At 71.6% G+C, this 97,660-nt stretch carries 77 protein-coding genes, 1 tRNA gene and 1 rRNA gene (1 of these 79 cut by a window edge); 53 read left to right on the top strand and 26 right to left on the bottom strand.

The features are described 5' to 3' along the window. From rrf to ACZ470_RS29450, 3 genes are all read left to right on the top strand, one after another. A 5S ribosomal RNA gene (gene rrf / locus ACZ470_RS29460) occupies nt 1-93 on the top strand; the annotation flags it as partial. Nucleotides 94-208: 115 nt separating this feature from the next. Beyond that, complete coding sequence (locus ACZ470_RS29455; protein WP_468432089.1) at nt 209-871, top strand: DegT/DnrJ/EryC1/StrS family aminotransferase; 663 nt, start codon at nt 209-211, stop codon at nt 869-871. 76 nt (nt 872-947) lie between these two features. Then, nucleotides 948-1,020, top strand: a tRNA-Thr gene (locus ACZ470_RS29450). Nucleotides 1,021-1,077: 57 nt separating this feature from the next. Here the strand turns inward: ACZ470_RS29450 and ACZ470_RS29445 are convergent. Further along, complete coding sequence (locus ACZ470_RS29445; protein WP_468432077.1) at nt 1,078-3,834, bottom strand: SpoIIE family protein phosphatase; 2,757 nt, start codon at nt 3,832-3,834, stop codon at nt 1,078-1,080. A 415-nt stretch (nt 3,835-4,249) separates the two neighbouring features. Here ACZ470_RS29445 and ACZ470_RS29440 point away from each other — a divergent pair, with 415 nt between their 5' ends. From ACZ470_RS29440 to ACZ470_RS29395, 10 genes are all read left to right on the top strand, one after another. Next, complete coding sequence (locus tag ACZ470_RS29440; RefSeq protein WP_468432075.1) at nt 4,250-9,727, top strand: HAMP domain-containing protein; 5,478 nt, start codon at nt 4,250-4,252, stop codon at nt 9,725-9,727. 307 nt (nt 9,728-10,034) lie between these two features. Beyond that, on the top strand, nt 10,035-10,712 hold the full coding sequence (locus ACZ470_RS29435) for a response regulator (RefSeq protein WP_468432073.1): 678 nt from the start codon (nt 10,035-10,037) through the stop codon (nt 10,710-10,712). A gap of 156 nt (nt 10,713-10,868) precedes the next feature. Then, complete coding sequence (locus ACZ470_RS29430) at nt 10,869-13,601, top strand: DNA translocase FtsK (protein WP_468432071.1); 2,733 nt, start codon at nt 10,869-10,871, stop codon at nt 13,599-13,601. A gap of 252 nt (nt 13,602-13,853) precedes the next feature. Continuing rightward, a complete protein-coding gene (locus ACZ470_RS29425) occupies nt 13,854-14,684 on the top strand; it encodes a helix-turn-helix domain-containing protein (protein ID WP_468432069.1) in 831 nt (276 codons plus the stop codon). A gap of 93 nt (nt 14,685-14,777) precedes the next feature. Further along, nucleotides 14,778-16,253: a 30S ribosomal protein S12 methylthiotransferase RimO gene (rimO, locus tag ACZ470_RS29420; RefSeq protein WP_468432067.1), complete on the top strand. Its 1,476-nt coding sequence runs from the start codon at nt 14,778-14,780 to the stop codon at nt 16,251-16,253. Next, nucleotides 16,250-17,134: a CDP-diacylglycerol--glycerol-3-phosphate 3-phosphatidyltransferase gene (gene pgsA, locus ACZ470_RS29415; protein WP_468432065.1), complete on the top strand. Its 885-nt coding sequence runs from the start codon at nt 16,250-16,252 to the stop codon at nt 17,132-17,134. Before rimO ends, pgsA begins: the two co-directional genes overlap by 4 nt. Beyond that, on the top strand, nt 17,131-17,676 hold the full coding sequence (locus ACZ470_RS29410) for a CinA family protein (protein WP_468432064.1): 546 nt from the start codon (nt 17,131-17,133) through the stop codon (nt 17,674-17,676). Before pgsA ends, ACZ470_RS29410 begins: the two co-directional genes overlap by 4 nt. Nucleotides 17,677-17,785: 109 nt before the next feature. Continuing rightward, a complete protein-coding gene (locus ACZ470_RS29405) occupies nt 17,786-18,166 on the top strand; it encodes a helix-turn-helix domain-containing protein (RefSeq protein ID WP_003993396.1) in 381 nt (126 codons plus the stop codon). Nucleotides 18,167-18,352: 186 nt separating this feature from the next. Continuing rightward, a complete protein-coding gene (locus tag ACZ470_RS29400) occupies nt 18,353-18,823 on the top strand; it encodes a Dps family protein (protein WP_468432062.1) in 471 nt (156 codons plus the stop codon). Next, entirely contained in the window at nt 18,820-19,062 is a 243-nt protein-coding gene (locus tag ACZ470_RS29395) for a hypothetical protein (protein WP_468432060.1), read from the top strand. Before ACZ470_RS29400 ends, ACZ470_RS29395 begins: the two co-directional genes overlap by 4 nt. On the opposite strand, the gene ACZ470_RS29390 is transcribed toward ACZ470_RS29395, so the two are convergent. Further along, the gene (locus ACZ470_RS29390) at nt 19,046-19,855 is read right to left on the bottom strand and encodes an Fpg/Nei family DNA glycosylase (RefSeq protein ID WP_468432058.1); all 810 of its coding nucleotides are present in this window, start codon (nt 19,853-19,855) and stop codon (nt 19,046-19,048) included. The two genes, ACZ470_RS29395 and ACZ470_RS29390, sit on opposite strands and share 17 nt — an antisense overlap. Nucleotides 19,856-19,887: 32 nt before the next feature. Further along, complete coding sequence (locus ACZ470_RS29385) at nt 19,888-24,753, bottom strand: ATP-dependent helicase (RefSeq protein ID WP_468432056.1); 4,866 nt, start codon at nt 24,751-24,753, stop codon at nt 19,888-19,890. Between the two features lie 95 nt (nt 24,754-24,848). On the opposite strand from ACZ470_RS29385, the gene ACZ470_RS29380 reads away from it, so the two are divergent. Genes ACZ470_RS29380 through ACZ470_RS29370 form a run of 3 tightly spaced genes read left to right on the top strand, consistent with a single transcriptional unit; the run spans nt 24,849 to nt 26,769 of the window. Continuing rightward, nucleotides 24,849-25,847, top strand: coding sequence for an AraC family transcriptional regulator (locus ACZ470_RS29380; RefSeq protein WP_468432054.1), 999 nt, complete (start codon nt 24,849-24,851; stop codon nt 25,845-25,847). Continuing rightward, on the top strand, nt 25,748-26,464 hold the full coding sequence (locus ACZ470_RS29375) for an AzlC family ABC transporter permease (protein WP_468432088.1): 717 nt from the start codon (nt 25,748-25,750) through the stop codon (nt 26,462-26,464). The genes ACZ470_RS29380 and ACZ470_RS29375 overlap by 100 nt, the downstream gene beginning before the upstream one ends. Then, complete coding sequence (locus tag ACZ470_RS29370; protein WP_468432052.1) at nt 26,461-26,769, top strand: AzlD domain-containing protein; 309 nt, start codon at nt 26,461-26,463, stop codon at nt 26,767-26,769. Before ACZ470_RS29375 ends, ACZ470_RS29370 begins: the two co-directional genes overlap by 4 nt. A gap of 116 nt (nt 26,770-26,885) precedes the next feature. On the opposite strand, the gene ACZ470_RS29365 is transcribed toward ACZ470_RS29370, so the two are convergent. Next, nucleotides 26,886-27,830, bottom strand: a complete 945-nt coding sequence (locus ACZ470_RS29365) for a hypothetical protein (protein ID WP_468432050.1) — start codon at nt 27,828-27,830, stop codon at nt 26,886-26,888. A gap of 78 nt (nt 27,831-27,908) precedes the next feature. Here ACZ470_RS29365 and ACZ470_RS29360 point away from each other — a divergent pair, with 78 nt between their 5' ends. The 4 genes from ACZ470_RS29360 to recX all read left to right on the top strand — a co-directional run bounded on the left by ACZ470_RS29360 (nt 27,909) and on the right by recX (nt 31,573). Next, nucleotides 27,909-28,103, top strand: coding sequence for a DUF3046 domain-containing protein (locus tag ACZ470_RS29360; protein WP_468432048.1), 195 nt, complete (start codon nt 27,909-27,911; stop codon nt 28,101-28,103). Nucleotides 28,104-28,161: 58 nt separating this feature from the next. After that, nucleotides 28,162-29,424: an AI-2E family transporter gene (locus ACZ470_RS29355; protein ID WP_468432047.1), complete on the top strand. Its 1,263-nt coding sequence runs from the start codon at nt 28,162-28,164 to the stop codon at nt 29,422-29,424. Between the two features lie 241 nt (nt 29,425-29,665). After that, on the top strand, nt 29,666-30,784 hold the full coding sequence (recA, locus tag ACZ470_RS29350; RefSeq protein ID WP_468432045.1) for a recombinase RecA: 1,119 nt from the start codon (nt 29,666-29,668) through the stop codon (nt 30,782-30,784). Between the two features lie 3 nt (nt 30,785-30,787). Then, nucleotides 30,788-31,573, top strand: coding sequence for a recombination regulator RecX (gene recX, locus ACZ470_RS29345; RefSeq protein ID WP_468432043.1), 786 nt, complete (start codon nt 30,788-30,790; stop codon nt 31,571-31,573). A 390-nt stretch (nt 31,574-31,963) separates the two neighbouring features. On the opposite strand, the gene ACZ470_RS29340 is transcribed toward recX, so the two are convergent. From ACZ470_RS29340 to ACZ470_RS29305, 8 genes are all read right to left on the bottom strand, one after another. Further along, entirely contained in the window at nt 31,964-32,344 is a 381-nt protein-coding gene (locus ACZ470_RS29340) for a rhodanese-like domain-containing protein (RefSeq protein WP_468432086.1), read from the bottom strand. A 29-nt stretch (nt 32,345-32,373) separates the two neighbouring features. Beyond that, nucleotides 32,374-32,910: a cupin domain-containing protein gene (locus tag ACZ470_RS29335; RefSeq protein ID WP_468432041.1), complete on the bottom strand. Its 537-nt coding sequence runs from the start codon at nt 32,908-32,910 to the stop codon at nt 32,374-32,376. Between the two features lie 92 nt (nt 32,911-33,002). Then, nucleotides 33,003-33,074, bottom strand: a complete 72-nt coding sequence (locus ACZ470_RS29330) for a putative leader peptide (RefSeq protein ID WP_311710492.1) — start codon at nt 33,072-33,074, stop codon at nt 33,003-33,005. Between the two features lie 119 nt (nt 33,075-33,193). Further along, a complete protein-coding gene (locus ACZ470_RS29325; protein ID WP_468432039.1) occupies nt 33,194-34,807 on the bottom strand; it encodes an FAD-dependent monooxygenase in 1,614 nt (537 codons plus the stop codon). A 293-nt stretch (nt 34,808-35,100) separates the two neighbouring features. Beyond that, nucleotides 35,101-36,003: an amino acid ABC transporter permease gene (locus tag ACZ470_RS29320; protein WP_468432038.1), complete on the bottom strand. Its 903-nt coding sequence runs from the start codon at nt 36,001-36,003 to the stop codon at nt 35,101-35,103. Next, complete coding sequence (locus ACZ470_RS29315; RefSeq protein WP_468432036.1) at nt 36,000-36,677, bottom strand: amino acid ABC transporter permease; 678 nt, start codon at nt 36,675-36,677, stop codon at nt 36,000-36,002. Before ACZ470_RS29315 ends, ACZ470_RS29320 begins: the two co-directional genes overlap by 4 nt. A gap of 111 nt (nt 36,678-36,788) precedes the next feature. Beyond that, complete coding sequence (locus ACZ470_RS29310) at nt 36,789-37,637, bottom strand: glutamate ABC transporter substrate-binding protein (RefSeq protein WP_468432034.1); 849 nt, start codon at nt 37,635-37,637, stop codon at nt 36,789-36,791. A gap of 82 nt (nt 37,638-37,719) precedes the next feature. Next, nucleotides 37,720-38,496 carry an amino acid ABC transporter ATP-binding protein gene (locus ACZ470_RS29305; RefSeq protein WP_468432032.1) on the bottom strand — a complete coding sequence of 259 codons (777 nt, stop codon included), beginning with the start codon at nt 38,494-38,496 and terminating at the stop codon, nt 37,720-37,722. 285 nt (nt 38,497-38,781) lie between these two features. Here ACZ470_RS29305 and ACZ470_RS29300 point away from each other — a divergent pair, with 285 nt between their 5' ends. Together ACZ470_RS29300 and ACZ470_RS29295 are read left to right on the top strand one after the other, a co-directional pair. Next, entirely contained in the window at nt 38,782-39,468 is a 687-nt protein-coding gene (locus ACZ470_RS29300) for a response regulator transcription factor (protein WP_468432029.1), read from the top strand. Nucleotides 39,469-39,477: 9 nt separating this feature from the next. Next, nucleotides 39,478-40,911, top strand: a complete 1,434-nt coding sequence (locus tag ACZ470_RS29295; protein WP_468432028.1) for a sensor histidine kinase — start codon at nt 39,478-39,480, stop codon at nt 40,909-40,911. Here ACZ470_RS29295 and ACZ470_RS29290 read toward each other — a convergent pair. Next, a complete protein-coding gene (locus ACZ470_RS29290; protein WP_468432026.1) occupies nt 40,890-41,885 on the bottom strand; it encodes a TAXI family TRAP transporter solute-binding subunit in 996 nt (331 codons plus the stop codon). The genes ACZ470_RS29295 and ACZ470_RS29290 overlap by 22 nt on opposite strands. Nucleotides 41,886-41,978: 93 nt before the next feature. Between ACZ470_RS29290 and ACZ470_RS29285 the strand changes: the two genes are divergently transcribed. From ACZ470_RS29285 to ACZ470_RS29275, 3 genes are all read left to right on the top strand, one after another. Next, complete coding sequence (locus tag ACZ470_RS29285) at nt 41,979-42,386, top strand: pyrophosphohydrolase domain-containing protein (RefSeq protein ID WP_468432024.1); 408 nt, start codon at nt 41,979-41,981, stop codon at nt 42,384-42,386. A 177-nt stretch (nt 42,387-42,563) separates the two neighbouring features. Continuing rightward, nucleotides 42,564-44,081: a tRNA (N6-isopentenyl adenosine(37)-C2)-methylthiotransferase MiaB gene (gene miaB / locus ACZ470_RS29280; protein ID WP_468432022.1), complete on the top strand. Its 1,518-nt coding sequence runs from the start codon at nt 42,564-42,566 to the stop codon at nt 44,079-44,081. 65 nt (nt 44,082-44,146) lie between these two features. Next, the gene (locus tag ACZ470_RS29275; RefSeq protein ID WP_468432020.1) at nt 44,147-44,863 is read left to right on the top strand and encodes a class III extradiol dioxygenase subunit B-like domain-containing protein; all 717 of its coding nucleotides are present in this window, start codon (nt 44,147-44,149) and stop codon (nt 44,861-44,863) included. Nucleotides 44,864-44,957: 94 nt separating this feature from the next. On the opposite strand, the gene ACZ470_RS29270 is transcribed toward ACZ470_RS29275, so the two are convergent. Continuing rightward, the gene (locus ACZ470_RS29270) at nt 44,958-45,230 is read right to left on the bottom strand and encodes an antitoxin (RefSeq protein ID WP_468432018.1); all 273 of its coding nucleotides are present in this window, start codon (nt 45,228-45,230) and stop codon (nt 44,958-44,960) included. A 23-nt stretch (nt 45,231-45,253) separates the two neighbouring features. Then, nucleotides 45,254-45,523 (bottom strand): hypothetical protein, encoded by a 270-nt coding sequence (locus ACZ470_RS29265; RefSeq protein ID WP_468432017.1) that lies wholly within the window; start codon nt 45,521-45,523, stop codon nt 45,254-45,256. Between the two features lie 182 nt (nt 45,524-45,705). On the opposite strand from ACZ470_RS29265, the gene miaA reads away from it, so the two are divergent. From miaA to hflX, 6 genes are all read left to right on the top strand, one after another. Then, nucleotides 45,706-46,644 (top strand): tRNA (adenosine(37)-N6)-dimethylallyltransferase MiaA, encoded by a 939-nt coding sequence (gene miaA, locus ACZ470_RS29260; RefSeq protein WP_468432015.1) that lies wholly within the window; start codon nt 45,706-45,708, stop codon nt 46,642-46,644. A 108-nt stretch (nt 46,645-46,752) separates the two neighbouring features. Continuing rightward, on the top strand, nt 46,753-47,256 hold the full coding sequence (locus ACZ470_RS29255; protein WP_468432085.1) for a hypothetical protein: 504 nt from the start codon (nt 46,753-46,755) through the stop codon (nt 47,254-47,256). 62 nt (nt 47,257-47,318) lie between these two features. After that, the gene (gene dapF / locus ACZ470_RS29250; RefSeq protein WP_468432013.1) at nt 47,319-48,200 is read left to right on the top strand and encodes a diaminopimelate epimerase; all 882 of its coding nucleotides are present in this window, start codon (nt 47,319-47,321) and stop codon (nt 48,198-48,200) included. 288 nt (nt 48,201-48,488) lie between these two features. Continuing rightward, entirely contained in the window at nt 48,489-50,651 is a 2,163-nt protein-coding gene (locus tag ACZ470_RS29245) for a RelA/SpoT family protein (protein WP_468432011.1), read from the top strand. A 124-nt stretch (nt 50,652-50,775) separates the two neighbouring features. Continuing rightward, nucleotides 50,776-52,377 carry a M1 family metallopeptidase gene (locus ACZ470_RS29240; protein WP_468432009.1) on the top strand — a complete coding sequence of 534 codons (1,602 nt, stop codon included), beginning with the start codon at nt 50,776-50,778 and terminating at the stop codon, nt 52,375-52,377. Between the two features lie 158 nt (nt 52,378-52,535). Then, on the top strand, nt 52,536-54,029 hold the full coding sequence (gene hflX / locus ACZ470_RS29235; RefSeq protein WP_468432007.1) for a GTPase HflX: 1,494 nt from the start codon (nt 52,536-52,538) through the stop codon (nt 54,027-54,029). Nucleotides 54,030-54,097: 68 nt separating this feature from the next. On the opposite strand, the gene ACZ470_RS29230 is transcribed toward hflX, so the two are convergent. Next, complete coding sequence (locus tag ACZ470_RS29230) at nt 54,098-55,306, bottom strand: trypsin-like serine peptidase (RefSeq protein WP_468432005.1); 1,209 nt, start codon at nt 55,304-55,306, stop codon at nt 54,098-54,100. A gap of 119 nt (nt 55,307-55,425) precedes the next feature. Continuing rightward, nucleotides 55,426-56,643, bottom strand: a complete 1,218-nt coding sequence (locus tag ACZ470_RS29225) for a trypsin-like serine peptidase (protein WP_468432003.1) — start codon at nt 56,641-56,643, stop codon at nt 55,426-55,428. A gap of 608 nt (nt 56,644-57,251) precedes the next feature. Between ACZ470_RS29225 and ACZ470_RS29220 the strand changes: the two genes are divergently transcribed. The 3 genes from ACZ470_RS29220 to ACZ470_RS29210 all read left to right on the top strand — a co-directional run bounded on the left by ACZ470_RS29220 (nt 57,252) and on the right by ACZ470_RS29210 (nt 61,779). After that, the gene (locus ACZ470_RS29220) at nt 57,252-59,099 is read left to right on the top strand and encodes an IucA/IucC family protein (RefSeq protein ID WP_468432001.1); all 1,848 of its coding nucleotides are present in this window, start codon (nt 57,252-57,254) and stop codon (nt 59,097-59,099) included. Next, complete coding sequence (locus ACZ470_RS29215; protein ID WP_468432083.1) at nt 58,994-59,665, top strand: GNAT family N-acetyltransferase; 672 nt, start codon at nt 58,994-58,996, stop codon at nt 59,663-59,665. Before ACZ470_RS29220 ends, ACZ470_RS29215 begins: the two co-directional genes overlap by 106 nt. A gap of 113 nt (nt 59,666-59,778) precedes the next feature. Continuing rightward, the gene (locus ACZ470_RS29210) at nt 59,779-61,779 is read left to right on the top strand and encodes an ATP-dependent DNA helicase (protein ID WP_468431999.1); all 2,001 of its coding nucleotides are present in this window, start codon (nt 59,779-59,781) and stop codon (nt 61,777-61,779) included. Between the two features lie 480 nt (nt 61,780-62,259). On the opposite strand, the gene lexA is transcribed toward ACZ470_RS29210, so the two are convergent. Then, entirely contained in the window at nt 62,260-63,039 is a 780-nt protein-coding gene (gene lexA, locus ACZ470_RS29205) for a transcriptional repressor LexA (RefSeq protein WP_468431997.1), read from the bottom strand. Between the two features lie 529 nt (nt 63,040-63,568). Between lexA and nrdR the strand changes: the two genes are divergently transcribed. Further along, nucleotides 63,569-64,135, top strand: coding sequence for a transcriptional regulator NrdR (gene nrdR, locus ACZ470_RS29200; RefSeq protein WP_468431995.1), 567 nt, complete (start codon nt 63,569-63,571; stop codon nt 64,133-64,135). Nucleotides 64,136-64,300: 165 nt separating this feature from the next. After that, entirely contained in the window at nt 64,301-67,195 is a 2,895-nt protein-coding gene (locus ACZ470_RS29195) for a vitamin B12-dependent ribonucleotide reductase (protein ID WP_468431993.1), read from the top strand. Nucleotides 67,196-67,295: 100 nt separating this feature from the next. Here ACZ470_RS29195 and ACZ470_RS29190 read toward each other — a convergent pair whose 3' ends face one another. Further along, the gene (locus ACZ470_RS29190; RefSeq protein ID WP_468431991.1) at nt 67,296-67,829 is read right to left on the bottom strand and encodes a TerD family protein; all 534 of its coding nucleotides are present in this window, start codon (nt 67,827-67,829) and stop codon (nt 67,296-67,298) included. 157 nt (nt 67,830-67,986) lie between these two features. Between ACZ470_RS29190 and ACZ470_RS29185 the strand changes: the two genes are divergently transcribed. The 3 genes from ACZ470_RS29185 to ACZ470_RS29175 all read left to right on the top strand — a co-directional run bounded on the left by ACZ470_RS29185 (nt 67,987) and on the right by ACZ470_RS29175 (nt 70,310). Then, on the top strand, nt 67,987-68,592 hold the full coding sequence (locus ACZ470_RS29185; protein ID WP_468431989.1) for a YdbC family protein: 606 nt from the start codon (nt 67,987-67,989) through the stop codon (nt 68,590-68,592). 118 nt (nt 68,593-68,710) lie between these two features. Further along, nucleotides 68,711-69,370 (top strand): histidine phosphatase family protein, encoded by a 660-nt coding sequence (locus ACZ470_RS29180; protein ID WP_468431987.1) that lies wholly within the window; start codon nt 68,711-68,713, stop codon nt 69,368-69,370. A gap of 31 nt (nt 69,371-69,401) precedes the next feature. Then, the gene (locus tag ACZ470_RS29175; RefSeq protein WP_468431985.1) at nt 69,402-70,310 is read left to right on the top strand and encodes an ADP-ribosylglycohydrolase family protein; all 909 of its coding nucleotides are present in this window, start codon (nt 69,402-69,404) and stop codon (nt 70,308-70,310) included. 265 nt (nt 70,311-70,575) lie between these two features. Here the strand turns inward: ACZ470_RS29175 and ACZ470_RS29170 are convergent, their stop codons facing one another. Next, a complete protein-coding gene (locus ACZ470_RS29170; protein WP_468431983.1) occupies nt 70,576-72,123 on the bottom strand; it encodes an MFS transporter in 1,548 nt (515 codons plus the stop codon). A gap of 186 nt (nt 72,124-72,309) precedes the next feature. Here ACZ470_RS29170 and ACZ470_RS29165 point away from each other — a divergent pair, with 186 nt between their 5' ends. From ACZ470_RS29165 to ACZ470_RS29155, 3 genes are all read left to right on the top strand, one after another. Beyond that, nucleotides 72,310-72,933, top strand: a complete 624-nt coding sequence (locus tag ACZ470_RS29165; protein WP_468431981.1) for a TetR/AcrR family transcriptional regulator — start codon at nt 72,310-72,312, stop codon at nt 72,931-72,933. A gap of 82 nt (nt 72,934-73,015) precedes the next feature. Next, nucleotides 73,016-73,717, top strand: coding sequence for a ribonuclease HII (locus ACZ470_RS29160; RefSeq protein ID WP_468431979.1), 702 nt, complete (start codon nt 73,016-73,018; stop codon nt 73,715-73,717). A gap of 67 nt (nt 73,718-73,784) precedes the next feature. After that, nucleotides 73,785-74,402: a hypothetical protein gene (locus ACZ470_RS29155; protein WP_468431977.1), complete on the top strand. Its 618-nt coding sequence runs from the start codon at nt 73,785-73,787 to the stop codon at nt 74,400-74,402. Nucleotides 74,403-74,632: 230 nt separating this feature from the next. Here ACZ470_RS29155 and ACZ470_RS29150 read toward each other — a convergent pair whose 3' ends face one another. Both ACZ470_RS29150 and ACZ470_RS29145 read right to left on the bottom strand, forming a co-directional pair. Further along, nucleotides 74,633-75,247: a hypothetical protein gene (locus tag ACZ470_RS29150; RefSeq protein WP_468431975.1), complete on the bottom strand. Its 615-nt coding sequence runs from the start codon at nt 75,245-75,247 to the stop codon at nt 74,633-74,635. A 212-nt stretch (nt 75,248-75,459) separates the two neighbouring features. Further along, the gene (locus ACZ470_RS29145; protein WP_468431973.1) at nt 75,460-77,625 is read right to left on the bottom strand and encodes a RecQ family ATP-dependent DNA helicase; all 2,166 of its coding nucleotides are present in this window, start codon (nt 77,623-77,625) and stop codon (nt 75,460-75,462) included. 129 nt (nt 77,626-77,754) lie between these two features. Between ACZ470_RS29145 and ACZ470_RS29140 the strand changes: the two genes are divergently transcribed. The 7 genes from ACZ470_RS29140 (at nt 77,755) to ACZ470_RS29110 (ending at nt 88,633) form a co-directional block, all read left to right on the top strand. Beyond that, nucleotides 77,755-79,356: a DUF4192 domain-containing protein gene (locus ACZ470_RS29140; protein ID WP_468431972.1), complete on the top strand. Its 1,602-nt coding sequence runs from the start codon at nt 77,755-77,757 to the stop codon at nt 79,354-79,356. A 165-nt stretch (nt 79,357-79,521) separates the two neighbouring features. Continuing rightward, nucleotides 79,522-81,615 (top strand): glycogen debranching N-terminal domain-containing protein, encoded by a 2,094-nt coding sequence (locus ACZ470_RS29135; protein WP_468431970.1) that lies wholly within the window; start codon nt 79,522-79,524, stop codon nt 81,613-81,615. A gap of 131 nt (nt 81,616-81,746) precedes the next feature. Next, complete coding sequence (locus ACZ470_RS29130) at nt 81,747-82,505, top strand: NUDIX hydrolase (protein WP_468431968.1); 759 nt, start codon at nt 81,747-81,749, stop codon at nt 82,503-82,505. 108 nt (nt 82,506-82,613) lie between these two features. Continuing rightward, a complete protein-coding gene (locus ACZ470_RS29125) occupies nt 82,614-84,602 on the top strand; it encodes an ABC transporter ATP-binding protein (RefSeq protein WP_468431966.1) in 1,989 nt (662 codons plus the stop codon). 163 nt (nt 84,603-84,765) lie between these two features. Next, nucleotides 84,766-85,653, top strand: coding sequence for a FadR/GntR family transcriptional regulator (locus tag ACZ470_RS29120; RefSeq protein WP_468431964.1), 888 nt, complete (start codon nt 84,766-84,768; stop codon nt 85,651-85,653). Between the two features lie 427 nt (nt 85,654-86,080). Continuing rightward, nucleotides 86,081-87,610, top strand: coding sequence for an RNA polymerase sigma factor (locus ACZ470_RS29115; RefSeq protein ID WP_468431962.1), 1,530 nt, complete (start codon nt 86,081-86,083; stop codon nt 87,608-87,610). A gap of 156 nt (nt 87,611-87,766) precedes the next feature. Beyond that, a complete protein-coding gene (locus tag ACZ470_RS29110; protein WP_468431960.1) occupies nt 87,767-88,633 on the top strand; it encodes a S1 family peptidase in 867 nt (288 codons plus the stop codon). A gap of 145 nt (nt 88,634-88,778) precedes the next feature. On the opposite strand, the gene ACZ470_RS29105 is transcribed toward ACZ470_RS29110, so the two are convergent. Beyond that, nucleotides 88,779-89,006: a DUF7455 domain-containing protein gene (locus ACZ470_RS29105; protein WP_468431959.1), complete on the bottom strand. Its 228-nt coding sequence runs from the start codon at nt 89,004-89,006 to the stop codon at nt 88,779-88,781. Between the two features lie 439 nt (nt 89,007-89,445). Here ACZ470_RS29105 and ACZ470_RS29100 point away from each other — a divergent pair, with 439 nt between their 5' ends. From ACZ470_RS29100 to ACZ470_RS29090, 3 genes are all read left to right on the top strand, one after another. Beyond that, nucleotides 89,446-91,569, top strand: coding sequence for a DNA gyrase/topoisomerase IV subunit B (locus tag ACZ470_RS29100; protein ID WP_468431957.1), 2,124 nt, complete (start codon nt 89,446-89,448; stop codon nt 91,567-91,569). 95 nt (nt 91,570-91,664) lie between these two features. Beyond that, a complete protein-coding gene (locus ACZ470_RS29095) occupies nt 91,665-92,114 on the top strand; it encodes a DUF485 domain-containing protein (RefSeq protein WP_468431955.1) in 450 nt (149 codons plus the stop codon). Beyond that, nucleotides 92,111-93,703: a solute symporter family protein gene (locus tag ACZ470_RS29090; protein WP_468431953.1), complete on the top strand. Its 1,593-nt coding sequence runs from the start codon at nt 92,111-92,113 to the stop codon at nt 93,701-93,703. Before ACZ470_RS29095 ends, ACZ470_RS29090 begins: the two co-directional genes overlap by 4 nt. 81 nt (nt 93,704-93,784) lie before the next feature. On the opposite strand, the gene ACZ470_RS29085 is transcribed toward ACZ470_RS29090, so the two are convergent. From ACZ470_RS29085 to ACZ470_RS29075, 3 genes are all read right to left on the bottom strand, one after another. After that, nucleotides 93,785-94,465 carry a response regulator gene (locus ACZ470_RS29085; protein WP_468431951.1) on the bottom strand — a complete coding sequence of 227 codons (681 nt, stop codon included), beginning with the start codon at nt 94,463-94,465 and terminating at the stop codon, nt 93,785-93,787. After that, entirely contained in the window at nt 94,462-96,135 is a 1,674-nt protein-coding gene (locus tag ACZ470_RS29080) for an ATP-binding protein (RefSeq protein WP_468431950.1), read from the bottom strand. The genes ACZ470_RS29085 and ACZ470_RS29080 overlap by 4 nt, the downstream gene beginning before the upstream one ends. Nucleotides 96,136-96,203: 68 nt before the next feature. After that, on the bottom strand, nt 96,204-97,142 hold the full coding sequence (locus tag ACZ470_RS29075) for a sucrase ferredoxin (RefSeq protein ID WP_468431949.1): 939 nt from the start codon (nt 97,140-97,142) through the stop codon (nt 96,204-96,206). A 330-nt stretch (nt 97,143-97,472) separates the two neighbouring features. Between ACZ470_RS29075 and ACZ470_RS29070 the strand changes: the two genes are divergently transcribed. Continuing rightward, nucleotides 97,473-97,660, top strand: partial view of a hypothetical protein gene (locus ACZ470_RS29070; protein WP_468431947.1) — the 5' portion only. Its footprint extends 52 nt past the window's final position; only the first 188 of its 240 coding nucleotides appear in the window; the start codon lies at nt 97,473-97,475; its stop codon lies beyond the right edge, outside the window.

Here is a 97,660-nt window from a genome sequence, read left to right as displayed (position 1 = left end):
ACGCCCGGTTACATTCCGAACCCGGAAGCTAAGCCTTACAGCGCCGATGGTACTGCAGGGGGGACCCTGTGGGAGAGTAGGACGCCGCCGAACAATTCTTCAAAAGGGTTGGACCCGGAACTTCCGTTCCGGGTCCAACCCTTTTTTGTTCTGCGTCACTTGAAGTTCACGTTGCGCAACGAGCATCCACCACATGGGTACTGCTGCACTGCTCAGGGCCGCTGGTGTCGGAGTGGGTGACGAGGTCGTCGTACCGGCCTTCGGCAACGTGGAAGTCGCCGAGGCCGTCGCGATGGCGGGGGCGCTGCCGGTGTTCGCCGACATAGACCCGGCGACGTACTGCTTGGATCCGGACGCGGTGGAGGCGGCCGCAACTTCGCGGACGGCGGCCGTCATTGTCGTACACCGCTTCGGTCGGCCCGCCGACATGGGGGCGTTGCACGCGTTCGGGCGGCGGCAGGGGCTGCTGGTGCTGGAACACGGGGAGTCCGAGGCGCCGTACGACGAGATAGCCCAGCGGCGGGAGCGGGCGGCCTTCCTCGACGCCAAGTTGAGGGGCGTGCGGACACCCGAGGGCGGGGTCGGGCACACCTATCAGCAGTACGTCGTGCGAGTGCCGGGGAACGGCCGGCCCGACCGGGACGCCTTCGCACGGGCCGTACGGGGCAAGGGCGTTGAGTGCCGTGTGCCGGTGAAGACACCCGTGCACCGGCTCCCCGAGTTCCGGCGGTGCGTGTCCCTGCCCGAGACCGAGCGGGCCGCCGACGAGACGCTCGCGCTTCCCGTGGACGCGTCGCTGACCAAGCGGGACATGCAGAGGATCGCGGCGGCGTGCAATGCCCTGGGCGGGCTGCTCCAGCCGGCGGGTTGAGCCGGTTGGGAGCACGGGTCTGTTCGGGGTATGATCTATTCCGTTGCCGCGGGGGAAACCCCGGAAACGGCGACAGGCCCCTATAGCTCAGTCGGCAGAGCGTCTCCATGGTAAGGAGAAGGTCAACGGTTCGATTCCGTTTGGGGGCTCGGACAGAAAGGCCCCGCCCATTCGGGCGGGGCCTTTCTCATGCCCTGGGGCCGGTCCTAGTCCTTGTGCAGGCCGGGTACGCGCATGGCCAGGATCGCCATGTCGTCGGACGGCGGCTCGGAGGCGAAGCGCTCCACGGCGCGCATGATGCGGGCCGCGACCGCGCCGGCCGTCAGTCCGGTACAGGTCGTCAGGACGTCGGCCAGGCCGTCGTCGCCCAGCATCCGGGGACCCTCGCGGCGCTCGGTGACGCCGTCGGTGACGCAGAGCAGGACATCCCCGGGATCGAGGGTCACCGTCTGCTCGTACAGCTCGAGGTCCTCGATGACGCCGAGGAGGGGCTGCGGCTCCGCCGCCGGTTCCACCGTGCCGTCCTGGCGCAGACGGAGCGGGAGGGGGTGGCCGGCGCAGACCACCTTCAGTTCCGCGCTGCCGTCCTCCTGCGGGCGCATCTCGCCGTACAGGAGGGTGAGGAAGCGGCTGCGGGCGCCCTCGTCGAGGATCGCGGAGTTGAGGCGTTCCAGGACCGCCGGGCCGCTCAGACCCTCGCGGGCCAGCAGGCGGAGCGCGTGCCGGGCGAGGCCCGTGACGGCCGCCGCGTTCGGGCCCGTACCGCAGACGTCGCCGATGGCGAAGCCGTAGGCGCCGTCGCTGATCGGGAAGAGGTCGTAGAAGTCGCCGCCGACCTCGTTGCCCTCGCCGGCCGCGCGGTAGATGACCTCGACTTCGACTCCGTCGACCGTCGGGAGTTCGGGCGGCAGGAGGCTGCGCTGGAGGGACTGGCTGATGGCCGTCCGCTCGGAGTAGAGGCGGGCGTTGTCGAGTGCGAGGGCGGCACGGCGGGAGAGGTCCTCGGCGAGTTCCAGGATCTCCTGGCGGAAGTGCTCGTCGGTCGGCTTGCCGAGCGTCAGCATGCCGATGACGCGGTTGCGGGCGACCAGGGGGAGGACCACCGTCTCGCCGCCGACCGCGGAGGCCGTGGCGAGCGTCGGGCCGATACCGGGGGTGACCTGGCGGGTCGGGCCGCCGCTCAGACCGAGGCTGCGCATGGAGGTGCGCAGGGCCGCCTGGTGGGCCACCTCCGCGGGTGCCGACCAGACGCGGGCGCCGGGGGTGGGGACCGGGTCGGGCGGGGCGATCTTCGACAGCAGGGACTTGATGCCGTCGATGAGCTCCTCGTCCTCGTGCAGCACATAGGACAGATACGGTTCGGAGGCCTGGTCGGCGATCGTGTAGACGGCGCACCAGGTGGCGAGGGTCGGCACCGTCATCTGGGCCATCAGGGCCAGGGTCTGGTCCCGGTCCAGGGTGCCGGCCAGGAGATCGGACGCCTCGACGAGGAAGCTGAGCGAGCCGCGGCGCAGCCGCTCCAGCTCGCCCAGGCGGGCCGACTCGACGGCGAGCGCGATGCGGTCCGCCGCGAACTGGAGGCGCAGCGCCTCCTCGTTGGAGTATCTGCCGGGTGCCTCGGCGGCGACGCCGAGGGAGCCGGTGAGGCGGCCCTCGACCTTCAGCGGGACGGTGACGACCGAGCGCATGCCGGTGCTGTTGAGGAGCGGGACGGCGCCGGGGACGGCGGTGAGGTCCTCGTGGACGGCCGGCATGCGGGCGGAGCCGTAGCGGCCGGGTCCGGCCTCGACGGGGACGCGGGCGAAGCGCTGGCGGGCCGAGGGCAGGCCGGTGGAGGCGCGGACCTCCAGCTCCGTCTCGTCGTCGGTGGCGAGGAGCAGGAACGCGGAGTCCCCGTCGAGCATGTCGCGGGCACGTTCCACCGTGCGCTGGAGCAGGCCGTCGAGGTCGTCGGGGGCGGGGGAGCCGATGAACACCTCGAAGGGGTCGGTGCTCTGGCCGCCCTCGGAGGTGCCGGACGTGTCGGACGCGGGGCCGCGCAGCGGGGTCTGGAGAACCGCCCGTTCGTGGTCCCGCACGAGGAGGCAGACCGTTGACGGATCGCCCTCGGTGTCCCGGACCCGCAAGTGGGAGGCATAGACGGGGATCACTCGGCCGTTGGCGCCCCTGATGCCGTAGCTGCCCTCCCAGCGGGACAGCTGAAGGGCGTCGGCGATGCCGGTGGCGGTGCCGGGGGTGTGCGGCCAGGCCGCGAGGTCGGTCAGGGGTTTGCCGGTGACCTGCTCGGCGGTGTAGCCGAAGAGTTCCTCGGCGTCCTCGTTCCAGGCGCTGATGGAGCCGGCCCGGTCGATCTGTACGACGGCGACACGGACCCGGGTGTCGGCGAGCGGGAGGAGGTGGGCCGGGAGGGAGGGGCCGGCGGCGCGGGTGCCGACCGGGCGGTCGGGAAGGTCGAGCTGGAACCAGACGGTCTTGTGGGTGGGGGTGTAGTCCACGCCCCAGTGGCCGGCCAGGGCCGCGCAGAGCTGGAGCCCGCGGCCTCCCTCGCGGTCGGGGCTGCCCATGTTGACCGCGGTGCCCTGGAGGGGAATTTCGCGCTCCGGATACCGGTCGGCCACCTCGATCCGTACGCCCTCATCACTGCGCAGGCAGAGCAGGTCGGCGGAGGTGCCGGCGTGGACCACGGCGTTGGTCACCAGTTCGCTGGTGAGAACGACGGCGTCGTCGACGATGTCACCGAAGCCCCACCCCTGGAGGGTGTCGCGGACGAAGGAGCGGGCGCTCGCGACCGAGCGTCCCACGGGCTCGAAGCTGGCGGCCGCGCGCGCGGTGATCACAGAACTCCTCGAGCGGTTCTCGACAGGCATGGCTCCCTGGCCGACCGGCTCGTGCCTCTGGTGAGGCAGGCCGTCAGTCGGCCGTGGGTCCGGGGGCTGCTCCCCCGGGATCAGTCCGGTGGTCATGTGTGCGGCCGCCCTCCGATGCCCGCTCGTCTCCGTGCCACCGCCCAGGCCGGACGGACCGGCGTGGCTGGACAGCCGGATGCAAGGTTACTTACCTTCGCGGTCCGAGCGGATGCCGGTCTGCTGTGTTTCCGTCCGGAGGTGTTTGCCATCCGGCGGGTGTGCGGACGATGTGCGAAGCTGCCGAACTGTTATGGCCTGGTTCGGTGGGGGTGAAACACTGGGCAGGCTTGTTGTGAAGGTCCGGGCAGGCCGTGTGTCTTCCGCGCCGGGTGGGCAGCAGCCTCCTGGCGGCGCCTTGGAACGTCGGGCAGGAAATCGCAGTAGTACGGACAGAGCACAGTAGTAAACGGGAGCGTCCCTGGTGGCGTGACCGGGCACAGCGGTAACGGTCGACCCCTGCGGGAGGGACACAGTGGAGTCTGGCGCAGCGACGCGGGGCACGAAGACGACGCGCGCGAAAGGCGGACAGTCCCTGAGTAAGCCGGGAAAGGCCCGTGGCGGGACCACGACGGTGGACACGGCGGCACTGAACCGTCTCCTGGGGGCCCTGGTGGCGATGCGGGACGGGAACTTCCGCAAGCGGCTCACGGTGTCCGGCGACGGCGTGATGTCGGAGATCGCGGCGGTCTTCAACGAGGTGGCCGACCGCAATCTCCATCTGACGGGTGAGCTGGCGCGGGTGCGCCGGATGGTCGGGCGTGAGGGGAAGCTCACGGAGCGGCTGGAGACGGGGGCTTCCGAGGGCTCCTGGGCGACCGCGATCGACAACTCGAACGCGCTGGTGGACGATCTGGTGCGGCCGGTCTCCGAGGTCAGCCGGGTGCTGTCGGCGGTGGCCGAGGGTGATCTGTCGCCGCGCATGGAGCTGCGGACGCAGGCGGCGCCGGAGGGGGCCGGGCATCCGCTGCGGGGCGAGTTCCTGAAGGTCGCGCGGACCGTGAACAACCTGGTCGACCAGTTGTCGACGTTCACCGACGAGGTCACCCGGGTGGCCAGCGAGGTGGGGACCGAGGGCAAGCTGGGCGGGCAGGCCCAGGTGCGGGGGATGTCGGGTTCGTGGAAGGACCTGACGGACTCCGTCAACACGATGGCGGAGCGGCTGACCGCGCAGGTCCGTGACATCGCCCTGGTGACGACGGCCGTCGCGCGCGGTGATCTGTCACGCAAGGTCACCGTGCATGTCGAGGGCGAGATGCTCGAGCTGAAGAACACCGTCAACACGATGGTGGACCAGCTCTCCGCGTTCTCCTCGGAGGTGACCCGCGTCGCCCGTGAGGTGGGCACGGAGGGTGCCCTGGGCGGGCAGGCGCAGGTACCCGGGGTGGACGGTGTGTGGAAGGAGCTCACCGACTCCGTCAACACCATGGCCGGGAACCTCACGGCGCAGGTGCGCGGGATCGCCGAGGTGACCACGGCGGTCGCCAACGGTGATCTGTCGCGGAAGGTGACGGTGCCGGCGCGTGGCGAGGTCGCGCAGCTCGCCGAGACGATCAACCAGATGACCGAGACGCTGCGGATCTTCGCGGACGAGGTCACGCGGGTCGCCAACGAGGTCGGGGCCGAGGGGCGGCTGGGCGGCCAGGCGAACGTGCCGGGTGCGGCGGGGACGTGGAAGGACCTGACGGACTCCGTCAACACGGTGTTCCGGAACCTGACCACTCAGGTGCGCGACATCGCGGCGGTGACGACGGCGGTCGCCAATGGCGACCTGTCGCAGAAGGTCACCGTCGACGTGGCCGGCGAGATGCTGGAGCTGAAGAACACCGTCAACACGATGGTCGACCAGCTGTCCGCCTTCGGTGCCGAGGTCACGCGTGTGGCGCGGGAGATCGGTGTCGAGGGTGAGCTGGGCGGCCAGGCACAGGTGCCGGGGGCGGCGGGGACATGGAAGGACCTGACGGATTCGGTCAACACGGCGTTCCGCAACCTCACCGGACAGGTGAGGAACATCGCCCAGGTGACGACGGCGGTCGCCAACGGTGACTTGTCGCAGAAGGTCACCGTGGACGTCTCCGGTGAGATGCTCCAGCTGAAGAACACCGTGAACACGATGGTGGACCAGCTGTCGAGCTTCGCCGACCAGGTCACGAGGATGGCCCGGGACGTGGGCACGGAGGGCCGGCTGGGCGGTCAGGCGCGCGTGGACGGCGTGTCGGGCACCTGGAAGGAGCTGACCGACTCCGTCAACTCGATGGCGTCGAATCTGACGGGTCAGGTGCGCAACATCGCGCAGGTGACGACGGCCGTCGCGCGGGGTGACCTGTCGCAGAAGATCGACGTCGACGCGCGCGGGGAGATCCTCGAGCTGAAGAACACCATCAACACGATGGTGGACCAGCTGTCGTCCTTCGCGGATCAGGTCACGCGGGTGGCCCGTGAGGTGGGTACGGAGGGCCGGCTGGGCGGTCAGGCGCAGGTGCCCGGGGTCGCCGGTGTGTGGCGGGACCTGACGGATTCCGTGAACGGCATGGCGTCCAATCTGACCGGTCAGGTGCGCAACATCGCCCAGGTGGCGACGGCGGTGGCGCGCGGTGACCTGTCGCAGAAGATCACCGTGGACGCGCGCGGGGAGATCCTGGAGCTCAAGAACACCCTGAACACGATGGTGGACCAGCTGTCGTCGTTCGCCGAAGAGGTCACGCGCGTGGCCCGTGAGGTGGGTACGGAGGGCATTCTCGGCGGTCAGGCCGAGGTGCAGGGTGTCTCCGGCACCTGGAAGGACCTCACGCAGTCCGTGAACGGCATGGCGAACAACCTGACCCTCCAGGTGCGCAACATCGCGGAGGTCACGACCGCGGTCGCCAAGGGCGATCTGTCGAAGAAGATCACCGTCGACGCCAAGGGCGAGATCCTGGAGCTGGTCACCACCGTCAACACGATGGTGGACCAGCTGTCGTCGTTCGCCGAGCAGGTGACCCGGGTGGCCCGCGAGGTGGGCACCGAGGGCATCCTGGGCGGGCAGGCGCACGTGCCGGGTGTCACGGGCATCTGGAAGGACCTGAGCGACAACGTCAACCTGATGGCCAAGAACCTGACCACTCAGGTGCGGAACATCTCCCAGGTCTCCGCCGCGGTCGCCAACGGCGATCTGACGCGGCAGGTCAGCATCGAGGCGCGCGGTGAGGTGGCGCAGCTCGCGGACACCATCAACATCATGGTGAAGACGCTGAGCGCGTTCGCCGAGCAGGTCACCAAGGTGGCCCGCGAGGTGGGCACGGACGGCATCCTCGGCGGTCAGGCGCATGTGCCGGGTGTGGCCGGTACGTGGAAGGACCTCACCGAGTCGGTGAACCAGATGGCGTCGAACCTGACCGGTCAGGTGCGCAACATCGCCATGGTGACGACGGCCATCGCCAAGGGTGACCTGACGAAGAAGATCGACATCGACGCGCGCGGTGAGATCCTCGAGCTGAAGACGACCATCAACACGATGGTCGACCAGCTGTCCTCCTTCGCCGAGGAGGTCACGCGCGTGGCACGCGAGGTGGGCACCGAGGGGCAGCTGGGCGGTCAGGCACGCGTGCGGGACGTGGACGGCACGTGGCGGGACCTGACGGAGTCCGTGAACGAGATGGCCGGGAACCTGACCCGGCAGGTGCGTGCCATCGCGCGCGTGGCGACCGCGGTGACCCGTGGCGACCTGAACCTGAAGATCGACGTGGACGCGTCCGGGGAGATCCAGGAGCTCCAGGACTACATCAACAAGATGATCGCCAACCTGCGCGACACCACGATCGCCAACAAGGAGCAGGACTGGCTCAAGGGCAATCTGGCGCGGATCTCGGCGCTGATGCAGGGGCGCCGCGACCTGGAGGACGTGGCCTCGCTGATCATGAGCGAGCTGACGCCGGTGGTGTCCGCGCAGCACGGCGCGTTCTTCCTGGCGATGCCGCTGGTCGACGGCGAGGACCTGAACGCCGCGGACGACGACCAGTTCGAGCTGCGCATGCTCGGCTCGTACGGCTACTCCATGGGGTCCATGCCGACGTCGTTCCAGCCCGGTGAGGGGCTCATCGGGACGGCCGCCATGGAGAAGCGCACGATCCTGGTGGAGAACGCGCCCAGCGGCTATCTGAAGATCTCCTCGGGGCTCGGGGAGGCACCGCCGGCGCAGGTGATCGTGCTTCCGGTGCTGTTCGAGGGGAAGGTGCTCGGCGTCATCGAGCTGGCGTCGTTCACGCCGTTCACGGCGATCCAGAAGGACTTCCTCAACCAGATCGCCGAGATGATCGCGACGAGCGTCAACACCATCTCGGTCAACACCAAGACCGAGCGGCTGCTGGCGCAGTCGCAGGAGCTGACGGAGCAGCTTCGGGAGCGGTCGGCGGAGTTGGAGCAGCGGCAGAAGGCGCTCCAGGCGTCCAACGCCGAACTGGAGGAGAAGGCCGAGCTGCTGGCCCGGCAGAACCGCGACATCGAGGTGAAGAACACCGAGATCGAGGAGGCGCGGCAGGTCCTGGAGGAGCGCGCCGAGCAGCTCGCGGTGTCCATGCGCTACAAGAGCGAGTTCCTGGCCAACATGTCGCACGAGCTGCGTACGCCGCTCAACTCGCTGCTGATTCTGGCCAAGTTGCTCGCCGACAACGCGGAGGGGAACCTCTCCCCGAAGCAGGTCGAGTTCGCCGAGACCATCCACGGCGCCGGTTCCGACCTGCTCCAGCTCATCAACGACATCCTTGACCTGTCGAAGGTCGAGGCGGGCAAGATGGACGTCTCCCCGACGCGCATCGCGCTGGTGCAGCTCGTGGACTACGTGGAGGCCACCTTCCGGCCGCTGACCGCGGAGAAGGGCCTGGACCTGTCGGTGCGGGTCTCCCCGGAGCTGCCGGCCACCCTGCACACCGACGAGCAGCGGCTGCTCCAGGTGCTGCGCAACCTGCTGTCCAACGCGGTGAAGTTCACCGACTCCGGATCGGTCGAGCTGGTGATCCGGCCGGCCCGGGAGGACGTGCCGCAGGCCATCCGGGAGCAGCTGCTGGAGACCGGTTCGCTGACCGACCCGGACGCGGACCTGATCGCGTTCTCGGTGAGCGACACGGGTATCGGCATCGCGGCCAGCAAGATGCGGGTGATCTTCGAGGCGTTCAAGCAGGCCGACGGCACCACCAGCCGCAAGTACGGCGGTACGGGGCTGGGGCTGTCCATCTCGCGGGAGATCGCGCAGCTGCTGGGCGGCGAGATCCACGCGCAGAGCGAACCGGGGCGCGGCTCGACGTTCACGCTGTACCTGCCGCTGCACCCGAGCGAGCTGCCGCCGCACGGCTATCAGCAGCCCATGCCCTCGCTGGAGGCCGGTGACCTGGTGGCGTCGGCCGAGCTGCCCCCCGCGGAGGTCGAGACCCCGGCGGAGGTGAAGTCGTACCGGGAGACGCAGAACGGTCCGGCCGCGCTGTTCCGGCGCCGCCGCAGGATCACGCTCGAGCAGCGGCCCGCTCCGGAGCCGGAGCAGTGGCAGGGCGAGGGACTGGAGCAGCAGGAGCCGGCGCCCCGGACGTCGCGCCGCGGCATCCGCTTCGGTGGCCAGAAGGTGCTGATCGTCGACGACGACATCCGCAACGTCTTCGCGCTCACCAGCGTCCTGGAGCAGCACGGGCTGTCCGTGCTGTACGCGGAGAACGGCCGCGAGGGCATCGAGGTGCTGGAGCAGCACGACGACGTGGCGGTCGTCCTGATGGACATCATGATGCCCGAGATGGACGGGTACGCCACGACCACGGCGATCCGCCGGATGCCGCAGTTCGCCGGGCTCCCGATCATCGCGCTCACCGCGAAGGCGATGAAGGGCGACCGGGAGAAGGCGATCGAGTCGGGTGCATCCGACTACGTGACCAAGCCGGTCGACCCGGATCACCTGCTGTCGGTGATGGAGCAGTGGATGAGGGGGGAGTGAGACCGGCGTCCGGAGGGCGCGCGAAAGTGACGGGAAGCTTCGGTGTTCACGCGCTGTTGCTGACGCGGTGCGCGCGAAGTCGTGTAGAAGTACGAGAACCGGGGAACCTTCTGGTCTCCCGCCGCGTTTCTGCTACGTGCACAGTGACATCGCGGTGACAGGGTGTGGCGACAGGCGGGGTGCGGCTACGATGACCGGCACAAGGACGGGCGGCGCAAGGGAGTCGTCCCCTGGAGCGGTACCCACCGGTACGGCCCCAGGTCCTGCGGACAGGGGAGGCCCCAAGCCGGGGCGAGGAGGGCGGGCCATGGTGCAGAAGGCCAAGATCCTCCTGGTCGATGACCGGCCGGAGAATCTGCTCGCGCTGGAGGCGATCCTCTCGGCGCTCGATCAGACGCTGGTGCGGGCATCGTCCGGGGAGGAAGCGCTCAAGGCGCTGCTGACGGACGATTTCGCGGTCATTCTGCTGGACGTCCAGATGCCGGGCATGGACGGTTTCGAGACCGCCGCGCACATCAAGCGACGGGAGCGGACGCGGGACATCCCGATCATCTTCCTCACCGCGATCAACCACGGCCCGCACCACACGTTCCGTGGGTACGCGGCGGGTGCCGTCGACTACATCTCCAAGCCCTTCGACCCGTGGGTGCTGCGCGCGAAGGTCTCGGTCTTCGTCGAGCTGTACATGAAGAACTGCCAGCTGCGGGAGCAGGCGGCGCTGCTGCGGCTCCAGTTGGAGGGCGGCGAGAAGGACGACGCCGAGGCCAAGGAGTCGGCGGGGCTGCTCGCCGAGCTCTCGGCGCGGCTCGCGGCCGTCGAGGAGCAGGCCGAGGCCCTCACCAAGCAGCTCAACGACGAGTCGACGGACGCGGCCGCGGTCGCCACGGCGGCCCATCTGGAGCGCAAGCTCACGGGGTTGCGGCGGGCGCTGGACGCGCTGGAGCCGGGGACCGGCAGCGCGTCGTCGGTGCCGTCACAGAACTGACGCCGTCCTCAGGGGCGTTGGACGGGTTCGCGAGGGGCCGTGGACATGAGGCCCCATCAACTGCGCGTCAATTTCACGTCTCAACGAGAGCGACACGAACGGGTGAAGCATCCGCCACGCGTGTCCCCTGCCGTCTCCACCGGTAACCTCACACCCATGGCCTCACGTCCCTCCGCAGCCAAGAAGCCGCCCGCGAAGAAGGCGGCCGCTTCCGCGAAGGCTCCGGCGAAGAAGGCCGCTGCCAAGAAGGCCCCGGCGAAGAAGGCTCCCGCCAAGAAGGCCGCGGCGAAGAAGCCGGCGCCCGCACCGGCTCCCAACCCGACCAGCGGCGTCTACCGGCTCGTACGCGCCCTGTGGCTGGGTCTGGCGCACGCCGTCGGTGCCGTCTTCCGCGGCATAGGGCAGGGCGCCAGGAACCTCGACCCCGCCCACCGCAAGGACGGCGTCGCGCTGCTGCTGCTCGCCGTCGCCCTGATCGTCGCCGCGGGCACCTGGGCGGACCTCAAGGGCCCGGTCGGCGACCTCGTGGAGATCCTGGTCACCGGAGCCTTCGGCCGGCTCGACCTGCTGGTGCCGATCCTGGTCGCCGTCATCGCCGTACGGTTCATCCGGCACCCGGAGAAGCCGGAGGCCAACGGGCGGATCGTCATCGGTCTGTCCGCGCTGGTCATCGGCGTGCTCGGGCAGATCCACATCGCCTGCGGCTCACCCGCGCGCAGCGACGGCATGCAGGCCATAAGGGACGCCGGCGGCCTCATCGGCTGGGGCGCGGCCACACCCCTGTCGTCCACCATGACCGACGTCCTCGCCGTGCCGCTGCTGGTGCTGCTCACCGTCTTCGGTCTGCTGGTCGTCACCGCCACCCCGGTCAACGCCGTCCCGCAGCGGCTGCGGCAGCTCGGCGTGCGCCTCGGACTCGTCCGCGAACCCGAGCCGGACGAGTTCGGCGAGGACGACGAGCGCTACGAGCAGCAGTGGCGCGAGGCGCTGCCCGCGAGCCGCCGCAGGCGACGCCCGGCGCCCGACGAGTACGACCCCGACAGCGCGGAGCAGGAGGCGCTGTCCCGGCGCCGGGGCCGGCCACGGAGGTCCGCCGCGCCGGGGCCCGACGTGGACCGGCCCCTGGACGCCGTGGACGTCGCCGCCGCGGCGGCGGCCGCGCTCGACGGTGCGGTGATGCACGGGATGCCGCCCTCGCCGATCGTCGCCGACCTGACCCAGGGGGTGAGCGTCGGCGACCGCGAGCCGACCACACCGACGCCGGTTCCGGCCGCCCGCCCGCAGCAGGAGAAGCTGTCGGCGGACAAGCCGAAGCGGGAGAAGCCGCCGGCGGGCGTCCTGGACATGACGAAGGCGCCGCCCAGCGAACCCCGCGACCTGCCGCCCCGCGCGGAGCAGCTCCAGCTCTCCGGCGACATCACCTACTCCCTGCCCTCGCTCGACCTGCTCACCCGTGGCGGGCCCGGCAAGGCCCGCAGCGCCGCCAACGACGCCATAGTCGACGCGCTGCGGAAGGTCTTCACGGAGTTCAAGGTGGACGCCGCCGTCACCGGCTTCACCCGCGGCCCGACGGTCACCCGCTACGTCGTGGAACTCGGGCCGGCCGTGAAGGTCGAGCGGGTCACCGCGCTGACCAAGAACATCGCGTACGCCGTCGCCAGCCCGGACGTGCGGATCATCAGCCCGATCCCCGGCAAGTCCGCGGTCGGCATCGAGATCCCGAACACCGACCGGGAGATGGTCAACCTCGGCGACGTGCTGCGGCTCGCGGAGTCCGCGGAGGACGACGACCCGATGCTGGTCGCCTTCGGCAAGGACGTCGAGGGCGGCTACGTCATGGACTCGCTGGCGAAGATGCCGCACATGCTGGTCGCCGGCGCCACGGGCTCCGGAAAGTCGTCCTGCATCAACTGCCTGATCACGTCGGTCATGATGCGGGCGACCCCGGAGGACGTCAGGATGATCCTGGTCGACCCCAAGCGGGTCGAGCTGACCGCGTACGAGGGCATCCCGCACCTGATCACGCCGATCATCACGAACCCCAAGCGGGCGGCCGAGGCGCTCCAGTGGGTCGTCCGCGAGATGGACCTGCGCTACGACGACCTCGCCGCCTACGGATACCGGCACATCGATGACTTCAACCGCGCGGTGCGCGAGGGCAAGGCCAAGCCGCCCGAGGGCAGCGAGCGCGAGCTCCAGCCCTACCCGTACCTGCTGGTGATCGTCGACGAGCTGGCCGACCTGATGATGGTCGCCCCGCGCGACGTCGAGGACGCCATCGTGCGGATCACACAGCTCGCGCGGGCGGCCGGCATCCACCTGGTGCTCGCCACACAGCGGCCGTCGGTCGACGTCGTCACCGGTCTGATCAAGGCGAACGTGCCCTCCCGGCTGGCGTTCGCCACCTCCTCGCTGGCGGACTCCCGCGTCATCCTCGACCAGGCCGGCGCCGAGAAGCTGATCGGCAAGGGCGACGGGCTGTTCCTGCCGATGGGCGCGAACAAACCCACGCGTATGCAGGGCGCGTTCGTGACCGAGGAGGAGGTCGCGGCCGTCGTCCAGCACTGCAAGGACCAGATGGCGCCCGTCTTCCGGGACGACGTCGTCGTCGGCACCAAGCAGAAGAAGGAGATCGACGAGGACATCGGCGACGACCTCGACCTGCTGTGCCAGGCCGCCGAGCTGGTCGTCTCCACCCAGTTCGGGTCGACGTCCATGCTCCAGCGCAAACTGCGCGTCGGCTTCGCCAAGGCCGGCCGGCTGATGGACCTCATGGAGTCCCGGAACATCGTCGGACCGAGTGAGGGTTCGAAGGCTCGTGACGTTCTTGTGAAGCCTGACGAGCTGGATGGCGTGCTGGCGCTGATCCGTGGGGAGTCTGAAGGGTAGGCGAGGGGGCAGCGGTCGTCGCCCCGGGGCACCCGGGTGGTCGACCGTGACCCAGCCGTAAGGGATCATTGAGCAACCGTTTCCCGTCGCCGTACGTCAAGTTGAGGGAAGCGACATACTGCAGTCCCACCATCGGGATGTCGGGCCATTCCGATGGCGTACAAAGTCCGACCGCCCGGTTGCCCCACCCTCTCGTACCCCTCCTAGACTGAACCTCCAGCACAGGCGGCTACACGCTCGAAAGGCGCCCCCGTGTCCATCGGCAACTCCCCTGAAGACGAGCGTCCGTTCGAAGACGATCCCGAGGAAGCCCGCCCCTCCGTCGGCCGGGCGCTGCGGCAGGCGCGCATCGCCGCCGGGCTCACCGTCGACGACGTCAGTACCGCCACCCGGGTCCGCATCGCCATCGTGCACGCCATCGAGGCGGACGACTTCGCCCCCTGCGGCGGCGACGTCTACGCACGCGGGCACATCCGGACCTTGGCCAAGGCCGTGCGCCTCGACCCGGCCCCGCTGATCGCCCAGTACGACGCCGAGCACGGCGGACGTCCGGCCCCGACCCCCGCCGCCCCGCTGTTCGAGGCGGAACGCATCCGTCCGGAGCGGCGCGGACCCAACTGGACCGCCGCCATGGTCGCCGCGATCGTCGTCGTGATCGGCTTCGTCGGGTTCACGATGGTCAAGGGCGAGGACGACGGCGGCAAGGCGAACGTCGCCGACGGCGCCGAGACCGGAAAGTCGCCCTCGCCCACCCCCAAGTCCAAGAAGCCCGCCGACCCCGAACCGGAACCGTCGGACAGCGCCATCGCCGCCGCCCCGCAGGACAAGGTGACGGTCAAGGTCAGCGCCGCCGACGGACGCAGCTGGATCTCCGCCAAGGACCACAACGGCCGGCTGCTGTTCGACGGACTGCTCAAGCAGGGCGAGTCCAAGACCTTCCAGGACAGCTCCAAGGTCAACCTGGTGCTCGGTGACGCCGGGGCGATCGACCTGTTCGTGAACGGCAAGAAGATCGAGGACGACTGGCAGCCCGGCGCCGTCGAGCGCCTGACCTACACCAAGGGCGACCCGCAGGCGGGATAACCCCTCCCAAAGGGTGCTTCGACGACGGGGTTGGCCATGATCGGCCAACCCCGTCGACGTGGGGTGTCAGCGGGACGAAGTAGTCTTGAGCCCATGCCTGAACGCCGTACCGTCGCACTCGTCACCCTTGGCTGCGCCCGTAACGAGGTGGACTCGGAGGAGCTCGCAGGCCGTTTGGAGGCGGACGGCTGGCAGCTCGTGGAGGACGCCGAGGAAGCGGACGTCGCCGTCGTCAACACGTGTGGCTTCGTCGAGGCCGCCAAGAAGGACTCGGTCGACGCCCTCCTGGAGGCCAACGACCTCAAGGGACATGGAAGAACGCAGGCCGTCGTGGCGGTGGGCTGCATGGCCGAGCGGTACGGCAAGGAGCTCGCCGAGGCCCTCCCGGAGGCCGACGGCGTCCTCGGTTTCGACGACTACGCCGACATCTCCGACCGCCTCCAGACCATCCTGAACGGCGGCATCCACGCCTCCCACACCCCGCGCGACCGGCGCAAGCTGCTGCCGATCAGCCCGGCCGAGCGGCAGGACTCCGCCGCCGCCGTCGCGCTGCCCGGCCACGGCCCGGTGGACCTGCCGGAGGGCCTCGCCCCGGCGTCCGGCCCCCGTGCGCCGCTGCGCCGCCGGCTGGACGGCTCCCCGGTCGCCTCGGTGAAGCTCGCCTCCGGCTGCGACCGGCGCTGCTCGTTCTGCGCCATCCCCTCCTTCCGCGGCTCCTTCATCTCGCGCCGCCCCAGCGACGTGCTGAACGAGACCCGGTGGCTGGCCGAACAGGGCGTGAAGGAGATCATGCTGGTCTCCGAGAACAACACCTCCTACGGCAAGGACCTCGGCGACATCCGCCTGCTGGAGTCCCTGCTGCCCGAGCTGGCCGAGGTCGACGGCCTCGAGCGGGTGCGGGTCAGCTACCTCCAGCCGGCCGAGATGCGGCCCGGCCTGATCGACGTGCTGACCTCCACCCCGAAGGTCGCCCCCTACTTCGACCTGTCCTTCCAGCACTCCGCGCCCGACGTGCTGCGCGCCATGCGCCGCTTCGGCGACACCGACCGGTTCCTGGAACTGCTGGACACCATCCGGAGCAAGGCGCCCCAGGCCGGTGTGCGCTCCAACTTCATCGTCGGCTTCCCCGGCGAGTCCGCCGCCGACCTCGCCGAGCTCGAGCGGTTCCTGAACCACGCGCGGCTGGACGCCATCGGCGTCTTCGGCTACTCCGACGAGGAGGGCACCGAGGCGGCGACGTACGACGGCAAGCTGGACGAGGACGTCGTCGCCGAGCGGCTGGCCCGTGTCTCGCGGCTGGCCGAGGAGCTCGTCTCGCAGCGCGCCGAGGAGCGGGTCGGCGAGACCGTGCACGTGCTGGTGGAGTCCGTCGACGAGGAGGAGGGCGTCCACGGCCGGGCCGCGCACCAGGCGCCCGAGACGGACGGCCAGGTGCTGCTCACGAGCGGCGAGGGGCTGAGCGTCGGCCGTATGGTCGAGGCGAAGGTGGTCGGTACGGAAGGTGTCGACCTGGTGGCCGAGCCGCTGTTCCAGGGTTCGCTCGCGTGTAGTGAGGAGGCGGGCAGATGACGGGTGTCCCGGCATCGGCGGCGGGAGGCCCCTCCGGCGCGAGGAGGGCGGCGAACGCCGGCCCCGGCGGGTCGGTGCCCGGCCGTGCCGCGGCGCGGGAGGCCCGGGGCGTGGCTCCGGGGGCGTCCGGCGGCGGTTCGGCGCGGCGGGGTCTGCCCGGCCGTGCCGCGGGTGGCGCGGAACCCCAGGGCGACGAGGCCGCGGCGGCGGTCCGGGGCGGGTCGGACGGCGCGGTCGCCGAGGACGGCGCGAGGCCACCGCGCGGCGCGAAGATCGCCGCGGCGGCCGTGAACCAGGCCAGCGTCTGGAACATCGCCAACCTGCTGACCATGCTCCGGCTGCTCCTGGTGCCGGCGTTCGTGGCGCTGATGCTCGCCGACGGCGGATACGACCCGGCGTGGCGGTCGCTGGCGTGGGCGGCCTTCGCCATCGCCATGATCACCGACCTGTTCGACGGCCATCTGGCGCGCACCTACAACCTCGTCACCGACTTCGGGAAGATCGCCGACCCCATCGCCGACAAGGCGATCATGGGGGCGGCGCTGATCTGTCTGTCGTCGCTGGGCGATCTCCCGTGGTGGGTCACCGGAGTGATCCTCGGCCGGGAACTCGGCATCACCCTGCTGCGTTTTCTGGTCATTCGCTACGGCGTGATCCCGGCCAGCCGCGGGGGCAAGCTCAAGACCCTCACCCAGGGCGTGGCCGTCGGTATGTACGTACTGGCGTTGACGGGGTGGCTGGCCACCCTGCGGTGGTGGGTGATGGCCGCGGCGGTCGTGCTGACCGTGGCGACCGGACTCGACTATGTGAAACAGGCCATTGTGCTGCGCAGGCAGGGAATCGCCGAACGCAAGGCGGCGTTGGAGGAGACGGAAGAGTGAGTTCCAAGGCCACCGAGGTGGTGCGACTACTCACTGTGAACGGCGGAAGTCTCGCCGTCGCCGAGTCGCTGACCGGTGGCCTGGTGGCGGCGGAGATCACTTCGGTTCCCGGGGCGTCCAAGGTCTTCCGGGGCTCGGTGACGGCGTACGCCACCGAACTCAAGCACGAACTGCTCGGGGTGGACGCCACCCTGCTGGCCCAGCGCGGAGCGGTGGATCCGCAGGTGGCGGCCCAGATGGCGGCCGGCGTCCGCAAGGTGCTCGGCGCCGACTGGGGTGTCGCCACCACCGGTGTCGCCGGTCCGGATCCCCAGGACGGGCAGCCCGTCGGCACGGTTTTCGTGGCCGTGGACGGCCCCTTCGGAGCGGGCTCGGGTTCCGCCCGCGGCGGAAAAGTGGAGCATCTGCGGTTGAACGGCGACCGCGCGGAAATTCGTATGGAGAGTGTACGGAGCGTACTCGCACTGCTTCTGACGGAGCTTGCGAGCGAACAGACCGGGAATGAGCGGGCACAGGATACGGAACGGAACGGGGGGTTTTGATGTTTGCAGCCCTGAGTGAACACGACATCGCTCCCCGCACGGCCGCGGCGCAAGGCGGTACGGTGGGGCGAGAAGGATGCGGCTACGCGGTCCGAGGAGGGAGCCACCGATGATTCTGCTCCGTCGCCTGCTGGGTGACGTGCTGCGTCGGCAGCGCCAACGCCAGGGCCGTACTCTGCGCGAAGTCTCCTCGTCCGCCCGAGTCTCACTCGGCTATCTCTCCGAGGTGGAGCGGGGGCAGAAGGAGGCTTCCTCCGAGCTGCTCTCCGCCATCTGCGACGCGTTGGACGTACGGATGTCCGAGCTCATGCGGGAAGTGAGCGATGAGCTCGCCCTCGCCGAGCTGGCCCAGTCTGCTGCAGCGACCCCCAGCGAGCCCGTTCCCACGCCGGTTCGTCCGATGCTGGGTTCCGTTTCGGTGACCGGTGTGCCACCGGAACGGGTGACCATCAAGGCGCCCGCCGAGGCGGTGGACGTCGTCGCCGCGTGAGTGCGGTGCTCCGCGCCTGCGCGGTGTGAAGGTGTGAGATGCCCCGGTAGGGGCCCTTCCGGGAGATCCGGTGGGGTGCCGCCGGGGTTTTTCGCATGCCCGGGGACTTCTCCTGTGCGCTTGCCGGTGCGGCGCGGCGCGGTCATCGTTGAGGGACGAGGCGGGGGGCCAGCCACGGAGGTGCGGATGTACGTCGTGAAGAGCCCGTTGTCCGACGCGAACCTGAAGACCGTGTCCGAGGCGTTGCAGGGTGCCCTGGTCGACCTCGTGGATCTGGCCCTGGTGGCCAAGCAGATCCACTGGAACGTGGTCGGCCCACGCTTCCGCTCCGTGCATCTCCAGCTCGACGAGGTCGTCTCCCTGGCGCGTGCGCACTCCGACACCGTGGCGGAGCGTGCCGCGGCGCTGGGGGTCTCGCCCGACGGGCGTGCCGCGACGGTGGCCGTCGGCAGCGGGATCGGGGTGACGCCCGAGGGCTGGGTCGACGACTCGACCGCGGTCGGTGCGCTCGTGGAGGCGCTGGGCGCGGTGATCGCCCGTATGCGGGAGCGGGTGACCGCGACCGCGGAACCGGACCCGGTGAGCCAGGACATCCTGATCACGATCACCGGGGACCTCGAGAAGCAGCACTGGATGTTCCAGGCCGAGAACGGGTGACGTGGCGCTGGGGAGCGGCTCTGGGGCTCGGGGCGCTGTGGTGGTGGGCCGTGGTGCGACTGCTGACGGTGCCCGGGGCCGGTGCGGTGGAAGGAGCGGTCGCGGCCGGCGGGTGGGGGCTCAGCGTGCTGCCGGTGCACTGCATGCCCAAGGCGCGGGCGGAGGGAGCGCTTGCGGCCGGGCGGTGGCGGCGGGCCTGGCGCGGGGGCGGAGGGCGCCGGTTCACCGACGGGGCGTGAGCGGAGCCGGACCCGGTTGGCATGTGGGGCACCAGTACGTGGGGCGCTCGCGGGAGCCGTCGCCCTGCTCGGCGACGCGGATCGGGGTGCGGCAGCGCAGACAGGGGCGGCGGGCGCGGCCGTACACGAACAGGTCCTGGCCGCGGCGGCCGGTCGTGCTGCGGATCGGGCGTTCGCGGTTGAACTCCAGCAGCTTCCGGGCGAGCCCGGGCAGCTTCGCGGACCGGTCGGCGGGCAGGTCGCCCACGGGGAGCCACGGGGTGACGCCGAGGAGGAAGCAGAGCTCGCTCTTGAAGACATTGCCGATGCCGGCGAGGTTCCGCTGGTCCAGCAGGGCCTCGCCGAGGGGGCGGGCCGGTTCCTTCAGAAGGTTGGCCAGCGCGAGATCGGGGTCCCAGTCCGGGCCGAGGAGGTCGGGGCCGAGGTGGCCGACGACGCGCTCCTCTTCTGTGCTGCGCATCAGCTCCAGGACGGGGAGCCGGTAGCCGACGGCCGTGCGGTCGGCGTTGCCGAGGACGGCGCGGATCTGATGCGCGGGGCCGCCGTTCCAGCGCTGCCCCTGCGCGTACACCCGCCAGGAGCCGTCCATCTTCAGATGCGAGTGCAGGGTCAGGCCCCCCTCGACGCGGGTCAGCAGGTGCTTGCCGCGCGGGGTGACGTCCAGCACGGTGCGCCCGGTGAGGTCGGTCGTGGCGAACCGGGGCACCCGGAGGTCGCTGCGGGTCAGCACCTTGCCGGCGAGGGCGTCGTGCAGCCGCCGCGCGGCCTGCCAGACCGTGTCTCCTTCGGGCATGCGTCAAGGGTGGCACGTCGGGGCGGACGGGGTCAGGCGCGGATGCGCAGTCCTCGGGGGGTGGCGACGAAGCCCGCGGTCTCCAGGAGGGTGCCCAGGGGGGATGTCAGGGCCGATACGCCGTTGACGCGCTCCACCGTGACCGTGCCGAGGGAGCCCGCGCGGGCGGCCGCCGCGAGGGTTTCCGCGGCGGCCGGGAGCCGGGAGTCGTCGGCCGGTTCGGCACCGGGGTCGGCGGGCCAGGCCAGCAGCGTCTTGCCGCCGCGCTCCATGTAGAGCGTCAGCTCACCGTCGACCAGCACCACCAGGGAGCCCGCCTTGCGGCCGGGCTTGTGACCGGCGCCGGTCGGGGGCTCGGGCCAGCCCAGAGCGGCACCGTAGGCGTTCGCCGGGTCGGCGGCGGCGAGGACCACGGCGCGTCCGGCGTCGCCCGCACCCGTAGGCCGGCCGGCGAAGGGGTCGTACGTCGGGCGTCCGCCGTTCTGCCAGGGCGGAGGGGACTGCGGGGCCCGGTCGCGCGGGGAGACGTAGTCACCCGGCGAGAGGCGCGGGTACGGCGAGTCGTCCGGGCCGGGGAAGCCGTCGTGGCCCGGGGCGGTGTCGAAGGGGTCCGGCACCCCGGTGTCGGGAGCGGCCGGGCCCGGGAGACCGTCGCCCCGGTCGCGGGCGTTGGCCGCCGCGCGGAGGCGGTCCACGGCCCCGTCCATCGCGAACTGGGCGGCGCCCAGTCCCTCCACCACATAGCCGCGACGGGCCTGCCCCGTCTCCTCGAAGGCGGACAGAATGCGGTACACCGCCGAGAAGCCGCCCTCGACGCCCTCAGCGGCGACGGCGCCCCGGGTCACCACGCCGTGCCGGTCGAGCAGGGTGCGGGCCAGTGCGTGGGCGCGGACCGTGGGATCGCTGTCCCGGCCGGGCAGCAGGGACCAGCGGCCGGCGACGGTCGGCGGGCCGGTGCGTGAGGCGCTGCGGGCGGCCGCCGTGAGCGAGCCGTAGCGCCCGCGGGGCACCGAGCGCTTCGCGCGGTGGGCCGTGGACCCCGCGGTGCGGCCCGAGCCGAGCAGGGAGCGCATGGGGGCGAGCGTGTCGTTGGTCAGCCGGCCGGACCAGGCGAGGTCCCAGAGGATGTCGGCCAGTTGGGGGTCGGTGGCCTCGGGATGAGTGGTGGCGCGGACCTGGTCGGCGATCTGGCGGAAGAACAGGCCGTAGCCGCCGGCCAGGGCGTCCAGGACGGACTCGTGGAGTGCCGTCAGCTCCAGCGGGTGCGGTGGCGGCAGCAGCAGGGGAGCCGCGTCGGCGAGGTGGAGGGAGACCCAGCCGTCCTTACCGGGCAGCGATCCCGCGCCGGCCCACACGACCTCACCGGCTGCCGTGAGCTCGTCCAGCATCGCCGGGGTGTAGTTCGCCACCCGGGAGGGCAGGACCAGCTTCTCCAGGGCGGAGGCGGGTACGGAGGCGCCCTGCAACTGCTCGATGGCGCGCACCAGGCCGTCGACGCCGCGCAGCGTGTGCCCCTTGCCGATGTGCTGCCACTGGGGCAGGAACTGGGCGAGCGCGGCCGGCGGCACCGGCTCCAGTTCGTGCCGCAGCGCGGCCAGGGAGCGGCGGCGCAGTCGACGCAGTACGGCGGCGTCGCACCACTCCTGTCCGATGCCGGCGGGATGGAACTCGCCCTGGACGACCCTGCCCGCGGCCGAGAGCCGTTGCAGGGCGCCCTCGGTGACCGCCACGCCCAGTCCGAAGCGGGCGGCCGCCGTGGCCGACGTGAACGGGCCGTGGGTGCGCGCGTACCGCGCGAGGAGGTCGCCGAGGGGGTCCTTGACCGGTTCGGTGAACGCCTCCGGCACGCCGACCGGGAGCGCCGTGCCCAGCGCGTCGCGCAGCCGGCCGGCGTCCTCGATCGCCGCCCAGTGGTCGGCGCCGGCCACCCGCACCCGGATGGCGCGCCGCGCGGAGGCGAGTTCCCGCGCCCACTGGGGTTCGGCGCCGCGCTCGGCGAGCTCGGCGTCGGTGAGCGGACCGAGCAGCCGCAGCAGGTCGGCGACGCCCTCCGCGTCCTTGACCCGCCGGTCCTCGGTGAGCCACTGCAACTCGCGCTCGAGTTCGGTCAGCACCTCCGCGTCGAGCAGTTCGCGCAGCTCCGCCTGGCCGAGCAGCTCGGCCAGCAGCCGCGAGTCCAGCGACAGGGCGGCGGCGCGGCGCTCGGCGAGCGGGGAGTCGCCCTCGTACAGGAACTGGGCGACGTAGCCGAAGAGGAGGGAGCGGGCGAAGGGGGAGGGCTCGGGGGTGGTGACCTCGACGAGGCGCACCTTGCGGGACTCCAGGTCACCCATCAGCTCGACGAGCCCGGGGACGTCGAAGACGTCCTGGAGGCATTCGCGGACCGCCTCCAGGACGATCGGGAACGAGCCGAACTCCCCGGCCACCTGGAGCAGTTGCGAGGCGCGCTGGCGCTGCTGCCACAGGGGTGTGCGGCGGCCGGGGTTGCGGCGCGGCAGCAGCAGCGCGCGGGCGGCGCACTCACGGAACCGGGACGCGAACAGCGCCGATCCGCCGACCTGGTCGGTGACGACCTGGTCGACCTCGCCCTTGTCGAACACGACGTCGGCCGCGCCCACCGGGGCCTGGTCCGCGTCGTACTCGGTGCCGGCCTTCATCGGTTCCTGGTCGAGCAGGTCGAGACCCATGAGGTCGGCGTCCGGCAGCCGCAGCACGATGCCGTCGTCGGCATGCATCACCTGGGCGTCCATGCCGTACCGCTCGGAGAGGCGGGCGCCGAGCGCCAGCGCCCACGGGGCGTGCACCTGGGCGCCGAACGGGGAGTGCACGACGACCCGCCAGTCGCCCAGTTCGTCGCGGAAGCGCTCCACGACGATGGTGCGGTCGTCGGGCACGTGGCCGCAGGCCTCGCGCTGTTCGTCGAGGTAGGACAGGACGTTGTCCGCGGCCCAGGCGTCCAGGCCCGCGGTGAGGAGCCGCAGCCGGGCGTCGTCCCTGGGCAGCGAGCCCACCTCGCGCAGGAAGGCGCCCACCGCGCGGCCGAGTTCCAGCGGCCGGCCCAGCTGGTCGCCCTTCCAGAACGGCAGCCGGCCCGGCACGCCCGGTGCCGGGGAGACCAGGACGCGGTCGCGCGTGATGTCCTCGATGCGCCACGAGCTGGTGCCGAGGGTGAAGACGTCGCCCACGCGGGACTCGTAGACCATCTCCTCGTCCAGCTCACCGACCCGTCCGCCGCCCTTCTTCGGGTCGGCGCCCGCGAGGAAGACCCCGAAGAGGCCGCGGTCGGGGATCGTGCCCCCTGAGGTGACGGCCAGACGCTGGGCGCCCGGGCGGCCGGTGATCTCGCCCGTGACCCGGTCCCACACCACGCGCGGGCGCAGCTCCGCGAACGCGTCGGAGGGGTAGCGGCCGGCGAGCATGTCCAGGACGGCCGTGAAGGCGGACTCGGGCAGGGACGCGAAGGGGGCCGCGCGGCGGACCGTGGCGAGCAGGTCGTCGAGCTGCCAGGTGTCCATGGCCGTCATGGCGACCAGCTGCTGGGCCAGCACGTCGAGAGGGTTGGCGGGGACCCGCAGGGACTCGATGGAGCCCGTGCGCATCCGCTCGGTGACCACGGCCGCCTGCACCAGGTCGCCCCGGTACTTCGGGAACACCACGCCCGTGGAGACCGCGCCGACCTGATGTCCCGCGCGGCCCACGCGCTGGAGCCCGGAGGCGACCGACGGCGGCGACTCGACCTGGACCACCAGGTCCACGGCGCCCATGTCGATGCCCAGCTCCAGGCTGGAGGTGGCCACCACCGCGGGCAGCCGGCCCGCCTTGAGGTCCTCCTCGACCAGGGCGCGCTGCTCCTTGGACACCGAACCGTGGTGGGCGCGCGCGATGACCGCGGGAGCCCCCTGGGCGGCTCCGGAACCGCCCATGAGCTCGGCGGGGGAGTGATGCTCGTCCAGGGGCTCCCCGGTGGCCCGCTCGTAGGCGATCTCGTTGAGCCGGTTGCACAGCCGCTCCGCGAGACGGCGGGAGTTCGCGAACACGATGGTCGAGCGGTGCGACTGCACCAGGTCGGTGATCCGCTCCTCGACGTGCGGCCAGATCGACGGCCGTTCTGCGCCCTCCGAGCCGTCGGCGACCGGGGAACCGCCCAGCTCGCCCAGGTCCTCGACCGGCACCACCACGGACAGGTCGAACTCCTTGCCCGACTCCGGCTGGACGATCTCCACCTTGCGGCGCGGGGAGAGGAACCGTGCGACCTCGTCGACCGGGCGCACCGTCGCCGAGAGACCGATCCGGCGGGCCGGTCGGGGCAGCAGCTCGTCCAGCCGCTCCAGGGTGAGCGCGAGATGCGCCCCGCGCTTGGTGCCGGCGACCGCGTGCACCTCGTCCAGGATCACCGTCTCCACGCCCGTCAACGCGTCGCGCGTGGCGGACGTCAGCATCAGGAACAGGGACTCCGGCGTGGTGATCAGGATGTCCGGCGGCCGGGTGGCCAGGGAGCGGCGCTCGGCGGGCGGGGTGTCGCCGGAGCGGATGCCGACCTTGACCTCGGGCTCGGGCAGGCCCAGGCGCACGGATTCCTGGCGGATGCCGGTCAGCGGACTGCGGAGGTTGCGCTCCACGTCGACCGCCAGGGCCTTCAAGGGGGACACGTACAGAACGCGGCACCGCTTCTTCGGGTCGGCGGGCGGCGGAGTCGAGGCCAGCTGGTCCAAGGCGGCGAGGAACGCGGCGAGGGTCTTCCCGGAACCGGTGGGGGCCACCACCAGCACGTCCGAGCCGGCCCCGATGGCCTGCCACGCGCCGGCCTGGGCGGCGGTGGGCGCGGAGAACGCCCCCGTGAACCAGCCGCGGGTCGCGGGGGAGAAGCCGTCCAGGGCTCGATGCGGATCGCTGACCATGCGTCCATCGTGCACCCGGCCACTGACAATCGGGCCGGGCCGGCCGGCGGGGGCGCCCGGGACGGGCGTGATCGGGGCCGCGTGACAATGGCCGTATGGCGGAATCGCGGACGGAGCGTGCGCGGCACTGGCAGTACGACGAACTGCCCGGTGTCGATCTGCTGCGTGCCCGGTACATACGCAAGACGTTCATCCGGCACACCCACGAGCACTTCGTGATCGCCGCCATCGCCGAAGGGGCGGAGGTCTTCCACCACGGCGGCGGCGACGTGTACGCGGGCGCGGGGTCCCTCGCGCTGGTGAACCCGGACACCCCGCACACCGGCCGGGCGGGTGTCCCGGAGGGATGGCGGTACGGGGCGGTGTACCCGTCGCCGGAGGTGGTGGGCGCCATCGCCGCCGAGACGACCACCCTGCGCGGCACACCGGGGTTCGCGACGCCGGTGCTCGACGATCCGTACGCCGTCCGTCTGGTGCACCAGGTGCTGCGGGCGACCGACGAGGGCAACGCGCTCGCCGCCGACACCCTGCTCCGGGTCGCGGTGACGCGGCTGCTGCGGCTGAACGGCGGCACGCTGCCGCGACGCGCGGTGCGCTCGGCGGGGGCCGGGATCGCGGCACGCGCGCGGGCCGCGCTGGAGGAGCGGATGGCCGATCCGCCGACGCTGGAGCGGCTGGCCGCCGAACTCGGCACCAGCCCGTTCGCCCTCCTGCGCGCCTTCCGGGACACCTACGGGATGCCGCCGCACACCTGGCTCACCGACGCGCGGGTGCGGCGGGCACGGCGGCTGCTCGACGCGGGGACGGCGCCGTCGGAGGCGGCCGTCGTGGTCGGCTTCACCGACCAGCCGCACCTGAACCGGCACTTCAGCCGGATCGTCGGCGTGCCCCCCGGCGCCTACCAGCGCGAGCGCAAGAACGTACAAGACGCGCGGGGCGGCCCCCTCGTACCGTCCGGGGTGTGGCAACGGAACGGACAGCAGCTCTCGCAGACATACGGGACGACGGGGGAGGGAAGCCGGACGGCGCCGTCGTACGGGACGCCCTCGGGGTCGGGATCGCCGTCGGACTCTCCGGGTTCGCCTTCGGTGTGACCTCGGCGGGCAGCGGGCTCACCCTGCTCCAGACCTGTGCGCTCAGCCTCCTGGTGTTCACCGGCGCGTCCCAGTTCGCGCTGGTGGGGGCGCTGGCAGCAGGCGGGGGCGCGTTCACGGCCGCCGCGGGGGCGTTCTTCCTGGGGGTGCGCAACGCCTTCTACGGGCTGCGCCTGTCGCAGTTGCTGGCGCTGCCCCGCGCGGTGCGGCCGTTCGCCGCCCAGTGGGTGATCGACGAGACGGCCGCCGTGTCGCTCGCCCAGCCCACCCGGCGCGGCGCACGCATCGGGTTCGTGGTGACCGGGCTCAGCCTGTACGTCCTGTGGAACCTCACCACGCTGCTCGGCGCGCTGGGCGCCGAGGCCATCGGCGACACCGACGCGTGGGGTCTGGACGCGGCCGGTCCGGCGGTCTTCCTGGCGCTGCTCGCGCCGATGCTGCGGACCGGCACCGAGCGGACCGTCGCCGGGCTCGCCGTCCTCCTGGGACTCGGCCTGCTGCCCGTCCTGCCGGCGGGTGTGCCGGTCCTGGTGGCCGCGCTCGCGGCACCGGCCGTCCTGTGGGCGCGGGGCCGGAAGCGCGCACCGCGCGGGGACGTATCGGAGGGGGACCGTTGAACATCTGGATCGCGATCGGTGTGACCGCCGTCGGCTGCTACGCCGTCAAGCTCGCGGGGCTGCTGGTGCCCGCCGGGGTTCTCGAACGGCCCCTCGTGCGGCGTCTCGCCGCGTTGCTGCCGGTTGCCCTGCTTGCCGCGCTGACCGCTCAGCAGACCTTCTCCGAAGGGCAGGCACTGGTTGTCGACGCGCGGGCGGCGGGGGTGGCGGCTGCTGCCGTGGCGCTGATGCTGCGTGCGCCGTTTCTGCTCGTTGTGGGAGCTGCTGTCGTCGTGACTGCGGGGGTGCGGGCGCTGGGTGGGTGACGCGGGGCACGGTGTACCCGCGGTGGGTTTTGCTTGCCCGCGCTTGCGGGGTGCCGCTGCGCCCACCCGTGCCGCCCCAGCGGCACGACTGCCCGCAGCTGCGGGCGGCGGGGTGCTCAGGTGATGGGGCGGTTGTAGGCCGTCAGGGTGTTGAGGGCCTCGATTGTGACCATGGGGCGGGACTCCAGGGCGGGGCCCGGGGACCACTGGCGCCAGCGGATGGGCCAGCCGCCGTCCTCCCGTTGTTCGGCCGCCAGGAAGTCCAGGGAGCGTGACATCTCCTCGTCCGTGAACCAGGCGCGCGCCAGCGAGTGCGGTGTCCGCGCGTAGTCGTGCGGGAAGTGGTGCTCCCCCGGGGCGTAGCCGGGGGCGACCGGGTACGCGTCGAGGCCGTCCGGGTCGAGCGCCGCGAGCCGCTGCCGGCGCACCAGACGGCCCAGCCGGTCGGCGGCGGCCTGCGCGCGGGAGCGGTCGGGCGCGTGGTCCAGGAAGGCCACGGCGGCCTGGACCTCGTAGGGATGCGAGGTCTCCAGCGACTCCACGGCCTGCCAGCAGAAGTCCGTCGCGCGGAACAGCCACGCGTGCCACACCTCGTTGCGGTGCAGCAGGCCCACCACCGGCCCGGTGGACAGCAACTCGCCGGGCGGGTCGTCCACGACCGGCACGAAGGGCGCCGTCGGATACCGCCGCTGGCTGGGGCAGATCGCCGGAAGCGCGCCGTCCGCCGTGGAGACGGACGTCAGATAACGGCACACGTCCTCCGCGCGGCGGCCCCCGCACCCTCCCACGGCGTTCAGCACGCGCAGGGCGCGGGCGGTGTGCAGCGGCTGGCTGACCGGGCCGCGCAGATCGGGTTCCAGCGCGTGACCGTAACCGCCGTCCTCGTTGCGGTAGGCGTCCAGCGCAGCCTCCACCGGACCGGCACCGCCGCCCCGGAAGTGGTGGGCGAAGAGGTGCTGCTCGAGCACACGCGCGGTGAGCCAGACGAACCGCTCCGCCCGCGCGAGCGGGCCCTGCGGCCGGGACGTCGGGGGCAGTGGGTCAGCTTCGGTATCGGCCATGGCTCCGACCGTAGGCGGTGGGCGGCGCCGGAAGGCGGCCCCGCTCGAGGCCACCCCCGCAGGCGGGATACTGGGTGCATGCGGTTGACGGTTTTCTGGGAGCGGATGGCGGAGCACTTCGGTGCGGGTTATGCCGAGACGTTCGCGCGCGACCATGTCATGTCCGAGCTCGGCGGGCGCACCGTGCACGAGGCGCTGGCGGCCGGCTGGGACGCCAAGGACGTCTGGCAGGTGGTCTGCGCCGTGATGGACGTGCCCGCGGAAAGGCGCTGATCGTCACAGAGACCGCGGGAGGCGCATGGCAGCCGCCGGCGTGGGCGAGACTTGGTCCGTGGCACCCACTGACGAGACCGGGCAGGCGACCCGGCAATCCACTCCGCCCGGCACGCCGCCGTCCGCCGGGCCTCCGGTGGACCCCATATCCGGGCGGGGCGCCCGCATGCCGCGCTGGCTGCCGCGCGCCATGGTGCTGGCCCTCGCGCTGATCGCCGTGTTCCAGCTGGGCAGCTGGGCGTTCCACCAGCTCACCGGCCTGCTGATCAACGTTCTCATCGCGTTCTTCCTGGCGCTCGCCGTCGAGCCCGCGGTGAGCTGGATGGCCGCGCGGGGAGTGCGCCGAGGCCTGGGCACCTTCCTCGTGTTCCTGGGCGTGCTGATCGCCGCGGCGGGCTTCGTCACCCTGCTCGGGTCCATGCTGGCGGGACAGATCATCAAGATCGTCGAGGACTTTCCGGACTACCTCGACTCCGTGATCAACTGGGTCAACGCGCACTTCCACACCGAGCTGCGGCGGGTCGACATCCAGGAGGGCCTGCTGCGCTCCGACTGGCTGCGCAACTACGTCCAGAACAGCGCCACGGGCGTGCTGGACGTCTCCGCGCAGGTCCTCGGCGGTCTCTTCCAGCTGCTGACCGTCGGCCTGTTCTCGTTCTACTTCGCCGCCGACGGCCCGCGGCTGCGCCGCACCGTCTGCTCCCTGCTGCCGCCCGCCCGGCAGGCCGAGGTGCTGCGCGCGTGGGAGATCGCCGTGAACAAGACGGGCGGCTATCTGTACTCGCGCGGGCTGATGGCCCTGGTCTCCGGCCTGGCGCACTACATCCTGCTCGAGGTCCTCGAGGTGCCCTACGCGCCCGTCCTCGCCGTGTGGGTGGGCCTCGTGTCGCAGTTCATCCCCACCATCGGCACCTATCTCGCGGGCGCCCTGCCCATGCTGATCGCCTTCACCGTCGACCCCTGGTACGCGCTGTGGGTGCTGGTGTTCGTGGTGATCTACCAGCAGTTCGAGAACTACGTACTTCAGCCCAAGCTGACCTCCAGGACCGTGGACATCCATCCGGCGGTCGCCTTCGGGTCGGTCGTCGCGGGCACCGCCCTGCTCGGTGCCGTCGGCGCGCTGATCGCCATCCCCGCCGTCGCCACCCTCCAGGCGTTCCTCGGCGCGTACGTGAGGCGGTACGACGTCACGGACGACCCCCGTGTGCTCGGCCACCGGGGACCCGGCGGAGGCCCGGGTGTCGTCGCCCGCGTCCGTGGGCTGTGGGCCCGCGGGCCGGGCGTGGTGCCACCCCGGAGCGGGGACACCGGCGCCCCCTGAGGGCAGGCCGCACCTGTGACGCACCGGACGGCGGTGTCGCGGGGTGCGGCTTGACACGAAAATCGAACATCCATTCTTATGGACGTGCCGGTGAGGCTCAACGAAGGGTCTTCTGCCCCGGTTTGGGCAGAAAAGAGTCCGCGTTATCCACAGGCCGGAGGTGCGTCGGGGCGCGTTGTCAGTGGCAGGCGTTAGCGTCTTTGACGTGAAGCGATCGACTCAAGCAAATCGGGTGGAACCCATGGCAGGAACCGACCGCGAGAAGGCGCTCGACGCCGCGCTCGCACAGATTGAACGGCAATTCGGCAAGGGCGCGGTCATGCGCATGGGCGAGCGGTCGAAGGAGCCCATCGAGGTCATCCCGACCGGGTCGACCGCGCTCGACGTGGCCCTCGGCGTCGGCGGCCTGCCGCGCGGCCGTGTGGTGGAGATCTACGGACCGGAGTCCTCCGGTAAGACGACCCTGACCCTGCACGCGGTGGCGAACGCGCAGAAGGCCGGCGGCCAGGTCGCCTTCGTGGACGCGGAGCACGCCCTCGACCCCGAGTACGCGAAGAAGCTCGGCGTCGACATCGACAACCTGATCCTGTCCCAGCCGGACAACGGCGAGCAGGCCCTGGAGATCGTGGACATGCTGGTCCGCTCCGGCGCCCTCGACCTCATCGTCATCGACTCCGTCGCCGCGCTCGTCCCGCGCGCGGAGATCGAGGGCGAGATGGGCGACAGCCACGTGGGTCTTCAGGCCCGGCTGATGAGCCAGGCCCTGCGGAAGATCACCAGCGCGCTCAACCAGTCCAAGACCACCGCGATCTTCATCAACCAGCTCCGCGAGAAGATCGGCGTGATGTTCGGCTCCCCGGAGACCACGACCGGTGGCCGCGCGCTGAAGTTCTACGCCTCGGTGCGTATCGACATCCGCCGCATCGAGACCCTCAAGGACGGCACCGAGGCGGTCGGCAACCGCACCCGGTGCAAGGTCGTCAAGAACAAGGTGGCGCCGCCCTTCAAGCAGGCCGAGTTCGACATCCTCTACGGCCAGGGCATCAGCCGTGAGGGCGGCCTGATCGACATGGGCGTGGAGCACGGCTTCGTCCGCAAGGCCGGCGCCTGGTACACGTACGAGGGCGACCAGCTGGGTCAGGGCAAGGAGAACGCCCGCAACTTCCTGAAGGACAACCCCGACCTCGCCAACGAGATCGAGAAGAAGATCAAGGAGAAGCTGGGCGTCGGCGTACGGCCCGAGGAGCCCTCCGCCGAGCCGGCCGCGGACGCCACGGGCACGGCTCCGGCCGAGCCGGCAGCCGTACCGGCCCCGGCGGCCAAGGCCTCCAAGTCCAAGGCCGCGGCGGCCAAGAGCTGACCCGTGACCCGACGAACCGACTGGGCCGAGTACGAGTTCGCCGCCCTCGGTGCCCCACGGGGGAGGGGCACCGGAGACGGCGACGGCCCAGCCGTGGACGGTGACGCGGCGTACGACGACATCACCGGCGGGGCCGGCCCCGGGAGCGGGGGCGGCGCACGGGCGGGCGGCTCGCGTGACGGCGGGCCGCGCGGTGGACGCGGACGCAGACGCCGGACCTTCGGCGAGGCGGCCGTGACGGACGGGGGCGCCTCCTCCTCGTCGAGGGCCGAGCGGGAGGAACCTCCGGGGGACCCGGTCGAGCGGGCGCGGGCGATCTGTCTGCGCCTGCTCACCGGGACCCCGCGCACCCGGAAACAGCTCGCCGACGCCCTCCGCAAGCGGGAGATCCCGGACGAGGCCGCGGAGGAGGTGCTGTCCCGGTTCGAGGAGGTCGGACTGATCAACGACAGCGCCTTCGCGGACGCCTGGGTGGAGTCCCGGCACCACGGCCGGGGACTCGCGCGGCGTGCGCTCGCCCAGGAACTGCGCACCAAGGGCGTCGACCCCACACTGATCGACGCGGCCGTCTCCCAGCTCGACTCCGAGCAGGAGGAGGAGACCGCCAGGGAACTGGTCGCGCGCAAGCTGCGCGCCACCCGCGGACTCGACCGCGACAAGCGGCTCCGCCGCCTGGCCGGCATGCTCGCCCGCAAGGGCTACCCCGAGGGCCTCGCCCTGCGCGTCGTCCGGCAGGCGCTGGAGGAGGAGGGCGAGGACACGGAGTCCCTCGACGGCGGGCCGTTCTGACGCCGACGGGGAACGCGGCCCCGCCCCGGCGGCTCCCGGTATGGGGCCCACGCGGGCGCCCGACGCCACCGCAGGCCCGGCAGCCGCCCGCTCGGATGCTCCGAGCGATGACGGCCACACGGGCGCGCACGTGGCCCGGGCGGCCCTGGCGGGCGACAGGCTTCGCAGCCGCCCTCCCGGGTGCGCTGTCCCTCGTCACCAACGGCGCCCCAGTGGCTCCCGACGAGGGTGTTCGACATGGATCGCCGACGTCACCGGTGGCCTCGTTTCCCGAAGCCGCCGAGCAGGCGCGTGGCCGGCGGTGTCCGCAGTGGTGACACCGTCGCGGGCCCGTTCCGTGGCCCGCCCGTCTCGGTGGAGCCGGCCGACGTGGCGCTCCCGGCGGGACGCCTACGCGGACACCACCGGCAGTCCCGCAGCCCGCCACGCCTGGAAACCGCCCGTCAGGTCCGTGGCCCGGTGCAGGCCCAGACGGTGCAGGGACTCGGCCGCCAGGCTGGAGGCGTAGCCCTCGTTGCAGATCACGACAACGCGCAGATCGTGGTCCGTGGCCTCCGGGAGGCGGTGGCTGCCCCGCGGGTCCAGACGCCATTCCAGTTCGTTGCGCTCGACGACGAGAGCCCCGGGAATGAGCCCGTCCCGCTCCCGCAGGGCGGCGTAGCGGATGTCCACCAGCAGCGCCTCCCCGGCGCGTGCGGCCTCGTACGCGCTCTGCGGCTCGACCCGTTCGTAACCGGCGCGCACCCGCTCCAGCAGTTCGTCGATGCCCATCGCGTCGGCAGCACGTTCGTTCGTCCCGCTCACTGCCAGTCCTCTGGGCGTTCGACCTGCTCCAGGCGGAGCACGTGACCGCTGCGGCTGTAGCGGCGGATCCGCGGCAGCGGCGGATAGTAGGCGTGCACGGAGATCGCGTGGCGGTCCGGGGACTCGTTGAGGACCTCGTGGACGTGGTGCTGCCCGAAGGCGCGCCCCTGTCCGGCCCCCAGCCGGCGTTCCCGGTCCACGCCGTCGGTCAGTTCCAGGGTCTTCCAGCCGTCGGTGGGCAGCCGCGCGGCGAGCGAGTTCTCCCTCAGCTCCCCCGACGCGGTCATGAAGGCCCCGACGGAGTCGGCGTGGTCGTGCCAGCCGGTACCCGTACCGGGCGGCCACCCGATCAGCCAGGCCTCGCTGCCACCGGGACCGTCGAGCCGTACCCAGGTACGGCCCTCGGGGTCGAGCGGAAGGGACGCGATCAGTTCGGCGTCGGCGACGGTACGCCGTACGAAGTCGAGGAGGTCCGCCTGCGTGGGCGCGACCGGCGCGGAGACGGGACGCGGAACAGGGGAGGAGACAGACATGTGCACCGTCCTGGAGAAGGGTTCGCGGAGGCGCGCGGCAACACGTACGAGACGGCCGGTGGCGGCGCGCGGGGAAGAGGGAGGAACGCGAATCAACAGGACGGGCGACACACGCAGCCCGCATAGCGGACGAGGTCCATATGGACCCTCCGCCACAGGTGCACGCAGGTGTCGGTCACGATGCGGAGTACACCATGCGGCCGGGCACCGATTCAACTCATCGTCACCATGTGGACCACAGGGTGACGACGACTCGCCGGGACCGGGACCGGGACCGGCGCGCTCAGCGCGATCCGGCCCCCGCGTCGGCCTTGGCCTCCGCCTCCGCCGTGGCAGGCCCGCCCAGGACCGCTTCCGCCGCCGCGTACAGGTCCGCGGGGCGGACCCCGCTCAGGGCCGTGACCAGGTGACCGTCGGGGCGCAGCAGCAGCACCGTGTGGGCGGCCGCACCCGGATAACTCTCGGCGACCAGCAGTTCGGCCCGGTGCGGCAGCGCCGAGACGGCCGCCGCCAGCCGGGGCATGATCCCGGCCGACACCCAGTGCCGGCGCTCCCACACCCCCGTGCCCGGCGCGATCAGCACCACCAGCAGCGCACCCCGGCCGAGCCGGTCCCGCAGCCGGACGAAGGTGCCGTCCTCCGCCGTGACCCGCACGTCCGTCACCGCCGACCCGGGAGCCGTCGCGATGGGCACCTCGCCCTCCAGCGGGCCGGGAGCGAGCGGTGATCCGGCGTACGTCCCCGGCGCGCCCAGCGCGCCCCGCCCCAGGTGGCCGTCCGTCAGCAGCGTTTCGTGTCCCCGCGCGGCCCCCGGAACGTAGGAACGCAGCCCTCCGCCGCCGCGCACCAGCGGCAGCGCCTGGTCGGCGGCGCGCAGCCGGGCGGCGACGATCGCACGGCGCTCGGTCTGGTAGCTGTCGAGCAGCGCCTCGTGCGGACCGTGGTGCCAGGCCAGTGCCAGCTTCCAGGAGAGGTTGTCGGCGTCGCGCAGCCCCTCGTCCAGCCCGTGCGTGCCCAGCGCGCCGAGGAGATGGGCCGCGTCCCCGGCGAGGAACACCCGGTCGGCCCGCCAGCGCCGGGCCAGCCGGTGGTGGACGGTGTGGACACCGGTGTCCAGCAGTTCGTATGGCGGGGTCGGACCGTCGGTCCAGCCGGCCAGCGTCTCCCGTACCCGGGCCAGCAGCAGTTCCGGGGTGACCAGGTCCTTGCCAGGCGGCAGCAGCCAGTCGAGGCGCCACACCCCGTCCGGCAGCGGACGCGCGGTGATCTCCCCCGCGGAGGGGCCGGACGTACGCCACGGCGGCATCCGGTGCAGCAACACCTCGTCCTCCCAGGGGAGTTCCGTGCGCAGCGCGGCCACGGCGTGACGTTCCACCGCCGTGCGGCCGGGGAAGCGGATGTCCTGGAGCTTGCGCACGGTCGAGCGCGGGCCGTCGCAGCCGACCAGGTAACTGCCGCGCCACCAGGTGCCCCTGGGACCACGGGTGTGGGCGGTGACGCCGGACTCCTCCTGCTCCAGGGAGTCCAGACGGCTGTCCACGGCGAGCCTGACGTGCGGCTCACCCGCGAGGGCCGCGCGCAACGCACCGGTCAGGACGTGCTGGGCGATGTGCAGGGGAGCGGGCTCGGTTTCGCCGAAGACGACCTCGGATGTCACCTGCTTGCGCCGCATCGACCGCCATCCGGCCCAACGGACACCGGCGTGGTCGAGCGGAACACCGGTCAGCCGCTCCACGAGCGCGGCGGTGTCCTCGCGCAGGACGACTGTGCGCGCCGGGCGCGGTTCGTCCTTGCCCGGTCCTTCGTCGAGGACCACGCACGGCACCTCCTGACGTGCCAGCGCCAGCGCGAGCGTCAACCCGACGGGCCCCGCTCCGACGATGATCACCGGGTCCACGGCGCGGCGCCCCCTGCTCGAAGTGACGTCTGAAGGGACGTGGAGGAACAGGAAGATGGAGCAGGGTGCACGATCACAGAACGTATGCAACCTATTGCCGGTGCTTGCGTCAAGTGACCGAAGGCCAGTGGCGATCATGAAATGTGCCCGAGCCCGTAACGCTACTGACTGTTCATCACATGAGTCCGGGGCGTACGGCTCCTCCGCACCCGTCGACGACGGCCGGCACTCGATACGACTGTGGCCCGCCGGAATCCGGCGGGCCACAGTCATGTTCGAGCGTCAGGCGAGCGTCACTTCTCCGCACCGGCCCCGTGCGTGCCCCCGATCTCGGCGGCGTTGAGGTCGTCAACGTCCTCCACACCGAGCACGGCGCCCGTGCTGCGCTTGCTGCGGCGCAGGCGTCCCTCGAGCCAGGAGGCGAACGAGGTGAGGATGAAGTTGAGGACGATGAAGATGATCGCCACGACGATGAAGCTGGGGATGACGTTGGCGTAGTTGGCCGCCAGCGTGGCCCGCGAGTTCAGCAGCTCGGTGAAGCCGAGCATCACACCGCCCAGCGCGGTGTCCTTCACGATGACGACCAGCTGGCTGACGATCGCCGGGAGCATCACCGTGACCGCCTGCGGCAGCAGGATGCTGCTCATGGTCTGGCTCTTGCGCAGACCGATCGCCTGGGCCGCCTCGGTCTGGCCCTTGGGCAGGGCGAGGATGCCGGCCCGGACCACCTCGGCGAGGACCGAGGCGTTGTAGAGCACCAGGCCGGTGACGACCGCGTACAGGGGCCGGTCCGCGCTGCTGACGTCCGTGGAACGGGCGAAGAACTCGTTGGCGAACAGCATCAGCAGCAGCACCGGGATGGCCCGGAAGAACTCGACCACCGCGCCGGCCGGGATGCGCACCCATCGGTGGTCGGACATGCGTGCGATGCCGAGGATCGCGCCCAGTGGGAGGGCGATGACCATGGACAGGGCCGCCGCCTTCAGCGTGTCGGCCAGGCCTGGCAGCAGGTACGTCGTCCACGCCTCGGACGTGGTGAAGGGCTTCCAGAGGGACCACTCCAGCTGCCCCTTGTCGTCCATCACCTGCCAGACCCACCACAGCAGCAGGGCGAGCAGGACGAAGAAGACGACCGAGAAGATCAGGTTGCGCCGCTTGGCCTTCGGGCCGGGGGCGTCGTAGAGAACAGAAGTCATCGCTTCACCGCCAGGCGCTTGCTCAGCCAGTTGAGGAACAGGCCGGTGGGCAGGGTCAGTACCACGAACCCGAAGGCGAACACCGCGCCGATGAGCAGCGTCTGTGCCTCGTTCTCGATCATTTCCTTCATCAGCAGCGCGGCCTCCGCCACGCCGATGGTGGCTGCCACGGTCGTGTTCTTGGTCAGCGCGATCAGCACGTTGGCCAGCGGCCCGATGACCGAGCGGAACGCCTGCGGCAGCACGACGAGCCCGAGGACCTGGCTGAAGCTCAGTCCAAGAGCGCGTGCGGCCTCTGCCTGCCCGACGGGCACCGTGTTGATGCCGGAGCGGATCGCCTCGCAGACGAAGGCAGCGGTGTAGGCGACGAGGCCGAGCACGGCCAGCCGGAAGTACTTGAGCTCGAAGTCGTCCGGCGCGCCCATCGCCAGGCCGAAGATGTCGGCGAGGCCGAGCGACGTGAAGACGATGATGACGGTCAGAGGAATGTTCCGGACGATGTTCACGTAGGCGGTGCCGAAACCACGCATCAGCGGCACCGGACTGACCCGCATGGCCGCCAGCAGGGTGCCCCAGATCAGGGATCCGATGCCCGAGAAGACGGTGAGCTGCACCGTGACCCAGAAAGCGCCCAGCAAGGACGGGTCGTCATAGTCAGAAATAAAGTCGAACACGATCTCCCGCGCTTCCGGGTGTGTGGTCTACGTGGCGGACGCGGCGCGCCGCCGCCCTGATCGCGACGGACGGCGGCGCGCCTTTCAAGACCCCGCGTTGCGGTCCTGGGCTTACTTGACGATGTTGCCGATCTGCGGAGCCGGCTCGTTCTTGTACTCGGCCGGACCGAAGTTCTCCTCGACCGCCTTCTCCCAGGAACCGTCGCTGACCATCTTCTCCAGCGCGTCGTTGATCTTGTTCACGGTCTCGGTGTCGCCCTTCTTGACACCGACGCCGTAGTTCTCGTTGCTCAGCTTCAGGCCGGCGAGCTTGAACTGGCCCTTGTACTGGTCCTGCGCGGCGTAGCCGGCGAGGATCGAGTCGTCCGTGGTCAGCGCGTCCACGGCACCGCTCTGGAGGGCGGAGAGGCACTCCGAGTAGCCGCCGCGCTCAGTCAGCTGGGCGTCCGGAGCGAAGTCCTTCTTGACGTTCTGCGCCGAGGTGGAGCCGACCACCGAGCACAGCTTCTTGTCGTTCAGGTCCGTGGCCTCGGTGATGTCCGAGCCCTTCTTCACCAGCAGGTCCTGGTGGGCCAGCAGGTACGGACCGGCGAAGTCGACCTTCTCCTTGCGCTCGTCGGTGATGGAGTAGGTCGCCGCGATGAACTTCACGTCCCCGCGCGAGAGGGCGTTCTCGCGGTCGGCGCTCTTGGTCTCGACCCACTCGATCTGGTTCGGCTCGTAGCCGAGCTCCTTGGCGACGTAGGTCGCCACGTCCACGTCGAAGCCGGAGAAGGAACCGCCCGGCTCCTTCAGGCCCAGACCGGGCTGGTCGTACTTGATGCCGATCTTGATCTTGTCGCCGCCACCACCGGCGGACGACGAACCGCTGTCGTCGCTGTCGTCACCGCCACAGGCCGTGGCGGTCAGGGCAAGAGCGAACACGGCGGCCGAGGCGGCGGTGACCTTGCGGAGCTTCATGGTGCACATCCTTTGACTCTGGTGAAGTGATGCGGCCCGGTCGGTGTCCGGTGACGCAAGTCGTCGGGGCGCGAGGTGCGCCTCAGTGGTGAAGGATCTTCGACAGGAAGTCCTTGGCCCGGTCGCTGCGCGGATTGCTGAAGAACTGATCCGGCGAAGCCTGTTCGACGATGCGACCGTCGGCCATGAACACCACGCGATTCGCGGCCGAACGGGCGAATCCCATCTCGTGCGTAACGACGATCATGGTCATGCCGTCGCGGGCGAGCTGCTGCATGACTTCCAGCACCTCATTGATCATCTCCGGGTCGAGAGCCGACGTCGGCTCGTCGAAGAGCATGACCTTCGGCTCCATGGCCAGGGCCCGCGCGATGGCGACACGCTGCTGCTGGCCGCCGGAGAGCTGCGCGGGGTACTTCTCCGCCTGTGCGCCCACACCGACCCGGTCGAGCAGGGCACGGGCCCGCTCCTCGGCTTCCTTCTTGTCCTTCTTGCGGACCTTGACCTGGCCCAGCGTCACGTTCTCGAGCACGGTCTTGTGCGCGAAGAGGTTGAAGGACTGGAAGACCATCCCCACGTCGGCCCGCAGCCTGGCCAGCCCCTTGCCCTCGTCCGGCAGGGGCTTGCCGTCGATCGCGATCGAACCGGAGTCGATCGTCTCCAGACGGTTGATGGTGCGGCACAGGGTGGACTTCCCGGACCCGGAGGGTCCGATGACGACGACGACTTCGCCACGGGCGATCGTCAGGTCGATGTCCTGGAGTACGTGCAACGCGCCGAAGTGCTTGTTGACGCTCTTCAGGACGACCAGGTCGCCGGTCGCGGCCACATCTTCCTTGGCCACCGATACTTCGGTCATCGCTCTCAGGCTCCGTCCTCCTCGGTTTCGGAGGACAGTAGTAATCCTCCAGACCTGCGTCATTACATCTGAGGGGAATCTGAGCATCACGATCCGATAGCAATCGGACACCTGTCGTAGCACTTGTGAGCAGGGGTGATTTCGGCGAGGTAACGGTACGAAAGAGCAACCGGAACCCTCTTGACGCCGTCCACGTTCATCGGCGTCACTGCAAGGTGCACGCGCGCGTGCACGCGTTTTTGTACACATGGAGAGCGTACGGCCGATGAACCGAAGGGGGCCCTGGTGAGACTGCTTCTTGTCGAGGACGACAACCACGTCGCCGCCGCCCTGTCGGCGGTTCTGGCGCGGCACGGGTTCGACGTGACCCACGCGCGCAGCGGCGAGGAGGCACTCCAGGCGCTCGTCCCCGAGGGCAACGGCTTCGGCGTCGTCCTGCTCGACCTTGGCCTGCCCGACCAGGACGGTTACGAGGTCTGCGGCAAGATCCGCAAGCGCACCAGCACCCCGGTGATCATGGTCACCGCGCGGTCCGACGTACGTTCCCGCATCCACGGCCTCAATCTCGGCGCGGACGACTACGTGGTCAAGCCGTACGACACGGGGGAACTGCTCGCCCGGATCCACGCCGTCAGCCGTCGCTCCGTCCACGAGGAGGCCACGGGCAGCACGGAGACCGAGCTGCGGCTCGGTCCCGTACGCATCGAGCTGCCGACCCGCCAGGTCAGCGTCAACGGCTCGGCCGTCCAGCTCACCCGCAAGGAGTTCGATCTGCTCGCCCTGCTGGCCCAGCGGCCGGGGGTGGTCTTCCGCCGGGAACAGATCATCAGCGAGGTGTGGCGCACCAGCTGGGAGGGGACCGGGCGCACGCTGGAGGTGCACGTCGCCTCGCTGCGGGCCAAGCTCCGTATGCCCGCCCTCATCGAGACCGTGCGCGGCGTCGGTTACCGGCTCGTCGCGCCCACGGCGTAGCGGGGCCGGGTGCACACTCGTCTGCTTCCGCTGCTCATCGTCCTGATGGCGGCCGTCCTGCTCGCCCTCGGCGTCCCGCTGGCCGTCAGCCTGGCCGGCGCGCAGCAGCAGCGCGTCGTCGTCGACCGGATCGACGACACGGCACGCTTCGCGGCCCTCGCCCAGTTCGTCACCGAGCCCGCCGAGCCGGCCGGCGCGGACATCAACGAGCGGCGCGAGACGCTCAGCAGCGAGCTCAACAGCTACTACACGGTGTACGGCATCCGCGCGGGCGTCTTCTACCGCAACGACTCGCCCATGGCACACGCGCCGGACGACTGGTTCCTGCCCCGCTCCGGGGAGGTGCGCGACGCCTTCGAGGAGGCGCTCCTCAGCCGCCGCAGCCACGACCCCGAGCAGGTGTGGCCCTGGCAGCGGCGGAGTCTCGTGGTGGCCTCACCGGTCATCCGGGACGGCGACGTCGTCGCGGTCGTGGTCACCGACTCGCCGACCGGACAGATGCGCTCGCGCATCCTGGAGGGCTGGCTGGTCATCGCCGCGGGGGAGGCGGCGGCGATGCTGCTGGCGGTCGGCGCGGCGCTGCGGCTGACCGGGTGGGTGCTCCGGCCCGTACGGATCCTGGACGCCACCACGCACGACATCGCCACGGGGCGGCTGAAGTCCCGGGTCGCGGCGGCGGGCGGGCCACCGGAGCTCAGACGGCTGGCGCGGTCCTTCAACGAGATGGCGGACAACGTCGAGAGCGTGCTGGAGCAGCAGCGCGCCTTCGTCGCCGACGCCTCCCACCAGCTGCGCAACCCGCTCTCGGCGCTGCTGCTGCGCATCGAGCTGCTCGCACTGGAGCTGCCCGAGGGCAACGAGGAGATCGCCTCCGTCCAGGCCGAGGGCAAGCGTCTGGCGCAGGTCCTGGACGACCTGCTCGACCTGGCGCTCGCCGAGCACAGTGAGGCCAACCTCCAGGTCGCCGACATCGGTGCCCTGGCCGCCGAGCGCGTCGCGGCCTGGTCGCCCACCGCCGAGGCCAAGGGCGTCCGACTGACCGGCACCTGCCCGCCGACCACCGCGTGGGCCGACCCGGTGGCGCTGTCCAGCGCCCTGGACGCGGTCATCGACAACGCGGTGAAATTCACGCCCGAGCACGAGACCGTCGAGGTCACCGTCGCCTCCAACGGCGACACGTCCACCGTCGTCGTCACCGACAACGGCCCGGGACTGACCGAGGAGGAGCTGACCCGCGTCGGCGACCGCTTCTGGCGCAGCGGACGGCACCAGAACATCAAGGGCTCCGGACTGGGCCTGTCCATCTCCCGGGCGCTGCTCGCGGCGGGCGGCGGCTCGATCGCGTACGAGCGTCACGAGCCGCACGGGCTTCGGGTGACGGTGACGGTGCCGAGGAACGCACCCACGGGTGAGGCGACGGCTCAGGGCTTGACGGACCGGTAGTACCGGCGGGCGCCCTCGTGCAGCCGCAGCGGGTCGGTGTAGATCGCGGTGCGTACGTCGACCAGCTGGGCGGAGTGGACGTGGGCTCCGATGTTGTCCCTGCTCTTGAGCACGATGCGGGTGAGCCACTCGGTGAGCCGGGGATCCGCGTCCGCGCGGGTGATGAGGAGGTTGGACACCGCCATCGTCGGGACGGTCGAACCGAGCTGACTGCCCGGGTACGCCGACTCCGGCATGTTGGTGGCGCGGTAGTGACGCGTGGCGCCGCCCTGCTGGTGCAGCTGGGAGACGAGGTCGGCGTCGATCGGCACGAACCGCAGCGCGGACTGCTCGGCGAGGGTCTTCAGGCCGTCCGTGGGCAGTCCGCCCGACCAGAAGAAGGCGTCCAGGCCGTGGCCGAGCCGCTCCGGTCCGGTGTCGATGCCGTCCGCGGAGGGCCGGATGTCCTTCTCCGGGTCGATGCCGGCCGCCTCGAGCACCCGGTTGGCGATGAGCCGGACGCCCGAGTTGGGGGACCCTATGGCGACCCGCTTGCCCCGCAGGTCCGCGACGGAACGGATGCCCGAGTCGGAGGCGACGGCGAGCTGCACGTAGTCGTCGTACAGGCGGGCCACCCCGCGCAGCCGGTCCGCGCCCGGTCGGTGGTCCAGCCGGTACGTCTCCACCGCGTCGGCCGCGGCGATCGCGAAGTCGGCCTGGCCGGTGGCCACGCGCTGTACGTTCTCCTGCGAGCCGTCACTCGTCTTCAGCCGCACGTCGAGGTCGGGCATGTGCCTGCCGAGCGAGGTACGCAGCAGCTCGCCGTACTTCTGGTAGACGCCCGCGCGGGTGCCCGTGCTCAGGGTGATCGTCCCGCCGGGCGGCCCGTCGCCCCAGGGCACCAGCCACCACAGCAGCAGTCCGAGCGCCACGAAACCGGCGGCCGCGCCCCGCAGGGCACGTCGCCTGCCGATCCGGGACAGCACAGGGGACATGCGCGCGATCCTGCCAGCCCGGGTGCCCGCTGACCAGGGCGGAGCTCACAGCGGGCCGGGGGGAGTGTCCGTGGCGGCCGCTACAGTCGCGGCATGAGTTCTTCGCCCGCCGACCTGGTCCGTGACTTCCACCGCGCCTTCGGGCTGGACGCCCGCGACACACCGTCCGAGGTCCCCCCGGAGCTCGCGGCGCACCGGGGCGAACTGCTCGCCGAGGAGGCCGAGGAGGTCGCCGAGGTGTCGGTGACGGGCCCGCTGGACCGGCTCGCGCACGAACTGGCGGACGTCGTCTACGTCGCGTACGGCACGGCGCTGGTCCACGGGATCGACCTCGACGCGGTGATCGCCGAGATCCACCGCTCCAACATGACCAAGCTGGGCCCCGACGGCCAGGTCACCCGCCGCCCCGACGGAAAGGTCCTCAAGGGCCCCCACTACGAGGCCCCGGACGTGTCGGCGGTGCTGCGCCGGCAGGGGTGGGCGCCGGGCGGCGAATCCTGAGCCGGCACACCTGCCGACGGTGAGCCGCACTTCGTCGCATTTTCGGCCCGGCGGTCCGCACGATCGCCGGGCGCTCCGCCCATGACGCCCACGCAGCCGCTCCCTGCCACCTGGCCGTACGGGGCTGACGCCCGCCGCGGCCCGAGGCTGTCCGCGGCACCGCCTACCCTTGTGGGCATGAGCAGCATCGACCGGAGCCAGTCAGTGGGCGGCACGCGCACCTATGAAGTACGCACCTACGGGTGCCAGATGAACGTCCACGACTCCGAGCGATTGTCCGGACTGCTGGAGGACGCGGGCTATGTCCGCGCCCCCGAGGGCTCCGACGGCGACGCGGACGTCGTCGTCTTCAACACCTGCGCCGTCCGTGAGAACGCCGACAACAAGCTGTACGGCAACCTCGGGCACCTCGCCCCGAAGAAGGCGAGCCGCCCCGGGATGCAGATCGCGGTCGGCGGCTGCCTGGCGCAGAAGGACCGCGACACCATCGTGAAGCGGGCACCGTGGGTCGACGTCGTCTTCGGCACGCACAACATCGGCAAGCTGCCGGTCCTCCTGGAGCGCGCCCGCGTCCAGGAGGAGGCGCAGGTCGAGATCGCCGAGTCGCTGGAGGCCTTCCCCTCCACGCTGCCGACCCGGCGCGAGAGCGCCTACGCGGCCTGGGTGTCGATCTCCGTCGGCTGCAACAACACGTGCACCTTCTGCATCGTCCCGGCGCTGCGCGGCAAGGAGAAGGACCGGCGTCCCGGCGACATCCTCGCCGAGATCGAGGCCCTGGTCGCCGAGGGCGTCTCCGAGATCACCCTGCTCGGCCAGAACGTCAACGCGTACGGCTCCGACATCGGGGACCGCGAGGCGTTCAGCAAGCTGCTGCGGGCCTGCGGGAAGATCGACGGCCTGGAGCGCGTCCGCTTCACCTCGCCGCACCCGCGCGACTTCACCGACGACGTCATCGCCGCCATGGCCGAGACGCCGAACGTGATGCCCCAGCTCCACATGCCGCTCCAGTCCGGCTCGGACCCGGTGCTGAAGGCGATGCGCCGTTCCTACCGGCAGGAGCGCTACCTCGGGATCATCGAGAAGGTGCGCGCCGCCATCCCGCACGCGGCGATCAGCACCGACATCATCGTGGGCTTCCCCGGTGAGACCGAGGAGGACTTCGAGCAGACCATGCACGTCGTGCGCGAGGCCCGCTTCGCGCAGGCGTTCACCTTCCAGTACTCCAAGCGTCCCGGCACCCCGGCCGCCGAGATGGACGGCCAGATCCCCAAGAAGGTCGTCCAGGAGCGCTACGAGCGGCTGGTCGCCCTCCAGGAGGAGATCTCCTGGGAGGAGAACAAGAAGCAGGTCGGCCGCACCCTGGAGCTGATGGTCGCCGAGGGCGAGGGCCGCAAGGACGACGCCACCCACCGGCTCTCCGGCCGCGCCCCCGACAACCGGCTGGTGCACTTCACCAAGCCGGAGCAGGAGGTGCGCCCCGGCGACGTGGTCACCGTCGAGATCACCTACGCCGCTCCGCACCACCTGCTCGCCGAGGGCGCCGTGCTGGACGTGCGCCGCACCCGCGCGGGCGACGCCTGGGAGAAGCGGAACGCCGCCGAGGCCGCCAAGCCGAAGGGCGTCATGCTCGGCCTGCCCACGCTGGGCGTGCCCGAGCCGCTGCCGGTGGTCACCGGGGGCTGCGCCGTCGACTGACCGGACCGCGACGGGGCGGGCCGCGAGGCGACGCGGCTCCGGACTGCCGCAGTAGGCTGCCGATCATGCTTGTCGCCGCCGCCGTCTGCCCCTGTCCGCCGCTGCTCGTGCCCGAGGTCGCCGCGGGTGCCGCCCATGAGCTGGACACCGCGCGTGCCGCCTGTGTGGACGCGCTGGGTGTGCTCGCCGCCGCCCGGCCCGAGCTGCTCGTGGTCGTCGGGCCGGGGGACGGTGCCGGGACCGAGACCTACCCGGAGGGGACCCCGGGATCCTTCCGGGGCTTCGGCGTCGACCTCGACGTACGGCTGGGACCGGGCAGGGGAACCCCGGCCGGGCGGGAACTGCCGTACGGGCTCGCCGTGGGTGCCTGGCTGCTGGGCCGCACCGGATGGGCGGACGCCCCCGTCGAGGGACTGGCGGTGGGGGAACCTCTCACCGCCGAGCGGTGTATCGAAGAGGGGGAGGCCCTCGCCGTCCGGGCGGAGCGGGTGGGGCTGCTGGTGATGGGCGACGCCAGCGCCTGTCGCACGCTGAAGGCGCCGGGCTATCTCGACGAGCGTGCGGCCCCCTTCGACGCGGCACTCGCGCGCGCGTTGGGCGCCGCCGACACCGGCGCCCTGCGCGCACTGGACACCGGACTGGCGCGCGAGCTGAAGGTGTCCGGCCGTGCCCCCTGGCAGGTGCTCGCCGGCGCGGCCGCCGGGAACCCCGACCTGGGGGGCGCCCTCCTCCACGAGGACGCCCCGTACGGGGTCGGATACCTCGTCGCGACCTGGTCGTAGGCGGGCACCGCCGGAAGAACGGCGGACGGCCGGGAGCCCTCCTGTGCTCCCGGCCGTCCGTCCGTGTATCGCTCCGTAGCGCCCGCCGTACCGTTCAGGAAGTGGGCGGGGGCCCGGCCGGCGGTGTGGTGGTGCCGCCCGCGTCGGGGCCGGGGTCGTTCTTGTGCGCGAGTCGGTCCACGGCACCCTTGGCCTTGCCCGTACCCGACTGGATCCGGTCGCTGTACTTGCCCTTGGTCCGCTCGTCGACGGTCCGCGCGGCCTTGTCCAGGCCGTGCTGGATCTTGTCCTCGTGCTGGTGCGCGAGGTCGGAGACCTTGTCCTTGGCCGGGCCGAGTTTGGCCTTCAGATTGTCCAGCAGACCCATGACGTACCTTCCCTCGCGGCGATCTACGTGCGGGCGCCCTCACCGGTCTCGCTGTCGGCGGCCTCGGCGGACTGCTGCTTCGGGATCTCGACGGTGTCGGTGCCGGGGACCTGGCCGGCCTCCTTCTCCGCTGCCCCGGTGGTCTCCGGCACCTCGCCCGAATCCTTCGGTTCCGCGGACCCGGCCGCGTCCCCCGCACCGGGCTCGGCCGTCGCCCCGTCGGCCCGGGCCTCGGCGGTCCGCGTCTCCTCCGTGGCCTTCGACCTCCGAAAAAGCCGTGCAAAAACGCCCATATCAACTCCATACATTACTCGTGCGGGCGAAATACCGCGTTGCCCGGTGTGTCCATTCGTGTGACCCGGGCCGCCGCCCCCGGCGTCCGGCGGCTGGAACCTCGCAACGGGCAACGACCCGGTGACCGCCGCGTCACGTAACCCGTTCGGGGGCGGGTGGGGAGGTTTGCGAGACTGGATCAGTGAGCAGCGCACCCCACGCCCCCCGCGTCATCGCCGTCGTCGGACCCACCGCGGCCGGAAAGTCCGATCTGGGCGTTTTTCTTGCCCAGCGGCTCGGCGGCGAAGTCGTCAACGCCGACTCCATGCAGCTCTACCGGGGGATGGACATCGGCACCGCCAAGCTGACGCCGGAGGAACGCGGCGGCGTCCCGCACCACCTCCTGGACATCTGGGACGTCACCGTCACCGCGTCCGTCGCCGAGTACCAGCGGCTGGCCCGGGAGCGGATCGACGCGCTGCTCGCCGAGGGGCGCTGGCCCGTCCTCGTCGGAGGGTCCGGCCTCTATGTGCGCGGCGCCGTCGACAACCTGGAGTTCCCGGGCACCGACCCCGAGGTCAGGGGCCGGCTGGAGGAGGAGCTCACACTGCGCGGGCCGGGGGCGCTGCACGCGCGCCTCGCCGTCGCGGACCCCGAGGCCGCACGCGCCATCCTGCCGAGCAACGGCCGCCGCATCGTCCGCGCGCTCGAGGTGATCGAGATCACCGGAAGGCCCTTCACGGCCAATCTCCCGGGCCACGACTCGGTCTACGACACGCTCCAGATCGGCGTCGACGTGTCCCGCCCCGAACTGGACGAGCGCATCGCCCTCCGGGTCGACCGGATGTGGGAGGCCGGTCTCGTGGACGAAGTGCGCGCACTGGAGGCGCACGGGTTGCGCCAGGGGCGTACGGCGTCGCGCGCCCTCGGCTACCAGCAGGTGCTCGCGGCGCTCGCCGGGGAGTGCACCCTCGAGGAGGCGCGGTCCGAGACCGTCCGTGCCACCAAGCGCTTCGCGCGCCGTCAGGATTCATGGTTCAGGCGCGATCCCCGGGTGCACTGGTTGAGTGGGGCCGCGGCGGACCTCAGGGAACTTCCGCAGCTCGCGATGTCGTTGGTCGAACGACCGGTTACAGCCTGATCACGTCCTGGCATCGGGACGCCCAGGCCGTCATCCGGGCCTGTGGCGCCATGCCATCATCGAGCTTCGATCGACCAAGTGGAGTCCAAGTTGGGAGGGCGCGTGGCGATGGAGGCCGGCCCTCGCGACACCGCACACGGCACCGAACACCTCACCACCGAGCGGGGTGCACCGGAGCAGGAAACCGACCGTCTCAGCCCTGACGGGCCCGACGAGACGCAGGGCGGCGTGACCGACGACGGCCCCGAGCCGGACGAGATGTTCGCGGGCGGCGACGAGGTCGAGGTGGAGCTGCGCCCGCAGCGCCGGCTGCGCATCTGGCAGCTCGCGCCCATCGTCGGACTGGCCGCGGTCGGCTCCCTGATGTTCGCCTTCCCGCTCGCCTTCGACTTCGGCGACAGCGGCGCGGTGATCGCCATGCTGGGGCTGCTGATCTGCTCCTGCTCGGCGGGCTGGGGCATGATGGCCGCCCGCAGGGTGGGCCACACCTGGCCGGGGCTGCCGACCCGCGGCTCCGGACGCAGACCCGACTGGCGGGTCGTCGCCGCCTACGCCGTGCTGGTCGCCGCCGTGGTGGCCTTGGCGGTCTGGCGGGTCGCCCGGCTCCGCTGAGCGGCCGGGCTCCCCACCACCCTTCGGCGGCCCCCCGCGGAACGCTCTCGTACGATCGGGGTATGAGCACGCGGATCGCCTTCCTCAAGGGCCACGGCACGGAGAACGACTTCGTGATCGTCCCGGACCCCGAGAACGCCATCGACCTCTCCCCGGCTGCGGTCGCCGCCCTGTGCGACCGCCGCGCGGGCATCGGCGGCGACGGACTGCTGCACGTCGTGCGGTCCGCGGCTCACCCCGAGGCGAAGGCCATGGCCGACGAGGCCGAGTGGTTCATGGACTACCGCAACGGCGACGGCTCGATCGCGGAGATGTGCGGCAACGGAGTGCGTGTGTTCGCGCGCTACCTCCAGCGCGCCGGCCACGCCACCGAGGGCGACATCGCGGTGGCCACGCGCGGGGGCGTGAAGAGCGTGCACATCGCGAAGGAGGGTGACGTCACCGTTGGCATGGGCAGGGCGCTGCTGCCCGAGGGCGACGTCACCGTGAGCGTCGGCGAGCGCAGCTGGCCCGCGCGGAACGTGAACATGGGCAACCCGCACGCCGTGGCGTTCGTGGAGGACCTCGCGCACGCGGGCGACCTGTTCACCGCGCCCCCCTTCAGCCCGGCCGCCGCCTACCCGGACGGTGTGAACGTGGAGTTCGTCGTCGACCGCGGTCCCCGGCACGTGGCGCTGCGGGTGCACGAGCGCGGAGCGGGCGAGACCCGTTCCTGCGGCACGGGAGCATGTGCGGTCGCCGTGGCCACCGCCCGCCGCGACGGCGTCGACCCGAGCGTCACCGGAACCCCGGCGACGTACACCGTGGACGTGCCCGGCGGCACCCTGGTGATCACCGAACGGGCCGACGGCGAGATCGAGATGACCGGCCCGGCGGAGATCGTCGCCGAGGGCGTGATCGAGACCGAGTGGCTGGAGAACGCCCTTCGTCGGCCGGGGCGTTGACTCGGCATCACAGCTCCCGGCCTGCGCGGCGGCGACATCCGCAGGTGCCGGGAGGGTGATCGCCTTCAAGATCATGGCGGGCCGTGGACCCGATGGCGTGAAAACGACCTCCGATCGACCTTCGCTCAATGGGGTGATCCGTTTCACGCTCGGCCGGAGGCGGCCGGTCCGAGGGGGTCCGGCTCGGTAGCATCAAGCACCGGCCCGGACGGGGGACGAACGCCGTCTCCTGAGCCCGAGTCCGCCCTGGGGCACGCCGTCCGCCGGTCCACGCAGCCGGAGGTGCCCATGAACGCGGAGGCCGTGAATCCTGCGAGCCCAGGCCCTGTGACCTCGGGTCACGTCACACCCACGGGGTCGCGCAGGAAGGCCCGCCCCCGGCTCGACCTGCGCCGACTGGGCCGCGCCGCGCTGCTCGGCCCCGGCACCCGCGACCGGCTCCCCGACGCCATCGGCCACGTGGTCGAGGCCCATCGCGCGCACCACCCCGACGCCGACCTCGAACCCCTGCGCCGCGCCTACCTGTTGGCCGAGTCCTCCCACCGCGGCCAGATGCGCAAGAGCGGCGAGCCGTACATCACGCACCCGCTCGCCGTGACCCTGATCCTCGCCGAACTCGGCGCCGAGAGCACCACGTTGACCGCCTCCCTGCTCCACGACACCGTCGAGGACACCGATGTGACGCTGGAGCAGGTCGGCGAGCAGTTCGGCGAGGAGGTCCGCTACCTCGTCGACGGCGTCACCAAACTGGAGAAGGTCGACTACGGCGCCGCCGCCGAACCCGAGACCTTCCGCAAGATGCTCGTCGCCACCGGCAACGACGTCCGCGTGATGTCGATCAAACTCGCCGACCGGCTGCACAACATGCGCACCCTCGGCGTGATGCGCCCCGAGAAGCAGGAACGCATCGCCAAGGTGACCCGGGACGTCCTGATCCCGCTCGCCGAACGGCTCGGTGTGCAGGCGCTCAAGACGGAACTGGAGGACCTGGTCTTCGCCATCCTCCACCCCGACGAGTACGAGCGGACACGGGAGTTGATCGTCCGCAACGCCGCCCGCGCGGACGACCCGCTCGCCGAGGTCGCCGACGAGGTGCGCAGGGTGCTCCGCGAGGCCGACATCGCCGCCGAAGTCCTCATCCGCCCGCGCCACTTCGTCTCCGTGCACCGCGTGTCCCGCAAACGCGGGCCGCTGCGCGGCGCCGACTTCGGCCGTCTGCTGGTGCTGGTGAACGAGGACGCCGACTGCTACGGCGTCCTCGGTGAGCTGCACACCTGTCTGACGCCCGTGGTCTCGGAGTTCAAGGACTTCATCGCCGTACCGAAGTTCAACCTGTACCAGTCGCTGCACACCGCCGTGGCCGGCGAGGACGGTCAGATCGTCGAGGTCCTCATCCGCACCCACCAGATGCACAAGGTCGCCGAGGCCGGAGTCGTCGCCCTGGGCAACCCGTACGCCGCCCCGCCGGAGGAGCAGTCCGCGAGCGACGGCGAACGCGTCGACCCCACCCGGCCCGGCTGGCTCTCCCGGCTGCTGGACTGGCAGCGGGCCGCGCCCGACCCCGACACCTTCTGGTCCACCCTGCGCGAGGACCTCGCCCAGGACCGCGAGATCACCGTCTTCCGCCCGGACGGGGGCACGCTGGGCCTGCCCGAGGGGGCGACGTGCGTGGACGCCGCCTACGCGCAGTACGGCGAGGACGCGCACGCGTGCATCGGGGCCCGGGTCAACGGCCGGCTGGCGACGCTGAGCACCGTCCTCAAGGACGGCGACACCGTCCAGCTGCTCATGGGGCAGGACGCGGCCTCCGAGCCCTCCCGGGAGTGGCTGGAGCACGCCCACACCCCCGCGGCCCGGATCGCCATCCAGCGGTGGCTGGCCGCCCACCCCGCGCAGGACGAGGCCCCCGGGACCGAACGGGACACGGCTGCCCGGCCCCTGGCCGACGACCCCGCCCCGTCACCGGAGGCGGACGCTCCGCAGCCCGGCCGCCCCACGGCCGCCCAGGTCCTGGTCGACCGCGCCGACGCGACCGTACGGCTCGCCGGCTGCTGTACGCCCGTACCGCCGGACGAGGTGACCGGCTTCGCCGTGCGCGGGGGAGCCGTCACCGTGCACCGGGTGGAGTGCGCCGCGGTGGCGCGCATGAAGAGCGCGGGGCGCGCGGAGGTCGGGGCGCGCTGGGGGGAGGGCGCCGAGTGCCGGGTCACGCTGGTCGCGGAGTCGTTCGTCCGGCCCCATCTGCTCGCGGACCTCACCGAGGCCATGGCCCTCGAAGGCGCCGAGATCGTCTCCGCGACCGTCGAACCCCCGGACCGCCAGCAGGTGCGGCACACCTACACCGTGCAGCTGCCGGACGCCGCGCGGCTGCCCGCCCTCATGCGCGCGATGCGCGACGTGGCGGGCGTGTACGACGTGAGCCGGGCCCAGCGGCAGGCGCCGGGGGCCTGACCCGGACCTCGACCGGGGGCGTCGCCACCACCCGGCGCATCGGAGCTGCGGTGTGATTACCCGATCGGGTGGGTCGGAAGCGCGCCGTCGCCACGCCACACGCGCGCGCTGATAGCCGTGGGGCATGCCGCTCACCCCCCACAGCGACGGCCCGCGGGAGAAGCCCCCGCGCGGCCCGCACCGTCACAGTCGGGCATCCCACGGCCGGGACCCTCGCGTCAGGGTCGGTCGCGCACGGCGGCCGGCCGCCGCGCTGCTCGCCTCCGCCGTCTCGGTCTGCCTGCTCGCCGCGAGCGCCCCCGCCGTTCCCCTCGGCGTCGGCGACCGCCTCTTCCCGTACCTGGGCAACCCCGGATACGACGTGCTGGCGTACGACATCGGCCTCGACTACCCCGGCCGCAACGACCGGCCGCTGCGGGGCGTCACCACCATCGACGCCCGCGTCACCGCCGACCTGGAACGGATCAACCTCGACTTCGCCCGCGGAACGGTTCACTCCGTCGAGGTCGACGGCGATCCGGCCGTCTTCACCGGCGCCGGCGAGGACCTCGTGATCACCCCCGTGGACGGTCTGGACGAGGGCGAGCGGACCCGTATCACCGTCCGGCACACCAGCGACCCGGTGGCCGACGAGGACCGCGAGGGCGGCTGGGTGCGCACCGCGGACGGTCTCGTGATGGCCAACCAGGCCGACGCCGCCCACCTGGTCTTCCCCTGCAACGACCACCCCTCCGACAAGGCGATGTTCACCTTTCGGATCACCGCCCCCGACGGCGACACGGCCGTCGCGAACGGGCTGCCGGCCGAGGTCGCCCGCACGCGCGGGGTCACCACATGGACGTACCGGACCCGCCATCCCATGGCCACCGAACTCGCCCAGGTCTCCATCGGCCGCTCCACGGTCCTGCGCCGCACCGGCCCGAACGGGCTGCCGCTCCGGGACGTCGTCCCCACCGCGCACCGTGCGAAGCTCGAACCGTGGCTGGCCAGGACCCCGGCCCAGATCGCCTGGATGGAGGAGCGGGCCGGCCGCTACCCGTTCGAGACCTACGGCCTGCTGCTGGCCGACGCGTCCACCGGCTTCGCGCTGGAGACCCAGACGCTCTCCCTCTTCGAACGGGACCTGTTCACCGATCCCGCCCTCCCCGCCTGGTACGTCGAGTCGATCATGGTGCACGAGCTGGCCCACCAGTGGTTCGGCAACAGCGTCAGCCCCCGCACCTGGTCCGACCTGTGGCTCAACGAGGGGCACGCCACCTGGTACGAGGCGCTGTACGCGGAGGAGCGGGGCGGCAGGTCCCTGGAGGCCCGTATGAAGGACGCCTACGAGGCCTCCGACGGCTGGCGCGCGTCCGGCGGACCGCCCGCCGCGCCCAAGCCGCCGGACCCCGGCCGGCAGCTCGGCATCTTCCGGCCGAACATCTACGCCGGGGCCGCGCTCGTGCTGTACGCCCTGCGCCAGGAGATCGGCCGCACCGCCTTCGAGCGCCTGGAGCGCGACTGGGTCGTCCGCCACCGCGACGGCACGGCCTCGACCGCCGACTTCGTCCGGCTCGCGTCCCACGTAGCCGGCCACGACCTGACCGGCTTCCTGCACCCCTGGCTGTACGGGGCCACGACCCCGCCGATGCCGGGACACCCGGAATGGCGGTCCGGGGCCCGGTCCACCACGCCCGCCCGGCGTCCGGTCACGCCCGCGCATCGACCGGGCGCGAGCCGGGAATAACACGGTGACGAGACGAGCCGTACCGTGCGACCATCGTCAGGTCCGCACACCACGGACCCGGGAATCTCCCGGGGCACCCGGACGTTGTGGAGAGTGACGGAGAGTCCCACGGACCGGCTCCGTCACCGCATACGAGTCACCGACGACGTAAGGACCCAATGACCTCCTCTTCTTCCCCTTCCCAGGACACCAAGCGCCTCGCGCACACCTACCCCGAGGGTCTTCGGGCCGATGCCCTGATGGAAGAGGACGTCGCCTGGAGCCTCGATGTCGACGGAGAGCGGGACGGCGAGCAGTTCGACCGCTCCGAGCGTGCGGCCCTGCGCCGTGTCGCGGGCCTCTCCACCGAACTCGAGGACGTCACCGAGGTCGAGTACCGGCAGCTCCGCCTGGAGCGCGTCGTGCTCGTCGGGGTGTGGACCTCGGGAACCGTGCAGGACGCGGACAACTCCCTGGCGGAGCTCGCCGCCCTGGCGGAGACGGCCGGCGCCCTCGTGCTCGACGGCGTGATCCAGCGCCGCGACAAGCCCGACGCCGCCACCTACATCGGCTCCGGCAAGGCCGAGGAGCTGCGCGACATCGTGCTCGAGACGGGCGCGGACACCGTCATCTGCGACGGTGAGCTCAGCCCCGGACAGCTGATCCACCTCGAGGACGTCGTCAAGGTCAAGGTCATCGACCGTACGGCCCTGATCCTCGACATCTTCGCCCAGCACGCCAAGTCCCGAGAGGGCAAGGCGCAGGTCGCGCTCGCGCAGATGCAGTACATGCTGCCGCGGCTGCGAGGCTGGGGTCAGTCGCTGTCCCGGCAGATGGGCGGCGGCAAGGGCGGCGGCCTCGCCACCCGTGGTCCCGGTGAGACCAAGATCGAGACGGACCGGCGCCGGATCCGCGAGAAGATGGCGAAGATGCGCCGGGAGATCGCGGAGATGAAGACCGGCCGCGAGATCAAGCGGCAGGAGCGCCGGCGCAACAAGGTGCCGTCCGTGGCCATCGCGGGCTACACCAACGCCGGCAAGTCCTCGCTGCTCAACCGCCTCACCGGCGCGGGCGTCCTGGTCGAGAACGCCCTGTTCGCGACCCTCGACCCGACCGTGCGCCGGGCCGAGACCCCGAGCGGCCGGCTGTACACGCTGGCCGACACGGTCGGCTTCGTCCGGCATCTGCCGCACCACCTGGTCGAGGCGTTCCGCTCCACGATGGAGGAGGTCGGCGACGCCGATCTGATCCTGCACGTGGTGGACGGTTCGCACCCGTTCCCGGAGGAGCAGCTGGCGGCCGTGCGCGAGGTGATCAGGGACGTCGGCGCCACCGACGTACCCGAGATCGTCGTGATCAACAAGGCCGACGCGGCGGACCCGTTGACGCTCCAGCGACTGCTGCGAGTGGAGAAGCGCTCGCTCGCGGTCTCGGCCCGCACCGGCCGGGGCATCACGGAGCTGCTCGCGCTCATCGACAACGAGCTGCCCCGTCCCGCCGTGGAGATCGAGGCCCTCGTGCCGTACACCCACGGCAAGCTGGTCGCCCGCGCCCATGACGAGGGCGAGGTGATCTCCGAGGAGCACACCCCGGAGGGCACCCTGCTCAAGGTCCGGGTGCACGAGGAGCTGGCGGCGGAACTCACGCCGTACGTTCCCACTCCGGCCGGCTGACCGGCTCACCATGGAGCGAAAGGCCCGCTCCCCGCTCACCGCGGGGGCGGGCCTTCCTCATGTGCGGATCACTGACCGCCGTAGGTCTTGCTCATGTTCTGGTACAGCGCCTCGGCGTCCTCGCCGAGCTGCGGGCCCGCGAGCCAGGTGTTGTCGGTGGGGCCGATCGAGGTGTTGGAGACCAGCACCGTCTTGCCGTTCAGCACCCGGAACCAGCCGCCGCCGGACGAGCCGCCGGTCATGGAGCAGCCGATGCGGTACATCGTCGGCAGGCTCGGGCTGAGCGAGAACCGGCCGGCGGTGTCGAGGCACTTGAACATCTGGAGGCCGTTGTACGGCGGCGCGGCCGGGTAGCCCCACGCGCCCATCCGGCCCGCCTCGGCAGCGGACGGCGCGGAGAAGTCCACGTCGAGCGCGGCGCCGACCGTCTCCTCCAGGGACTTGGAGCCCTGCTCCGGCTTCACGTGCAGCACGGCGTAGTCGTACGCGGCTCCGTCGCCGCCGCTCTGCGAACCGCCCTGGATCCAGCCGTTCGAGGTGGAGGCCCAGTCCGCCCACCAGTTGCCGTAGGGGGCGATCTCGTTGGCGCCCGCGCTGCCCAGCTCCGCCTCGGACTTGCCGAGGTCGTTGTAGGCCGGGACGAAGACGAGGTTCCGGTACCAGCCGCCCTCGCCTCCGGCGTGCACACAGTGCCCGGCCGTCCAGACGAGGTTGGACTTGCCCGGGTGGTTGACGTCCTTGATCACGGTGCCGGAACAGACGGCGGGGCCCTCCGGGGAGTCGAAGAACACCTTGCCGACCGGTGCCGCGTTCTCGTGGTACGGCGTCTTCTCGGCCTCCGCCCGGACCTGGGCCGGCTCCGGGTCGCTGACGCCCTCCGCCGCCGACGCGTCCTTGGTCGAGACGGTCTTGTCGGCCTCCTTCGCGGACCGCATCCGGTCGGGCTTCCACAGGCCCTCGATCACCGGATTGACGAAGTCCTCGGCCTCACTGAGCCACTTGTCCTTGTCCCAGTCCTCCCAGCCGCCGTTCTTCCACTTGTCGACGTCGATCCCGTGCTCCTTGAGCTTGTCCGCGATGTCGGACGGGATCTTCACCTTGCCGGCGTCGCCGTCGGCGGCCTGGGAGGTGGTGGCGTCGGGCTTGTCGTTCGCCTTGTTCTCCTCCGAACCGCCGCACGCGGTCGCGGTGAGCGCCAGGGCGGCGACGAGCCCGGTGGCGGTGAGGACGGTGCGACGGCCACGCCCGAAGGGCGCGGACGTACGTGTGGAACGCATGGTGCGATGACCCCCGTTGAAACGAATGAATGTGGTGCCGCGCGTCGATGTCCCGCTCGGGGCGCGCTCGCCCCGCCCGGCCCCGCGCGCGCGGCGGCACGCGGGACCGGGCACGCCGGTCACTGCCCGGCGAACTTCTCGCTGACCGCGTCGTAGACGCCCTTGGCCTCGTCACCCAGCCGCGGGCCGGCCAGCCAGCCCGACGTCACCGGGCCGATGGAGGTGTTGGACACCAGAGCCGGCTTTCCGTCCGAACCCGTCGCGACCCAGCCGCCACCGGACGAACCGGCGGTCATGCTGCACCCGATGCGGTACATCGTCGGGTCGGACTCGGTGAGCGACAGCCGTCCGGGCTTGTCCTGGCAGCGGTACAGCGTCTGACCGTCGTACGGCGGCGCGGCCGGGTAGCCGATCGCCGTCATCTCCTTCACCTGCGGCACCGCGGGGGCGTCGAAGTCCACCGGAAGCGCCGAACCGACCGTCTCCTCCAGCGACTTGCCGTCGCCGCCCTTCTCCGGCGTCACATGGATGACGGCGAAGTCGTACGAGGCCCCGTCACCGCCGGTGGCACCGCCCTGCTCGATCCACTGGTCCGAGGTCTGCGCCCAGTCACCCCACCAGACGCCGTACGGGGCGATCTCCTCCTTCGAGGCGCCCTCGAGCTCCTTCGCCGACTTGCCGGAGTCGTTGTACGACGGCACGAACGCGATGTTGCGGTACCAGCCGCCCTTCTTGCCGGCGTGCACACAGTGACCCGCCGTCCACACCATGTTGGACTTGCCCGGGTTGGCCGGGTCCTGCACGACCGTGGCCGAGCAGACCATCGTGCCCTCGGGCGAGTCGAAGAACACCTTGCCCGCCTCGGGGGCGTTGGCGTGGTACGACGCGGGAACGGCCTCCGCCTGCACCGGTTCCGGGGTCGGGTCCGTCACGCCCTGGTCACCGGAGATGTCGCCCTCGTCCACACCCTGGTCCGGCTCCTCGGCGTCCCGCATGCGGTCCGGGTCCCACAGGTCCTCGATGATCGGATTGATGAAGTCGTTGGCCTCGCGCAGCCAGTCGTCCTTGCTCCAGTCCTTCCAGGCGCCGTTCTTCCACTTGTCGAGGTCGATCCCGTGCTCCTTGAGCCGGTCCTTGATGTCGTCCGGGATCTTGAGCTTGCCGTCGTCGGCGGCGGCCGTCGCGGACGTGTCGGCGCTCGCGTCGGTGTCGCCCGACTCACAGGCGGTGGCGGTGAGGGCCAGCGCGGAGGCGAGCGCGACAGCGGCCAGAACGGGGGAGGTTCGGCGCGCCCTCCCCCCTCGTCGAGCGGTGGACGACGGCCGTATGGATCGCATGATCTGACTCCCCCTGGAATGAACGAACTTGGCGCTTCGGCCGTGATCCGCCCCGATCCGCAACGGAGTTCGGGACGCTCCCACGGCCTTCGGGAACGGCACCACACACTATGCGGTCGCTGTGGGGGACGTCCGACGGAACGGCAACGGTTCGGCTACAAGCCGTCTGACCTGGCCGATCGTCCGGAGATGCGCCGATTTGAGGCGGGAGGGCGGCCGAGTCGCCGCCTCTCGGGACGCCAAGTGCCCCCGGACACCCCGTAACCCGGTGAGCGGTCCGGGGTTGGTAGCGACGAGGGGAGCTGCCTGCGTACGGAGGTCCCCTCCCCGTGGTTCGGCGGGAGCGCCGGGGAGGACGGAGGACGGTGGCGGAATCCACGTACGAGGACCGGGGCCGTGGCGCCCTGCCCCTGGTCGCCCTTGCCCACCGCGACGACCTCGACCATCACGACGGAGGACCAGGCGGCCGCGGTCCTGGGCCGACTCGCCGGCTCCCTCCGCACGGCGGCCCGCGACCGCCACGACCCCCGGGGCGGCCCAGCGCCCCCGAAGCCCGTCCCGCGCGGGCGGGCCGGCCCCGCCACGGCACCACCCCACGAGGACCCGCCTTGCACACGACCCCCACACCGGCCGACCGCACGACTTCCCCGGTTCCGCGTCAGGAGGGGAAGCCGGCCGACACCCACTGGCCCAGGGGCACCGGCGCATGCCCCTTGGAGCACCCCGATCCGCGCGGGGTGGCCCAGGCGGCGGCCACGGAGAACCTCCTGCGCTGCTGGGTCCGGGAGACCGGCGTGCGCGCTCCGGACAGCGACATCCTGTGCCTCCCGCTGCCCGCCAGTGGCACGGCCCTGCTCGTCCCCGTCCGGTACTGGTCCCCGACGGGCTGGCACCGCTTCGGACCGCCCTGGCTGGCCGACTCCCCGGATCCCGCCCGGCCCGTCGACGCCGTCCTGCTCGCCGCCCTTCTCGGCAGGGAGAACGCCGTCCCGGCGGACTCGGCCCTTCCGCCGGCCGGAGACGTCACCGACCTGGTCTCGCGCGTCGCCGACTCCGTCCGGCGCGTCACCGCCTTCGTCACCGACCGACGCGCCCGTACGGCCGACCACCCGGACCTCTTCCTCGCCGCGGAGCAGGCGCTCGTCCTCGGACACCCTCTGCACCCCGACCCGAAGAGCCGCGACGGCCTCACCGACGCCGAGACACAGCGGTACTCGCCCGAGATGCGCGGCTCCTTCCCCCTGCACTGGATGGCCGTCGCACCCTCGCTGCTCGCCACCGACTCCGCCTGGACCGAACGCGGACGCCCGGTCACCGCGTCCGACCTCACCGCCCGGCTCGCCGGCCCCGGACTGCCGCTGCCCGACGGCCACGCGGCCCTGCCCCTGCACCCCTGGCAACTGCTCCAGGTCCGCCACCGCCCCGAGACCGCCGCCCTGCTGGACGCCGGGCTGCTCCGGGACCTCGGCACCCACGGCGCTCCCTGGCACCCCACCTCCTCCGTGCGCACCGTCCACCGCACCGGCGCCCCCGCCATGCTCAAGCTGTCGCTGGGCCTGCGCATCACCAACTCCCGCCGGGAGAACCTCCGCAAGGAACTCCACCGGGGCGTCGAGGTCCACCGGCTGCTGCGCACGGGACTGTCGCAGCGGTGGCGGGCCGAGCACCCCGGCTTCGACATCGTCCGCGACCCGGCCTGGCTCGCCGTGGACGACCCGGCCGGCGACCCCCTGCGGGGACTCGACGTCGTGATCCGGCACAACCCGTTCCGGCCGCACGACGACGTCGCCTGCGTCGCCGGACTCGTCGCGCCGCACCCTCGCGCCGACGGCCGTACGGGATCCCGGCTGGCCGAGATCGTCACCCGGCTCGCCGCCCGAACGGGGCGGCCCTCCGGTGCCGTCGCCGCCGAGTGGTTCCTGCGGTACCTCGAACACGTGGTGCGGCCCGTGCTGTGGCTGGACGGGGAGGCCGGCATCGCCCTGGAGGCACACCAGCAGAACACCCTGGTCCTGCTGGACACCGACGGCTGGCCCGCGGGCGGCCGCTACCGGGACAACCAGGGCTACTACTTCCGCGAGTCCCGACGGGCCGAACTCGACGCCTGGCTGCCCGGCATCGGCGCGCACAGCGACACCTTCGTCCCCGACGACGTCACCGACGAACGTTTCACCTACTACCTGGGCATCAACAACGTCTTCGGCCTCGTCGGCGCCTTCGGCTCCCAGCGCCTCGCCGACGAACGGGTGCTGCTCGCCGCCTTCCGCCGGTTCCTCGCCGGAGTCTCCTCCGGCCCGGCACGGACCCGCGGCACGCTCCCCGCCCGCTTGCTCGAATCACCCGTCCTGCGCTGCAAGGCCAACCTGCTGACCCGGCTGCACGGCCTCGACGAACTCGTCGGCCCGGTCGCCGGCCAGTCCGTCTACGTCACCGTCGCCAACCCCCTGCACCCGTGATGTCCGACCTCCTCGGAGGCTGGGGCCCGACCGGCACCTCCGCGGGCCTGTTCCGTCTCGTCCCCGTCCGCCCCGAACGCGACCTGCCGCTTCTCAGCCAGTGGATGAACGACCCCGCCGTCGCCGCCTTCTGGGAGCTGTCCGGACCGCCGGCCGTGACCGCCCGCCATCTGGACGCCCAGCTCACCGGCGACGGACACAGCGTCCCGTGCCTCGGCGTCCTGGACGGTACGCCGATGAGCTACTGGGAGATCTACCGCGCGGACCTCGACCCCGTGGCCCGCCACTACCCGGCCCGCCCCCACGACACCGGGCTCCACGTCCTCATCGGCGCCGTCGGCGACCGCGGCCGGGGCCTCGGCAGCGTCCTGCTCAGAGCGGTCGCCGACCTCGCCCTCGACAGCCGTCCCGGCTCACCGCGCGTCGTCGCGGAACCCGACCTGCGCAACACACCCTCTGTCGCCGCCTTCCTCAACGCCGGGTTCCGTTTCGCGGCCGAGGTCGATCTGCCCACCAAGCGGGCCGCCCTCATGATCCGGGACCGTGCCCTGCGTCATCTGCTGTAGCCCGCCGTTCTCCGTTCCGTCCGCCCCGACCGAGGAGCCCCCGTCTTGATCGCACCGCCCGCCCTCTCCGTGATCGCACGAATGTCAGTGCCGGGTCGTAGGGTGGTCGCGCTATGACGAAGCCCTCACTCCCCGAACTCCTGCACGCCGCCGTCACCGCCGTCGGCGGTACGGAGCGCCCCGGCCAGGTGACCATGGCCGAATCCGTCGCCGAGGCGATCGACGACGGCGCCCATCTGCTGGTCCAGGCCGGCACCGGCACCGGAAAGTCGCTGGGCTACCTGGTCCCCGCGCTGGCGCAGGGGGAGAGGGTCGTCGTGGCGACGGCCACCCTGGCCCTCCAGCGCCAGCTCGTGGAGCGGGACCTTCCGCGCACGGTGGAGGCCCTGCATCCGCTGCTGCGGCGCCGCCCGGAGTTCGCGATGCTGAAGGGCCGGTCCAACTACCTGTGTCTGCACCGGCTCCACGAGGGCGTGCCGCAGGACGAGGAGGAGGGCCTCTTCGACCAGTTCGAGGCGGCCGCGCCCACCAGCAGGCTGGGGCAGGACCTGCTGCGGCTGCGCGACTGGTCGGACGGGACGGAGACCGGCGACCGGGACGACCTCACACCGGGCGTCTCGGACCGGGCCTGGGCCCAGGTGTCGGTGTCGTCGCGCGAGTGCCTGGGCGCCACGAAGTGCGCGTACGGCGCCGAGTGCTTCGCCGAGACGGCCCGTGAGCGGGCCAAGCTGGCCGAGGTGGTCGTCACCAACCACGCCCTTCTCGCCATCGACGCCATCGAGGGCGCGCCGGTGCTTCCGCAGCACGAGGTGCTGATCGTCGACGAGGCCCACGAGCTGGTCTCCCGGGTCACCGGAGTCGCCACCGGGGAACTCACCCCCGGGCAGGTCAACCGGGCGGTGCGGCGCGCCGCGAAGCTGGTCAACGAGAAGGCCGCCGATCAGCTCCAGACCGCCGCCGAGGGCTTCGAACGGCTGATGGAGCTGGCCCTTCCGGGTCGGCTGGAGGAGATCCCGGAGGACCTCGGATACGCGCTGATGGCGCTGCGCGACGCGTGCCGCACCGTGATCTCCGCGATCGGGAGCACCCGCGACAAGTCCGTCCAGGACGAGGACGCGGTCCGCAAGCAGGCACTGGCCTCCGTGGAGGGCGTGCACGACGTCGCGGAGCGGATCACCAACGGTTCCGAATGGGACGTGGTCTGGTACGAGCGGCACGACCGCTTCGGGGCGTCTCTGCGGGTCGCCCCGATGTCCGTGTCGGGGCTGCTGCGGGAGAAGCTCTTCACGGACCGGTCCGTGATCCTCACGTCCGCGACGCTGAAGCTGGGCGGCGACTTCAACGGCGTGGGAGCGTCCCTGGGACTCGGCCCCGAGGGCACCGAGGGCGAGGACCTCCCGCAGTGGAAGGGCGTCGACGTCGGTTCGCCGTTCGACTACCCGCGGCAGGGCATCCTCTACGTGGCGAAGCATCTGGCGCGCCCGGCCCGGGACGGTGACCGCGGCGACATGCTGGACGAGCTCACCGAGCTGATCCAGGCGGCGGGCGGCCGCACGCTGGGGCTGTTCTCCTCGATGCGGGCCGCGCAGCTCGCCGCCGAGGAGCTGCGCTCCCGCATTCCGGAGTTCCCGATCCTCCTCCAGGGCGAGGAGACGCTCGGCGAACTGATCAAGAACTTCGCGGCCGACCCGAAGACCTGCCTGTTCGGCACGCTGTCGCTCTGGCAGGGGGTCGATGTTCCGGGACCGAGCTGCCAGCTCGTGGTCATGGACAAGATTCCCTTCCCGCGCCCGGACGACCCCTTGATGAGCGCCCGCCAGAAGGCCGTGGAGGAGGCCGGCGGCAACGGCTTCATGGCGGTGGCCGCCACCCACGCGGCGCTGCTCATGGCGCAGGGCGCCGGCCGTCTCGTACGCGCCTCGGGCGACCGGGGCGTGGTGGCCGTACTGGACCAGCGGCTGGCCACTGCGCGCTACGGCAGCTATCTGAAGGCCTCACTGCCCGACTTCTGGTACACCACGGACCGCAACCAGGTCAGGAAGTCCCTGGCCGCGATCGACGCGGCGGCGAAGCAGCAGGAAGCCGCGGCGGAGGCCGGTACGGCAGCAGGCTGAACGGAGGGCGCGCGGCCTCACGCCGCCACGACTGAAGCATGGGGTGACTGCCGGCACCGCAACCCCGCCCCGTCGGCTGCGCGATCCGGAAGCCTGCCGACCGCGCCAGCCGTCGGCCGGAGTCGCGGTGGCCAGGGAGCTCCGTGGGCCTGCCGGCGGCCCGTGGGCGCACGCACACCGCGCGGGGCGGCACCGTGGAGATCACCGGCCGCCGAGCCGGGCTCCGGATCGCCGAACCCGCCGCCCACCCCTGCCGGCGGCCTGTGCGCCTTGCCGGCCGGGGAATCCGTGGCCTGGCGGTCAGGGCGTCCGGCGGCTCGGGACATGCCGTCGCCCCGGGGCCCGAGACGTGATGGCCCGAAGAAGGCCCGGCGGGGCAGGAACTGGGCGTCCGGGCAGCACAGGACCCCGGAACCGGCGCAGGGGTCCCGGGGTCCGGTCAGGGGGCGGGGCGGCCGTCCGGCCGGCGCCGCGCCGTGCTCAGACGCGGCGCAGTACGGCCACCACCTTGCCCAGAATGGTCGCGTCGTCGCCCGGGATCGGCTCGTAGGCCGCGTTGTGCGGGAGCAGCCAGACATGGCCGTCCTCGCGCTTGAAGCGCTTGACCGTCGCCTCGCCGTCGAGCATCGCCGCCACGATGTCACCGTTCTCGGCGACCGGCTGGCGGCGGACCGTGACCCAGTCGCCGTCACAGATCGCCGCCTCGATCATCGAGTCGCCGACGACCTTCAGGACGAACAGCTCACCGTCACCGACGAGCTGCCGGGGCAGCGGGAAGACGTCCTCGACGGACTCCTCGGCCAGAATCGGGCCACCGGCGGCGATACGGCCGACCAGCGGCACATAGGACGCCGCCGGCTTCCCCGCGGTGTCCGTGGGCTGTACCGAGGCGGCCTGGTCGGAGCCGCGCACCTCGTACGCGCGCGGGCGGTGCGGGTCTCGGCGCAGGAAGCCCTTGCGCTCCAGTGCCATCAGCTGGTGCGCCACGGAGGAGGTGCTGGAGAGGCCGACCGCCTGGCCGATCTCACGCATCGACGGCGGGTAGCCGCGCCGCTGCACCGAGTCCCTGATGACCTCGATCACCCGGCGCTGGCGGTCCGTGAGTCCGGAGCTGTCCGCCCGGATGCCGGGAGGTCGGCCCGGCAGGGAGCGCTTGTGCCCCTCGGGATTCGTGGCTTCGTTCATCGCATGCACCGGCTCGAGTCGGCCCTGGGGGCGGTCCTGGGCAGTGATGGCGGCACTGTCTGCGGTGGTGGTCACGTCGGCCCCTCTCGATGGTCTCCCTGCAGCACAACGGTAGTTGCTTTCGAAAGGTTGCGCCAAACACACGTTCGAGTGAAAAATCGCGAATTGGCTTACGCAATCACTGACTGAGGTGTATTGGTCGCCACGCTTCCTGCCGGACAAACGGGCCAATTGTTGTACTCTTCACCGCCGAGGTGATGACCTCGGGGTTGCGGACCTCAGTCTGCCATCGGGTGCCCCCTGGCGTGTGAAGCGGGCCCCGCTCTCTCCGGGAGTCGCACGCCGCCTCCCCGCCTCCGGCACGGAGTCTCCCCATCGCGCGGCCCGGGCGCGCCGCGCCCCGGCCCGATCCGCGCGACACGCGTGCAGGGTGTGGATGTATGAGCCAATCCCCACATCTAGTGGTTGGATTGCAACAGCAGCCCAGAAGTTGTGGTCCCCCGGGTCTCGACGCCCTCCACGATCGCCTATGCTGGTGCTGCTTCGTGAGGCCCAAGAGGCCTTACGAGGTCATGGAGTCTGCTGTGAGGAGGGTTGGGAGTTCATGCACTGCCCCTTCTGCAGGCACCCCGACAGCCGTGTCGTCGACAGCCGTACGACCGACGACGGCACGTCGATCCGCAGGCGCCGCCAGTGTCCGGACTGCTCCCGTCGTTTCACGACCGTGGAGACGTGTTCGCTCATGGTGGTCAAGCGGTCCGGAGTCACCGAGCCCTTCAGCCGCACCAAGGTCATCAACGGTGTGCGCAAGGCGTGCCAGGGGCGGCCCGTCACCGAGGACGCCCTCGCCCAGCTCGGCCAGCGGGTCGAGGAGGCGGTGCGGGCCACCGGGAGCGCCGAGCTGACCACCCATGACGTGGGGCTGGCCATTCTCGGCCCGTTGCAGGAACTCGACCTCGTCGCCTACCTGCGGTTCGCGTCCGTCTACCGGGCGTTCGAATCGCTCGAGGACTTCGAGGCCGCGATCGCGGAACTGCGGCGGGCGGAGCGGCCCGCCGCGGAGGACGGGGACGACGGGGACGGCGAGGGAGCCGTCCCGGGGAGCCAGGAAGACGACAGCGGGTCCGGAGGGGCCGTCCAGGTCACCGAACCCGCTCCCGCCGCCGGCTGAGCGGCGGCCCGGCCCCCGGGCGTGAGATGCGGGGACCGGCCGGGCGGCGGCGATGAGAAGACCTGTTGCGGGCAGAAGAGTGGGCGCCCGCAGCACCAGACAGAACAACGTGCCCGGGAACATTCAGGGCACTTCAGGGCGTTTTCGCCCGTACAGGGAGGCGGCATGACAGAGACGGCGAGCGGTCCGGCACGGAGTTCCCGAGCCAAGAGCAACAAGGCCGGCAAGGGGCTGCGTGTGGAGCGCATCCACACCACTCCTGGAGTCCACCCGTACGACGAGGTGGCCTGGGAGCGCCGTGACGTCGTCATGACCAACTGGCGCGACGGCTCGGTCAACTTCGAGCAGCGCGGCGTCGAGTTCCCCGACTTCTGGTCGGTGAACGCGGTCAACATCGTCACCAGCAAGTACTTCCGGGGCGCCGTGGGCACCCCGCAGCGCGAGGTGAGCCTCAAGCAGCTCATCGACCGCATCGTGAAGACGTACCGGAAGGCCGGTGAGGAGTACAAGTACTTCGCCTCGCCCGCCGACGCCGAGATCTTCGAGCACGAGCTGGCGTACGCCCTCCTGCACCAGATCTTCAGCTTCAACAGCCCCGTGTGGTTCAACGTGGGCACGCCCCAGCCGCAGCAGGTCTCCGCCTGCTTCATCCTGTCCGTCGACGACTCCATGGAGTCGATCCTCGACTGGTACAAGGAAGAGGGCATGATCTTCAAGGGCGGCTCCGGCGCCGGCCTGAACCTCTCCCGGATCCGTTCCTCCAAGGAACTGCTGTCCTCCGGCGGCAACGCCTCCGGCCCGGTCTCCTTCATGCGCGGGGCCGACGCCTCCGCCGGAACGATCAAGTCCGGTGGCGCCACCCGTCGCGCCGCCAAGATGGTCGTCCTCGACGTGGACCACCCGGACATCGAGGACTTCATCGAGACCAAGGTCAAGGAGGAGGAGAAGATCCGCGTCCTGCGCGACGCGGGCTTCGACATGGACCTGGGCGGCGACGACATCGCCTCCGTCCAGTACCAGAACGCCAACAACTCGGTCCGTGTCAACGACGAGTTCATGCAGGCGGTCGAGCAGGGCGGCAAGTTCGGTCTGCGGGCCCGTATGACCGGTGAGGTCATCGAGGAGGTCGACGCCAAGGCGCTCTTCCGCCGGATCGCCGAGGCCGCCTGGGCGTGCGCCGACCCGGGCATCCAGTACGACGGTGTCATCAACAACTGGCACACCTGCCCCGAGTCCGGCCGGATCACCGCGTCGAACCCGTGCAGCGAGTACATGCACCTGGACAACACGTCCTGCAACCTGGCCTCGCTGAACCTGATGAAGTTCCTCAAGGACGACGGCCAGGGCAACCAGTCGTTCGAGACCGAGCGCTTCCAGCAGGTCGTCGAGCTGGTCATCACCGCGATGGACATCTCGATCTGCTTCGCGGACTTCCCCACCCAGAAGATCGGCGAGAACACCCGCGCCTTCCGCCAGCTCGGCATCGGCTACGCCAACCTCGGCGCCCTGCTGATGGCGACCGGACACGCCTACGACTCCGACGGCGGCCGCGCCCTCGCCGGCGCGATCACCTCCCTGATGACCGGCACGGCATACCGGCGCTCCGCCGAACTCGCCGCGATCGTCGGCCCGTACGACGGCTACGCCCGCAACGCCGACGCCCACAAGCGCGTCATGAAGCAGCACGCCGACGCCAACGGCACCGCCGTGCGCATGGACGACCTGGACACCCCGGTGTGGGCCGCGGCCACCGAGGCCTGGCAGGACGTGGTCCGCCTCGGCGAGAAGAACGGCTTCCGCAACTCCCAGGCGTCCGTGCTCGCCCCGACCGGCACCATCGGTCTGGCGATGTCCTGCGACACCACCGGTGTCGAGCCCGACCTGGCGCTGGTGAAGTTCAAGAAGCTGGTCGGCGGCGGCTCGATGCAGATCGTCAACGGCACCGTCCCGCAGGCCCTGCGCCGCCTGGGCTACCAGGAGGAGCAGATCGAGGCGATCGTCGCCCACATCGCCGACCACGGCAATGTGATCGACGCCCCCGGTCTCAAGCAGGAGCACTACGAGGTGTTCGACTGCGCCATGGGCGAGCGCGCCATCTCCCCGATGGGCCACGTCCGCATGATGGCCGCGATCCAGCCCTGGATCTCCGGTGCCATCTCCAAGACGGTCAACATGCCGGAGACGGCGACCGTCGAGGAGGTCGAGGAGATCTACTTCGAGGCCTGGAAGCTGGGCGTCAAGGCGCTCGCCATCTACCGCGACAACTGCAAGGTCGGCCAGCCGCTCTCCGCCAAGAAGAAGGAGGACGAGAAGGCCGAGGTCACCGAGAAGGCCGAGGAGACGATCCGCGCCGCGGTCGAGAAGGTGGTCGAGTACCGCCCGGTCCGCAAGCGCCTCCCGAAGGGCCGTCCCGGCATCACCACCTCCTTCACGGTCGGCGGCGCCGAGGGCTACATGACCGCCAACTCCTACCCGGACGACGGTCTCGGCGAGGTCTTCCTGAAGATGTCGAAGCAGGGTTCGACCCTCGCGGGCATGATGGACGCCTTCTCCATCGCGGTCTCCGTCGGACTCCAGTACGGCGTGCCGCTGGAGACGTACGTCTCGAAGTTCACCAACATGCGCTTCGAGCCGGCCGGTATGACGGACGACCCGGACGTGCGGATGGCGCAGTCGATCGTCGACTACATCTTCCGCCGCCTGGCGCTGGACTTCCTGCCCTTCGAGACGCGCTCCGCGCTCGGCATCCACTCCGCCGAGGAGCGTCAGCGTCACCTGGAGACCGGTTCGTACGAGCCGTCCGACGACGAGGTCGACGTCGAGGGTCTGGCCCAGTCGGCGCCGCGGGCCCAGGAGCTGAAGGCGGTGTCCACGCCGAAGGCCGAGGTCGAGGTGGCCAAGCCGGCCCCGAAGCAGGCCCACACCAGCGCCGAACTGGTCGAGATGCAGCTGGGCATCCAGGCCGACGCCCCGCTGTGCTTCTCCTGCGGTACGAAGATGCAGCGCGCCGGTTCCTGCTACATCTGCGAGGGCTGCGGCTCGACCAGCGGTTGCAGCTGACGCGTCCGGGCACTGCCCGGGGGTGCGAGTGAACCACTGAGGGCGGTGGTGCCGGTGTTCCGGCGCCACCGCCCTCGGCTTTCCGCCGTACCGGGCTCCTTCAGGGCCGGCGGGACGCCCCCATCGCGCGGGTGAACGTCGCCGGGTCGTCCAGGAAGCCCTGGACGCCCGGGTGGAACTCCCAGGCGCCGGACCCGTCCCGGACGAACTCCGCGACCGTCGCCGCCGTGGCCCCGAGGACTCCGCCGAAGTCGTCCTCGGCCAGGACGGTGTACCCCTCGCGGATGCGCAGACCGGGGTTGCCCACACCGGAGAACGTGCGCCGTTCCTGGTGCTGCTGAATGACGACACCGACCACCACGCGCGCGTACCGCTGGTCGAGCCGGTCCAGTTCCAGCGTCATGACCTCGTCGTAGCCGAAGCCCTTGCCGTCCTTGCTGTCCCGGTTGAGCGTGATGGTGCCGTCGGGGGAGCGGCTGTCGAAGTGCACCACGTAGGCGGGATCGCCCAGTGGCTCGCCCGCCGGATAGGGCGCGGCGACGAGGTCCAGGTCGGTGGCCGGCTGACCCGACGGACTCGGGTCCCACCTCAGCGCGATCTCGACCTTGCGGATGCCCTTGTTGAGGCCGTTCACCAGTCTTCCCCTTCCCCGTGACCGTCCTGCCCGCTCACCCCAACTGCCGGGTGCTCCCGACAGGTTGTCCATCCTGCCACGCGTGCGCCGGCGGACGCCCGGAAGCAGTCCCCCCGAGGGTGACCGACGCCACGCTTCCTGGCCTTACGATGGCGCGGTGCTGGTCAAGTGGATTCGCTGCACCGTGGTGGACCGCCGCGGGTTCGAGCGGGGGCAGCGGAAGTGGGCGGGGCTTCTGGGGGAGCCGGGGTTTCGCGCGCAGGGCGGAGGCTGGAGCCGGGGGCGGCCGGAGGTGGCGCACATCTTCTCCTTCTGGGAGAGCCGTGCCTTCTACGACTCCTTCATGGCCCGCTCCCACGACCGGCTCGCCTCGGCCCAGTCGGGGACCTTCAAGGACGCCCAGGTCAGGCTCTTCGACCACCGCTTCGACGTGAAGACCGGCTTCGAACCCCGCTTCACGGACGCCGACCTGCTCAGGGTGGCGCTGTGCCGGGTCCACGAGGAGCGGGCGGAGCACTTCGTGCTGATGCAGGAGAAAGTCTGGAATCCGGCGATGGCCGGCTCGCCCGGCATGGTCCGGGGACTGTTCGGAGAGGCGCCCGGGAACGAGTTCATGGTGCTGTCGATGTGGCGGTCTGCCGCCGAGCACGGCAAGTACCGCACGGAGCGGGTGGAGCGCCTCGCCCTCAGGGCGCAGACGGAGGCCGACATCGCGGCCCTGGCGGGGGACATCGTGGAGATGGAAGCGGCCTGGACGGTCTGATTCCGGGAAGCGGAATCGTGTCCGCCGGCGTGACATGGGGTGCGGGAGGTGTGTGACCTACGCCGTATGGGGCCCGCACGAGTGCTCGCCCGGTCGTCACCCGATCTAGGGTTTCGGCATGGCACGACCACGGCGCATCGTCCTTGTCCGGCACGGTGAATCAACGGGCAATGTTGACGACTCCGTCTACGAACGCGAACCCGACCACGCCCTGGCCCTGACCGAGCGGGGCAGACTTCAGGCGGAGGAGACGGGGGAACGGTTGCGGGAACTGTTCGGCGGGGAGCGCGTCAGTGTCTACGTCTCTCCCTACCGCCGGACGCACCAGACCCTGAGCGCGTTCCGCCTCGACCCGGGGCTGATACGCGTGCGCGAGGAGCCGAGGCTGCGGGAGCAGGACTGGGGCAACTGGCAGGACCGTGAGGACGTGCGTCTCCAGAAGGCCTACCGGGACGCCTACGGCCACTTCTTCTACCGCTTCGCCCAGGGCGAGTCGGGCGCCGATGTCTACGACCGGGTCGGCGGGTTCCTGGAGAGCCTGTTCCGCAGCTTCGAGGCCCCCGATCACCCGCCGAACGTCCTCATCGTCACCCACGGGCTGGCGATGCGGCTGTTCTGCATGCGCTGGTTCCACTGGACCGTGGCGGAGTTCGAGTCGCTGTCGAATCCGGGGAACGCGGAGATGCGGATGCTCGTTCTGGGGGAGAACGGCAAGTACACCCTCGACCGGCCCTTCGGGCGCTGGCGGGATCCGGAACCCTACGGGATCACCGGGTAGACAGAGGGTCACCGGATAGAGTGGCAGGGCGATGACCGCTGATTCCTCTCCCGCCGGGCGCCTGGAGCGCGCCTTGGCCAGCCTGCGCGGACTGTCCGTGGGGGACGCGCTCGGCTCACAGTTCTTCGTGCCGGTGAACTACCCGCTGCTCAAGCGCCGCGAACTGCCTCCGGGATCCTGGCAGTGGACGGACGACACGGAGATGGCGTGCTCCGTCGTCTCCGTCCTGGCCACGCACCACAGGATCGACCAGGACGCCCTCGCACAGTCCTTCGCCACGCACCACGACTTCGACCGGGGCTACGGGCCGGCGGTCAACCGGCTGCTGCGGCTGGTCCGTGAGGGCGGCGACTGGCGTGAACTCGCCGCCGCGCTCTTCAACGGCCAGGGGTCGTGGGGCAACGGTGCCGCGATGCGGATCGCGCCCCTGGGCGCCTGGTACGCGGACGATCCGGAGCAGGCCACCCATCAGGCCGAGATCTCCGCCTACCCCACGCATCAGCACCGCGAGGCGGTGGTCGGTGCCATGGCCGTCGCGGCGGCGGCCGCGCTCGTCGCCGCCCCCGGTGGGCCGCCCCGCGCGGAGGCCCTCCTCGACGGGGTCGTCGCGCTGGTGCCCGCGAGAAGCGCGGTCGGCGCCGGACTGCGCCGGGCGCGCGACATGCTCGACTACGGCGACGCGGCCACCGTCGCGGCCGTGCTCGGCTGCGGACGGCGTACGACCGCCCATGACACCGTGCCGTTCGCGCTCTGGTCGGCCGCCCGGGCTCTCGGTGACTACGAGCGGGCCTTCTGGACGACCGCGCAGGTGGGCGGGGACGTCGATACGACCTGTGCGATCGTCGGCGGTGTGGTCGCCGCAGAGAAGGTGGGAGCACCGCCCGCGGAGTGGGCCGACCGGGTCGAGCCCCTGCCGGACTGGGCGCGGACCTCGGTCTGAGAACTCTCCGTGTGTCACGGGAACTCTCCGTGACCATCCGCTCGTTGTCGGGGCGTCCACTGTGTGAGGAGTGAGTCCTGACACGTGTAGGTGTCCGGTGTTGGAGCGGGAGTCGGGAGGGGCCGTGGCGATGGTCGTGCGGGTGTTGCTCGCGGTTCTGCTCGCCCTGACGGGCGCGGTCCGGCCCGGCGCCCGCCGTCCGACTCCGGTGGAGTCGGACGGAGAGCCGCCGGGCCGGACCCGCGGTGCCTTGTTCTCAGCGTTCTCAGCCCATGCCCGGTCCGGCCGAGCCGGCCAGCGCCTCCAGGTCGCTCTTGCGGACCCGGATGACGAACCACGCCGTGGCCAGGGCGAGTACGGCCATGGCGGCCGCCGGTATGAAGGCCGTCGAGATGCCCTGCGCGAGCACCTCGTGGCCCCACGGAGCGGGCAGCTGGTGCGTCTGGGCGAACTCCGCCTTCTGCTCCGGCGTCCCTTCGGCGAGGAAGCCCGGTACCTGCTGCTCCGCCTCGTCCCTGCTCGCCGTGCCGAACACGGTCGTCAGCAGGGCCAGTCCCACCGACCCGCCCACCTGCTGGGTCGCGTTGAGCAGCCCGGACGCGGCGCCGGCCTCGTGCTGGGCCACCCCGGAGACCGCGGTGAGCGTCAGCGTCACGAAGTTCAGGCCCATACCGAAGCCGAAGATCAGCATCGGTCCGAGGATGCCGCTCACATAGGAGCTGTCGGAGCTGATCAGCGTCTGCCAGGCCAGTCCGGTCGCGGCGAGCGCCGAACCGATGAGCATGAACGGCTTGGGGCCGAACACGGGAAGGAACCGCTGCGACAGCCCCGCCCCGAGCGCGATCACGACGGTGACCGGCAGGAAGGCCAGACCGGCCTCGATCGGGCTGTACCCGAGCACGTTCTGCACGAAGAGAACGATGTAGAAGAACATGCCGAACATGGCGGCGGCCAGGCTGAGCATGATCACGTAGGTGCCCGAGCGGTTGCGGTCGGCGAACATCCGCAGCGGGGTGATCGGCTCCTTGGCCCGGGACTCGATCAGCGCGAAGGCCACCAGCAGGACCACCGCGGCCACGAAGGAGCCGATGGTCAGACCGTCGCTCCAGCCCTCCTCCGCCGCGCGGATGAAGCCGTAGACGAGGGAGGCCATACCGGCCGTCGAGGTCACCGCGCCCGCGATGTCGAAACGGCCGGTGTGCCGTTCGGACTCGTTGATGTACCTCGGCGTGAGGACGGCGATCAGCAGGCCGATCGGCACGTTGACGAAGAGCACCCACCGCCAGTCGAGCCACTCGGTGAGCATGCCGCCCGCGAGCAGGCCGATGGCGCCGCCTCCCGCGGAGACCGCGGCGAAGACGCCGAAGGCACGGTTGCGCTCCGGTCCTTCCGGGAACGTGGTGGTGATGAGCGCCAGCGATGTGGGCGAGGCGATCGCACCGCCCACACCCTGGAGTACGCGTGCGGCCAGCAACTGCCACGGTTCCTGGGCGAACCCGCCGAGCAGCGAGGCGAGCGTGAACAGCAGGATGCCGGTCATGAAGACACGGCGGCGGCCGAGGATGTCGCCCGCGCGGCCGCCGAGCAGCAGCAGGCCGCCGAAGGTCAGGGTGTAGGCGCTGACCACCCAGGTGAGGTCGGTGGTGCTGAACTCGAGAGCGTTCTGGATGTGCGGCAACGCGATATTCACAATCGTCGCGTCGAGTACCACCATGAGTTGGCAGGCCGCGATGACGGTGAGCGCGATGCCGGGATGTCCCTCCCGGCGCGCCGCACCTGGCTTCTGGTCCTGAATCAACGGAGAGGTTGTCACTATGGGTCCCCCACGAGTGCGTCAGTGAACGCTCGCGTTCACTGTTGCGTCAACGGTAGGAGTCCCCGACAGTGAACGCAAGCGTTCACTGAATGCGTCGTCGCGCGGTGCGTCCCCGTCAGTCGCCGCGCGGCACGTGCTTCATCCCCGAATGTCCGCTTGCTCTGCTCCTTGGAGAGAGTTCAGATGGTTTCTTCGAGCTGGGTGGCCGCCCAGGCTCAGACGGCCGCGTCCCGCCGCCGCGGCGCCGTGCTGGAACGCGCGATTCTCGATGCCGCCCTGCGGCAGCTCAGTACGGTCGGCTGGAACGGCCTGACGATGGAGGGAGTCGCCGCCGGCGCCCAGACCGGGAAGGCCGCCGTCTACCGGCGCTGGCCGTCCAAGGAGGATCTGGTCGCCGACGCCCTGCGGGCCGGACTGCCGCATTTCGACGCGGTACCGGATCTGGGGAGCGTGCGCGAGGATCTGCTGCACCTGTGCGTGCGGGCGCGCGACGCGATGTTCTCCCAGTCGGGCTCCGCCCTGCGCTCGGTGATTCACGAATGTGACACCCTTCAGGCCGAGCGCTTCCACGCCGTCATCTTCGACGGTGTCGTGGAGCCGACCATCAAGATGCTGCGCGAGGTGATCGAGCGCGGAATAGAGCGGGGAGAGGTGCGCCCCGACGCGGCGAACGGGTATGTCTTCGACGCCATCCCGGCGATGATGATGTACCGCTCGAAAATGTGCGGCAGTGAATGGTCGGACGTCGATCTGGAGCAGATGATCGACCAGCTGATGGTTCCGCTGCTGCGGCCGGACGGCTCCTGACCGGGGTGCCGTGAAGACGCCGACGCCGCAAGGGGAACCGGGGTGTCGCGGGCCGTTCCTGGCGGCGTACGCTAAGGGCGCCATGCCGTACGAACCACCTACTCACACCGTCGAGCGCTCTCTCCGCGCCACGACCGGGGCGAAGATCGTTGCAGGTGTCGACGAGGTGGGGCGCGGCGCGTGGGCCGGCCCTGTCACCGTCTGCGCGGCGATCACCGGACTGCGCCGGCCCCCCGAGGGCCTCACCGACTCCAAGCTCCTCACCGTCAAGCGGCGCACCGAGCTCGCCGAGACGCTGCGGAGCTGGGTGACGTCGTACGCCCTGGGGCACGCGTCCCCCGAGGAGATCGACGACCTGGGGATGACGGCCGCGCTGCGGCTGGCGGCGGTGCGTGCGCTGGAGGAGCTGCCGGTCCGGCCGGACGCGGTGATCCTCGACGGCAAGCACGACTATCTCGGAATGCCCTGGAAGGTCCGTACGGTCATCAAGGGCGACCAGTCGTGCGTGGCGGTCGCGGCGGCCTCGGTGATCGCCAAGGTTCAGCGCGACAAAATGATGGCCGAACTGGGCATCGACCATGCAGACTTCGGTTTTGCGGACAACGCCGGGTATCCGTCGCCCGTGCACAAGGCGGCACTGGAGGTCCGGGGGCCCACCCCGTACCACCGGTTGTCGTGGGCGTATCTTGATGCGCTGCCCCAGTGGCGGCACCTCAAGAAGGTCCGCAGCTGGACGGTAGGGAGCGTTCCGGAAATCGAGGGTCAGCTCGGCTTCGACTTCTGACGGGCCGCTCGCACTTATGTGCCACCCGGCGGCGCGTGCCGTACCAACGTTTGATAAAAATCAGCTCATGCCTCTCATTCCCGAGGAGCCTCAGATTCACGAGAGTGCCCAGGGTCCCCGCGCCACACCGGCCAGTGGCCGCACCGCGCCGACCCCCCGCCCCGTACCCGGTCCCCGCCCTGCGGCTCCGTCGCGTCCCGGCCGTCCCGGCCCGCCGCGACCCGCGCCGCCGGTGCAGCGCGCCTCGCGCGACGCGGCCAAGCCCGGTCCTTCGGGCCCCGCGCCCGCCGCGGCCACCCCGCAGATCCAGTTGATCCCGGCCTCGGTCGAGGGGGCGCTCGACGCCGCCGAGGAGGCCGTGGACCTGCTGCTGGACTCGGGCCGAGCTCCCGGAGAGGTGCTGGTGATCACCACCGGCGATCCGCATCCGTGGGCCACCCACGAACTGTCCTTCGGTGAAGCCTCCTACTGGGCCCAGCACGACGCCGGTGACGACGTCTTCTACGCGGACGCCCAGGTCGCGGACCGCGCCGGTGCGCGGCCCGTCGTCGTGGTCGCCGTCAACGGAGGCCCGGAGTCCGCGGCCGCCTCCGCCCTGTCGGTGGCGCATGCCCGGGCCGGCGCCCTGCTGATCGTCTGCGGTGACCCGCAGCGGATCAACTCGGTGCTGGGCGCGGGGGTCTGAGCCGGCACCTCGGCGTCCGGCCGGACGCCGAGGAGTGACGCGAACGCCGCGGTCGCGGCGTCCGCACGGTCGGCGACTCGGCGTGCCCGGGGCCGGCGGGGCCGCTGCGTGTGTGCCTCCGCCGCCCTGTGTACCGGGCCGGGTCCGGTGTCGTGCGGACGCACCTCGCGTGGTGCGACCCGCCCCGCGCCACCGCGCGGATCCGGAGGGTCCGAACGGCGGGCGTGATGTCAGCGTGCCGCCGCGCGGCGCAGGACCTCCGACGCGGCGCCGCCCGTGCGCGGTATCCGGGGCGGTGCCTCGGACATGGCGAACGGCTCCGGCGCCGAACCGGCGCTGGGGTGGCGGCCGCCACGCCCCTCGCCGAGGACCTGCCAGCCGTCCCGGGTCAGCGTGATGTACGCCCCGCAGCGCAGCCCGTGCAGGGTGCAGGCGTCCCGCAGCCCCCACATCCACGCGCCGTCCTCCTCGGTCCAGCGCGCGTCGCCGTCACGGCAGTAGAGCAGCACGGCCGTGCGCACCGGGGTGCGGCGTCGCAGGTCGTGCGGGATGACCCGGCGCAACTGGGCCAACAGCGCGTTGCGGAACATCCAGCCGTCCGCGGCGGCGGAGCGGCGGGTGAACGAGGCGCTCGCCCGCAGTCGTTCGTCCGGATCGAGCACGGCGACGACCGCGGTCGCCGGCCCGGGGTCGTGCCGGGCGTGCAGTCCGCTGACGACCTCGCGCGGGCTGCGCAGCAGCGGGATTCCCGCGGCGGCCCACTCCGCGGGTTCGAGCACGCGGTTGGCGGATGCGGCGGGCGTCGACAGCGATGCCGCCGAGGACGGAGCGAATCCGAAGGTCACGGTCCTCCCTTCGGCTACGCCCGGACTGCGGGCGGGGTCGGATTCGGGGGAGCGCGCACGCAACGGAGCCCTACCTGGTGGGCGGGCGAGCCGTGCGGGTGCGGACTTCGATTCTTCCTGTCGAACTTGGATGCGGCAACGAGCAATTGAGGCAGCCGACCGGTATCGGCTGTTCTGCGCTTAATATCCCCACCCGTTGGGCGTGGCGAACATCAGCCCTGAACGGCCAGCACCAGGGGCAGTACTCCCTGCGCACCGGCCCGCCGCAGCAGGCGCGCCGCGACCGCGAGGGTCCAGCCCGTCTCCGTGTAGTCGTCCACGAGCAGGACCGGCCCCTGCGCCTCCGTGAGCGCGGCGGCGAGCCCGGCGGGCACGGTGAGCGCGCCGTCGAGGGCCTTGAGGCGCTGGGCGCTGTTGCTCCGGGAGGCGGAGGGCGCCTCACCCGCGTACGTCACCGAACCCAGCAGCGGCAGGCGTCCGATCTCCGCGATCCGCGCGCCCAGCGACTCGATGAGCCGGGGACGGCTGCGGGAGTCGAGCGTGACCACCCCCACCGGCCGGGGCTGGGGGTCCGCGGCCCCCGGAGCCCAACCGCCGGGCCCCTTGGCCCAGTCGGCCAGCACACCCACCACGGCCCGGGCGACATCGTCCGGGACCGGCCCGTCCGGCGCCTGGGGCGCGAACATCGGACGCAGCCGGTTGCCCCAGCCGATGTCGGACAGACGCCCCAACGCCCGGCCCTGAGCGGCCTGTTCCCCGGCCGGGATGCGGCCCTTGAGGTCCATGCCGATCGCCGGAAGCCCGGTGGGCCACATCCGCCGAGGCTCCACCTCGACACCCGCCCGGCCGAGGTCCACGCGGGCCGCCTCCAGCGCGGCCGCCGACGCGTCGGCGGTGAAGCGGGCGCCCGCGCAGTTGTCACAGCGTCCGCAGGGCTTGGCGCCCTCGTCGTCCAACTGCCGCTGGAGGAACTCCATCCGGCAGTCGGCGGTGGCCGCGTACTCGCGCATCGCCTGCTGCTCGGCCTTGCGCTGGCGGGCCACCCACGCATACCGCTCGGCGTCGTACGTCCACGGCCGGCCGGTCGCGACCCAGCCGCCCTTGACCCGCTTCACCGCCCCGTCCACATCGAGCACCTTGAGCATGGTCTCCAGGCGGGAGCGGCGCAGCTCCACCAGCGGTTCGAGGGCCGGCAGCGACATCGGCCGGTCGGCGCGGGCGAGGACGTCGAGTGTGCGCCGCACCAGGTCCTCCGAGGGGAAGGCGAGCGACGCGAAGTACTCCCAGATCGCCTCGTCCTCCTTGCCCGGGAGGAGCAGCACCTCGGCGTGCCGGACGCCGCGCCCGGCGCGGCCCACCTGCTGGTAGTAGGAGATGGGGGAGGACGGTGAGCCGAGATGGACCACGAAGCCCAGGTCGGGCTTGTCGAAGCCCATGCCGAGGGCGGAGGTGGCGACCAGGGCCTTCACCTTGTTGGCGAGCAGGTCCTCCTCGGCCTGCTGCCGGTCCGCGTTCTCCGTCCTGCCGGTGTACGAGGCGACGGTGTGCCCGCGCTGCCGCAGGAAGGCGGTGACCTCCTCGGCGGCGGCCACGGTGAGCGTGTAGACGATCCCCGAGCCCGGGAGCTCGTCCAGGTGGTCGGCGAGCCAGGCCATCCGGTGCGCGGCGTCCGGCAGGCGCAGCACGCTCAGGCTCAGGCTCTCCCGGTCCAGCGGGCCCCGCAGCACCAGCGCGTCCGACGAGCCTCCGGTGCCGAGCTGCTCCGCGACATCGGCGGTGACGCGCGCGTTGGCCGTGGCCGTGGTGGCGAGCACCGGCACGCCGTCCGGGAGGTCGGCGAGCATGGTGCGCAGCCGTCGGTAGTCCGGGCGGAAGTCGTGCCCCCAGTCGGAGATGCAGTGCGCCTCGTCGACCACCAGGAGCCCGGTCGCGGCGGAGAGCTTGGGCAGCACCTGGTCGCGGAAGTCGGGGTTGTTCAGCCGCTCCGGGCTCACCAGCAGCACATCGACGTCGCCCGCGGCGATCTCCGCCTGGACGGAGTCCCACTCCTCGCTGTTGGAGGAGTTGATGGTCCGGGCGTGCACACCGGCTCTGGCCGCGGCGTCCACCTGGTTGCGCATGAGCGCCAGCAGCGGGGAGACGATCACGGTGGGGCCGCTGCCCCGGGCCCTCAGCAGCGCGGTGGCCACGAAGTAGACCGCGGACTTGCCCCAGCCCGTGCGCTGGACGACCAGGGCCCGCCGCTTCTCGGCGACCAGCGCCTCGATCGCCCGCCACTGGTCCTCGCGCAGCCGGGCCTCGCCCGAGGCGTCCCCGACGAGACGGGCGAGAACCGCGTCGGCGGCCGTTCGGAGGTCGGCGTTGCTCGTGTGCTCCATGGGGTCCATACAACAGGACGGCACCGACATCCGGGCGGGCCTGTGGACGAGCACGGCAGGTGACATGTCCCTGGTCGGACTTATCCACAGGGCAAACCGGAGCGTGACAATCCGCGAGATCGTCCTGGCATGACGAACCACAGCGAAACCACTGGATCCTCCGAAAACGGTGACATCCCCGGTCGGGACACCGGCCCCCGGACGCAGGGCGGCGCGGAAGGACGCGCACCACTGCCGCCGGACATCAACTGCACCGCGTACGACAGCCATGGGGACGGACAGCAGGTCACCCTGCGCACACCTGCCGAACTCGCCGACGCCCTGCCCTATCTGCTCGGCTACCGACCCGAGGACAGCATCGTGCTGGTGGCCCTGCACGACAAGGACGGACGGGGCCGGTTCGGCGGCCGTGCCCGGCTCGGGATCCCCGACAGCCCCGACGACTGGCCGTCCGCTGCCCGGCAGCTGGCCCAGGGGCTGGTGACGGGCAGCGAGCGTCGCGGCGCCCGGCCCGAGCAGATGGTCGTCTTCCTCTGCCGCGAGCCGGGCCCGGGCGAGTCCGGCCGGCAGATCAAGGAACGGCTGGGGCCACTCGCCCACACGCTGCGCCTGGAGTGCGGTGCCCTGGACATCCCGGTGGTGGAGGCCCTGTGCGTCTCGGACGGCCGCTTCTGGTCGTACTGCTGTGACGACGAGGGCTGCTGCCCGGCCGAGGGGACGCCGATGGGCCTGCCCGGTACGTCGGTGCTGGCGGCCGCCGCCACCTACGCCGGGCTCCAGGTCCGGGGCACCCTGCGCGAGCTGCGCGCCAGGCTCCTGCCGTGGGAGCACTCCGCGGCCCGGGAACAGGAGGCCGCCCTGGACGCCGCCGGCCTGGCGCTCGTCCCCAGGATCCTCGACGCGGAGGGCCGGCACGAGGTCGCCGAGGAGACGCTGGGGCTGGCCGAGCGGATCATCGGCCGTCTCGCCGACGCCCCGCCCGTGCCCGGCATGCTCCCGGCGGACCTGCGCGACGACGAACTGCTCGGACACGACGAGGCCGCGGCACTGATCCTCGGTCTCCAGGACCGTACGACCCGTGACCGTGCGGCCGAGTGGATGGAGGACGACGAGGCCGGCCCGGCCCTGCGCCTGTGGCGGGCCCTGGCCCGCCGCTGTGTCGGAGCGTACGGCGAACACGCCGCGGCACCCCTCACCCTCGCGGGGTGGGTGGCCTGGTCCACCGGTGACGAGGTCGAAGCCCGGGAAGCGCTCGCCATGGCCCTCGGCGCCGATCCCGACTACCTCTTCGCCCGTCTGCTGCACCAGGCCTGCAACGAGGGCCTCGACCCGGAGTCCGTCCGCCGCTGTCTGCGAGCCGAACGCGACGGTCGGGGGCAGGCGACGCCTGACGGTCCGGTTCCGGGGACCGACCCACGACAGGGCGATGTCGAGTCACCGGCCGCTGACCCCGAGGGCCCCGGTCCCGAGGCGGCTCCCTTGCCCCGTCGGCGGCGGAGGCGTGAGCCCGGCTCCCGGAGCGCACTTCCCCGCCGGGGCCGCGCGGAGGGCGGTCGACCAGGCCGGCGGGTCCCGAATCCGCGTGCCTCGACGCAGAGCGCGCACGCCGGAGGCGGCGCGCACCAGGGCACGACGGGGCCGAGCACGTCCGGCCCGGGCGCCGGAAGCCGCCACGGCGTCTCGCGACCAGGCGCACCGGCCGGTCGCCGGGGCCACGACGGGGAGGAGTGAGTGAGCCGCGTACGAGCGGCCGTCGGACCGGCGACGGTTCCCGGGAGGCGTGGGCGTGACCCGGGGACGGCCCCTCCCGTTCACCTGAGTGGCGGAACGCCTGGACGGGTCGTGACGTCGTACCGCACCTGCCCCAGGCACACCGAGCACGGAGAAGGCCCTCCCATGCGCCACACGGCTCCGCCCGCCACCGCCGCCGACCATGCCGGAGCCCCGACGGACCTGCCCCACGCCCCGCATCCCACGGCCACCGGAGCGCACGCACCCCTCCCACGGCAGCGTGATCACCACGGTCTCCGTCGATGGCTCGCCGAGCTGCCGCCGGCGCACACCGTCATGATCTGTGTCGCCCTTCCCGGCCTCGCCGTCTCGACGGAACAGGGACAGCAGACCGGCAACGGGCTGGAGGGCTTCTACCGCGCCGGACGCCGACTGCTGTCCCGGTGCCAGGTCCGCGTGGCCGGGCGTGAGCCACTCCCCGTCCAGGCGCGGATGCCGGCCGCCGACCGGGCCCGCTTCGTGGGGACGCTGTGCGTGTCCCCGCGAGGCGGCGGCCCGGATCCGGATGTGATCGTCGAGCGGACACGCTGCGCGGACGGCACGGAACGGATCACACTCCACAGCGCGGCCCCGCGTCCGTTGCGCCTGCCGGTCGAGGTGGCTCTCGGCACGGATCTCGCCGACCTAGGGGCGATCGCCTCGGGACGCGCGGGGCGTGAACTGCCCGCCGCCGTTCACGCCTCAGGCCTGCGCTGGACCGGCGCCGGCGCGAGCGCGTCGGTCACGGCCGAACCGCCGCCCACGGAGGCGCTGGCCTCCGCCGGACTGCTGCGCTGGGAGCTCGACCTGCCCCCAGGCGGCAGCGCGAGCGTCGAACTGCGCGTACGGCAGCACGGGATGGCCCCCCTGCGTCCCGCGGGCCGCGCCGCGACGAACCCGCTGGCCCCGGCGCACGCCACGGGAGACGACACACGGGTGCCCGCCCTGCTGCGGACGAGCGTCGCCGACCTGCGGGCCCTGCTGCTGCGTGACGAGGCGCGCCCCGCCGACCTCCACCTCGCGGCCGGCGTGCCCTGGCGCTGTGGGCTCGCCCCGGCCGAGGCGCTCGCCGCCGCCCGGATGACGCTGCCGCTCGGCACGGGCCTCGCCGCGGGCACCCTGCGCGCCCTCGCCCGGCTCCAGCTCACCGGACGGGGACCGAGGTCCGGAATGATCCCCGGCCCGCGCCGCGACGCCGGGCCCCACCTGCCTCCCGGCTGCACGGCAACGGAGGCCACGCTGCTCTTCCCCGTGCTCCTGGCCGAGGCCCGCCGCTGGGGGCTCCCCGAACGGGAGACCGAGCAACTGGTTCCGGCCGCCGAGCGCTGTCTGACCTGGCTGCGGACGACAGTGGGCGACGGCGTGTACCTGCCCGATCCGCAGCCCGGCGGGCCCGTCCGCTGCGAAACGCAGGCCCATGCCCACAGGGCGGCCCTGCTCGGCGCCGATCTGCTCGACGCGTGCGGCAGACCCGGCGGCGCCGGACTGCGGGAGTGGGCGCGGACCCTGCGCGAGGCCTTCCACGACGACTTCTGGATCGACGACCCCCGGGGACACCGGCCGGCGGCGGCCCGTGCCCCGGACGGCCGCCTCGTCCCGCACCTGGGCGCACCGGCCGCCCACCTCCTCGACACGGGCCTGCTGGGCGGGGGCCACATGGCGCCGGGCCTCCTCGACAGGGTGCGGACCGAGCGACTGGCCCGGCTGCTGGGCGGCTTCGACCTGGACTCCGGCTGGGGCCTGCGCGGACTGGGGGTGAGGGAGGCGGGCCACAACCCGTTCGGTCACCGCTCCGGCGCCGTGCGGGTCCGCGAGACGGCGCTCGCCGTCGCGGGACTGGCGGTCGCCGGCTACGAGAGGGAGGCGGCGTCACTGCTGCGGGGCGTGCTCGATGCGGCCGAGGCCTTCGGCCACCGGCTGCCCGAGATGTACGCGGGGGAGCAGCGGACCGAGGGAAGCGTTCCGCTCCCGCATCCGGCGGCCTGCCGCCCCGCGGCCACGTCGGCCGCCGCCGGAGTGCTGCTGCTGACCACCCTCGCGGGGATCCGGCCCGACGCCCCGGCCCGGACGGTCACGCTGCGACCTGTGCGCAGCGCCCCGCTGGGCGAGATCGGACTGACGGGACTGCGCGTCGCGGGCGCCCCCTTCGCCGTACGGATCAGCCGGCTCGGCCTCGCCATGGTCGAGGAAGCGGCCGACGGACTCCGACTCGGAGCCTGACCTGGTGGGACACGGCGTCGGCGGGCAGCGGCGGGAGCGCGACACCGGACCTGCCGGACCGATGTGGATCAGCCATCGATACGACCGGCGAAGGGAGTGTTTATCGTCAGGCAGACGACTATGATCGCCGCATGCCCTACGACCCGTCAGCCTTTCCGCCCTTCGCCGTCACCGTGGACCTGGTCGTGCTGACCGTGCGCCGCCATGCCCTGTGCGCACTGGCGGTACGCAGGGGCGAACCGCCGTTCCAGGGGCGCTGGGCGCTCCCCGGCGGCTTCGTACGGGCCGACGAGGACCTGGCGCAGGCGGCGGCCCGGGAACTGGCCGAGGAAACCGGGCTGCGCGTGCACGACCCCGCCATCCCCGCCCAGGACAACGGCGCCCACCTGGAACAGCTCGCCACGTACGGCGACCCCAAGCGCGACCCCCGGATGCGCGTCGTCAGCGTCGCCCACCTCGCCCTCGCCCCCGACCTGCCCGCACCCCGGGCGGGCGGTGACGCCAGCAACGCACGCTGGGCGCCCGTCGGGGAACTGCTCCAGCAGGGCGGTTACGGCCGGGACGGCGAGCCGGTTGCGCCGCTCGCCTTCGACCACGCCCAGATCCTGTCGGACGGAGTGGAGCGCGCCCGCTCCAAGATCGAGTACTCGTCACTGGCGACGGCCTTCTGCCCGCCCGAGTTCACCGTCGGCGAGCTGCGCCGTGTCTACGAGGCGGTCTGGGGCGTGGCCCTCGATCCGCGCAACTTCCACCGCAAGGTGACCGGCACACCCGGCTTCCTGGTCCCCACCGGCGGCACCACCACCCGGCAGGGCGGGCGCCCCGCCCAGCTCTTCCGGGCCGGCGGAGCCACCCTGCTCAACCCCCCGATGCTGCGCCCCGAGGTCTGAGGCCGGGACCCGCCGAACCGCCAACGAGCCCCGCAGGGCGTCCTTCCCCTCCGGCGACTGGCCGCGCGATGCCCGAAAAACCCGATATGGCGCGCTATCTTGCATCGGGTGATCCAGGCCATCGGACTGACCAGCAACCCCCGCAAAGAGCTTCCGCCCGCCGTCGACGACGTCTCCTTCGAGGCGCACGCGGGCCGCGTCACCGCGTTGCTCGGAGCACCGGGCGCCGGCAAGACGACGGCGCTCCGGCTCATGCTCGAACTCCAACGCGGGCGTGGCATCACCTACTTCAGAGGCCGCCCGCTGCACCGCATCCCCCATCCCGCCCACGAAGTCGGCGTACTGCTCGGCGATGTACCGGGCCACCCGGCCCGCAGCGTCCGCGGACACCTGCGCATGCTGTGCGCCGCCGCGGGAGTGCCGGTCCGCCGGTCCGACGAAGTCCTCGAAGCGGTGGGGCTCGTGAGCCTGCGCGACGAACGCCTCGGCACCCTGTCCCGCGGCATGGACCGCCGCCTGGGACTGGCCTGCGCCCTGCTGCCGGACCCGCACACACTCGTGCTCGACGAGCCCGCGCGAGGACTCTCCGCCGGTGAGCACCGCTGGCTGCACGGCATGCTCCGGGCCTACGCCGCCCAGGGGGGCACGGTCCTGTGCACGACGGCCAACCCGAAGGAGGCCGCCCGGATCGCGGACCGCGTGGTCACCTTGGAGCGGGGGCGGCTCGTCGCCGACCAGGAGGCGGCGGACTTCTCGCGCACCAGGCTGCGCCCCCGCGTCGCCGTCCGCAGCCCGCACGCCGTCCGCCTCTCCGCCCTGCTGGCGCAGGAGGCCCGCGCCGCTCAGCGGTCGGTGGAGGTCGTGCGGGAGGGCGGCAACCGGCTCTGCGTCTACGGCAGTACCTGCGCGGACGTCGGCGAGATCGCGTTCCGGCACGGCATCGTCGTACACCAACTCGCGGACGAGGTCGGGGACATGGGGCCCGGCGCCGGAGCGACCGAGCCGGCCGAGACCACGGACGAGGCCCCCGCCGCACCGGGCGCCGAGAAGCCCCTGCCCCCGAGCGCACCGGCGTCCGCCGAGGACACGACGGAGGAGCCCTCAGGTAGCCCGCGGCCGTCCCCCGCCGCCCCACCGCCGCACCACTCCGACGCCCCCGCCCGCGAAGGCTCTCCCGCGTCTCCCGCATCCGTGGCCACCGCGCCGAAGGAGCCGGAGGAATCCGCCGCCGAGGACACCCGGCCGTCCCCCGTGGCCCGCTCGCGCGGGACCGCTCGCACGCGCGACGACGGCGCCGGCCTTCCGCCCCCCATCACCGTCCGGTCCGCGCCCCGGCCCCTTCGTCCCCTCCGCTACGAGATCCGCCGTGCCACGGGTGTCGGCACCGGGTTCCTCGTCGGGGCGATCGTGCTGGCCGTGTCCGCGCTCACCGCCGTGCTGCTGGCCCGCGTCGGGCACACCTCGCAAGCGCGCCTGCTGGCCGCGTGGCCGGCGGAGTTGCCGCTGCCGCCCGCGGCGCTCGGCGCGGGACTGCTCGGCGCGCTGGCCTTCGGCGACGAGTTCCGCCACCCCGCGCTGGCGGCGGACCGCGGCACCGTGCCCCGGCGGCTGGGGCTGCTGACCGCCAAACTCCTCGTGGCCTCCGCCGGCGCCCTGGTGCTGGCCGTCCTGACCGTGGGCTGCGACGCCGAGCTCCTCTACCTCGTCTACGGGCGGGAGGTCGTCGACATCCCGCCCGACTGGCTCCCGCTGAGTGCCGCTTGGCTCGGCCTCGTCATGGGGTGCGCCTGCGCCGGCGTACTGGCGGCGGGCGTCTTCCGGTCCACCAGTGCCGGTCTCGCCGTCGTCGTCGCCGTGCCGCTGCTCGTCGTGCCGCTCGTGCACAAGGCGACGGAAGGGCCGTCGGTGCGCACCCCGGCCCCGATCGCGTCGAGGCTGCGGGACGGTGTGCCGCTCCGGTGGCCCTTCGGCGGCGAACGCCATCTGGACGCCGTTCTGCGGTTGATCGCCCAACCCGTCGGCGGCGCGCTGGCGTTGTCACTGGCGGCGCTGCTCTGCGCGTACCTGTTCACCGGACTGCGGAGCAGAGTCCGATAACGACCGTCCGCGAACATATCGGTCCGTCCCTGCTCGTAACTCCCCGCAAAACGCGCATTTCTTTCCGATAAGGCGTCAATTGCGACGGGGTGAGCGATCACCCTTTCGTGTGCTTTTCACCAAAGACCTCAAGGGAGTTGGAAGCGCAGCCGACAAAGGATGCGTGAGTACCCTTGCGCACACCATGATGACCGCCGCCCGCTCCGCAGACTCCGGCCTCGCGAACCCGGGCGAACTCGACCGCTACCCCTACGCCGAGGCGCCCGCCGTCGACCGCGCCGGGGCCCCTGCGTGGGACGGCGCGGATCCGGAGCTGGGCCGTGTCGGCCGGCGGGCCGGGGGCAGCCGCGGACGCGGACTGCACGGCCAACTCGTCCAGCAGTTGGGTCAGATGATCGTTTCCGGGGACCTGGGCGCGGACCGCCCGCTGGTGCCGGAGGAGATCGGCCAGCGCTTCGAGGTCTCCCGCACCGTCGTCCGCGAGTCGCTCCGTGTCCTGGAGGCCAAGGGCCTGGTCAGCGCCCGCCCGAACGTCGGCACCCGCGTGCGCCCCGTCAGTGACTGGAACCTCCTCGATCCGGACATCATCGAGTGGCGGGCCTTCGGGCCGCAGCGCGACGACCAGCGCCGTGAGCTGAGCGAGCTGCGCTGGACGATCGAGCCCCTCGCCGCCCGCCTGGCGGCCGGCCACGGACGGGAGGACGTCCAGCAGCGCCTCTCCGACATGGTGGAGATCATGGGCCACGCCATGGGACAGGGTGACGCCCTCACCTTCGCCCGCGCCGACTCCGAGTTCCACTCCCTGCTGATCCAGGTCGCCGGCAACCGGATGCTGGAGCACCTCTCCGGGATCGTGTCCGCGGCGCTCCAGGTCTCGGGCGGCCCGGTCACGGGCTGTGAGCGGCCGAACGAGACGTCCCTCACGCAGCACGGCCGGATCGTCGACGCACTCGCCGGCGGCGACGGCGCGGCGGCCGAGGCGGCCATGCGCCAACTCCTCACGGTCCACCCAGAGGTGGAACGCGTGGTGCCCGCCCCGCGCGAGCACTGACCGCGTTCCGCGGACGGCGCGGTCCGGCGTGCCATCCCCCTCCTGTGGCAGCGCCCCACCGACGGCCGTCCCCCGTCGGACCCCGCGGGATCCTCGGCGATCCCGCGGGGTCCGACGCCGCGACGGGCGTGGCAGACTCGGAGAGGTGACCTCCTCGCCCCCGAGTGAACTCTTTCGTCATTGTTTGACCGTTTTTGAGTGCTTCTGGGGTGTGACTCGGGCCACGCGGAATGGGCGTAACGCTCCTGAGGAGAACGCGATGACCTAAGAGGTGACAGCCGCGGAAGGAATACGGACGCCGTTCACGGCGCTGTGCATCTTCCCCGGCTCCCGCCCGCGCCGTCGGCCCATCCCCAAGCCGGCGGTCGGCCCCTGTCCACTGTGGACGGGGCCGGAAGCCGTTTTCCAACGTTCCGAGAGGTTGTTCGTGTCGGCCAGCACATCCCGTACGCTCCCGCCGGAGATCGCCGAGTCCGTCTCTGTCATGGCGCTCATTGAGCGGGGAAAGGCTGAGGGGCAGATCGCCGGCGACGACGTGCGTCGGGCCTTCGAAGCTGACCAGATTCCGGCCACTCAGTGGAAGAACGTACTGCGCAGCCTCAACCAGATCCTCGAGGAAGAGGGTGTGACGCTGATGGTCAGTGCCGCAGAGCCCAAGCGCACCCGCAAGAGCGTCGCAGCGAAGAGCCCCGCCAAGCGCACCGCCACCAAGACGGTCGCGGCCAAGACGGCGACCGCGCGGAAGGCCACCGCCACCGCCGCACCGGCGGCGCCCGCCGCCGACCCCGCCGTCGAGGAGGAGGCGCCCGCCAAGAAGGCGGCCGCCAAGAAGACCACGGCCAAGAAGACGGCCGCGAAGAAGACGACGGCCAAGAAGACGGCCGCCAAGAAGACCACGGCGAAGAAGGACGACGCCGAGCTGGTCGACGAGGAAGCCCTCGAGGACACCAAGGCCGCGGAGGAGCCCGAGGGCACCGAGAACGCGGGCTTCGTGCTGTCCGACGAGGACGAGGACGACGCGCCCGCGCAGCAGGTCGCCGCCGCCGGCGCCACCGCCGACCCGGTCAAGGACTACCTCAAGCAGATCGGCAAGGTCCCGCTGCTCAACGCCGAGCAGGAGGTCGAGCTCGCCAAGCGCATCGAGGCCGGTCTGTTCGCCGAGGACAAGCTGGCCAACTCCGACAAGCTCGCGCCGAAGCTCAAGCGCGAGCTGGAGATCATCGCCGAGGACGGCCGCCGCGCCAAGAACCACCTGCTGGAGGCCAACCTCCGCCTGGTGGTCTCCCTGGCCAAGCGCTACACCGGCCGCGGCATGCTCTTCCTGGACCTCATCCAGGAGGGCAACCTCGGTCTGATCCGCGCGGTGGAGAAGTTCGACTACACCAAGGGCTACAAGTTCTCCACGTATGCCACCTGGTGGATCCGTCAGGCGATCACCCGCGCGATGGCCGACCAGGCCCGCACCATCCGTATCCCGGTGCACATGGTCGAGGTCATCAACAAGCTCGCACGCGTGCAGCGCCAGATGCTCCAGGACCTGGGCCGCGAGCCCACCCCGGAGGAGCTGGCCAAGGAGCTCGACATGACCCCGGAGAAGGTCATCGAGGTCCAGAAGTACGGCCGCGAGCCCATCTCCCTGCACACGCCGCTGGGCGAGGACGGCGACAGCGAGTTCGGTGACCTCATCGAGGACTCCGAGGCCGTCGTCCCGGCCGACGCGGTCAGCTTCACGCTCCTCCAGGAGCAGCTCCACTCCGTCCTGGACACCCTGTCCGAGCGCGAGGCGGGCGTCGTCTCCATGCGCTTCGGTCTCACCGACGGTCAGCCGAAGACCCTCGACGAGATCGGCAAGGTGTACGGCGTCACCCGCGAGCGCATCCGCCAGATCGAGTCCAAGACCATGTCGAAGCTGCGCCACCCGTCGCGTTCGCAGGTCCTGCGCGACTACCTCGACTAGGCAGGACGGCCGCGACCACCCGTCGTGCGCCACGCCTGTGCGAAGGCCCGGTTCCCGTGCTCGGGAGCCGGGCCTTCGCGTTGCCGCGCGGGTGCGGGCCCGGGAGCGTTCCATCACTGTGGGTGTCTCAGGATCACCCCAGTGTGAGGAGCGTGCATGCGACGTCGTCTTGCCCGGGCCCTGGCCCGGCCGCTGGCCCTCGCGGCAGCGGCGACCGTCATACCCCTGGCCTCGGCCGTTCCGGCGGCCGCCGACAGCATCGTCGTCGGCGGCTTCCCGGTCGATGTCTCGGAGGGGCCGTGGACGGTCGCGCTGGCCAGCCGTGACCGATTCGGAGGTACGCGAGCGGGGCAGTTCTGCGGGGGTGTGGCGGTCGGCCGGACCACCGTGCTCACCGCGGCCCACTGCATGGACGAGGAGGTGCTGGGGGCGCGCCCGGAGCGCATACCCGACCTCAGGGTGATCGCGGGGCGTACGGAACTGCTCTCGGACCGGGGTCAGGAGATCGCCGTACGTGACGTCTGGGTGAACCCGGGCTACGACGGCGTCACCAACTCCGGGGACTTCGCCGTGCTGGGTCTGGCCGAGCCGCTGCCCTCGAGCTCGGTCATAGCCATGGCCGGGGCCGGCGACCGGGCGTACCGGGCGGGTACGGCGGCCACCGTCTACGGGTGGGGGGACACCACGGGGTCCGGCTCCTACGCCGGCAGCCTGCACGCGGCACGCGTACGTGTGCAGCCCGACACGCTGTGCGAGAGGGCGTACCCGGGCGGTTCCGAGGGCACCTACCGCGCCGCGACGATGCTGTGCGCGGGGGTGACGGAAGGGGGCCGGGACGCCTGTCAGGGGGACAGCGGCGGCCCGCTGGTGGCCGAGGGGCGGTTGATAGGACTCGTGTCCTGGGGGGCGGGATGCGGCTGGGTGGGCAGTCCCGGGGTTTACACGCGCGTCTCCGACATCCTGAGCACCCTCGGCTGGGGTACGGGGGCGAAGAGCGGGACAGGGACGCGGGAGGCCCACTGAGCCGCTCCCGGCGCGTATGAGCACAAGACGGGCGGCCGCCTCCGGGTGGAGGCAGCCGCCCGCTCGCCGGCCTGTGCCGGGCTGCTCGTCGTCGGACGCGAGGTGTCAGCGCTCTTCTGTCGGCGCTCTTCTCGGCGCTCTTGGGTCAGCGCTCTTCGTCGGAAGGCGTCGCCGGAGCGGTCAGCCGCTCCGTCTCGTCCTGTATCTCAGCGGCGATCTTCTTGAGTTCCGGCTCGAACTTGCGGCCGTGGTGGGCGCAGAAGAGCAGTTCTCCGCCGCTCAGCAGGACGACGCGCAGGTATGCCTGGGCGCCGCAGCGGTCGCAGCGATCGGCGGCCGTCAGCGGGCTCGCGGGGGTCAGAACAGTAGTCACGTCGCCTCTTCTCTAGCTCGACGAGCTGTCGTACCAGGGTCAACATCCAACCAGCCCCAAAACGTTCCCGCTCGTGGCTTCTCCTCGAAAAAATTTTCCGAGGTGGGTGGCTGTTGCCGGTTGGCGGCGAATGTGCCGTAGTGCGTTTCTCTGTGTCGTACGGATTCGCGTTCGTATCGGTGGTCGGCCCTCCCGGCTGGCTTGCCGGTTGTTCATGAGGACGTGCCCGGAGCCTAAATGGTTCATGCCTGGAAGGGAACGTGATGTGTGCTTCACTCCATCGAGGGATCGAACAGGCATGCGACTCTGGACTAGGGTGGGCTGAAGCGAGGGTGGCGTTACAACGGCTCTACCAGGCCTCGGTACCCTCTCACCGGTGACTGAAGCCGCGCCCTTACCCATGAGGGCCCCATCTGAAATTCAGCGAGGAGCGAACCGCGTGACCGCCGAGACGTCCGTGCCGTCCACAGCGCTGCTGGCAGGAGCAGACCGGGACGGTTCCAACTACACCGCGCGGCACCTGCTCGTCCTCGAGGGGCTCGAGGCCGTGCGGAAGCGCCCCGGTATGTACATCGGATCGACCGACAGCCGCGGTCTGATGCACTGCCTCTGGGAGATCATCGACAACTCCGTCGACGAGGCCCTCGGAGGCTACTGCGACCACATCGAGGTGGTCCTCCACGACGACGGCTCGGTGGAGGTCCGGGACAACGGCCGGGGCATCCCGGTCGACGTCGAGCCCAAGACCGGCCTCTCCGGCGTCGAGGTCGTCATGACCAAGCTGCACGCCGGCGGCAAGTTCGGAGGCGGCTCGTACGCCGCCTCCGGCGGTCTGCACGGCGTCGGTGCCTCCGTCGTCAACGCGCTCTCCGCGCGGCTGGACGTGGAGGTGGACCGCGGGGGCCACACCCACGCGATCAGCTTCCGCCGCGGTGTCCCCGGCGCCTTCGCCGCCATGGGCCCGGACGCGAAGTTCGAGGCCGGGAGCGGGCTGCGCAAGGCCAAGAAGATCCCGAAGACCCGCAGCGGCACGCGCGTGCGCTACTGGGCCGACCGCCAGATCTTCCTCAAGGACGCCAAGCTCGCCCTGGAGACGCTGCACCAGCGCGCCCGCCAGACCGCGTTCCTGGTCCCCGGCCTGACCATCGTCGTCCGCGACGAGTTCGGGCTCGGCGAGGGCGGCAGCAAGGGCGAGGAGTCGTTCCGCTTCGACGGCGGTATCAGCGAGTTCTGCGAGTTCCTGGCCACCGACCGGCCCGTCTGCGACACCCTCCGCTTCACCGGACAGGGCACCTTCAAGGAGACCGTTCCCGTCCTCGACGAGCACGGCCAGATGACGCCCACCGAGGTCACCCGCGAACTCGGCGTCGACGTCGCGATGCGCTGGGGAACCGGCTACGACACGACTCTCAGGTCGTTCGTCAACATCATCGCCACCCCCAAGGGCGGCACCCATGTCGCCGGTTTCGAGCAGGCCGTCGCCAAGACGATGAACGAGGTGCTGCGCGCGAAGAAGATGCTGCGCGTGGCCGAGGACGACATCGTGAAGGACGACGCCCTCGAGGGCCTGACCGCGGTGGTCACGGTCCGCCTGGCCGAGCCGCAGTTCGAGGGCCAGACCAAGGAGGTCCTCGGCACCTCGGCGGCCCGCCGCATCGTGAACACCGTGATCTCCAAGGAGCTCAAGGCGTTCCTGACCTCCACCAAGCGCGACGCCGCCCAGCAGGCCCGGGTCGTCATGGAGAAGGCCGTCGCCGCGGCCCGCACCCGGATCGCGGCCCGCCAGCACAAGGACGCCCAGCGCCGCAAGACGGCCCTGGAGTCCTCCTCGCTGCCCGCCAAGCTCGCCGACTGCCGCAGCGACGACGTCGACCGCAGCGAGCTGTTCATCGTCGAGGGCGACTCCGCGCTCGGCACGGCCAAGCTCGCCCGGAACTCCGAGTTCCAGGCCCTGCTGCCGATCCGCGGCAAGATCCTCAACGTCCAGAAGTCGTCCGTCACGGACATGCTGAAGAACGCCGAGTGCGGCGCGATCATCCAGGTCATAGGAGCCGGGTCGGGGCGGACCTTCGACATCGACACGGCTCGCTACGGCAAGATCATCATGATGACCGACGCCGATGTCGACGGCTCCCACATCCGCACCCTGCTGCTGACCCTGTTCCACCGCTACATGCGGCCCATGGTCGAGGCGGGCCGGGTCTTCGCCGCGGTGCCGCCGCTGCACCGTGTCGAGCTGATCCAGCCCAAGAAGGGCCAGGACAAGTACGTCTACACGTACTCGGACCGGGAACTGCGCGACAAGCTCATGGAGTTCCAGAGCAAGAACATCCGCTACAAGGACTCGATCCAGCGCTACAAGGGTCTCGGCGAGATGGACGCCGACCAGCTGGCCGAGACCACCATGGACCCGCGTCACCGCACCCTGCGCCGGATCAACCTCACCGATCTGGAGGCCGCCGAGCAGGTCTTCGACCTCCTCATGGGCAACGACGTCGCCCCGCGCAAGGAGTTCATCTCCAGCTCGGCGGCGACGCTGGACCGGTCCCGCATCGACGCGTAGCGGCCGCGCGGGGCCCGGAGGGGCGCGTCACCTGATGGGGTGAAGAGGAACGGGAAGAAGAGTCAGGGATCTTCCCGTTCTGCCCATCCTTGGGCATGCAGCGAAGCAACTCGGGGGACGTGAGGTACGACGATCCCTGGTACGACGCCCTGGCCTCGGGCTGGGGCGAGTCGGCCGGCCCGGCCGAGGCGGTTCCGCCGGCCCGCCGCGCGGACGGGTCCGACGTCTACCTCCAGGTCCAGCGCAGCGCGGCCTTCCAGGAGGTGCGCAGCCGGTACCGGCGGTTCGTGGTCCCGGCGGTCGTCGCCTTCCTCACCTGGTACGTGGCGTACGTCGTGACCGCCACCACCGCGCCGGACCTGATGGCCCGGCCCGTCGCGGGCGCCGTGAACGTCGGAATGCTCGCCGGGCTCGGCCAGTTCCTGACCACCTTCCTGCTCACCTGGGCCTACGCACGGCATGCGCGGCTGCGCCGGGACCGTGCCGCGCTGGAACTGCGCTGGGACGCCCAGGAACTGGCGCGCGGGAGAGGCGGTGCGGCATGACGGGTGATCACCAGCTGCCGGCGCTGCTGCTGTTCGGCGCGTTCGTCGCGGTCACCCTGGGCATCACGACCTGGGTCGGCCGCGGACGGCGGGGTTCGGCCGAGGAGTTCTACGCGGGCGGGCGGCTCTTCTCCCCGATGGAAAATGGTTTTGCCATCGCGGGCGACTACATGTCGGCCGCCTCCTTCCTCGGCATCTCCGGTCTCATCGCGCTCGTCGGCTACGACGGGATGCTCTACTCGGTGGGCTTCCTGGTGGCCTGGCTGGTGGTCCTGTTCCTGGTCGCGGAACTGGTGCGCAACTGCGGCCGGTTCACCCTCGCCGACGTGGTCGCGGCGCGTATGCGGGAGCGGCCGGTGCGGATCGCGGCGGGAACCTCCTCGGTCACGGTGTCCCTGCTGTACCTGGTGGCGCAGATGGTGGGCGCGGGCACCCTGGTCGCGCTGCTGCTCGGCGGCACGGACGAGGCGGTACGCACCTGGACCGTCGTCGGCGTCGGCGTGCTGATGGTGATCTATGTGTCGCTGGGCGGGATGCGGGCCACCACCTGGATCCAGATCGTCAAGGCGGTCCTGCTGCTCGGCGGCACCGTCGCCCTGACCGTCCTCGTCCTGCTGCGGTTCCACGGCGACTTCAACCGGCTGCTCCTCACCGCGGCCGAACGCAGCGGCCACGGGGAGGCCTTCCTGGCGCCCGGACTCGCCTACGGCGGGGACTGGACCGCGCGGTTCGACTTCATCAGCCTGGGTCTCGCCCTGGTGCTCGGCACCGCGGGGCTGCCGCACATCCTGTCCCGCTTCTACACCGTCCCCACGGCGCGGGCCGCACGGCGGTCGGTCGTCTGGGCGATCGGCCTGATCGGAGGCTTCTACCTGATGACGATCGTGCTCGGCTTCGGCGCAGCCGCCGTCATCGGACCGGACGCCGTGCGCGCCTCGAACGCGTCCGGGAACACGGCGGTGCCCCTGTTGGCCCTCGACCTGGGCGGCGGAGCCGACTCCACCGGCGGAACGATCCTGTTCGCGGTCGTCGCCGCGGTCGCCTTCGCCACGATCCTCGCCGTGGTCGCCGGGATCACGCTCGCCTCCTCGGCGTCCGTCGCACACGACCTGTACGCCTCACTGCGGCGCCGGCGCGGCAAGCCGCGCGGCGAGGTGGCCGTCGCCCGCGTCGCCTCGGTCGGCATCGGCCTGGTCGCGATCGCCCTCGGTCTGCTGGCCCGCGACCTCAACGTCGCGTTCCTGGTGGGTCTCGCCTTCGCCGTGGCCGCGTCCGCGAACCTGCCCGTGCTGCTCTACTCGCTGTTCTGGCGCGGCTTCACCACACGCGGTGCCGTGTGGGCCGTGTACGGCGGTCTGATTCCGGCCGTGGTGCTGGTGCTGCTGTCCCCGGTGGTGTCGGGCAGCCCCGACTCCCTCTTCCCCGGCGCCGACTTCCAGCTCTTCCCGCTCCAGAACCCCGGTCTGGTCTCCATCCCGCTGGGCTTCCTCGCGGGCTGGCTGGGCACGGTCACCTCGCCCGAGGTTCCCGACGAGGCCAAGCACGCGGAGACCGAGGTGCGCTCACTCACCGGCGCGGGGGCCGTGTAGGGATCCGGCGGAGACGGTCGGCGCCGCCGTCCGTATGGGAAGGGGGCACGGTTCCTTCCCCCGCCCCCATGGGCCGTGTCCTCAGGCGCGGGTCGCCCACACATACCGGTGCTCCGGGCGGCCCGCGTCCCCGTACTTCAGGGTCAGCGTGGCCCGTCCCGTGCGCTCCAGGAGCTTCAGATAGCGCTGGGCGGTCTGGCGGCTCACCCCGGTGCGTTCGGCGATCTCCTGGGCCGACAGCGGGCCGTCGGCGTTCATCAGCGACTGCCGCACGAGTTCCGCGGTGGTGGGGGAGTGCCCCTTGGGCAGCTGGGGCTCGGACGACACCGACAACGCGCCGAAGATGCGGTCCACCTCCGCCTGCTCCGCCTCACCGCCGCCGTCGAGCGTACGGCGCAGCTCCGCGTACGCCTCCAGCTTGGCGCGCAGACCGGCGAAGGCGAACGGCTTGACCAGGTACTGCAACGCGCCGTGGCGCATCGCCGCCTGCACGGTCGACACGTCACGCGCCGCCGTCACCATGATCACATCGGTCTGGTGGCCACGCCGGCGCATCTCCTGGACCACCTCGAGGCCCGTCTCGTCGGGCAGGTAGTGGTCCAGGAGCACGAGATCCAGCCGGGGCAGTGCCTCCACCCGGCCGAGCGCCTCGGCCGCGCTGTGCGCCTCGCCGGCGACATGGAAGCCGGGCACCTTCTCGACGTACGCGGCGTTGACCCGCGCGACGCGGACGTCGTCGTCCACGACCAGAACCTCGATCACCGCGACTCCTCCTCGGCGGTCACCGGGGCGGACGCCCCGGTGAGAGCGGGCTCCGCGCCCGGCTCGGTCAGGGCCTCGGGCAGGACGACGGTGAACTGCGCGCCTCCGCCGGGCGCCTCGCCCACGCTCGCGCTGCCCCCCTGCCGCTCGGCGAGCCGGCGCACCAGCGGCAGCCCGATGCCCCGCTCGCGGTGGGCCGGCGGCTCCTTGGTGGTCCAGCCCTCGGTGAAGATCAACTCACGCCGCTCGGGCGGAACCCCGGGCCCGGTGTCGCGCACCACGAGCACCGCCGTACGCCCCTCGGCGCGCAGTTCGACCTCCACGCGCGCGTGCGGTGTACCGGCGACGGCGTCCAGGGCGTTGTCCACGAGATTGCCGACGACCGTGACGAGCCCCTGGGGGTCGATCAGCCGGTCCGGCAGCCGGGTCCCGTCCGAGACCCACAGCGCCACTCCGCGCTCGGCCGCGACCGTCGCCTTGCCCACCAGCAGCGCCGCCAGCAGCGGGTCCCGGATCTTCTCGGTGACCTGCTCGGACGTGGCCCGGTGGGCACCGACGACCTCGCCGACGAACTCCACCGCGTCGTCGTACATCTCGAGCTCCAGCAGCCCCAGCAGGGTGTGCATGCGGTTCGCGTGCTCGTGGTCCTGGGCGCGCAGCGCGTCGATCAGCCCGCGGGTGGAGTCCAGCTCCCGGCCGAGCCGGTCCAGCTCCGTGCGGTCACGCAGCGTGGCCACGGCGCCGCCGTCGTCCGTCGGCATGCGGTTGGCGACCAGGACCCGCCGGCCGCGGACGGTGAGCAGATCGGTGCCGGTCACCCGTCCGGCCAGCACGTCGGAGGTGCGTCCCTCGCCCAGCGCCCGGTCGGGGGAGTGGCCGACGGCCTCCTCGCCGATCCCCAGCAGGCGCTGCGCCTCGTCGTTCAGCAGCCGGATGCGGCCGCCGCGGTCCAGGGCGACGACACCTTCCCGGATGCCGTGCAGCATGGCCTCACGCTCCGCGAGCAGTCCCGCGATGTCCGAGAAGGCCAGGTCGCGGGTCTGCCGCTGGACCCGCCGGGAGATCAGCCAGGCCGCGAGCGCGCCCACGGCCAGGGCGCCGCCCGCGTACGCGAACAGCCCCGGGATGGCGTGGATCAGCCGGGCCCGGACGCTGTCGTAGGCGATGCCGACCGAGACCGCCCCGACGATCGCGCCGTCGTCGTCCCGCAGCGGCACCTTGCCCCGCGCGGAGCGCCCCAGGGTGCCCTCGTCGATCTCCATGACCTCGTGTCCGGCCAGCGCCTCCCCGGGATCGGTCGACACCGGGCCCCCGATCCGCCGCGGATCGGTGTGCGACCAGCGCACCCCCCGCACATCCAGCACCACGATGTACTCGGCGCCGGTGGCCTTCCGGATCCGTTCCGCCTCCCGCTGCACCGGTCCGTCCGGCGACGGCTCCGTGCTCCGCACGTCCCGCGCCAGCTGCGGCTGCTGGGCGGTGGTCTGCGCGATCGCCAGCGCGCGGCGCATCGCCTGGTCGTCCAGCTGGTCGCCGAGGGGCGCGAGGAACAGCCCGGTGGCGAGCACCGCGACGCCCGCCGCGATCGCCAGCTGCATCAGCAGGACCTGCGAGAACACCCGCCGCGGCAGGCCGAGGCGCAGGCGGCGTGCGGGGGGAGTGGGACTCATACCCATGACGGTACGTGGGCGGGAGCGGGGTGCCGCGGGGGTGTGGCGGGGATCTCCCGGCAGGGGGCTCAGCTCGCCAGCGCCGTCACGGTGACCTCGCGGATGTCCACGACGTCCATCCGCGCGGGTGAGCCGAGCACCGACCCGCAGCTCTCCGGACGGGGCGGCAGGGACGCGCCCTGGGCGACCTCCACCACCCACCGCCGCCCGTCCGCGTGGGCGACGGTCACCTCCCGGCGGGGCCCCGCGCCGTCCGTCCGTACGATGCTCAGGACCTCGGCGGCGTACTCGCCCACCGCGCGCCGTACCGCCAGCTCCGCCGCCTGGCCGGGCCGCTCCCAGGCGGAGCCGCCCCGGCACCCCTCGACCACGATCCGGCCCTCCTCCGCGGCGTGCAGCACCTCCTTGACGGCGTGGGCCTCGGCCCGGCCGTAGGCGTAGCCGTACGGCAGGACGAGCACCGTGGGGGAGAAGCGGTGGCCGCCCAGGTGGGTGACCTCCCAGACGCCCTCGACGCCGGAGGCGGCGAGTTCGGCGGCCAGGGGCCGGCCCAGGAGGGCGCAGCAGCGGTCGCGCTTGCCGTTGGTGCAGACGAGGGCGAGGGGGGCGCCCTCGTGGGGCCGTCCGCCGAGCGCCGACTCGAAGGTCTCCGGCTCGCCCCTGCCGAGCGCGGCGAAGTCGAGGTCGAGCAGGCGTTCGGGGTCCGTGGTGGTGGCTGCGCGCGTCCACACGTTCCCCGGAACGGTGTGGGCCGCGTACACCCGGCGGGCGGCGGGCATCCGGGAGTCCGCGTGCCGCCCGGGCCGGCGTATGAGCGCGATACGCACCCCGGTGCCCTTCGCGGCGGCCTCCAGGGCACGGCCCAGTGCCGGGTCGAGGTGGCTCGAGGTGAGCGCCTTCGCACCCCAGGGTCCGGGCTGCTCCAGCAGCAGCCAGGTACTCGCGGTGGCCGCGGTTCCCGCGACGGGCTCCTCGAGCCGGCGGGAGACGGTTGAGCACGTACTCACAGAGGTGAGCCTAACCTGACTTCCCCGGGAGTGCCTTGTCGCCCCACCGGCCTCGTGGGTGCGCGCTCAGTGGTGACAATTGCCGTAAACCCGGCTGATCATCGATTCTTCGCTTACTCGTCACTCTTGCGGAGGATTCCTCGGAGCGGGAGTGGCTTCACACCCCAGAGTGATAGGAATTGCCGCACGCGTTGCGTCCGTTGCGGTGCGAGCTGGTCCGGGCATCTGCGTGCCTCCCTCCGCAGTGGGTCGGGCCTGCGAAGATGCGATCGCGCATCGCGCGGCAGCGAGCGCAGGCGCTCGTGCCTTGAGAGCAGAGGAAATTCAACAGTGAGTCAGATCGTCCGCCGTCTCGGTGTCGCTCCACGCTATCGAGGCAGCGCCACCGGTGGAACATGTCCCGACATCTTCGAGCTGGCGGACGGGAACTTCGCCGTCATCGGCACGGACGTCACTGATTCACTCGACCCCCAACTGCCCCAGGACGCCGCACGCGCCGACTACGAACGCATCGTCGT

The organism is Streptomyces sp. NPDC031111, from assembly GCF_055570675.1.
This window is presented reverse-complemented; position numbering and strand designations above follow the sequence as displayed.

Bases quoted from the DNA above. Each gene is read 5' to 3' on its own strand.
- ACZ470_RS29385 (WP_468432056.1), bottom strand. From the start codon at position 24,753: ATGGTCAGCGATCCGCATCGAGCCCTGGACGGCTTCTCCCCCGCGACC.
- nrdR (WP_468431995.1), top strand. From the start codon at position 63,569: ATGCACTGCCCCTTCTGCAGGCACCCCGACAGCCGTGTCGTCGACAGC.
- ACZ470_RS29160 (WP_468431979.1), top strand. From the start codon at position 73,016: ATGCCGTACGAACCACCTACTCACACCGTCGAGCGCTCTCTCCGCGCC.
- ACZ470_RS29405 (WP_003993396.1), top strand. From the start codon at position 17,786: ATGATTCTGCTCCGTCGCCTGCTGGGTGACGTGCTGCGTCGGCAGCGC.
- miaB (WP_468432022.1), top strand. From the start codon at position 42,564: ATGAGCAGCATCGACCGGAGCCAGTCAGTGGGCGGCACGCGCACCTAT.
- ACZ470_RS29360 (WP_468432048.1), top strand. From the start codon at position 27,909: ATGCGGTTGACGGTTTTCTGGGAGCGGATGGCGGAGCACTTCGGTGCG.
- ACZ470_RS29135 (WP_468431970.1), top strand. From the start codon at position 79,522: ATGCGCCACACGGCTCCGCCCGCCACCGCCGCCGACCATGCCGGAGCC.
- ACZ470_RS29165 (WP_468431981.1), top strand. From the start codon at position 72,310: ATGGTTTCTTCGAGCTGGGTGGCCGCCCAGGCTCAGACGGCCGCGTCC.
- ACZ470_RS29230 (WP_468432005.1), bottom strand. From the start codon at position 55,306: ATGCGTTCCACACGTACGTCCGCGCCCTTCGGGCGTGGCCGTCGCACC.
- ACZ470_RS29310 (WP_468432034.1), bottom strand. From the start codon at position 37,637: ATGAAGCTCCGCAAGGTCACCGCCGCCTCGGCCGCCGTGTTCGCTCTT.
- ACZ470_RS29245 (WP_468432011.1), top strand. From the start codon at position 48,489: ATGAACGCGGAGGCCGTGAATCCTGCGAGCCCAGGCCCTGTGACCTCG.
- ACZ470_RS29390 (WP_468432058.1), bottom strand. From the start codon at position 19,855: ATGCCCGAAGGAGACACGGTCTGGCAGGCCGCGCGGCGGCTGCACGAC.
- ACZ470_RS29445 (WP_468432077.1), bottom strand. From the start codon at position 3,834: ATGACCACCGGACTGATCCCGGGGGAGCAGCCCCCGGACCCACGGCCG.
- ACZ470_RS29320 (WP_468432038.1), bottom strand. From the start codon at position 36,003: ATGACTTCTGTTCTCTACGACGCCCCCGGCCCGAAGGCCAAGCGGCGC.
- ACZ470_RS29240 (WP_468432009.1), top strand. From the start codon at position 50,776: ATGCCGCTCACCCCCCACAGCGACGGCCCGCGGGAGAAGCCCCCGCGC.
- pgsA (WP_468432065.1), top strand. From the start codon at position 16,250: ATGACGGGTGTCCCGGCATCGGCGGCGGGAGGCCCCTCCGGCGCGAGG.
- ACZ470_RS29140 (WP_468431972.1), top strand. From the start codon at position 77,755: ATGACGAACCACAGCGAAACCACTGGATCCTCCGAAAACGGTGACATC.
- ACZ470_RS29255 (WP_468432085.1), top strand. From the start codon at position 46,753: ATGGAGGCCGGCCCTCGCGACACCGCACACGGCACCGAACACCTCACC.
- ACZ470_RS29270 (WP_468432018.1), bottom strand. From the start codon at position 45,230: ATGGGTCTGCTGGACAATCTGAAGGCCAAACTCGGCCCGGCCAAGGAC.
- ACZ470_RS29340 (WP_468432086.1), bottom strand. From the start codon at position 32,344: ATGGGCATCGACGAACTGCTGGAGCGGGTGCGCGCCGGTTACGAACGG.
- ACZ470_RS29195 (WP_468431993.1), top strand. From the start codon at position 64,301: ATGACAGAGACGGCGAGCGGTCCGGCACGGAGTTCCCGAGCCAAGAGC.
- recA (WP_468432045.1), top strand. From the start codon at position 29,666: ATGGCAGGAACCGACCGCGAGAAGGCGCTCGACGCCGCGCTCGCACAG.
- ACZ470_RS29400 (WP_468432062.1), top strand. From the start codon at position 18,353: ATGTACGTCGTGAAGAGCCCGTTGTCCGACGCGAACCTGAAGACCGTG.
- ACZ470_RS29130 (WP_468431968.1), top strand. From the start codon at position 81,747: ATGCCCTACGACCCGTCAGCCTTTCCGCCCTTCGCCGTCACCGTGGAC.
- ACZ470_RS29145 (WP_468431973.1), bottom strand. From the start codon at position 77,625: ATGGAGCACACGAGCAACGCCGACCTCCGAACGGCCGCCGACGCGGTT.
- ACZ470_RS29430 (WP_468432071.1), top strand. From the start codon at position 10,869: ATGGCCTCACGTCCCTCCGCAGCCAAGAAGCCGCCCGCGAAGAAGGCG.
- ACZ470_RS29090 (WP_468431953.1), top strand. From the start codon at position 92,111: ATGACGGGTGATCACCAGCTGCCGGCGCTGCTGCTGTTCGGCGCGTTC.
- ACZ470_RS29285 (WP_468432024.1), top strand. From the start codon at position 41,979: ATGAGTTCTTCGCCCGCCGACCTGGTCCGTGACTTCCACCGCGCCTTC.
- ACZ470_RS29155 (WP_468431977.1), top strand. From the start codon at position 73,785: ATGCCTCTCATTCCCGAGGAGCCTCAGATTCACGAGAGTGCCCAGGGT.
- ACZ470_RS29435 (WP_468432073.1), top strand. From the start codon at position 10,035: ATGGTGCAGAAGGCCAAGATCCTCCTGGTCGATGACCGGCCGGAGAAT.
- ACZ470_RS29305 (WP_468432032.1), bottom strand. From the start codon at position 38,496: ATGACCGAAGTATCGGTGGCCAAGGAAGATGTGGCCGCGACCGGCGAC.
- rimO (WP_468432067.1), top strand. From the start codon at position 14,778: ATGCCTGAACGCCGTACCGTCGCACTCGTCACCCTTGGCTGCGCCCGT.
- hflX (WP_468432007.1), top strand. From the start codon at position 52,536: ATGACCTCCTCTTCTTCCCCTTCCCAGGACACCAAGCGCCTCGCGCAC.
- ACZ470_RS29110 (WP_468431960.1), top strand. From the start codon at position 87,767: ATGCGACGTCGTCTTGCCCGGGCCCTGGCCCGGCCGCTGGCCCTCGCG.
- ACZ470_RS29335 (WP_468432041.1), bottom strand. From the start codon at position 32,910: ATGTCTGTCTCCTCCCCTGTTCCGCGTCCCGTCTCCGCGCCGGTCGCG.
- ACZ470_RS29095 (WP_468431955.1), top strand. From the start codon at position 91,665: ATGCAGCGAAGCAACTCGGGGGACGTGAGGTACGACGATCCCTGGTAC.
- ACZ470_RS29180 (WP_468431987.1), top strand. From the start codon at position 68,711: ATGGCACGACCACGGCGCATCGTCCTTGTCCGGCACGGTGAATCAACG.
- dapF (WP_468432013.1), top strand. From the start codon at position 47,319: ATGAGCACGCGGATCGCCTTCCTCAAGGGCCACGGCACGGAGAACGAC.
- ACZ470_RS29210 (WP_468431999.1), top strand. From the start codon at position 59,779: ATGACGAAGCCCTCACTCCCCGAACTCCTGCACGCCGCCGTCACCGCC.
- ACZ470_RS29265 (WP_468432017.1), bottom strand. From the start codon at position 45,523: ATGGGCGTTTTTGCACGGCTTTTTCGGAGGTCGAAGGCCACGGAGGAG.
- ACZ470_RS29225 (WP_468432003.1), bottom strand. From the start codon at position 56,643: ATGCGATCCATACGGCCGTCGTCCACCGCTCGACGAGGGGGGAGGGCG.
- ACZ470_RS29275 (WP_468432020.1), top strand. From the start codon at position 44,147: ATGCTTGTCGCCGCCGCCGTCTGCCCCTGTCCGCCGCTGCTCGTGCCC.
- ACZ470_RS29175 (WP_468431985.1), top strand. From the start codon at position 69,402: ATGACCGCTGATTCCTCTCCCGCCGGGCGCCTGGAGCGCGCCTTGGCC.
- ACZ470_RS29380 (WP_468432054.1), top strand. From the start codon at position 24,849: ATGGCGGAATCGCGGACGGAGCGTGCGCGGCACTGGCAGTACGACGAA.
- ACZ470_RS29080 (WP_468431950.1), bottom strand. From the start codon at position 96,135: ATGAGTCCCACTCCCCCCGCACGCCGCCTGCGCCTCGGCCTGCCGCGG.
- ACZ470_RS29365 (WP_468432050.1), bottom strand. From the start codon at position 27,830: ATGGCCGATACCGAAGCTGACCCACTGCCCCCGACGTCCCGGCCGCAG.
- ACZ470_RS29290 (WP_468432026.1), bottom strand. From the start codon at position 41,885: ATGTCCCCTGTGCTGTCCCGGATCGGCAGGCGACGTGCCCTGCGGGGC.